This is a genomic window from Streptomyces uncialis (genome assembly GCF_036250755.1).
Classification (GTDB): domain Bacteria; phylum Actinomycetota; class Actinomycetes; order Streptomycetales; family Streptomycetaceae; genus Streptomyces; species Streptomyces uncialis.
Map to the genome: position 1 here is coordinate 4,886,989 of NZ_CP109583.1, position 115,343 is coordinate 5,002,331.

Here is a 115,343-nt window from a genome sequence, read left to right on the forward strand (position 1 = left end):
TGTAGTCATCGAGGCGCTCCCGGGTCCGTGCCAGGGAGGCGCGCATCTTTTCGAGGCGCTCCTCCAGCCGGCTGCGGCGCCCTTCCAGTACGCGCATGCGTACATCTCTCGACGTCTGCCCGAAGAAGGCGAAGCGAGCAGCGAAGTGCTCGTCCTCGTATGCGTCGGGGCCTGTCTGCGAGAGCAGGTCCTCGAAGTGCTCCTTACCTTCCGCGGTCAGCCGGTAGACGATCTTCGCGCGGCGCCCCGCCAGCGGTGCGGCCAGGGCGTCCTCGGGGGTGCCTGAGGACTCCTCGATCAACCATCCGCTGGCGACGAGGGTCTTCAGGCAGGGGTAGAGCGACCCATAGCTGAAGGCGCGGAACACCCCCAGCGAGGTGTTGAGCCGTTTGCGCAGCTCATAGCCGTGCATGGGGGACTCACGCAGCAGGCCGAGAACGGCGAACTCAAGGATGCCGGAGCGCCGGCTCATCGTCGCCTCCTCCTTGTCGGTCCACTGTCGTCGGCCGGGGGCCGAAGTCCCCTGTCACAGTCTTTATACCGGGCCGATGTATCGACTCGATACATCACGACGATAGAACGGTCATCCGGATGGGACAAGAGGGGGCATGGTGAACGGCGTCACATCACTGATTCGTGGGAGCAAGTTGCCTGATTTGGGGTGAACTTCGGAGCTAGGTGGGTTTTGGTGGTGCGTAGTCTGTGCGGCATGCAATCCGGGGGGAACCGCGCGAGGCTTGAACGCGTCGTCGTCCCGGATGCGTTGCGGATGGGAGCTGACCGGGCCGCATCCGTATGTCGGGGGGAACCGGGAACCAGCCGCCGTTTCCAGGCGCGGGAGCGCCTGCCCTAGGAGTAGTCGTTCGATGAGCGAGCACCGTCGGAAACCGCCGCAGCCGCAGAGCGGTGGACGCGCCGCGGCACGACGCGGCACGTCCGGATCGTCAGCGGGGCGTCGTGCCGCCCCGCGCAACACCACAGAATCCCCCGCGGATTCCTACGGCCCCCAGGAGTCCGGGCCCGAGGACCGCCCCTATGGAAGCCGTGCCGAAGCGCGCCGTGCCGCCCAGCGGACGGGCGCCGGTCGCCGCAGGTCGGCCGACGGCGCCGGACGGGGCGGATCGGGCGGCGGAGGCCGCAGATCCGGTGGAGCGGGTGACACGAGCGGTCCGGGCCGGGGCCGCGGCCGGGGCCCGGCCGCAAAGAAGCGTTTCGTCGACTACCCGCGATCCGGCAAGTACGGCTGGCGCCGCTGGGTGCCCTCCTGGCGACTGGTGACGGGCACCTTCGTGAGCTTCCTCGGCCTGCTGATGGGCGCCGCGGGTATCGCGTACGCCATGGTGGGAGTACCCGACGAGAAGGCCGCGGCGATGGCCGAGAGCAATGTCTTCTACTGGGCCGACGGCTCGCAGATGGCGTCCACGGGGGGTGAGAAGAACCGCCAGAACGTGAAGTTCGCGGACATCCCCAGGTCGATGCAGGACGCGGTCATCGCGGCGGAGAACGCCACCTTCTACCAGGACAAGGGCGTCGACCCGATGGGCATCGGGCGGGCCGTCTACAACATGGCCCTCGGTGGGGACACCCAGGGTGGTTCGACGATCACCCAGCAGTATGTGAAGAACACGTATCTGGACCAGAGCCAGACCGTGAGCCGCAAGGTCAAGGAACTCTTCATCTCCATCAAGGTCGGCGCCGAGGTCGACAAGGAGAAGATCCTCACGGGCTACCTCAACACCGCCTTCTACGGTCGCAACGCCTACGGCATCCAGGCCGCGTCACAGGCGTACTTCGGCGTGGACTCGAAGCACCTCACGCCGGAGCAGTCCGTGTTCCTGGCCTCCGTGCTCAAGGGCCCCAACCTGTACAACCCCGACGGTGGGGTGGGGGCGATGGCGACCCCGGAGGCGAACCGGGAGCGGGCCGAGAAACGCTGGAAGTGGATCTTCGACCGGCAGGTCGAGGTCGGGCGGATGTCGGCCGAGGACCGGGAGAAGTACACCAAGTTCCCGGACTTCGTGAAGCAGAAGTCGTCGCTGGCCGGACAGAGCGGCTACCTGGTCGACACCGCCAAGGAGTTCGTCGCCAAGAAGGCGGGACTCACGCCCGAGGAACTGGAAAAGGGCGGCTACCACATCACCACCACGTTCCAGAAGGACAAGGTCCGGGAACTGGAGAAGGCCGTCAACGCCACGAAGAAGGACTTCCTCGACAAGAAGAAGCGCCCCAAGACCGACGATCTCGTCCAGTTCGGTGCGGCGTCGGTGGACCCGGAGAGCGGCAAGATCGTGGCCCTGTACGGCGGCGAGGGCCAAGAGGCAGGCCACTACAGCAACAACGCCAACACCACTGGTGTGCCGGTCGGCTCCACCTGGAAGCCGTACGTCCTCGCGGCGGCGATGAAGTACGGCACCTTCCGCAGCAAGGGCGTTCCGCTGTCGCCGTTGACCAAGTACAACGGCAACGACCTCATCGTGATCAACGACCAGAACGGTGATCCCATCAAGGACGCCAAGGGTCGCCCCTTCCGCCAGAAGAACGAGAGCGAGAAGGTGTGGGGTGATGTGACCCTGTTCGATGCCATGCAGGACTCGATCAACACCCCGTTCGTGCAGCTCGGTATCGACGTCGGCCTCTCCAAGACCCGGTCCGTCACCAAGGATCTGGGCATCCTGGAGAGCAGCTTCGACGAGGGAAACCTGAACAACGCCTCCTTCTCGCTCGGTACGTCGACCCCGAGCGCGATCCGGATGGCCAGCTCGTACGGGACCTTCGCCAACTCCGGCAAGCACTTCGAGCCCTACTCCGTGACCGAGGTCAAGCACAAGGACAAGCCGCTTCCCGGCTTCGAGGCACCCAAGCAGAAGAGGGCGCTGAGCGCCCCGATCGCGGACAACGTGACCAAGGTCCTGGAGAACGTGGTCCAGAACGGCACCGCCAAGGGGATCAAGGACATCGGGTTCCCGGTCGCGGGCAAGACGGGTACCACCGACAAGAACAAGTCCGCGTGGTTCGTCGGCTACACCAGGGAGCTGTCCACGGCTGTCACCCTGTTCCGCACCGACCCGAAGGAGGGCAAGCTGCTCTCCATGAACGGCACGGGCGGTGTCTCGTCGATCCACGGTGGTGACATCCCGGCGGAACTCTGGCAGGACTACATGGCCCAGGCGATGAAGGGCGTCGATCCTCAGCCCTTCCCCGAGCCCGGTGAGATCGGTGAGATCTTCGAGGAGTCCCCGTCCCCGCTTCCCACCCCTTCGGCCACCAAGACCGAGGAGAAGGAGCCCGAGCCCACTCCGGAACCCACGCCGAGCCCGACGAAGTCGGAGGTGAAGCCGTCCCCGACGCCCAGCCAGACCTGCGAGCCGGGTGACTGGGGCTGCGGCAGCGGCAGCGGTAACGGCAGCGGCGAGAACACCGGCGGCAACGAGAACGAGGGCGCGGAGAACGGCACCACCGAGAACGGCGGTGCTGACGGCGGCGGCTCCGACAGCGGTGGGTCCGACAACGGCGGTGGCGATATCGGCGGTGCCTCACCCGGCACCTCCGCCCCTGGTCAACCCGGTGGCAATGCGAACGCCGGCAACAACAACGGCGGCAGCGCCAATACCGGCAACAACAACGGCGGTGCCGACAACGGAGGACTCTTCGGAGGAACGGAGACACCATGAGGCCCGGAAGGCGTTGCTTTCCGGGGCTCGTCCCCTGAGACCGGGCAGTCGGGGATCAGGGACAACCGAACCGAAGGTCACGGAAAGTGATCGTCGTTTCACGTGAAACGAGGGCCGTCGCACTCCCCGTGCGGCGGCCCTCGCCGTGTTCCCGGCTCGGTACGGCAGGATGTCGGCCATGCCCAGTGCAGACACGACACCCTCCGATGTGCGCCAGCCGGAGCCGATTCCACCGACCCGGACCGATCCGGTCGCGCCCACCCGGGAGGACAGGGTCGCCGCGACCGGCAGTGAACTGATCGGCGGCCCCCTCGGCCGCCGCGCGTTGCTCGGCGCCCATTGGTGGACACCGGTGCGGATCATCGCGCTGGTGATGATCGGTATGTTCGCGCTCGGCATGGTGCAGAAGTTCCCCTGCTACGACGGCGGCTGGTTCTTCGGCGCCAGTGCGCAGTACACCCATGCCTGTTACTCCGACATTCCGCACCTCTACCAGGGCCGTGGATTCGCCGCTGGGCTGGTGCCGTACTTCGACCGGCTGCCCGACAAGATGGAGTATCTGGAGTACCCGGTACTGACCGGGATCTTCATGCAGGTGGCGGCATGGCTCACCCCGGGCAGCGGCAGTCTCCAGGACCAGCAGCAGCTCTACTGGTTCGCCAACGCGGGCATGCTCATGGTCTGCGCGGTCGTCATCGCCGTCTGCGTGGCCCGCACCCACCGCCGTCGCCCCTGGGACGGACTGCTGGTGGCCCTCGCACCGGCGTTCATACTGACCTCCACGATCAACTGGGACCTGTTCGCCGTCGCGCTGCTGGCCGCCGCGACGCTGATGTGGGCGCGAGGGCGTCCGTTCGCCTTCGGTGTGCTGCTGGGGCTGGCGACCGCGGCGAAGTTCTATCCGTTCCTGCTGCTCGGCCCGCTGTTCCTGCTCTGCTGGCGGGCGGGGAAATGGCGGGCCTTCGGCACGGCCCTGTGGGGAGCGGCCGGCGCCTGGCTGATCGTGAATCTGCCGGTGATGGTGCTGGCCCCGGAGGGCTGGGCGAAGTTCTACTCGTTCAGCCGGGAACGGGGTGTCGACTTCGGGTCGATCTGGCTGCTGATCTCGCAGCGGGGAGACTTCCAGATCGACCCGCAGGAGGCCAACAACTACGGGATCGCCCTGATGGTGATCATCTGTCTGGCCATGATCCCGCTCGTCCTGGCGGCGCCCCGGCGTCCCCGGTTCGCACAGCTCGCCTTCCTGATCGTGGCCGCCTTCATCCTGACGAACAAGGTCTACTCCCCGCAGTACGTCCTGTGGCTCGTTCCGCTCGCGGTGCTGGCCCGGCCCCGCTGGCGGGACTTCCTGGTGTGGCAGGCCTGCGAGGTGGCGTACTTCCTCGGGATCTGGATGTACCTCGCGTACACAACCAGCGGTGACGCCCACAAGGGGCTTCCCCCGGACGGCTACCACCTCGCCATCGCCGCCCATCTGCTGGGAACGCTGTATCTGTGTGCGATGGTCGTCCGCGACATCCTGCTGCCGGAACGGGACGTGGTGCGGCGCGGCGGCGACGACGATCCGTCGGGCGGGGTGCTGGACGGTGCCCCGGATGTCTTCGTGGTGGGCCTCGGCAGGAGGTCGGAGGGCCGTACCGCCCACGCCATCGCGGGATGGGGCCCCTCCGCGGCGCCGGGGTCCGTACGGAGTGGCCCGGAGAAGCGTTCGCTCTGAGCGAACACGCTCGCAAGAGGGCAGGCCGGGTGGCCAGGACATGCGTGAGGGGTGGTGCACGGCGTGAGCCGTGCACCACCCCTCACGCATGTCCTGCCGGGCCGTAAGGCCCCGCCCCGGCGGGGCGGAACACCGGCCGCAGCCTGTACCTGCGGTTCTGAGCGACTGGAAGCCTTCAGCTGCCCCTGGGAGCCTCTGGTCGCCGGTGGGGCGCCAGAGGCTCGCTCAGCGCTCCACCAGGCGGTCGAACTGGGTGGTGGTGTGCCGCAAGTGCGCCACCAGCTCGTCGCCGACCTTCGGCTCGGGCGCGTCCGAGGGCACGAACAAGATCGACACCTGCATGTGCGGCGGCTCCGCGAACCAGCGTTGCTTACCGCCCCACACGAACGGCGACAGGTTCCGGTTCACCGTCGCCAGACCCGCACGGGCGACGCCCTTGGCGCGGGGCATGACGCCGTGCAATGCCTTCGGCGCCTCCAGCCCCACCCCGTGGGACGTTCCGCCGGCGACCACCACGAGATAGCCGTCGGAGGCCACCTTCTGCTGCCGGTAGCCGAAGCGCTCGCCCTTCGAGACACGGGTGACGTCGAGAACGGCGCCCCGGTACTCCGTGGCGTCGTGGTCACCGAGCCACAGCCGTGTCCCTATCCGGGCGCGGAAGCGCGTCTGCGGGAACTGGTGCTGGAGACGCACCAGCTCCTCCGCCCGCAGATGGCTCACGAACATGGTGTGCAACGGCAGCCGGGCGGCCCGCAACCGGTCCATCCACCCGATGACCTCCTCGACGGCGTCCGAGCCGTCGGTACGGTCCAGGGGGAGATGTATTGCGAAGCCCTCCAGCCGGACGTCCTCGATGGCCGCGTGGAGCTGCGGCAGATCCTGCTCGCTCACCCCGTGCCGCTTCATCGTGGACATGACCTCGATGACGACGCGAGCGCCCACCAGGCCGTGCACGCCGTCCACCGAGGAGACGGAGCGGATCACCCGGTCGGGCAGTGGTACGGGCTCCTCGCCCCGTCGGAACGGGGTGAGAACAAGCAGGTCACCACTGAACCAGTCCTTGATCCGGGCGGCCTCGTACGTGGTGCCGACGGCGAGGACGTCGGAGCCGAAACGGGTGGCCTCCTCGGCGAGCCGTTCATGACCGAAGCCGTAGCCGTTGCCCTTGCAGACCGGGACGATCCCCGGAAACTGTTCGAGGACGTGCTTGTGGTGTGCCCGCCAGCGCGCGGTGTCGACATAAAGCGTGAGCGCCATGGCCGGTCCCGGAACCTTTCTCGTGGCTGCGGTGTATCAGAGATATGGACGGAAATTCTGCCAAGTGCCCCGGAGCGCCCGCGTACCGGACCCTCCGAGCGGCTTTCTCAGCGGCGCGACATATAGATGTCGAGCGCCTTGTGCAGCAGCTTGTTCAGCGGGAAGTCCCACTCACCGAGGTACTCGGCAGCCTGCCCACCCGTGCCGACCTTGAACTGGATCAGGCCGAAGAGGTGGTCGGACTCGTCGAGCGAGTCGGAGATGCCGCGCAGGTCGTAGACGGTCGCTCCGAGCGCGTAGGCGTCGCAGAGCATCCGCCACTGCATGGCGTTCGAGGGGCGGAACTCCCGCCCCTTGTTGTCCGAGGCCCCGTAGGAGTACCAGACATGCCCGCCGACGACGAGCATCGTCGCCGCCGCCAGGTTCTCGTGGCCGTAGCGGGCGAAGTAGAGCCGCATACGGTTGGGGTCCTCGGTGTTGAGGGCCGACCACATGCGCTGGAAGTACGACAGCGGGCGCGGCCGGAAGCGGTCGCGCACTGCGGTGATCTCGTAGAGCCGCTGCCATTCCTCAAGGTCGTGGTAACTGCCCTGGACGACCTCGACACCGGCCTTCTCGGCCTTCTTGATGTTCCGCCGCCAGAGCTGGTTGAAGCCCTTGTGGACATCCTCCAACGAGCGGTTGGCCAGGGGCACCTGGAAGATGTAGCGGGGCTGGACGTCACCGAAACCGGCACCGCCGTCCTCGCCCTGCTGCCACCCCATCCGCCGCAGCCGGTCGGCCACCTCGAAGGCGCGCGGCTCGATGAAGTCGGCCTCGACGTCCCGCAGCCGCTTCACATCCGGGTCCTGGATGCCCTTCTTGATCGACGTGGACTCCCAGCGGCGGATGATCACCGGCGGGCCCATCTTCACGGAGAAGGCGCCCTGCTGCTTGAGATGCGCCAGCATCGGCCGCAGCCACTCGTCGAGATTGGGGGCGAACCAGTTGATGACCGGGCCCTCGGGCAGATACGCCAGATAGCGCTTGATCTTCGGGAGCTGGCGGTACAGCACCAGACCGGCGCCCACCATCTCGCCGGTCCTGTCGTCGAACCACCCAAGGCTCTCGGAGCGCCACTCCGCCTTCACATCGGCCCATGCGGGGACCTGCATGTGGCTTGCCGCGGGCAGGCTCTGGATGTACGCCAGATGCTGCTCTCGGCTGATGGTCCTCAGGGTCAGGCTCATGCGGGGCGCTCCTCGGGCTCGTTGTCCCCATGGTGGCAGGGGCTCCGGCTCTCGCGCCGAAGCCTACTGCGCCCGGGAAGCGCCCCGACTGACCAGTACGGCACCTTCGGTCCCGCGGGGTGTTCTCAGCCGACGATGCCGCCGAAGAGACCGCCGTGGGCCATACCGAGGAAGAAGCCGAGTGCCGAGGCGCCCAGGCCCAGGATCAGACCGAAACGTTCGCGGGTGGTCACCGAGATGTACTGGCCGTACCCACCGGTCAGGATGCCGATGAGACCCGCCCAGGAACTGAGCAGATGGAGGCCGGTCCAGAGGGAGGAGATGATCGCCGTCAGTCCGAGGACCAGGGTGATCACCATGAGGGTGTCCTGAAGGGGATGGGGCTTTCCGTCGGTGGCGAAGATCGACACCCCGGAGTTCGGTCGCATTGCCTGTGCCATGGGCACCTCCTGCGAAAGGGCGGCGCATCGTAGCGCCGTACACACCCGATGGATACAGAGTGCGACGCAGTACCGCCGGATTTCAACCGGAAGCGGGTAGGCGGGTAGTCTGTACCGTCTGCACCGGTGTCTGCCCTGTACCTGGCCGGACCCCTCCAGGGGTCCTCAGTGTCAGTGGCGGCCGATACCGTTGCGTACGCATCACAACCCTCCTGCCACGGAACGACCGTGGCCGTTGAGTCCAGAGGAGGTGGGTTTTACATGCGTCACTACGAGGTGATGGTCATCCTCGACCCCGATCTGGAGGAGCGCGCTGTCTCCCCCCTGATCGAGAACTTCCTTTCCGTGGTCCGTGAGGGCAACGGAAAGGTCGAGAAGGTCGACACGTGGGGCCGTCGTCGGCTCTCGTACGAGATCAAGAAGAAGCCCGAGGGCATCTACTCGGTCATCGATCTGCAGGCCGAGCCTGCGATCGTCAAGGAGCTCGACCGCCAGATGAACCTGAACGAGTCGGTCCTCCGGACCAAGGTCCTCCGCCCCGAGACCCACTGAGCCAACGGCTCAGCGGTTCCGGGACACGAGTAGCAGCACAAGCAGCCAGCAGCAATCGCCGAGAGGTTCCCCATGGCAGGCGAGACCGTCATCACGGTCGTCGGCAATCTTGTCGAAGACCCCGAGCTGCGCTTCACCCCCTCCGGTGCGGCCGTCGCGAACTTCCGTGTCGCGTCCACCCCCCGCACCTTCGACCGTCAGACCAATGAGTGGAAGGACGGCGACAGCCTGTTCCTTACCTGCACGGTCTGGCGTCAGGCGGCGGAGAACGTCGCGGAGTCGCTCCAGCGAGGCATGCGCGTCATCGTGCAGGGCCGGCTGAAGCAGCGGTCCTACGAGGACCGTGAGGGTGTCAAGCGCACGGTCTACGAGCTGGACGTCGAGGAAGTCGGCCCCAGCCTGAAGAGCGCCACGGCCAAGGTCACCAAGACCACCGGTCGCGGTGGCCAGGGCGGGTACAGCGGCGGTGGTCAGCAGCAGGGCGGTGGCGGCAACTGGGGCGGAAGCCCCGGTGGCGGCGGTCAGCAGCAGGGTGGCGGAGCCCCCGGCAACGACCCCTGGGCGACCGGAGCACCGGCCGGCGGCGGCCAGCAGCAGAGCGGTGGCGGCGGTGGCTGGGGCGGTGGCTCCGGCAACGGCGGCAACAGCGGCGGCAACAGCGGCGGCGGCTACTCGGACGAGCCTCCCTTCTGAGGGCGGGCCCGTACCCACACTTCTTGATCACACAGGAGAATCACCATGGCGAAGCCGCCTGTGCGCAAGCCTAAGAAGAAGGTCTGCGCATTCTGCAAGGACAAGGTCACGTACGTGGACTACAAGGACACGAACATGCTGCGGAAGTTCATTTCCGACCGCGGCAAGATCCGTGCCCGCCGCGTGACCGGCAACTGCACGCAGCACCAGCGTGACGTCGCCACGGCCGTGAAGAACAGCCGTGAGATGGCGCTGCTGCCCTACACCTCCACCGCGCGATAAGGGAAGGGTGACCGAAACATGAAGATCATCCTCACCCACGAGGTCTCCGGCCTCGGTGCCGCGGGCGACGTCGTGGACGTCAAGGACGGTTACGCTCGCAACTACCTGATCCCGCGGAACTTTGCGATCCGCTGGACCAAGGGTGGCGAGAAGGACGTCGCGCAGATCCGTCGTGCTCGCAAGATCCACGAGATCGCGACGATCGAGCAGGCCAACGAGATCAAGGCGCGCCTTGAGGGCGTCAAGGTCCGTCTGGCCGTCCGCTCCGGCGACGCCGGTCGTCTCTTCGGGTCCGTCACCCCGGCCGACGTCGCTTCGGCGATCAAGGCCGCCGGTGGTCCCGAGGTCGACAAGCGCCGCATCGAGCTGGGCACGCCGATCAAGACGCTGGGCGCCCACGCGACGTCCGTGCGACTGCACCCCGAGGTGGCCGCCAAGGTCAACATCGAGGTCATCGCCGCGTAAGCGTTGCCTTGCGCCTGACGTCGTTCAGGCTCACTGAGTGGGGCCGCACCCTGACAGGTGCGGCCCCACTTTGTTGTTCCTGGCTGGTGGCTCCTGGTGGCTCCTGGTGGCTCCTGGTGGATCCTGGTGGCTCCTGGTGGCTCCTGGTGGCCTCCGGGGGGCGCCGGGGCGCGGGCACAGGTGCTGTTCGTCCCTGAAGCGGCGGACCTTCACCTGCCGTGTTCCACGTGAAACACCGGGCCCGGTGCTGTGTTCCACGTGAAACACGGCACCGGGCCGGTGAAGGGCGGGGAACGGATGCCTGACCCGGCGGCCTTGCCGGCCCCCCGAACAGTCGGCCTGTGCCCATCGGCGGCACCTGCGGGCGCCGGTCAGCGCATGCCCATCAGCGCGTGCTCATCCGCACGTGGGCAGCCGTGCCCGACTGCGGGTGCCTGACGGCGCGGGTGGCGGCCTCAGCGGGTGGCGCCGGTGACGATCCAGCGGCCGGAGCGGGAACGGAGCCAGAGGGTGACCATCCGTACCGCCATCATCACGTTCATGGTGATCCAGACGGCGGTGAGACCACCGTCGAAGACAGGGATCAGCAGAGCCATTGGAGTGAAGACGGCCAGGGTGACGATCATCGCCCAGGCGAGGTAGGCACCGTCCCCGGCACCCATCAGCACTCCGTCCAGGACGAAGACGATGCCGCAGATCGGCTGGGCGATCGCCACGACGATCAGTGCGGGAAGGGCGGCGTTCTGTACGGCAGGGTCACTGCTGAAGAGCGGGACGAAGAGCGGCCGGGTGGCGATCACCAGTACGCCGAGGACGATCCCGGAGACGACTCCCCACTCGACCATGCGGCGGCAGGCCGCCTTGGCTCCCTCGGGATCGTTCGCTCCGAGGTAGCGCCCGATGATGGCCTGCCCGGCGATGGCGATCGCGTCGAGCGCGAAGGCCAGCAGGGTCCAGAGGCTCAGGATGATCTGGTGGGCGGCCACATCCGCGTCACCGAGCCGGGCGGCGACGGCCGTGGCGATCATGGTGATCGCGCGCAGGGAGAGCGTACGGATGAGGAGCGGAGCTCCGGCCTGGGCGGTGGCCCGTATCCCCGCTGCGTCCGGTCGCAGGGAGGCACCATGGCGTCGGGCTCCCCGGACGACCACGAAGCCGTAGACGGCGGCCATCCCGTACTGAGCGATGACGGTGCCCCAGGCCGAACCGGCGATACCGAGGTCGGCGCCGTAGACGAGGACGACGTTGAGGACAGCGTTGGCCGCGAAACCGCCGATGGCGACGTAGAGCGGGGTCCTGGTGTTCTGAAGGCCCCGCAGTACACCGGTGGCGGCGAGGACGATCAGCATGGCGGGGATGCCCAGCGCCGAGATCCGCAGATAGGTGAGAGCGTAGGGAGTCGCGGTGTCGGAGGCGCCGAAGAGCTCGACCAGGGCGGGCGCGGCGGGCAAGGTGAGGGCGGTGACGGCCACGCCGAGCAGGATGGCGAGCCAGATACCGTCGATGCCCTGGCGTATCGCACCGGGGAGATCCCCCGCGCCGACCCGGCGGGCGACCGCGGCGGTGGTGGCGTAGGCGAGGAAGACGAAGACGCTCACCGCGGTCAGCAGCAGCGCGGACGCGATGGCGAGACCGGCGAGCTGGGCGGTGCCGAGATGGCCGACAATCGCGCTGTCGGTCATCAGGAACAAGGGTTCGGCGACGAGCGCGCCGAACGCGGGAACGGCGAGCGCGACGATCTCGCGGTCATGCCGTCGGCGGGCAGCCTTGGTCGTCGCGGAAGCCTGTGTCATGGCCATCAATGTAATCGTCCACAGGTAAGAGATGCAAGACAGCTAAGACCCTTACTCGTGTTACGCCGGGGCGCGCTGTGGCGTGCGACTCGAACGGATCTTGCTCCGACTGGGAAAGTTTTTCTTCTGCACAGCCGGTGGATGGGAAAGTGCCAGGTCAGGATGGGTCCGTGGCGGCGGACGAGTGCTTGTTCACAGCGCTGTCCACCGGGTCGTGCACAGTTTTCAGCGACTTCTCCACAGCGTAGGGGCTGTTATCCACAGAGCCTGTGGATAACCAGATTGGCTGACGGTGCCCGCGGGCCTACCGTGGTCCGGCGCCCGTCCTGTCCTCCGCTGTCGGAAAGCTCGCAAAACCGACGCGTCGTCACCGGAGTTGGGGCTCTTATTTGTCAGTGTCGTGCCGTAGGAATGAGGGGCACGGCGAGGTCCGCTCCGCGGACGGGAGGAGGTGGCCCGGTGAGCATTTCCGAGCCCTTGGACGAGCCGTGGGCCGACAGCGGTCCCAGTGACCGGCTGCCCGTCTCCCGCCAGCGCGGGGAACGCGGTGAGCGAGGTGAACGCGGCCGAGGCCGTGAGGACCGGCACGACCGGGGCGGCGAAGGGTCTTGGGAGGGGGGTGGCGGAACCGCCTTCGAGCGGGTGCCCCCGCAGGACCTCGACGCGGAGCAGTCGGTGCTCGGCGGCATGCTCCTGTCCAAGGACGCCATCGCCGACGTCGTCGAGGTCATCAAGGGCCATGACTTCTACCGGCCCGCACACGAGACGATCTACCAGGCGATCCTCGATCTGTACGCGAAGGGGGAGCCCGCCGACCCGATCACGGTCGCCGCGGAGCTGGTCAAGCGCGGTGAGATCACCAAGGTGGGCGGTGCCTCGTATCTGCACGGGCTGGTGCAGACGGTGCCCACGGCGGCGAACGCCGAGTACTACGCGGAGATCGTCCATGAGCGGGCCGTGCTGCGCCGTCTGGTCGAGGCGGGCACCCGGATCACCCAGATGGGGTATGCGGCGGACGGCGACGTCGACGAGATCGTCAACAGCGCCCAGGCGGAGATCTACGCGGTCACCGAACAGCGCACCAGCGAGGACTACCTTCCGCTCGGCGACATCATGGAAGGCGCGCTCGACGAGATCGAGGCGATCGGGTCACGCAGCGGGGAGATGACGGGTGTCCCGACCGGGTTCACCGATTTCGACTCCCTCACCAACGGGCTGCACCCGGGACAGATGATCGTCATCGCGGCCCGGCCCGCGATGGGTAAGTCCACACTGGCGCTGGACTTCGCCCGCGCCGCCTCGATCAAGAACAATCTGCCGAGCGTGATCTTCTCCCTCGAAATGGGACGCAACGAGATCGCGATGCGTCTGCTGTCCGCCGAGGCGCGGGTGGCGCTGCACCATATGCGCTCGGGCACCATGACCGACGAGGACTGGACCCGGCTGGCCCGCCGGATGCCCGATGTCTCGGCCGCGCCCCTGTACATCGACGACTCCCCCAATCTGTCGATGATGGAGATCCGGGCGAAGTGCCGTCGGCTGAAGCAGCGCAACGATCTGCGGCTCGTCGTGATCGACTATCTCCAGCTCATGCAGTCCGGTGGTTCGAAGCGGGCCGAGAGCCGTCAGCAGGAGGTCTCGGACATGTCCCGGAATCTGAAGCTGCTGGCCAAGGAGCTGGAGGTACCGGTCATCGCGCTGTCCCAGCTGAACCGTGGCCCCGAGCAGCGCACCGACAAGAAGCCCATGGTCTCGGACCTGCGGGAGTCCGGTTCCATCGAGCAGGACGCCGACATGGTGATCCTGCTGCATCGCGAGGACGCCTACGAGAAGGAGTCGCCGCGCGCCGGTGAGGCCGACCTGATCGTCGCCAAGCACCGAAACGGCCCGACCGCGACCATCACGGTGGCCTTCCAGGGCCACTACTCACGCTTCGTCGACATGGCCCAGACGTAGGCCGCTGCCGTTGTAGGTTCCCAGATCTCGCGTCCTTTCCCACTGACGATGTCCACTGCGTGTTCAATTGGACAGGCGAATGGGACTCATGCCGTGTGGGCGGTAGTTGGGCGTTAGCCAGTTGACCGGGTGGCACCGGTTGGGCAGGCTCCAGCACGACCCGCCTGCCCCCACCGGGAGACCTACGGATGACTTCTCACCTGCACGCGCTCTCCTTCGATGCGCACGACCCGCTCCGTCTCGCGCGCTTCTGGGCGGACTTTCTCTGCTGGGAGACAGCTGAGGACTCCCCCGACGGCATCACACTGCTTCCCAGCGATGACACCGGGTTCCGGCTCCGCTTCCTCCCGACCCAGGAGCGGAAGACAGGCCAGAACCACATGCACTTCGATCTGACGAGCACGTCCCTCGACGACCAGAAGCAGGTGGTGGAGAGGGCGCTCCAACTCGGCGCCCGGCACATCGACATCGGGCAACGCCCGGAAGAGGGGCATGTAGTGCTCGCCGACCCCGAGGGCAATGAGTTCTGTGTCATCGAGCCGGGCAACAGCTTCCTCGCCGAGTGCGGATTCATCGGAGCGCTGGCGGGCGACGGTTCGCAGGAGACCGGGTACTTCTGGAGTCGAGCGCTGGGCTGGCCCTTGGTCTGGGACCAGGACCAGGAGACCGCGATCCGTTCACCGCACGGAGGTCCGAAGGTCACATGGGGTGGTCCACCCCTGATGCCGAAGACGGGGAAGGAACGGCTGCACTTCGACCTCGCTCCACCGGCCGGCAGTGACCAGCAGACGGAGGTCGATCGGCTCGTCTCCCTCGGGGCAACGCGCATCGACATAGGCCAAGGGGACGTCGACTGGGTGGTGATGGCCGACCCCGACGGTCACGAGTTCTGTGTGCTGACCCCCCGATAGGGCCTCAGATTTTCCACGACCCCGAGACGCTGACCTCTGAGCAGTTCGAGGAGATCTGGGACACCGCCCGCCGGCGAATCACAGCCCAGCCGTCCTGACTTCTGACGCCACCCGCTCAGCGCCTCGTCTCGTACCTGTTCAGGACCACGCCGCCGGGAAACGTCCGTGTCTCCACCAGGTCGAGGTTCACCTGGTTGTCCATCGCGGCGAAGAACGGCGTGCCGCCGCCCGCCAGGACCGGGGCCGTGGCCAGCACGTACTCGTCGATCAGTCCCGCCCGCATGGCCGCCCCGGCGAGCGTCGCGCCGCCGATGTCCATCGGGCCGCCGTCCTCGGCCTTGAGCCGGGTGATCTCGGCGACCGCGTCGCCGCTGACCAGGCGGGTGTTCCAGTCGACCTTGTCGATCGTCGAGGAGAACACCACCTTCGACATGTTCCGCCAGCGGCGCGCGTACTCGATCTCCGCCGGGGTGGCGTTGGGCTGCTGGTCGCCGGTCGGCCAGTAGGAGCTCATCGTCTGCCACAGCTTGCGCCCGTACAGCGTCAGGTCGGTCGCCCGCAACTGGTCGGACCAGAACTGGAACAGCTCGTCGCTCGGCACACTCCAGCCGATGTCGTCTCTGGGCGCGGCGATATAGCCGTCCAGGGTCAGGTTCATGCCGTAGATCAGTTTCCGCATTGCCCAGCCTTCCGTCCGTGGGTGTCCGGTGTGCAGACCGGCGCGGTGCGGGAAGCTCATCGGTGCGCGATCCGGGTTCGCCGGCAGTCCTCGTGCTCGGGGCTCAGCGTGGTGTACTCGGCCGGCCCGGGCAAGCCGCCTGATCCGGCCTCGGCCTCGCCCTCGCGGGGAAATGCCGCGGATTCAGGATTGATCATGGGTGCCTGGACCGTGAGGCAGCCAAGACCGCCCCAGGTCACGCAAGATCGACAGGTCACCGACGGCGAGACCCGGCACGGCCGTCTGTCGCGCCGATCGTACGACTGCCCCGCCCTGGTCGTACGCGGCTGCCCTCAGTGCCCTCAGCCGGGTCGGAAGAACGCGAGCATGTGCTGGGCGGCGTCCGGTGACATCAGCAATTCCTGGAGGTCGGCGGACATCCGGGCGGCAGCGCCGGTGCGGGCGAACATCTCGCGTTCGTAGTCCTTGACGGCGGTGGGGAAGTCGTCCGGGTGGGTGGCCAGCGCGCGACCGAGCAGGGCGCCGTCCAGCAGCGCCATGTTGGCGCCCTCTCCCACCGGCGGCATCAGATGCGCGGCATCGCCGACCAGCGTGACGTCCGGCGCCGACGGCCAGGTCAGGCCGACCGGGAGGGTGGTGATCGACCGCGGTACGACCGTGTCGTCGCAGGCCGCGATCAGCGCGGTGAAGCGTGGGTCCCAGCCGGGGAGCAGCTCGATCAGCCGCGCCCGGGCGTCGGCCGGGTCGTCGAACGGGATCCCGCTGGTGGCGAACCAGTCCTCTGCGGTGTTGTAGAAGCTGAGCCCGATGCGGACGCGGCCGTCGCCGTTGCGCTGTGCCGCTAGGGACAGCCCGTCGCCGAGCACCCAGTAGCTGCCGCGGCCGACCATCGCCGCGAGGTCGGGGTGGGTGCGATCGATGTCGGGTATGCCGATCTCGACGACATTCTGGCCGATATGCGTCGGGCGGGCATCGGTGAGCAGCGCGCGGACCCGGGACCGTGCGCCGTCCGCGCCGACCAGCAGGTCATACGGCGCGCTGCCGCCGTCGGCGAAGCGCAGCAGACCGTTGTCGGCGGATGCGCACGCGTGCCCCCAGCGCACCACCCCCTCGGGGAGGGAGTCCAGCAGCAGGTCGCGCAGATCGGCGCGGTCGACCTCGGGTCGCTCCAGCGGGGCGTCGTCGGGTGTGTCCTCCTGGAACAGCAGGGTGCCGTCCGGCTGGAGAAGGCGCATGTCCTGGCCTTCACCGCGGGCGATCGCGTGGAACCGGTCGATCAGACCGGCCTCGCGCAGCGCCCGCTGGCCGGAGTGGATGTCGAGCATGCCGCCCTGGCCGCGCGCTCCGCGTGATGTCTCACGTTCGTACACGACGGAATCCATACCGTTCAGGTGCAGCACACGGGCGAGAGTCAGGCCGCCGAGGCCGGCTCCGACGATGGCGATGGTCATGGGTGCCCCTTCGATACGCCGTACGGGTCGATGCACCGTCCGAAGCGATACACCGTACTTGTCGATACACTGTATCGATCGATGCGATGTACTGTGAGCGGCATGTTGGTGTGGGAGAGGCCGGAGCCGTCGAATCGTCCCGTGCCGGCGCCGTTGAGCCGGGAGCGGATCGTGCGAGCGGCGATCCAGCTGGCCGACGCGGACGGCCTGGACGCGGTGTCGCTGCGCAAGGTCGCCACCGTGCTGGATGTCCGTCCGATGCGGCTGTACGGCTACATCGACGGCAAGGAGGAGTTGCTCGACCTCATGGTCGACGCCGTCCACGCCGAGATCCGGCCGACCGGGGGCGGCTGGCGGGAGGTGCTCCGGTCTCTTGCCGAAGCCACCCGGCACGCCGCTCACGAGCACGAGTGGCTCGCCGATCTCCTGGGCGGCCGACCCCAGCTGGGGCCGCACGCGCTGGCCAGTGGCGAGGCCGTGGTGGCCGCGCTGGGTGACGTGGACGTGGACGTCGTCATGCCGGTGGTCGCCGCGGTCAACGCGTACGCGATCGGCGCGGTGCGCCGGGAGATCGCCGAACGGCGTGCCGAGCGGGCCACCGGGATGGACGAGAAGCGTTGGCAGGCCGCGCTCGGGCCCTATCTGGAGCGGACCTTCGCCACCGGCCGGTTCCCCGCGCTGGCCACGGTGGTGCGCGATGCCGCTCATCTGGACGCCGACCAGACCTTCCAGACCGGCCTCGACTTCCTGCTCGACGGTATTGAAGCCCGTATCTCCAGGTGACGCGCCTCGTGGCCGGAGGCCGTTCCGGTCCTGATCGGTCAGAGGTCGGGGGCGGCTGATCGGCCTGTTCGTCCACGCGTCCAGGAATCTCCACCGCTGTTGCCGGGTCCGCACTGCCATGAGCCGCAGGGGGACCGGCAGCGCGCGGCGCGCGCGGTGGTCGGCGATCCGCGCGTCGCCGTCGGCAGGTATCCGGGCGGTCCGCCGCACGCGGCACTGAGCGGCGGCTGATGAGGTGTTGCCACGCGCGGGCGGTGTTGAAGCATTGACACCACTTCAAGCTAAGTACTATGTTCGCATCACTTCAAGTGAAGTGCTTAGCGACCACGGGAGTCTTGTGCGTCAGTTGACCTACTGCATCGCCAGCAGCATCGACGGGTTCATCACCGCTCCGGACGGCGGCGACCCGACCGGGCCGGAGGGCTTCTGGCCCATTCCGGCGGACTACATCGAGCACCTGGTCGCGCACTACCCGGAGATCCTTCCCGTGGTCGCGCGGGAAGCGCTCGGGATCACGGCCGAAGGCACGCGCTTCGACACGGCGCTGGAGGGGCGGAAGACCTTCCAGATCGGGCTCGACGCCGGTGTCCCGGACGCGTACCCGCATCTGCGGCACCTGGTGTTCTCGCGCACGCTGAAGCAGACTCCCGGTTCCGCCGTGGAGATCGTCGCCGGCGACCCGGTGTCCCGGGTGCGGGAGTTGAAGCGGGAGGACGGCAAGGGCATCTGGCTCGTCGGCGGTTCGGAACTGGCCGGGGCGCTCTACCCCGAGATCGACGAGCTGCTCATCAAGCTCGCCCCGCTCACACTCGGCTCCGGAATGCCGCTGTTCTCACCGCGTACCCCCTTCGCCCCGGCCCATTTCACGCTGACGGACAGTGTGGTGCTGGGCAGCGGGTCGCTGTTCCTCACCTACCGTCGGCGCCGGGACGGGGAACAGGAGTCGTAGGCGAGGTCGGCCTCACAAGAAATGAACTCGACTCCACGGGCCGGAGCGGCTGGACTGGGAGGATGACAACACCTCCTGAACAGCTGCTTCCCGCCACCCGTCGCGCCTTGCTGCACCGCCTCGCGACCACCCAGAGCGAAGGCCGGGCGCCGTCGGTGGCCGCCGCCGTGGTGCGGGACGGCGAGATCGTCTGGGACGGCTCGCGTTCGGCGTCGGACGGCCAGGCGCCGGGTACGGACACCCAGTACCGGATCGGGTCGATCACCAAGACGTTCACCGCCGTGCTGATCCTGCGACTGCGGGACGAAGGTCTGCTGGACCTGGGGGACCCCCTGGAGAAGCACGTTCCAGGCACCGGAGCGGGTGAGGTGACCATCGCCCAGCTTCTCGCCCACGCCGGCGGCCTCGCCGCCGAGAGCCCCGGGCCCTGGTGGGAGCGCACCCCCGGGTCGTTGCGACCGCACCTCGCGGACATCCTGGGCGAGGAGCCGTTCCGTCATCCGTCCGGACGGGTCCACCACTACTCGAACCTCGGATACGCCTTGCTGGGCACCGTGGTGGAACGACTGCGCGGCGCGTCCTGGGAGGACGTGCTGCGCCGTGAGGTCCTGGAGCCGCTCGCCCTGCACCGGACCGCCGCACAGCCCTCGGCGCCGTACGCGGAGGCTTGGGCGGTGCATCCCTGGGCCGATGTGCTGCTGCCCGAACCCGTCGAGGACTACGGGCTGATGGCGCCGGCCGGTCAGCTGTGGTCGACCACGGCCGACCTCGCCCGCTTCGCCGTGTTCCTGTCCCGGGGCGACGACCGGGTGCTGAGCGCGGAGTCGGTACGGGAGATGCGGACCCCGGCGGCGCCCTCCGCGACGCGGGACCTCGCGTCAGGAGCGTCGTACGGCCTGGGGACGCAGGTGCTGCATATCGAGGGGCGGACGTTCGTCGGGCACGGGGGATCGGTGCCCGGGTTCCTCGCGGCACTGCTCACCAGCGTCGACGACGATCTCACCGCGGTGGTCCTGGCCAACTGCACCTCCGGTCCCGCCGTGTTCGTGGCAGCCGTGGATCTCGTACGGATCGTGGCCGAGGCCGAACCCCGTCCTCCGCAGCCGTGGCGTCCGCTGCGCGAGGTGGATCAGGGACAACTGGAGCTGACCGGCCCCTGGTACTGGGGCCCGTCCCCCTACGCGCTGCGCCTCGCGGCGGAGGGCGGTCTCGTACTGGACTCGCTGACCGCGGCCGGACGCGGGTCCCCCTTCCTGGCTCAGGAGGACGGCACCTGGCTTGGCCTGGAGGGCTATTTCGCGGGTGAGGTCCTGCGGGCCGTACGGCGCCCCGACGGCTCGCCGAGTCATCTCGACATCGGGTCGTTCGTCTTCACCCGGGAGCCGTACGACGCGGGGGCGCCCGTGCCGGGCGGGGTGGACCCCGAAGGGTGGCGCGGGCTCAAGCAGTAGCCGGCCTGTGCCCTCCCTCGGCCCGTCGCGCGGTGCGCTGTTCCACGTGAAACAGCGCACCGCCCGCGGTTGCTCAGAGGGCGAGCTTGAACCCGACGTGTGATGCCTGGAAGCCGAGCCGCTCATAGAAGCGATGGGCGTCTGCCCGGGTCGCATCGGAGGTGAGCTGGACCAGCCGGCAGCCCTGGCGGCGGGATTCCTCCACCGCCCATTCGATCAGCCGCGTTCCGAGCCCGCTGCCGCGCTCGTCGGCGTGGACCCGGACGGCCTCGATCACCGAGCGAACGGCGCCCTTGCGGGACAGTCCGGGGATGACGGTGAGCTGAAGGGTGCCCACGACCCGGTCCGCGCGGACGGCCACCATCAGATGCTGGTTGGGGTCGTCGGCGAGCCGCTGATGGGCGGCGAGGTACGGCGTGAGGTCGTCCGGGGACTCCCGCTGGGCGCCGAGCGGGTCATCGGCCAGCATGTCCACGATGGCCTGGATGTCGGCGGCACCGGCCGGACGTATGTCGAGGTCGTTCATGCGGCGAGCCTAGAACCTGTCGTACGGGGACCGGTTGGTGCCGTTGGCCGCGTGGGTGCAGGTGTCCCGGAGGCGCGGTCGGGCGCCCGGTGCGGGTGGGTGAGGCAGCTGGATGGTGGCGGCAGCTGGGTGGTGCGGGCCTGCGAGTGGGGAGGCGGGCGCGCGGGAGACCGGTGGGCGGGCGGCCGGGCCCGGGCTATACCGCTTCCGGGGTGCGGACGGCCTCCACCGCCCGGACCAGGGGCGCCAGCTCCGGGTTCTCGGCGGCGGTACCGAGTGCCTCCCGCAGGGCGTGGTCATGGGTGGGGCGGGCCTCGGCCAGCAGCGCGCTCCCCGCCTCGCTGACTTCGGTGTAGATGCCGCGCCGGTCCGTGGGGCACAGATAGCGGTTGAGCAGGCCCCGGTTCTCCAGCCGGGTCACCAGTCGGGTGGTGGCGCTCTGGCTGAGCACGACGGCCTCCGCTACCTGCTTCATCTGGAGATGCCCACCGGGGCCGTCGTACTGCCGGCTCAGCGTGTTCAGCAGCGAGTACTCGCGCACGCTGAGGTCGTGTCCGGCCTGGAGCGCGTGCTCGATATGGGTCTCGATCCTGCCGTGCAGCAGGGAAAGCGCGCACCAGCCCTGGGCGAGGGCGGTCGGCGCGGGGTCCGTGACGTTCATGGCGGTGGTTTCTCCGTCCCGAGCGGCTGACCCCAGGATAGGGCAGCCATGCAATAGCCCGCGCTTGCAAATATAACGCGTCTGCAATTAATGTGGACGCCTGTTAAGTGTGCCTGCAAGTAGTAGGGAAGGTCGACGTTCTCATGCCACTCGCGATTCTGGCCCTGGCCATCGGGGCCTTCGGCATCGGCACCACCGAGTTCGTGATCCTCGGGCTGCTCCCCGAGGTCGCGGCCGACTACGGCGTCTCGATTCCCACCGCAGGCCATCTGGTGTCGGGATACGCCGTCGGGGTGCTGCTCGGCGCCCCGCTGATGACCGCGCTGGGCACCAAGATCCCCCGGAAGCGGATGTTGATGGCCCTGATGGGGCTGTTCATCGTGGGCAATCTGGTCTCGGCGCTGGCGCCCGTCTTCGGTCTGATGCTGACCGGACGCGTGATCGCCTCACTCACCCATGGGGCGTTCTTCGGCATCGGCGCGGTCGTCGCCGCGGAACTGGTCGCGCCGCACAAGAAGGCCGGGGCCATCGCGATGATGTTCACCGGGCTCACCCTCGCCAATGTGATCGGGGTGCCGCTCGGGACGTACATCGGGCAGACGGCCGGGTGGCGGGTGACGTTCGTGCTGGTCGCCGCGCTCGGCGTGGTGGGCCTTCTCGGCGTGGCGAAGCTCGTACCGGACCTGCCCCGGCCCGAAGGCGTACGACTGCGCCATGAGCTGACCGCACTGCGCGATCCTCAGGTACTGCTGGCCATGGCGATGACCGTGCTGGGCTTCGGCGGGGTCTTCGCGGCCATCACCTACATCGCTCCGATGATGACGGAGACCGCGGGATTCGCCGACTCCTCGGTGACCTGGCTGCTCGTGCTGTTCGGTGTCGGGATGGTCGGCGGCAATCTGGTCGGCGGCCGGTTCGCGGACCGGGCGCTGATGCCCATGCTCCTGGTGTCGCTGGGCGCCCTCGCCCTGGTGCTCGCCCTGTTCACCGTGACCGCGCACCACAAGGCCGCCGCCGCGGTGACCGTCACCCTGGTCGGCGCCCTCGGCTTCGCCACGGTGCCGCCGTTGCAGAAGCGGGTTCTCGACCATGCCCAGGGAGCGCCGACCCTCGCCTCCGCCGTCAACATCGGTGCCTTCAACCTCGGCAACGCCCTCGCGGCGTGGCTCGGCGGGCTGACGATCTCGGCGGGCCTCGGCTACACCTCACCGAACTGGGTGGGCGCCCTGCTCGCCCTGGCCGCGTTGGTCCTCGCGCTGGTGTCCGCCTTGCTGGAGCGGCGGACCGGCGCACCGAGCCGTACAGCGACGGGTTCGGTCAGGGGGACGCCCGCAAGCGATGAGCCGGCCGATCCGGCGGCAAGGGCGGCCGTGCGGGGGTGAACGCGTGATCTCGCGATCGGTCGGCCGACATGGGCGGTCCGTGTGGTGAGGTGCCTCAGCCGCCCGGTCGGCGGATGTGCCGACCGGGCGGCTCAAGCAGATGCCGGGGGCTGTCAGGCGGCCGCTACGGTCACCGGGGCGAACCGCCGGGTCCAGTCGCCGGGCAACGCCGCGAGACCATAGGTCATCACGGCATTGCTGAACGCCAGGGTGAGCCCCTGCGCACGGAGCCAGGCCAGCAGTTCCTCGTGCCGTACGTCCACATCGATACGCAGCGGTCGTGCCGCGCCCGCCGCGAGTGAGGTGATGAGGGCCTGGGCGGTTTCCGTGTCACGGGCGATCAGGGGGCCGATGACGTCGGTGTCGGTGTTGGGCCAGATGCCCGCGTACCCGATGATCCGGCCGTTGTCCTCGGCCACCCGGAGCCGGTCCGTGAACGCGGGAAGGCGCGCGACCACATGCGTACGGTCCGACCCGAACACCTCACCGTCGAGCCGCAGGATCGTCGACAGATCCTCGCCCGTGGCCGGCCGGGTGCGCACACGGGGGGTCGGCCCGGCGGCGACGAAGGTGCCTCGCACGGTGTTGACCTGGCCCACCGAGGTGAAGCCCAACTCCTCGTAGAGCGGCTGCCCGTTCGCGGTGGCGTGCAAGGTGAGTGGTGTCGACCCCGCCTCCTCCAGGACGTAGCGCATCAGACGGCGTCCCAGCCCCCGGCGGCTGTAGCGCTCCGCGACGAGGACCATGCCGATCGCCTGGAGGTCGGGGCGGCCGGGAGGGCCGTACGACGTCACCACGCAGGCGCCGGCGAGGCCTTCGCCGTCTGGGGCGTCGATGCCGTACCCCCTGCCTGCTGTCAGGAGGTGTCCCCACTTGTGGTCTTCCCGCGGCCAGTCGCGGTCTTGTGAGAGGTCGGAGCAGAGCGTGGTGTCCCTGGGGGTCAGTCGGCGGACGGGGAGCGCGGAGAGGGAAAGGGAAGGTGTCGACACGCTGGTCAGGCTGTCTGACGTACCCCCCTGGCGTCCACCGCTTTGGCGGCACTCGCCCGGAACTTTCGGCCACTGCGGTGAGTCCCGGGCTCTGAAGGCGTGCGGCGCGGCAGGGGCAAGGCGCCTGCGCAGGGCGTGGTTTCACGTGAAACGTGCCGCACGAACGGACGGGGGCAGGTGTCCGATGCGGGGGTGCCGGGGGTGAGGGCGCTCACGGTCCGTATCCGTTTCAGGTGCTGAATCCCGGTCAGGAGTGCTCTGGAGCCGTGGTGCTGAGGGGTTCCGAGGGAACTCAAGCCGCTTTTCCGGGCGGCTCGGAGCGAATGCGGGAGATACGGACTGTCGATATCTGATGGGTAGGAACAGGTGCGGGTTGCCTGTTCGGGGAAGGAATTCATTTACCGTGCGAGAGGGAATTCCGTTGACGTGCAGGGTACTTGTGCGTTCGGCCGCTACCGGTATCGTCGACTCCGGATCGTGTTCGACGGACCGCGCTCCGTTGCGTCACCGGGGGGAGCGGGGCGGGGCAGCTTAGCCGCAGCAGGGGACCGGCGTCCCGTACTTCACGCTTTGCGCCCATACGGAAATCCTTGGGTGGGAAGCTGCTATGTGATGACTGCGGTCAATGTCACACTTTGGCCCAACTCGTCCGGCCTGGTAGGGAACCGCGGTTCAATGAGCACGGCGTGGACCGATGGGCACAGTACGGGGACAGCGGCGACTTCCGATCAGAGAAGTACGCGGATCGACCGAAAGATGCTTGAGGCGAGGCAGAGAAATGGATGCTCCGACCACCATGTCGGCCAATGGCACTTCCGGTGAGGACGACGACGAGCCGGGAGGCGGTTGGTTCTCGTCACGAACGCCCCCTGAGCCGGTGTCCGAGGAGGTCCCGGCCTCGGACCGGCCCCGTATCGCCGCGCTCCGACCGGTCGGCAGAAGCGCCCGTCCCGTACCGCCATCCGGCCGTCCCGCACCGGAACCCGCACCGGAACCGGCGGACGAGCCTGGGTCCGGCCAGGCGTCCGACCCGGTGGTGGACCCGGGGCCGGTCCCCGCGACGGAGCCGGACCGTGCGCGAATAGCCATCGGTTCCGCCGCCGCTCCGGCCGCTCCGGATCTGTTCGCCACCCTCAAGCCCGTCCCCGCACCGATGCCACCGTCCCGCGTCGGACGGGACCGGCTCGTGCCCGCCGGTGGGTCCGGAGACCTCGGGGTCCCCGGGGGAACCGGCCCGGCCGGACCCACGGGTCCGGCGGACGCCGTCCCGCCCTCCCCCGACGCCGTGCACGTCCGTCGGACCATGGAGGAGATCGAGCCGATCGCCGACAAGGTCACCTCGTACTTCTACGCACTGCTCTTCCTCCGGCACCCGGATCTGCGGTCCTTGTTCCCCGCGGCGATGGACACCCAGCGGGACCGGATCCTCAAGGCGCTGCTGACCGCCGCCGAGCACATCGACAACACCGATGTCCTGGTGGAGTACCTCCAGAACCTCGGGCGCGGGCATCGCAAGTACGGCACTCGCCCCGAGCACTACCCGGCGGTCGGTGAGGCGCTGATCGGCGCGCTGTCGAGCCATGCGACCGACTCATGGGGCGAGGAGTGCCAGGCGGCCTGGGTCCGTACCTATACGACGATCTCGCAGATCATGATCGACGCGGCCGCCGCCGACGAACTGCGCGCGCCCGCCTGGTGGTACGCCGAGGTGGTGTCGCACGAGCTGCGGACCCCGGACATCGCTGTCATCACCGTCCGCCCCGATCAGCCCTATCCCTTCCTGGCGGGCCAGTACGCCGGTGTGGAGACGCCCTGGTGGCCCCGGGTCTGGCGGCACTACTCCTTCGCGTCGGCCCCACGCGCCGACGGGCTGCTGTCCTTCCATGTGAAGGCCGTCCCGGCGGGCTGGGTCTCCAACGCCCTGGTGCACCGGGCGCGTCCGGGCGATGTGCTGAGACTGGGCCCGCCCACCGGGTCGATGACCGTCGACCACACCACCCGCAGCGGGCTGCTGTGCGTGGGCGGGGGAACCGGGATCGCTCCGATCAAGGCCCTGGTCGAGGATGTCGCCGAGCACGGGGCCCGCCGGTCCGTCGAGGTCTTCTACGGAGCCCGCACCGATATCGATCTCTATGACATCGACACCATGCTGAGGCTCCAGCAGGCGCACCCCTGGCTCTCGGTCCGCCCCTTCATCGACGCCGAGGCACACCGCCAGCTTCCCGACGCGGTCCGGGAGTTCGGTCCCTGGTACGAGTACGACGCCTATCTGTCCGGACCGCCGGGGATGATCCGCAGCGGTGTCCACGCGCTGCGGGACACCGGGGTCCCGGTCAGCCGCATACGGCACGACTCCGTGGAGGAACTGGTCGCGGCGGGCTCCTGAACCGACCGCGCCAAGCCGTCCCGTCCCTCGACCCCGTACCCGGCCCCGGACCCGACGCCAAGCCCCGACGCGACCTCGCCGCTGGCCCCGTGCCGACGCGAGTCCGGCCCCGGTGCCGCAGCTCAGGCCAGGTCAGGTGCGTGCATGGCGCGTACGCCTTCGATGTTGCCGTCCAGGTAGTGCCGTAGCGACAGCGGTACGAGATGCACCGAGGCGATCCCGACCCGGGTGAACGGCACCCGTACGATCTCGTACTCCCCGCAGGGCTCGTCGATCTCGGGGCCGTGCCGGAGGGAGACGTCCATCGACGCCAGTCGGCAGACGAAGAAGTGCTGCACCTTCACTCCGGTCGCGCCGCCGTCCTCGCCGATGTGCTCGACGGTGTCCACGAAGCAGGGGACGACATCGGTGATCTTGGCGCCGAGCTCCTCATGGACCTCGCGGTGCAGGGCGTCGACGACGGTGGCATCGCTGGTTTCCACCCCGCCACCGGGGGTGAGCCAGTACGGGTCGACCCCGGGCTTGGTCCGCTTGATCAGGACCAGGTCGTCGCCGTCGAGCAGGATGGCGCGGGCGGTGCGTTTGACCACGGGGCGGACCTTCATGGGGGAAATGTGGCCCGGCTGGTTCCACGTGAAACATCGCATGCCGATCACGGTGTCCCGACCCGCTCAGTCCCAGCCTGTTCCGGCTCGCAGCAGCCACTCATGGGCCCGGGCGATATGCGGCATGGACAGGGTCCCCGTGCGCACCACCAGGAAGTAGGTGCGCAGGGGCGGTACCGCAGGTTCCAGCAGGGCGACCACCTCTCCACGGGCCAGCGCCGGGGCGGTGAGATAACGGGGTACGACCGCGAGGCCGGCCCCCGCCCGGGCGCAGGACAGAACGGCCCGCAGATCGGGGACCACCACCGTGCCCGAGGCGGCTGGGACCGCGTCGAAGACGGTGGCCCAGTAGCGGGTCACGAAGGGCAGGGACTCATGGACCTCGACCACGGGCAGGTGCGCCAAGGCCTGGACGCCCTTGCGGCGCAGCCGGCCGGGGCCGAGCCGGGCGGCCCAGCGGGGAGCCGCGATCAGTACATGCTCCTCGTCGCACAGCGCCGTCGCGGTGAGCAGGCTGCCGCGCGGCCGGGCTGTCGAGATGGCCAGATCGTGGTGCCCGGCGGCGAGACCCTCCAGGGAGTCCTCGGCGGTGCCGAAGGAGGCGCGTAGCGCGAAGCTCCGGCCGTCCTGTCCGGTCATGGTGGCCAGCGAGGGGAGTGCGCGCTCGGCGATGAACTCGGGCGGGCCCACGAGATGGAGGGTCCGGGGTGTGTACTCCCCGTCCAGCCCTGTCTCGGCGATCTCGGCCAGGGCGTCGAGATGGGGGGCGGCCTTGTGGGCCAGTTCGTCACCGATGGACGTGGGGGTGACACCGCGCGCCTGGCGCAGGAACAGGGGTCGGCCGAGCTGGCGTTCCAGCGTCCGGATCTGTGAGGTGACGGCGGGCTGCGAGAGTCCGAGCAGGGCGGCGGCCCGGGTGAAGGAACCCGCCCGGTGCACGGTCACGAAGGTGCGCAGCAGAGCCAGGTCCATCGTGCGCCTCCTCCGGTCCCCGTGGTGATCGGACGGCCCACTATAAATATGTCGATAGGTCGCTGTCGCTACGGTGATTGGACACCGACACAGGGTCAACTAGCCTTGGTCGCGCGGTTCTTCGCGCGTTGAACCGCGACCGGCGGTCCGAGCCACGAGGGGGGAGGCTCGGGCCGTCCGCTCCGTCCAGGGCCCTACGGACGTACGTGTATGGGGCGCGGCGCGGGCCCGGCGCCGTCGCGCCGGGCCAGGGAACGCAGCTGTCAGTCGGCCAGGTGGTCCAGGGCGCGCAGGATGTCCCGTACCAGGTCATCGGGGTCCTCGATGCCGACGGAGAGCCGGATGAAACCCTCCGGAACGGGGTCCCCGCCCCAGCGGCGACGGCGTTCCGCGGTGGAGCGGACCCCGCCGAAACTGGTGGCGTCGTCGACCAGGGTCAGCGCGCCGAGAAAGCGCTCGGCGTGCTCACGGGACGGCAGGGTGAAGGACACCACACAGCCGAAGCGCCGCATCTGACGGGCGGCGACGGGGTGCGCGGGATCGTCGGGCAGGCCCGGATAGCGCAGCCCGGACACCTCGGGCCGGGTCCGCAGCGCTTCGGCGACCGTGAGCGCGGTCGTGCACTGCCGGTCCGCGCGGAGCTGGAGCGTGGCCAGCGAACGGTGCGCCAGCCAGGCCTCCATGGGGCCGGGGATCGCACCGATGATCTTGCGCCAGCGGCGTACGGCGGTGGCGGTCGCGCTGTCACGGCACGAGACATAGCCGAGCAGGACATCGCCGTGCCCGGTCAGCTGCTTGGTGGCGCTGGCCACGGAGAAGTCCGCGCCGAGCTCCAGCGGGCGCTGGCCCAGTGGGGTCGCCAGGGTGTTGTCGACGGCGACCAGGGTGCCCTGGGCGTGCGCGGTGTCGATCATCCGGCGCAGATCGCAGACGTCGAGCCCGGGGTTCGACGGCGTCTCGATCCAGAGCAGCCGTGCCCCGTCGAGGACATCGAGCTGGGCGTCCCCGGCGGTCGGCGCGGTCCGCACCTCGATGCCGTACGCGGTGAGCTGTTCCCGGACGAGCGGCAGGACCTGGTAGCCGTCGGCGGGCAGGACCACGGTGTCCCCCGCGCGCAGCTGGGAGAAGAGGGTCGCCGAGATCGCGGCCATGCCCGAGGCGAACACCAGCGTCTCGGCGGGCCCGCCGTCCGCGCTCTCCCCCGCGGTCGCGGCGTCCGGGCCGGGTTGGCCGGCCACCCCGAAGGGGGCCTCCAGCTCGCTGATGGCCCGCTCCAGCAGGGTCCAGGTGGGGTTCTCGTCCCGTCCGTAGCGGTACGGGCCCGTCGCGTCGCCCGGCAGATGGAAGTGCGCGGCGAACACGGGCCCGGGGAGCGCGGGCTCATGCTTCACGGGGTCCGGCAGCCCGGCCCGTACCGCGCGTGTGCCGTCCCCGGCCGGGACCTGTCCCGTACCGCCCGCCGCGTCCCGGGCCGGAGTCCGTCCCGTACCGTCCGCTGCCATCCCGAACCGCCTTCCTCGCTGTACTGCGGCGTTCCACCGCCCGGGTAGCCGCCGTGAGCGGGTTCCCGCCCGCGGTCCCGGGCGCCGCCGGACACGGCACGCGTCCGCCGACGCCTCCGCCACCAGGGTCGGTCATGTCGGGGCGGGACGGGACGGCGGGGGTGGTGGCACCCCGCCGGACGCACGGCCGGGCCGGACGGGCCGGGGTCAGCTCTTGTCGTCGGGCAGGACGACGTTCAGCGCCCAGGACACGATGGAGATGATCAGCGCACCGAGCACGGCGGTCCAGAAGCCCTCGACATGGAAGCCGACGTCCAGCAGGTCGGCGACCCAGGAGGTGAGCAGCAGCATCAGGGCGTTCACGATCAGTGTGATCAGCCCGAGGGTGAGAATGAACAGGGGGAAGGTCAGGATCTGCACCACAGGCTTGACGAGGATGTTCACCAGGCCGAAGATCAGCGCGACGACGATCAGCGTGAGCGCCCTGGCGCCCGTGCTGTCGCCGGTGAGGGTGATCTTGTCCAGCAGCCAGATCGCGACGGCCAGGGCCCCCGCGTTGGCGATCGTCTTGACCAGAAAATTCATCATGTGTCTGATCGTGACAGACGCGCCCGGCGGTTGACCCGGCGCGGAGGAGAACGCGGGCATCGCGGGGGCGGCTCCCGGAGCGGACAAGGACGGACAGAGGACCATGAAGGCATTCCGGCTGGAAGAGCTGGAGATCGAGCGGGCCACGAACGACGGGGCGTATCTCCAGTTCCTGCGCGAGCGGAACATGTCGGTCGGCCTCTACGCGCTGGACGCGGGTGCGGCCGATCCGCAGCAGCCGCACGGCCAGGACGAGGTGTACTTCGTGGTGAGCGGACGGGCGTCGATCACCGTGGGGATGGAGACGACCCTGGTGGCCCGGGGCAGCGTGGTCTACGTACCGGCGGGGGTCCCGCACAAGTTCCACCACATCACCGAGGACCTGCGGGTGATGGTGGTCTTCTCCCCACCGGAAGGCTGAGCTCCGTTCTCGGGGTTCCGTCAGGGTGCGGTCAGGGGAGGACAAGGGCTCCGCGGCGTCCGCCCGGCGCTCACGCGTCCTAGCATCGAAGGCACGTACCAGGGGACCCGTCCCTCCCGGGACGCCCGTCCGCACCGGTCGTGCGGCGGCCGGGCGGGCCGGACACCGGGTCCCGACCGGGTACGGGCCGGGTACGGGCCGGTGCGGCGCTGCCGAAGGACGGCGCGCGAAGTGGAAGGACAGGACTGTGCGGGAGATCTTCGCGGGCATGCCGTGGTGGGTGAAATGGGTCGTGGTGCCGGTCGTCGCGCTGTTCGTGTTCGGCGGACTGATCGTCGGGGTGCTCTCGGTCCTCGTCGGCCTGCTCTTCAAGGCGCTGGCGCTGGTCGCGGCCGTGGCCGGGCTGATCTACGTCGTGCGGAAGTTCACGGCGTCGACATCCGCACGGAGCGGTTGGTAGGCCGCGGCGGTCGGTAGTCCTGGCGGTTCGGTAGTCCTGGCGGTTCGGTGGTCAGGGCGGCTCGGTAGCACGGGCGGCTCGGTGAACAGGGCCGCTGGTGGCCCGCGGTGGCCATAGTCCGGGGCGGCAGGTCAGGCCCGGGCCACAGGTGGGCCGGGGCGGCAGGCATGCCTGGGCCACAGGTGGGCCGGGGTGCTCGGGGGTCCGGGACCGCTCGTCGGCCGGACCGGAATCGGGCGGGACGGCCGGACACGCCGGTACGCGCCGGTGGCCGTGGTCCCCCGGCAGAGGGAAGTTTGCCCTCCGGGGAGGATAGTCCGGATCGGACGACTAGAGTCCGGTTGGACCTCCAATCGCCACGGGAGTGTGCCTTGGCCCCGGTTGATCCAGCTCCGACCCTGATCGGCTCCGTCCAGCGTGCCCTGCGATTGCTGGAGGCGGCGGCCGGGCATCCGGGCGGCGCGCCCGCCAAGCAACTGGCGCGCGAGGCCGAGGTCGCGCTCCCCACCGCGTACCACCTGCTGCGCACGCTCGCCCATGAGGGCTATGTCCGCCGGGACCGCGGGGTCTATCTGCTGGCGGAGGCGGCCGAGAGGCTGGGCGGTGCGGCGGTTCAGCAGAATCGTCGCGGCATGATCAACGACGCGCTCGCGTACTGCCGTGACACCCTCGGCGCGCCCGTGTACCTCGCGGTGTACCGCGAAGGGGAGATCGAGATCGTCGCGGTGGCCGACACCCCCGCGCATCCCGCGGTCGAGGAGTGGGCCGACTTCCGGGAGACGGGGCACGCCCACGCGATCGGCCAATGCCTGCTGTCACAGCTCGGGGAGAAGGCGCGCCGCGATCATCTGGACCGGCATCCGATCCAGTACGTGACGCCGTACTCGGTGCGCAGCGAGGACGCCTTTCTGCGACGGCTGGCCGCGGTCGACCGGATGCAACCGGTTCTGGAGCATCAGGAGTACGCGCTAGGCACGGTGTGCGCGGCGATTCCGCTCATGGCCGGGAACACCGCGATGGCCATCGGATTCTCGCTGCCGACGCATCAAGAGGAACGATTGCTTCCGACGCTGGCACGATTGGAGCGGGAGGTCGGAAAGCTACTAGGGACACTCGGTTTCTCTATCAGCATCTGAAAACTCACTCCTTGTGATCTGTCGTGTACGTTAAGCAAGATGCCATCAGTGTCAGGGGGATGATTCCTGGCCAAGTCGACGCCACACGACGGGGTAGCCAATGCGCGAGTCGGTACAGGCAGAGGTCATGATGAGCTTTCTCGTGTCCGAGGAGCTCGCGTTCCGCATTCCCGTGGAGCTCGGCTACGAGGCCGCTGATCCGTATGCCGTGCAGCTCACTTTCCATCTTCCCGGTGACGCTCCCGTGAGTTGGACGTTCGGACGGGAACTGCTGGTCGACGGGGTGGCGGGACCCTGCGGGGACGGGGATGTGCATATCGCGCCGGATGATCCGGAGTTGCTGAGCGATGTCCTCATCACCCTTCAGGTCGGCACGGAGCAGGCCGTGTTCCGGGCCGGGGTCGCTCCCCTGATCGCCTTCCTGGACCGTACGGACAAGCTCGTTCCGCTGGGTCAGGAGCGGTCGATGGCCGGATTCGACTCCCTGTTGGACCAGGCGCTGGACCGGATTCTGGCGGAGGAACAGAGCGCGGGCTGACGTCCCGGGCGGGTCGTCAACCGTGAAGTGGTCCGCTCCGGAGGTTTACGCCCGCCGTTCCTGTTGCCGAACGCGGTCCCGGTGCGCGGCCGGCCGGGGCGGCGCGGTGGTGCGGCGGGGTGGTGCGGCGGGTCACTTCTTGCGGCGGCGGCCGCGCCCCGTGGGGGACGGAACGGTCCGTGCGGGAAGGGGCGTCGGAGGCTCCCGGTCCGCGGAGACGACCAGCGCCGCCAGGGCCGTCGTCACCGGGACCGACGCGACCAGCCCGATGGAGCCGACCAGCGTCCGTACGATCTCCTCGGCCACCAACTCGCTGTTGGCGACGGTACCGACCCCGCTCTGCGCGATCGAGAACAGCAGCAGCAGCGGCAGCGCGGCGCCCGCGTACGCCAGGACGAGCGTGTTGACGACCGACGCGATGTGATCCCGGCCGATCCGGATGCCCGCGAGGTACAGCGCCCGGCGGCTCATCGTCGGATCGGCCTGACGCAGCTCCCACACCGCCGAGGTCTGGGTGACCGTGACATCGTCGAGGACACCGAGCGACCCGATGATCACCCCCGCCAGCAGCAGCCCGCTCATGTCGATCGACGGATACAGGCCGTGGATGAGCCCCGTGTTGTCGTCGGTGTCGCCCGAGAGCGCGGCCCATCCGATGAACAGCGACCCCAGCAGCCCGATCAGCAGCAGCGACACCAGGGTGCCGAGAACGGCCACCGAGGTCCGGGCGGTCAGGCCATGGCACATATAGAGCGCGATGAGCATGATCGCGCTGGCCCCGACCACCGCCACCACCAGCGGGTTCGAGCCCTGGAGGATCGCGGGCAGGATGAAGAACGTCAGCACGAGGAAGCTCACGGCGAGCGCGATCAGCGCCATCAGTCCGCGCAGCCGGCCGACCGCGACCACCGCGAGCGCGAACAGCCCGGCGAGCAGGGCCATCGGCAGCCGCCGGTTCACATCGGTCACCGAGTACTGGAGGTCCTGGGGCGCGTCGGGGGCGTACGCGACGATCACCTGCTGCCCCGAGGTCAGCTTCCGGGTCGCGTCCGGCTGCACGATCTCCGTGAACGTCCGGCCCTTGTCGGGGCCCGTGGTCACCTCGACCGTCGCCTTGCCGCAGTCGCCGGTCGCCCGCTGCTGCGCCGAACTGCCCTCGGCCGTCGAGGTGTCACCGGTCGGCGGGACCGCGCCCACGTTCACCGACTTGCAGTCGACCCGGTCGACCTTGGTGACGGTCGCCTGTTGGGTCTGCCGGTCGAAACCCACACCCGTGCGCTCATGTCCGGGCGTCCCCCCGGGCCACAGCACCGCGAGACCCACCACCACGGCCGCCGCGAAGGGGATGAGCACCGCCGCGATGATCCGGCGCAGCCGCGCGGACACGGGAGCCGCCGGACCGTGCGAGTGGGAGTGACCGTGCCCGCCGTGCCCATGACCACCGTGACCGTGCCCCCCGTGCCCGGCCCCCGTCCCGCCGTGCCCGGGTCCGCCGTGCTCCGGTGCGCTGTGCTGCGGGGAGCCGTGCCCGGGACCGGACCGGCCGCCGCCCGGGCCTCCGTACCCGGCGGGCCCCTGGTCGCCCGGTCCGTGTCCGCCGGGTCCGGCGCCCGGCGGATGCCCGTGTTCCGGGGCGTACGGGGGTGACCCATGTGCCGCTCCGGGGAACGGCGTCCGGGGCGGACCGGGGGGCGGGACGGGGGGCTGCGGCGTCGTGGTCACCGCCCGATCATCGCAAGAACGACCGGGGCCCACTGTTCAGCACGCCAGATATGACGCTAGCGTGGAGGCACCTTTGTACACGCGGGAGCTCGGAGCACCGGGCTGAGAGGGCGCTGACCTCCGCTGACGGACGTACTCGACGCATTCGGCGTACGAGCGGTCCGGCGGAGAACGGCTGCGTCGACCGCTGAACCTGTTACCGGGTAATGCCGGCGTAGGGAGTAGGTCTCATGACCATCAAGGACGTACGCACGCCTGCCGTGAACGCGGAACGCGAGACGGACGGCGCGCGGGTCCCCACCGACGAACCCGGGCCGACGGCACAGACCGACGCCCCCTCGACGGCCGGGCGGTCCACGGAAGCCGAGCAGTTCGCCGGACCCGAGCGGTCCGCCGGGAACGGCCCCACCACGGGTACCGGTACCGGTCCGGACACGGAGACCACCGGTCCTGCCGACGCCGACGGCCGGGGTGACGGCACCGAGCCGGACAGCGCCGGTCCGGACAGCGCCGGTCCGGACAGCGCCGGGCCGGACGGCACCGGGCCGACCATCGGCTGGCACAAGGGGTACGTCGAGGGTTCCCGCCCCGATCTGCGCGTACCGGTCCGGCGGGTCCACCTCACCAACGGCAAGGCCGTCACGCTGTACGACACCTCCGGCCCGTACACCGATCCGCACGCCGACACCGATGTCCGCCGGGGGCTGGCGCCGCTGCGCGAGAACTGGATCATCGCCCGCGGTGACACCGAGGAGTACGCGGGACGGCCGGTGCGGCCCGAGGACGACGGGATCAAGCACACCTCGCCGCGCGGCGGACTCCGCAATCTGGACGCGGTGTTCCCGGGGCGGCCCCGCCAGCCGCGCAGGGGCCGGGACGGGCAGCCCGTCACCCAGCTCGCGTACGCGCGCCGCGGTGAGATCACCCCGGAGATGGAGTTCGTGGCGGTCCGGGAGAACGTCGAACCCGAGGTCGTCCGCGCGGAGATCGCCGCCGGGCGGGCCGTGCTGCCCGCCAACGTCAACCACCCCGAGATCGAGCCGATGATCATCGGCAAGCGGTTCCTCGTGAAGGTCAACGCCAACATCGGGAACTCCGCGGTGACCTCCTCCATCGAGGAGGAGGTGGACAAGATGACCTGGGCGACCCACTGGGGCGCCGACACCGTCATGGACCTCTCCACCGGCCGCAACATCCACACCACCCGTGAATGGGTGCTCCGCAACTCCCCCGTGCCGATCGGAACGGTGCCGCTCTACCAGGCGTTGGAGAAGGTGGACGGCAAGGCCGAGGAACTGAACTGGGAGATCTACAAGGACACGGTCATCGAGCAGGCCGAGCAGGGTGTGGACTACATGACCGTCCACGCGGGGGTCCGGCTCCCTTACGTCCCGCTCACGGCCCGCCGCAAGACCGGGATCGTCTCGCGCGGTGGCTCCATCATGGCGGCGTGGTGCCTGGCCCACCATCAGGAGTCCTTCCTGTACGAGAACTTCGAGGAGCTGTGCGAGATCCTCGCCGCGTACGACGTCACGTACTCGCTGGGGGACGGGCTGCGCCCCGGCTCCATCGCGGACGCCAACGACGACGCGCAGTTCGCGGAGTTGCGCACCCTCGGGGAACTCAACCGGATCGCGAAGCGTTTTCACGTACAGACCATGATCGAGGGCCCCGGTCATGTCCCGATGCACAAGATCAAGGAGAACATCGACCTCCAGCAGGAGATCTGCGAGGAGGCGCCGTTCTACACCCTCGGCCCCCTGACCACCGATATCGCCCCCGCCTACGACCACATCACCTCGGGCATCGGCGCCGCCATGATCGCCTGGTGGGGCACGGCGATGCTCTGCTACGTCACGCCCAAGGAGCATCTGGGCCTGCCCAACCGGGACGACGTCAAGACCGGTGTCATCACCTACAAGATCGCCGCGCATGCCGCCGACCTCGCCAAGGGCCACCCGGGTGCGCAGGAGTGGGACGACGCGCTGTCGGACGCCCGCTTCGAGTTCCGCTGGGAGGACCAGTTCAATCTGGCGCTCGACCCCGACACCGCACGTGCCTTCCATGACGAGACGCTGCCCGCGGAGCCCGCGAAGACCGCGCACTTCTGTTCCATGTGCGGCCCGAAGTTCTGCTCCATGAAGATCAGCCACAGCATCACGGAACGGTTCGGCGGCGCGGGTGAGGACGGGGCCTCGTTGGACGAGGTCACCGAGGGCATGCTCCAGAAGTCCAAGGAGTTCGCCGCCGGCGGGAACCGGGTGTATCTGCCGATGGCCGACTGACCCCGGCCCCGCCTGCGGGCGGACACGCGGTGAGGACCCCGTGGACCTTCCTGGTCCGCGAAGCCGTCCACGGGCCTCACCGCGCACCGGCTGACGTGCCGCTTCACCTCCCCGGCCGAGGTTGCCCCGCGCACCGGCTGACGTGCGGCTTCACGTACCGGATGCCGTGCCGCCCGCCCCGCGTACCTGTGAGGTGGAGCGGCACGTACCGGCTACTCCGGCTTGTGCTCCGGGCCGCCGAAGTCCGGGCTGGAGAAGTCCGGACTTGAGTAACTGGGCCGGGGCCCCGCCGCGGGGCCCCCGTCCGGGCTGCTGAACCCCGGCCGGTGATAGCCGAGAGGGGGCATCCGGCCGGTCGTCGCCTCGGACCTCCGGCCGCCGCCTGTACCCGCCGGGTCACCGTCCACACCGGTGATGGGGCCGGTCGCCGGGACGTTGGCCAGGGCCTCCTGGAGGAACGGCGTGATGCCGCGTGCCAGCAGTGCCTCGCGCCAGGCCGCGCGGGCGAGCTCGACCTGCTGGTCCAGCTCGCCGCGGGGCCCCGCGCGCAGCGCGGTGGCGTTGTTGCGCAGGGCGGCGATCAGCAGACCGGCCGCGGCGGCGAGGATCGCCGCTGCGGTGATCGCGCCGAAGACCCAGCCCGTGGTGAGCAAGGTCCGGCCGATCGCCAGGTCCGGGGAGAGGGCCCGCAGCACATAGCCGACGAGCAGGAAGATCACGGCCGCCGCACCGGCGAGTACCGGCGCGAGCGCCGCGACGACGGCGAGGACCCCGGCGCCCGCGGGCTCCGGCACCTCGCCCATCGTGTCCGCGAGCCCCGCCGTGCGCGGCCCGGACGCGGACCCGGTACCGGACGATCCGGACCCGGTCGGCCCGGACGCGGCCTCGTGGGCCTCTTCGCGGATCTTGACATAGGCGTCGTACTCGTCGGCGGCGGCGTCGGTGATCAGGGCGCCCGCGTTCAGCGCCAGGGTGCGCAGCTGCTCGGTGTTCAACCGGCCTTCGGCCGCGGCGAGTTCCGGACGGGCGGAGCGCAGCGCCGCGTCCAGGACGCGCTCGTACTCGGTGCGGTCCTCACTCGACAGATGTTGCGGAACGCTGTTCATGTGCATCCCCCGATGCTCCGTAGGACGTGTGGCTCACATGGTTGAGAGCCGTCGGGCAGAAACGGAGGGGAGCCTGCTACGGATAGTGCGATGGTAGAGCCGCCACGGCTCAAGGTGACAGAGAAATAGCGAAAATCGGCCCCGGGGCCCCGGGCCGTGTCCGGCGATTCCCGCCGGGCCCGCGACGCCCGGCACCGCGCCGGACCCCGCCGCGCTGCCGGGCATGCCCGGGTACGTCCGGTACGAGGGCGGCCCTCCGCCGTGCGACGCACGGCGCCGGACGCCGCGGGCCGGCCCGACGCGAAGAGCCGGGCACGGCCTGGGGCCCGCCGCCGCCGCGGCTGTCCGCGGAACGGTTCAGTCGTGCAGGGGGAGTTGCTGGACCAGCAGCTTTCCGGCCATGGTCACTCCGCCGTCCATCGCGATCGCGAGTCCGTCGGCGTAGACGTGCGGGCCGTCCACGACCGGCCCCTGGCTGTCGTCCCCGTCCTCGGAGCCGACCTCGCCCAGCAGATACGGGATGGGGCTGTGACCGTGGACGATACGGGAACCGCCGTAGACGGAGAGGAGTTCCCGGGCGGCCCGGGGGCCCGATTCGTCGCGGAAGGCGAAGCGTTTGGTGAACTTCCGGAAGAGGTCCCAGCATTCGTCGGCGTCGTTGCGCGTCAGGGTCTCGCGGACCGTGTCGTTGACGGCTTCGATGGAGTCGCCGTAGTCGAGGTACGCGGTGGTGTCGGAGTGGACGAGGAGGTGGTCGTCCTCGTGCTCCATCGCGTCGAGCCGGGACATCCACTGGAGGTGGTGGTCCTGGAGCCGGTCCATGTCGGCCTTCTGGCCGCCGTTGAGCAGCCAGGCCGCCTGGAAGGTGGCGGTGCCCGCGCCGGAGTTGACCGGGGTGTCCCCGAAGCGGCGGGCGCCGATCAGCAGCAGCTCGTGGTTGCCCATCAGGGCCTTGCAGTAGCCCCCGGCGGCGGCGGCCTCGGCGGACAGCCGCATCACCAGGTCGATCACGCCGATCCCGTCGGGGCCCCGGTCGGTGAAGTCACCGAGGAACCAGAGGCGGGCGTTGCCGGCCGACCAGTTGCCGTCGGCGTCGATCAGGCCCTTGGCGTGCAGCGCGGCGATCAGCTCGTCCAGATAGCCGTGCACGTCCCCCACGACGAAGAGCGGACCGAGCCCTTCCGGCTCCCGGGCGGCGGCGGCCGGGGCGGGGGCCACCGGCGCCTGGAGGGTGTCCCCGCGCTTGATCACCGGGAGGTCGCGCTGGGTCGGGGTGTAGCCCTCCGGCTCCTGGCCCTCGTCGTAGGGCGGCACGCTGTCCCGCGGCGGCGACATGGAACCGACGGGCGCCGAGCTGACGCGCGTCGAGCCGATCGGCGTCTCGCTGACGGGTTCCGGGCCGATGGGCGGCGTCGAGCCGACCGCGTGGCCGACCGGCCCGTCGGGCGTCCCCGGCCCGGGGCGCGGCTCGGCGGGAAGGCCCATCACGTCCATGACCGGTGCCGTGCCCATGACGGTGACCGGGGGCGGGCCGGGTGGCGGACCCGGTTCGCCGGGTGCGGGGTACGGGGCGCCGCCCACCCGCGCGGGTGGGCCGTCGGTCCCGCCCGGCGGGTAGGGCGGCGGACCGGAGCGCGGTGCGCCCGCCGGTGCCTGGCCCTGATGGGCGTCCTGCTGTGGATCGTCGTGCCGGGACGGCTGTTCCGTACGCGGATCGATCCGGGGATCGGGCCGCGTGGCGGGCTGTCCGGGATCTACGGGACCCGCTTCGTGCACATAGGCCGGCACGCGGAAATCGCGCACTGTCGGCGTTCGCACGACGGGTCCCTGACCTGCCCCCTGAGTCATCGACCCCTCCACCACCTTGCGCCGCAACTGCACCGGAACGGACTGCCTGGTCGCAGCGGCCCGCGGTGTCGTCCGCCCATCATAGGAATGCGGATCGCGCTGTGTGATGACCCAGGGGTGGTGAATCGGAACAGGGGCCCGGTTCACCGCGCATTTCTCCCGAATTGGGCGGCGGCCGGGGACCCGTTCATCGCCGGCTAGCCGCTCCGGGGCGACCGGGGCGGGCTGACGGTCGTCCGCGGATGGCGCCGTTCGGAGGAGGTGCGCACGATCAGTTCGGTCGGTATCACCTGCTCGACCGGCTGGTCCGACTGCACCCCCTCGATGGCGTCGATCAGCAGTTGCACGACGGCGGTGCCGATCCGGCGCGGTTTGAGGGACAGGGTGGTGATGGGCGGCTCGGTGGTGGCGTAGACGGTCGACTCGGAGCAGCAGACGAGGAGCAGATCGTCCGGGACCCGCAGTCCGTAGCGGCGGGCGGCGGCCAGCAGGTCGGTGCCGTTCGGGTCGAAGAGACCGTAGACGGCGTCGGGCCGGTCGGGCCTCGCGAGCAGCCGGTCGGCGGCGACGGCTCCCGCGCAGGGGTCGTGCGCGGGGTACGCCTCGTACACCGGGTCCTGGCCCACCCGTTCGCACCAGCGCAGATACGCCGTTGTCGACAGATGGGTGTACGTATCGGTCGTGGTGCCGGTGAGCAGTCCGATCCGGCGGGCGCCGGCCGCCGCGAGATGGTCGAGGATGCCGAGGACGGCGGCCTCGTGGTCGTTGTCCACCCACGCGGTGACCGGCAGCGAACCGGCCGGGCGGCCGTCCGAGACGACGGGCAGGCCCTGGCGGACCAGTTCGGTGACGACGGGGTCCTTGTCCGAGGGGTCGATCACCACGGTGCCGTCGAGGGCGACGTTCGACCAGACGTCCACGGGGCTGCGGCGGGAGGTCGCGGGCAGGATGACCAGGGCGTATCCACGGGCGAGCGCGGCGGAGGTGGCGGCTCTGGCCATCTCCGCGAAGTACGCGAACTCCGTGAAGGTGAAGGGTTCGTCCCCGTAGGTCGTCACGGTGAGTCCGATGAGGCCGGACTTCCCGGTACGCAGGGTGCGGGCGGCGGCGGAGGGCCGGTAGCCCAGCCGGTCCGCCACCTCGCGGACATGTCGTCGGGTGGCGTCCGGTAACCGGCCCTTGCCGTTGAGGGCGTCGGAGACCGTCGTGATGGAGACACCGGCGGCGGCGGCAACATCTCTGATACCCGCTCGGCCTGGCCGACCGCCTCGGCGGGGGGTGTCCGCCCGGCTCACCTGGTGCTTCCCTGCTGCTGTCATGGCGTGCCGATAGTAGGGCGCCGCGGGTGGGGTGGGTCGGACGCATATTCATACGTTGACAGGAACGTTTCTGCATGGCCGTGCGGGGTGAAGTCGCTTAAAACCGAGGGCTGTTGTGGCTTCCGCCAGTGAATGGGTGCGTCCGGGTGGGGGTGGGCCTGGTGAAGGAGTCATGTCTCGAAGAGGTCTCAACTCACCTTCACGGGGGATGCGCGCCACGGAGTGAGCCAGGGGTGCGAGGACACGACCCGCGCGCCCCCCGCCCGGGCGGGCGGAGCGCTCCGGGCGTGAGGGTGACCCGTGGGCGCCGGTGGAACCGGGGCGGACGGGCGGGGCGCGCGGCGGGGCGGCCGGCCGTGGGACAGGGGTGTCGCGGTGGTGCGGCGGGGGTGGAGCCTTGTAGCGGGACGGGTGGGTGGGGAATCCTCTGAGGGTATGGAGTATTGAACGAGTCGCTAGGAGGACCGTGGTGAGCGAGCAGAATCCCAGGCTTCGTGCCGAACTGGCCGCCGTACCCGCGTACACGCCCGGGAAGCCCGCGTCCGCCGACGGCCCGGTGGCCTACAAGCTTTCCTCGAACGAGAACCCGTACCCGCCGCTCCCCGGGGTGCTGGAGCGGGTCGTGGCCGCGTCGGGCGCCTTCAACCGCTACCCGGACATGGCGTGCACGGTGCTGCTGAACGAGCTGGCCGACCGGTTCGCCGTGCCGGTGAGCCATCTGGCGACCGGTACCGGCTCGGTCGGTGTCGCCCAGCAGCTGCTCCAGGCGACGTCGGGTCCGGGCGACGAGGTGATCTACGCCTGGCGGTCCTTCGAGGCGTACCCGATCATCACGCAGATCAGCGGGGCGACCTCGGTACGGGTGCCGCTGACCTCGGGTGATGTGCACGATCTGGACGCGATGGCCGACGCGATCACCGAGCGGACCCGGCTGATCTTCGTGTGCAACCCGAACAACCCGACCGGGACGGTGGTCCGCCGGGCCGAGCTGGAGCGCTTCCTGGACCGGGTGCCGGGGGATGTGCTGGTGGTGCTGGACGAGGCGTACCGGGAGTTCGTCCGGGACCCGGAGGTGCCGGACGGGGCGCAGGTCTACCGGGACCGGCCGAACGTCTGTGTGCTGCGGACCTTCTCCAAGGCGTACGGCCTGGCGGGGCTGCGGGTCGGGTTCGCGATCGCCCATGAGCCGGTGGCCGCCGCGCTGCGCAAGACGGCGGTGCCGTTCGGGGTGAGCCAGCTCGCGCAGGACGCGGCGGTGGCGTCGCTGCGCGCGGAGGACGAACTGCTGGGCCGGGTCGGCTCGCTGGTCGCGGAGCGCTCGCGGGTGGTCGCGGCGCTGACGGACCAGGGCTGGACGGTGCCGGAGACCCACGCCAACTTCGTGTGGCTGCGGCTCGGGGACCGTACGAGTGACTTCGCGGCGGCATGCGAGCGGGCCGGTGCGGTGGTCCGGCCGTTCGCGGGGGAGGGCGTGCGGATCTCGATCGGCGAGACCGAGGGGAACGACATCTTCGTGCGGGCCGCCGAGGCGTTCCGCAAGGAGCTGTGACGCCCGTCATGTAGGAGATGAGCGCCCTCTCATACAAGGCCCCCGACGACCGGCACCTTCGGTTCGGGGGCCTTCGTCGTGCCCGGCCATGGTTCCCACGGTCACCCGCGTGCGCTGCCTCCGTTAAGGGGGACCCCCGTGCGATGGGTCGCAACCGGTAGGACATAATGCTTGTGAATGTGAACGCGTTCACAAGCGCGCCCGGAAGATCCTGTTATGCGGGAGATCAAAGGGGCAAACTGCCGCTGTGAACACGGCACGTAAGGAGAAGGAGACGTGGACCTCGCTCTGGCGCCGGAGACCCTGGCGCGATGGCAGTTCGGCATCACTACCGTCTACCACTTTCTGTTCGTCCCACTGACGATCTCCCTGGCGGCCCTCACCGCCGGACTACAGACGGCTTGGGTGCGCACGGGGAAGGAGAAGTACCTCCGGGCCACCAAGTTCTGGGGCAAGCTCTTCCTGATCAACATCGCCATGGGTGTCGTCACCGGCATCGTCCAGGAGTTCCAGTTCGGGATGAACTGGTCCGACTACTCGCGGTTCGTCGGTGATGTCTTCGGAGCGCCGCTCGCCTTCGAGGCGCTGATCGCCTTCTTCTTCGAGTCGACCTTCATCGGGCTGTGGATCTTCGGCTGGGACAAGCTGCCGAAGAAGATCCATCTCGCCTGTATCTGGATGGTCGCCATCGGCACCATCCTCTCCGCGTACTTCATCCTCGCCGCGAACTCCTGGATGCAGCACCCGGTGGGCTACCGCATCAACGAGGCGGTCGGCCGCGCGGAACTGACCGACTTCTGGGCCGTCCTCAGCCAGAACACCACGCTCACCCAGGTCGCCCACACCCTGACCGCCGCCTTCCTCACCGGTGGCGCGTTCATGGTCGGCGTCTCCGCCTTCCACCTGGTCAAGAAGAAGCACATCCCGGTGATGAAGACCTCGCTGCGGCTCGGTCTGATCACCGTCGCCGTCGCCGGACTGCTCACCGCCGTCAGCGGTGACCGGCTCGCCAAGGTGATGTTCGAGCAGCAGCCCATGAAGATGGCCGCCGCCGAGGCCCTCTGGGACGGACAGACGAACGCGCCCTTCTCCCTCTTCGCCTACGGGGATGTGGACAAGGGCCACAACACCGTCGCCATCGAGATCCCCGGGATACTGTCCTTCCTCGCCCATGACGACTTCGACTCCTTCGTCCCCGGCATCAACGACGTCAACGCCGCCGAGCAGGCCGAGCACGGGCCCGGCGACTACCGGCCCAACATCCCCGTGGCGTTCTGGTCCTTCCGCTGGATGATCGGCTTCGGGATGGCGTCCTTCGGTATCGGGCTGCTGGGACTGTGGCTGACCCGCAAGAAGTTCCTGCTCCCCGCGCATATGAGGGTCGGCGAGGACGAGATGCCGAACCTCGTGCTCTTCCGGAACAAGGCCATCAGCCCCCGGTTCACCCGCTGGTACTGGCTGCTCGCCGCCTGGACGATGGCCTTCCCGCTGATCGCCAACTCCTGGGGCTGGATCTTCACCGAGACGGGCCGTCAGCCCTGGGTCGTCTACGGCGTCCTGGAGACCCGGCAGGGGGTCTCCCCCGGGACCAGCCAGGGCGAGGTCATCACCTCGATGATCGTGTTCACCACCCTCTACGCGATCCTCGCCGTGATCGAGGTCAAGCTGCTCGCCAAGTACATCAAGGGCGGGCCGCCCGAACTGACCGAGGCGGACCTCAACCCGCCGACCAGGATCGGCGGCAACGACCGCGATCCCGACCGGCCGATGGCCTTCTCGTACTGACGGCCTTCTCGTACCGAGGGAAAGGAACTGAGGCATGCAACTCCACGATGTCTGGTTCGTGCTCATCGCGGTCCTGTGGATCGGCTACTTCTTCCTGGAGGGCTTCGACTTCGGGGTCGGTGTCCTGACCAAGCTGCTCGCCCGCAACCGGCCCGAGAAGCGGGTACTGATCAATACGATCGGCCCGGTCTGGGACGGCAACGAGGTCTGGCTGCTCAGTGCCGGCGGCGCCACCTTCGCCGCCTTCCCCGAGTGGTACGCCACCCTCTTCTCCGGGTTCTACCTTCCGCTGCTGCTGATCCTGGTCAGTCTGATCGTGCGCGGGGTCGCCTTCGAGTACCGCGCCAAGCGGCCCGAGGAGAAGTGGCAGCGCAACTGGGAGAACGCCATCTTCTGGTGCTCCCTGCTGCCCGCCTTCCTCTGGGGTGTCGCCTTCGGCAACATCGTGCGGGGCGTGAAGATCGACCAGGACTTCGAGTACGTGGGCAACGTCTGGGATCTGCTCAACGTCTACGCGCTCCTGGGCGGGCTGGTCACCCTGACGCTGTTCACCTTCCACGGAGCGGTGTTCGTCGCCCTCAAGACGGTGGGTGACATCCGGGTCCGGGCCCGCAGGCTCGCCACCCGGGTCGGACTGCTGACGGCCGTACTGGCCCTGGGATTCCTGCTCTGGACCCAGTTCGACAAGGGCGACACCGCGAGCCTTGTCGCGATGGTCGTGGCGGTGGCCGCGCTGGTCGCCGCCCTCGGTACCAATCTGGCCGGACGGGAGGGCTGGTCGTTCGCCTTCTCCGGCGTCACGATCATCGCCGCCGTGTCGATGCTCTTCCTGACGCTCTTCCCGAACGTCATGCCCTCCTCGCTCGACCCGGCCTGGAACCTCACGGTCACCAACGCCTCGTCGACGCCCTACACCCTGAAGATCATGACCTGGTGCGCGGGCATCGCGACCCCACTCGTCCTGCTCTACCAGAGCTGGACGTACTGGGTGTTCCGCAAGCGGATCGGCACCCAGCACATCTCCGACCCCGTGCACTGACCCCCTCGGACGGGGCCGGTGTCACCGGCTCCGTCCGCACCCCGCACCGCCTGGGTGTGTTTCATGTGAAACACCCCTGAACCAACCCCGAGGGTGTGTTTCACGTGAAACCGATCGACCCGCGACTGCTCCGGTACACCCGCGCCACCCGCGGTTTCCTGCTGGCCGTGGTGCTGCTGGGGCTGGTCGGTGCGGGGCTGGTCATCGCCCAGGCCACCCTGATCGCCGAGATCGTGGTGGGTGCCTTCCAGGAAGGTCTGTCGGCCGGTGAACTGAGGACCCCGCTGATCGCGCTGGCCGCCGTGGCCGTCGGCCGCGCCGGTGTCTCCTGGCTCACCGAACTCGCGGCCCACCGGGCCAGTGCGGCGGTCAAGTCGGAGCTGCGGGGACGGCTGCTGGAGCGGGCGGGCGCGCTGGGCCCGGGGTGGCTCAGCGGCCAGCGCACGGGATCACTGGTCGCCCTCGCCACCCGGGGCATCGACGCCCTGGACGACTACTTCTCCCGCTATCTCCCCCAGTTGGGGCTCGCGGTGGTCGTACCCGTCGCGGTGCTCGTACGGATCGTCACCGAGGACTGGGTCTCCGCCGCCATCATCGCGGGCACCCTTCCGCTGATCCCGGTCTTCATGATCCTCATCGGCTGGGCGACCCAGGCCCGGATGGACCGTCAGTGGCGGATGCTGTCCCGGCTCTCCGGACACTTCCTCGATGTGGTCGCCGGACTCCCCACGCTCAAGGTCTTCGGCCGGGCCAAGGCCCAGGCCGAGTCGATCCGCCGGATCACCGGCGACTACCGGCGCGCCACCATGCGCACCCTGCGGATCGCCTTCATCTCGTCGTTCGCCCTGGAACTGCTCGCGACCCTGTCGGTCGCGCTCGTCGCCGTCACCATCGGGATGCGGCTGGTCCACGGCGGGATGGACCTCTCCATCGGGCTGATGATCCTGATCCTGGCGCCCGAGGCGTATCTGCCGGTCCGGCAGGTGGGCGCGCAGTACCACGCGGCGGCCGAGGGACTCGCGGCGGCGGAGGAGGTCTTCGAGGTCCTGGAGACCGAGGTCCCCACGAACGGCACGGGTGTCCTTCCCGCCGGTAAGGCGCTCGGACTGAGCTTCGACCAGGTCGGCGTCAGGTACCCGGGACGCGACGACGACGCCGTGTCCGGGGTGTCCTTCGAGGTAGGACCGGGGGAGACCGTCGCACTCGTCGGACCGAGCGGCGCGGGCAAGTCGACCCTGGTCGCCGCCGCCCTGGGCTTCGTACGCCCGCAGCGGGGCCGGGTACGGATCGGCGGGGCGGAGCTCACCGGCATCGCCCGGGAGTCCTGGCACCAGCAGGTGGCATGGGTGCCCCAACGCCCCCATCTGTACGCGGGTTCCGTCGCGGAGAACGTCCGCCTCGCCCGGCCCGACGCCGACGACACCGCCGTCCGCCGGGCCCTCCGCGACGCCGGAGCACTGGAGTTCGTGGACGCGCTGCCCGACGGGGCCGACACCCTGCTCGGGGAGGACGGGACCGGACTGTCCGCCGGACAGCGGCAACGACTCGCCCTCGCGCGGGCCTTCCTCGCGGACCGGCCCGTGCTGCTGCTGGACGAACCCACGGCCGCGCTCGACGGGGACACCGAGGCCGATGTGGTCGAGGCGGTACGGCGACTGGCCGTCGGCCGGACCGTGCTGCTCGTGGTGCACCGCCCGGCGCTGCTGTCCGTGGCCGACCGGGTGGTGACCCTCGCGATGCCCGAGCGGACGGTCCCGGCCCAGGGAGGTACGGCACGCACCGCCGGTACCGCCGGGGTCGCCATCGCCGCGGACCACGGCTCGCGCAGGCGGCCCACCGGCGGCGACCTGATCGCCGAACTGACCGACGACGGCGCGGCCTTCGGTGACGAGCTGTTCCAGTCGGAGCGCGACCAGGACCGGGACCGCGAGCGGTCCGGCGACCCGTCGCACGCCATGGACCTCGTGGGCGCGCAGGCCCCGGAACGGGACGGGGACACGCCGGTCCGGGACGGACACCCCGGGCCGGACGGCCGTACCGGGACCGGGTCCCGGCAGCGGTCCGCGCTGCGCCGGGTCCGGGACATGGCCGGACCCCGGCGGGGACGGCTCGCCCTGGCCCTGCTGCTCGGCAGCCTCGCCCTCGGCAGCGCGGTCGGCCTGATGGCGACCTCCGGATATCTGATCTCGCGGGCCTCCCAGCAGCCGCCCGTGCTCTATCTGATGATGGCCGTCACGGCCACCCGCACCTTCGGCATCGGACGGGCCTGCTTCCGCTACGCGGAACGGCTGGTCTCGCACGACGCGGTGCTGCGGATGCTCGGCGACACCCGGGTCGCCGTCTACCGGCGCCTCGAACGGCTCGCCCCCGCCGGACTGCGCACCACCCGGCGCGGGGATCTGCTGACCCGGCTGGTGACCGATGTCGACGCCCTCCAGGACTACTGGCTGCGCTGGCTGCTCCCGGCCGGTGCCGCCCTCGCCGTCTCCGCCGGAGCCGTCGGCTTCACCGCCTGGCTGCTGCCCGAGGCCGGTGCCGTGCTCGCCGTGGGACTGCTCGCCGCCGGTGCCGGGGTACCGCTGCTGTCCGGCGCGGTCGCCCGGCGCGCCGAGCGCAGGCTCGCCCCGGCCCGCGGGGTGCTCGCCACCCGGGTCACGGACCTGCTCACCGGAACCGCCGAACTGACCGTCGCGGGCGCCCTGCCCGCCCGTACCGCCGAGGCCAGGAAGGCCGACTCGGTCCTCACCCGGATCGCCTCCCGCGCCGCGTCCGCCACCGCGCTCGGGGACGGGCTGACCGCGCTGGTCTCCGGACTGACCGTCGCGGTGACCGCCCTGGTCGCCGCGCGGGGAGTCGCGGACGGACGGCTGGACGGCGTCGCCATGGCGGTGGTGGTGCTCACCCCGATGGCCGCGTTCGAGGCGGTCATGGGGATGCCGCTCGCCGTCCAGTACCGCCAGCGGGTCCGCAAGAGCGCCGAACGGGTGCAGGAGGTGCTGGACGCGCCCGCACCCGTACGCGAGCCCGCCACCCCCGCCGCCGCGCCCGCCTCGCCGTTCCCGCTGCGGCTGGAAGGACTGCGGGCCCGCTACGAGGGGCAGCGGCGCGACGCGCTCGCCGGCGTCGATCTGACCCTGGACGAAGGGCGACGGATCGCGGTCGTCGGGACCTCCGGCTCCGGGAAGACGACCCTCGCCCAGGTCCTGCTGCGCTTCCTCGACCCGCGTCCCGACGGGACCGGCGGCGCGTACACCCTCGGCGGGGTCGACGCGCACTCGCTCGACGGCGACACCGTGCGGGGGTTCGTGGGGCTGTGCGCCCAGGACGCGCACCTCTTCGACAGCTCCGTCCGCGAGAACCTGCTGCTGGCGCGGCGGGACGCGGACGACACCGAGCTGCGGGACGTACTGGCCCGGGTGCGGATGCTGGAGTGGGCCGACTCGCTGCCCGACGGACTGGACTCGCTCGTCGGGGAGCACGGGGCACGGCTGTCCGGCGGACAGCGGCAGCGGCTCGCGCTGGCACGGGCCCTGCTCGCGGACTTCCCCGTACTGGTGCTGGACGAGCCCGCCGAACACCTCGACCTGCCGACCGCCGACGCCCTGACCGCCGACCTGCTGGCGGCCACCGAGGGCCGGACGACGGTACTGATCACCCACCGGCTGGCCGGACTGGAGGAGGTCGACGAGGTGATCGTGCTGGAGGCGGGGCGGATCGTCCAGCGGGGCGCGTTCGACACGCTCACCGCGGTCGAGGGGCCGCTGGCACGGATGCGGGACCGCGAGGGCGCGGCGGATCTGCTGGCGGCGGCGGTGTAGCGCGGGGGCGCCGGACGATCGCCGGACGATCGTCGGGGGCAGCTCGGGGAAGGGTCGGGGAAGGGTCGGGTTTCGGTCGGAAACCGGTGTTATTAGGCTTTGGGTATGGATGGGGAGCAAGAGGGTGCTCGGGCGTCGGACCTGCCGACCGAGCTGACCGCGCGGGTCCCGCAACTTCTGGAGGCCATGAGGTCGGTCGGCACCGGCCTCCAGCTGCACTCCACGCTCGACCGGATCTGCGAGACCGCCGCCGCGCTGACGGACGCCCGGTACGCCGCGATCGGGGTCGTCGCGGAAGACGGCGACGGCCTCTCCGACTTCGTCCACCACGGGGTCGACGCGGCGACCGCGCGGCTCATCGGCCGTCTGCCCGACGGACAGCGCGGCCTGCTGGGCGCCCTCATCAAGCACTCCGAACCGGTGCTGCTCGCGGACCTCAGCGCCGATCCGCGGTCCTGCGGCTTTCCCCCGCACCATCCGCCCATGCGGTCGTTCCTCGGCGTCCCGATCCGGGTCCAGGGGGAGATCTTCGGCAATCTCTATCTGTCGGAGAAACGCGGCGGCGCCCGGTTCGACGACGACGACCTCAGCATGGTCCGGGTACTGGCCACGGAGGCGGGCATCGCCATCGGCAACGCCCGGCTCTACGAGGCCGCCCAGCAGCGGGAACGCTGGATCGACGGGGCCGTGGCCGTCACCACGGCGCTGCTGTCGGGCGGTGACGCCGAGGACGCGCTCCAGGTGGTCGCCGAACAGGTCCGCCATCTCTCGGACTCCACCGCCGGGCTCGTGCTGCTGCCCGCCGACGAGGGCGGCCTGGAGATCGTCGCCGTCTCCTCGGAGCGGCCCACCGGTGCGCTGGGCGTGGTCGTCGCCCCGGAGAGCGAGATCACCACCCGCCTGCTCGCGGGCGAGGCCGTGTTCCTGGAGGACGCCGCGAACGACCCCCGGGTCCTCAGCGAACTGGCCCGCCACTACGGTCCGGCGATGCTGCTGCCGCTGCGGAGCGAGGGCCGGGTCCTCGGCACCCTCGTCACCCTGCGGGGGCGGGGCGCCCGTACCTTCACGGAGGGCGAACGGACCCTCGCCGCGCAGTTCGCGGCGCAGGCCGCGCTCGCGCTGAAGATGGCGGAGGCGCAGCGGGACCGGGAACGGCTCGCTGTCTACGAGGACCGCGACCGGATCGCCCGTGATCTGCACGATCTGGTGATCCAGCGGCTGTTCGCCACCGGGATGATGCTGGAGAGCGCCCAGCGCAAGTCGGTCGTCCCCGCGGTGCGGCAGGGGGTGGGCAGGGCCGTCGACGAGCTCGACGTGACCATCCAGGAGATCCGGACCGCGATCTTCGCCCTTCAGCAGGAGCCCGCCGAGGCACCGTCCGGCCTGCGCACCCGGGTGCTCCGGGAGATCAACACCGCCGCCGTACCGCTGGGGTTCAAGCCCTCGCACCACTTCGTCGGCGCCGTGGACGCGCTGGTCGGGGAACTCACCGGCAAGAATCTCATCGCCGCGCTGCGGGAGGCGCTGTCGAACGCGTTCCGGCACGCGGACGCCGACCGTATCGATGTCGTCGTCGACGCGACGGTCACCCTGCCCGACGGCGCCCCCGGGGTACGGCTCACGGTCGCCGACGACGGGGTCGGCATCCCCGAGGGCGGCCGGCGCAGCGGGCTGAAGAACCTCAAACGGCGTGCCGAGTCGCTGGGCGGCGACAGCTGGTACGGGCCGGGCATCGGTGAGGACGGCGGCGGCACCGGTGTGGTCTGGCAGGCACCCCACTGATCCCCCGCACCTGACGCGCTCCGGGCCGAGGACACCCTGTTCGGCGGTACCCCGGTCATCCGTACGGGGTGGCACGTCCCCCGGGCGTACGAGCCCGGCGCGCCGGGTCCCCCCGGACGCGTAACGATCCGTCATATGTCGTTCTCTTCAGGCCGTCGCCGTCCGATGTTCGTCCCCGCGGTGCTGTGCGTGCTGCTGGGACTCGCCGTCCCGCATGTCAGCGCGTACGGCGAGGCCCCGGGAACCGACGGCGGCAGCCTCGGGGCGCAGGGCGCGGGCGCGGAGGTGGCCAAGCTGTACGAGGAGGCCGCCGACGCGACCCGCCGCTACGAGGAGGGGCGGCGGCAGGCCGGGATCCAGCGCGCCGAGGCGTCCGAACTGGAGCGCAGGCTCGCGGAGGAACGGCGCGGTATCGCGATCCTGCACGCCGACCTCGGGCGGATCGCCCGTGCCCAGTACCGCACCGGGGGCGATGTCCCGTACACCGCCCGGATGCTGCTGGCCGACCGCCCCGAGGACGTGATGAACAGCCAGCGGGCCGGTTCGCAGGCGGAGCTGGCGGTCCGGCGGAAGATCGACGAGAGCCGGGCGGCGGAGCGGCGGCTCGCGGAGGACGAGAAGGAGGCGTCGCAGGCGTGGCGCGCGCTGGAGAGCCGCAACGACCGGCTCGCGGAGCTGAGGCAGGAGATCGAGGAGAAGCTGGAGCGGGCGCAGTGGCGGCTGCGCGGCGAGGCCGACCGGTCGGTCGCCGCCGGCCGGTGCCGGTGCCGGGGCGCGGTGCGGCTGCCGCGGAGTTCTGCGGCGGGTGCGTCGGACTGGGTCGCGCCGGTGGCGGGATATCAGCTGTCGGCCGGTTTCGGCGGTTCCGGTCAGCGCTGGGCCAGCCGCCACACGGGACAGGACTTCGCCGTGGGCGTCGGTACACCGGTGCGCGCGGTGGGCGAGGGCCGGGTGGTGAGCGTGTCCTGCGGGGGCGCCTTCGGGATCGCGGTCGTGCTCCAGCACCCCGGCGGCTACTACACGCAGTACGCGCATCTGTCGTCGGCCGCCGTCGACCAGGGCGAACGGGTGGCGGTGGGGCAGTGGATCGGGCTGTCCGGGACGACCGGCAACTCGACCGGCCCCCATCTGCACTTCGAGGTACGGCTGACCCCGCAGCTCGGCTCGGGTGTCGACCCGATGCCGTGGCTCGCGGAGCGCGGGGTGGTGCTGTGAGGGGCCGGGCCCGGGGGCCGGTGATCCGGGGGCGGGTCCCGCGGGTCAGCGCTCCGCGAGTATGCGCTCGATCACGGTCGCGACACCGTCGTCGTTGTTGCCGGTGGTGAGGTGCGAAGCGGCGGCCAGGACATCCGGGTGGGCGTTGCCCATGGCGTACGAGGTGCCCGCCCAGTCCAGCATCTCTATGTCGTTGGGCATGTCGCCGAAGGCGACGACCTCGGCGGGGGAGATCCCCTGCTCCGCGCAGCACAGCTCAAGGGTGCTCGCCTTGGAGACGCCCGGTCCGCTGATCTCCAGCAGGGCGGTCGGGCTGGACCGGGTGATGTTCGCCCGGTCCTCCCCCACGGCGGCGCGCGCCAGCGCGAGGAAGACGTCCGGGGCCAGCCCGGGATGGTGGGCGAGCAGCTTGAGCACCGGCTGGTCGGCGGCGTCCGTGCCCGGGGCCAGCAGCTTCTCGGCGGGCGCCACGCTCTCCGCCAGATCGAGCTGGAGCGGGGGGTAGGCCGCTTCGTGGTGCAGCCCGCCGGTGCGTTCCACGGCGAACGACGTGCCCGGGGCGACCTCCCGCAGGGTCTCGACCACACCGAGGGCGAGGGGTGCGGTGAGCTCCCGGACCGTGAGGAAACGGGGTGCGGTCGGGCCGCCGTGCAGATCGACGACCGCGGCGCCGTTCCCGCAGATCGCGGTGCCGTGGCCGTGCAGCACGGCGCTGACCACGTCCATCCAGCGGGCCGGGCGGCCGGTGACGAAGAAGACCGCGATACCCGCCGCCTCCGCGGCGGCGAGCGCGGCGACCGTCCGGGGCGACACGGACTTGTCGTCGCGGAGCAGGGTTCCGTCGAGATCCGTCGCGATCAGCCGGGTCGGGAGCGTGGGGGAGGCCGATGTCCACGGCCGTGGGGAAGCTGAGGTCACCCCGTCATTCTCGCGCATATGCCCGCACGACCGTGCGGGAGTCCGCACATCTGAGTGATTTCCGCCCTCGGTCCGCCCTCGGGCGGCCGCGTGGTGGCCGGGCGCGACGGGCGCCCCCGCACCTTCGGGAACCGGAGTGAGGAAGGTGCCCTCGCGCCGCCGTCCACGCCGGCCGCGGATCGATCGGCGGGATCCCTCGAAGCTGCGGTATGCGCGCTCGGGCCGGTCCTCGCGGCATAGGGTTGCCGCCATGCGCCTGAGCACTGTGATCCTTCCCGTCGACCGCTGGCACGAAGGGGGGCGCGGGAAGTGGTGCCGTGCCGAGGAGCTGGGCTTCCACACCGCGTACACCTATGACCATCTGTCCTGGCGGACCTTCCGCGACGGGCCGTGGTTCGGTGCGCTGCCCACCCTCACCGCCGCCGCGACGGCCACGGAACGTATGCGGCTGGGCACCCTCGTCACCTCGCCGAACTTCCGGCACCCGGTCACGCTGGCCAAGGAACTGATCTCCCTGGACGACATCTCCGGTGGCCGGATCACGCTGGGTATCGGTGCCGGAGGCAGCGGATTCGACGCCACCGCGCTGGGGCAGGAGGCATGGACGCCCAGGGAGCGTGCCGACCGGTTCGCCGAGTTCGTCCCGCTGCTCGACCGGCTGCTCACCGAGGACTCCGTGAGCGCCGAGGGCACCCACTACTCCGCGCTGGAGGCGCGTGACATCCCCGGCTGCGTACAGCGGCCCCGGCTGCCGTTCGCGGTGGCCGCGACCGGTCCGCGCGGGATGCGGCTGGCGGCCCGGCACGGCCAGGCGTGGGTGACCACCGGTGATCCGAAGCTCTTCGAGACGGGGACGCCCGAGCAGTCCCGGCAGGCCGTCGCCGCCCAGATCGCCCGGCTGGGCAAGGCGTGCGCCGAGCTCGGCCGGGACGTGGACGAGGTGGAGAAGGTGCTGCTCACCGGCTTCACCCCGGACCGGAACACGCCGCTGGGGTCCGTCGACGCCTTCGTGGACTTCGCGGGCCGTCACCAGGCACTGGGGATCACCGAGATCGTGCTCCATATGCCGATCCCGGACTCCGACTTCGCCACCGATCCGGCCGTGTTCGAGCGGATCGCCGTCGAGGCCCCGGCACAGCTGCGCACCGCCTGAGCCTGACCCTGACCCTGAGCCTGCCCCTGACCCGCGTTCCGTCCGAGCCGGGGGCCGCTCGATCCGCGATCCGCCTTCCGTGCTGCTGCCTGCTGCCTGCTGCCTGCTGCCTGGTCCCCGGCCCGTCGCCGTGGGTCGCGGGTCGGCCGACGGCCGTGTGGCCGCCCGACGCCGGGCCGGCGCGCCGTCATGGGCGGATTTCGGCCGTCTTCAGGGGTGGCCCCCAGGCGCGTCCCAGGAGGTCGGCGGGTCCGCCGGGCGGCGGGGGCCGAGTGGCGGGCGCGGCCGGTGGGATGTGAGGGAAACGTGACGCCCCGCCGCAAGTGAACATCGCGCCATCCACCGGACGTGTCCCCCACCGGCCCGCCCGCGGAGTGCCGCAGCATGGCGCCTACGGGGTGGGCCCGACCGACCGTCATGGGCCGATCCCGTACCCATGTACGGCTGTTCGACACAGGAACGGGGATCACGATGGTTCGACGTAAGGCCCTGAGTGCTGTCGCGCTGGGAGCGGCGGCGCTGACCCTCGGCACACTGCCCGCGCAGTCGGCGTACGCGGCGGCACCGGGCTCGGCCCCCGCCGCCCCCGCCCCGGCAACGGCCCCCGCCTCGGTATCCGCCCACGTACGCACCCCCGCTCCCGCACCCGCGCCGGACACGGCCGCGTTGCGCGCGGTGCTCCAGCGGGCGCTGTCCCAGGGCGCGCCCGGGGCGATGGCGCGGGTGGACGACCACGGGGAGACGTACCGGGTGTCCGAGGGTGTCGCGGACCGGGAGAGCGGACGGCAGATCAGCACCGCCGACCGCTTCCGTATCGGCAGCGTCACGAAGACGTTCTCGGCGGTGGTCGTCCTGCAACTGGTCGCCGAGGGCGACCTGGGACTCGACACCTCCGTCAACCACTATCTGCCCGGCCTGCTCCCCGACGACCGCATCACCGTACGGCACGTCCTCAACCACCGCAGCGGACTGTGGGACTACACGAACGACATGTTCCAGCAGACCGTGCCGGGTTTCGAGGCGGTACGGAACAAGGTGTTCACGAACCAGGAACTCATCGACCGGTCGCTGACAAGGGCCCCCTCCCCGGCCCCCGGCACGGCGTACGGGTACTCGAACACCAATTTCGTGGTCGCCGGGATGCTGATCGAGAAGGTCACCGGAGAGTCGGCGCGCAGCGCGTACCAGTCCCGGATCATCGAGCCGCTCGGGCTGGACAACACCAAGTACGTGCACCCGGCCACCGCGATCCCGGGCCGGTACGCGCGGGGGTACCTCACCCCGGACGAGGCGGGCGCGCCGCTCGTGGACTCGACGCGGCAGACGGCCTCCTGGGCGCAGACCGCCGGTGCGATGATCTCGGACCCGGCGGACCTGAACCGTTTCTTCTCCGCGCTGCTGGGCGGTCGTCTGCTCCGCGCCGATCTGCTCGCGGAGATGCAGCGCTGGGCCCCCACGAACGCGGCGGGCACCCAGCACTACGGGCTCGGGCTGCGGCGCCGCGATCTGTCCTGCGGGGTGTCCGTGTACGGCCACACCGGCACCGTCCAGGGCTACTACACGTACGCGTTCACGTCGAAGGACGGGAAGCGGAGCGTCAGTTCCCTCGCGAACACCTCCAACAACGGCAACGTGCTCGTGACGATGGCGGGCACCCTGGAGGCGACCTTCTGCGGCAGCGGCAGCACTGGCAGTGGTGCCGGTGGCGGCAGCGGCGCGGCGTCCGTGAGCGGGACCCCGGCGGCACAGGCGCCGGCCGCCGAGGCTCCGGGGACGGACGCCCCTGACCGGGGGGCGCGACTGGCCGGTGTGTACGAGGACATCGCGCCCGGGATCGCCCGGAACTGACCTCGTACCCGCCCGTCAGCGAGTCCGGGCGGCGGTGGCCGCCGCGTCGACCGTGTGCCGCAGCAGCAGAGCGGTCGTGACCGGTCCGACCCCGCCCGGAACGGGGCTGAGCGATCCGGCGACCTGTGCCGCGTCCGGGTGCACGTCGCCGACCAGCCCGCCGTCGTCCGTCGGATTGGTGCCGACGTCCACGACGACCGCGCCCGGCCGGACATGCCCGGCGGTGACCAGCCCCGGCCTGCCCACCGCGGCGATCAGCACCTCCGCGTCACGGGTCACCGCGGCGAGGTCGGCGGTGCGGGAGTGGCAGACGGTCACCGTGGCGTCCCGGTCCAGCAGCAGATGGGCGAGGGGCTTCCCGACGACGGTGGAGCGGCCGACGACCACGGCACGCCGCCCGGACAGGGCGATCCCGTGATGGTCGAGCAGCGCGACGACCGCCTCGGCGGTGGCCGGGGCGAAGGCGGGCAGCCCGGCGGCGAGCCTGCCGAGCGAGAGCGGGTTCGCCCCGTCCACGTCCTTGGCGGGATCGATGGCCGACGCGAGGTCGTCCAGCCGCGCCCCGTCCGGGAGCGGGGTCTGGAGGATGATCCCGTGCACGGCCGGATCGGCGCTCAGTTCGGCCAGCCGGATCCGGAGGGCCGGGGCCGCCGCGTCCGGCCCGAGGTCGACCACCGTGCAGTCGAGGCCCGCCTTCCCGGCGGCGCGGGCGATGGACCGGACGTACCACGCGCTCGACTCGTCGGCGGTCGCGGTGACGACCGCGAGATGCGGCCGGTCCGCCGTGGCGGCGAGATCGGCGGCCCGAGCGGCGAGCTCCGTGCGGAGCTCCGCGGCGAGGGCCTTGCCGGAGAGGGACGCGGCCGGGCCGTCACCGTCGGGGTCGGTGTCCGGGCGGGTGCGGGGACCGTTGTCCGGTCCGGTGGCGTCGGGACCTGCGTCGGAACCTGTGACCGGGCGGGTACCAGGGCCGGTGGCAGGGGCTGTGCCGATACCGGTGGCGGGGCTCGGTGCGGGGCTGGTGGCGCTCACTGAGTGATCTCCTGGCGTACGGCGGCGGTGACCCGGTCGGCACGGGCGGTCAGGGCGTCCACCTGCGCGATCGCGGTGGACAGCCGCTCGCGCTCGGCGCTGTCCCGTACCCCGCCGAGGTTGATCTCGACATTGATCCGCGCCGTGGTGGCCGCCGCGCGGACGGCCTCCGCCGCCGCGGCCACATCGGTGAGGACGTTGCGGTTGCCCACGGGGAGCAGTTCGTCGGCCAGGTCCAGCGCGCGGGCGGCCACCGTGATCACCTCCGCGGGTGGTCCGGCGGCACCGGTCAGGGCGTCCGCGATGGCGGCGGACCGGGCCGCCTTCTCCTGCGGGGTCGCGCGCGGGAGCCGGTAGGCGTCCGTGACGGCGGTGAACGCGGCGGCGTCCGCGTCGGCCAGGCGCAGTGCGCGGGCGGCGAGTTCGTCGGCCTCGCCGGTGACCCGGGCGATCAGAACGCCGTGCTCGGCGTACTTCGCCCCGGTGCTGTAGCGGGCGACCATGGCGAGGAGCGCGGCGCCCTGGGCGGCGTGCACCGCGGCGGCGGCACCCCCGCCGGGCGCGGGCGCGCGGGAGGCGAGCCGGGTGATGTAGTCGGTGAGCGAGGTGTGCTGGAGCGCTACGGGTCCGGTGTCGGGGTCCGGGTGGATGACGGGCACGGAGGCAGCGGGGCCGGGGGCCTGGGCCGGGGGCTCGGTGGTGTCCGGTGCGGGCATGCGGTTCATCCTGCCAGAGGGACGAAGGGTGTTCCTGGGGCCGGTACGGGCCGCCCTGGAGCGGGAGTTGACGTCAACGAGGGCGGTGGGAGGGCCGGGAGGACGGCGCGCGGGTCGGGAGGCAGTCCAGGGACGGGCGGGCGCGCAGTGACGGGCCGGTCGTGTATGCCGGACGGGGGTACGGGGTGGGTCGGGCGTACGGGGTCGGAGGCCGGACAGGCGTGGCCGGGTCAGTGCGCGGACGGCGTGCTCAGATACTCCGGGGGCACCGCGGAGGTCAGCCACACGCCGTTCGCGCTGACGCGGAACTCATGGCCGTCCCGGTGCATCTCCCCGGCCCGTACGGACAGCACCACCGGGCGTCCGCGCCGGGCGCCCACCCGTGTCGCGGTTTCCCGGTCGGGGGACAGATGCACATCGTGCCGTGCCATCGGGCGGAGCCCTTCGGCGCGGATCGCGGCCAGGTGACCGGCGACGGTGCCGTGGAAGAGGAACGCGGGCGGGACCGCCGCCGGCAGCCCGAGATCGACGTCCACGGTGTGCCCCTGGCTGGCACGGATGCGGTCACCCTCGACGGCGAAGCGGCGTTTGTCGTTGACGGCGACGACATGGTCCAGTTCGGCGCGGCTGACGCGGAAGCCGTGCGCGGCCGTCGCGGCGAGCAGGGCGTCGATCCCCGTCCAGCCGCCCTCGTCGAGGACCAGTCCGATCCGTTCCGGTTGGTGCCGCAGATGTTTCGAGAGGTACTTCGACACCTTCACGGTGCGTCGCTCGTCCATCACACCAGCGTGCCGGTCGGCAGAAATTTCCGCATCCGAATTCGGGTCCTGATGTTTGATCCACAGTCAAGTCGAGTTATCCACAGGCTATTTGACATTCCTGTGGACAACTCCCCTAACTTTTGAGGGGGTTTGGTCAACTCTTCTATGTTTCAGTCCATTTATGGCAAATGCACCTAATGGCCGTGTCTGTCTTGTCTGTTCTCCCTCCGCACTCATCGACTCCGAGAACCACTCCATCAGCAACAAGTGACAGCAGGAGGCCGGTTGTGAGCAGCGCGAGCCGTCCGCTTGCCGCCCCAACGACACATCAGGAGCCGCTGGCAGAACGGTGAACATCCCGCTCGCACAGTCTGGTTCCGCATCGGCCGCAAGTCGCGCGAGTGGTCTCGGACGACATCCGGACCGCTGTCGCGACCTTCCCGGTTTCGACGCGCGAAGCCCGTCCGTGCTGCTGCTGAACAAAGACTCCGCGTCGTTAACTGATCTCACCCCGCCGCTTGGTGTGCGCTCACTCCCCCAACGCCCCTACTCCTGAGGCGACCTCGTACGGGAGGAGATCGGCCCCGGTCAACTGACGCGCACAGAAGGCGACTGGAGGCCGGATCCTCGAACTCCCCACCACTGACCGCCATTCGCTTCGTCCGGGCTCCCTGGGCGCCGCTACAACCGTGGCCCACGGCGGGCCAATGCGCGGAGCACTCCTGGTGCGAGGCGGGACAGCAGCCGGGCCGTCCGGGCCTCGGGTGTCACCGGGACGACCGCCCGATCGTGCAGCACCGCGCGCAGCACCGCGTCGGCGACCTTCTCCGGCGGGTAGTTCCGCAAGCGGTACAGCCGCGACGACGCGCGCTGGAGCCGTTGCTCCTCCTCGGCGGAGACCCCGGTGAACCGGGTCGTCGCGGTGATACCGGTGTTGACGATGCCGGGACAGATCGCGGAGACGCCGATCTCCCGCTCCGCCAGCTCCACGCGCAGGCATTCGCTGAGCGTCAGCACCGCCGCCTTCGACGTGCTGTACGCGGGCAGCGCGCGCGAGGGCAGGTACGCGGCGGCCGAGGCGACGTTCACGATGTGACCGCCCTGTCCGCGCTCCGCCATCTGTCCGCCGAACAGCCGGCAGCCGTGGATGACGCCCCACAGATTGACGTCGAGGAGCTCGCGCCACTGGCCAGGGGTGGTGTCGAGGAACGACCCCGACAGGCCGATGCCCGCGTTGTTGACGAGGATGTCCACCACCCCGTGGTCGGAGGCGACCCGCGCGGCCAGTTTCTCCATCGCCCGCTCGTCACCGACGTCGACGGTCTCGCCCCAGGCGCCGGGCGCGCCCGCCTCGCGGGCCGCGAGCGCGGTGCGGGCGGCCGTCCCGGGATCGCGGTCGACGGCGACGATCCGGGCGCCCGCTCTCGCGAAGGCCAGTGCCGTGGCCCGCCCGATCCCGCCGCCCGCACCGGTGACCAGCACCAACTGGCCCCCGAACCGCTCCGCGTACGGATCTCGGACCTGCCGGGCCGCCCGGGCAGCGCGGGACCCCTGCACCGCTCGGGGCGCGCGGGCCGACTGCGGCGTGCCGGGTGCCACCGTTTTCGGGGGGAGCGCGTCGTCGGCCAGGGCAGACGGGTCCGGTCCGACACCGGCGCCGCCACCCTCGCCGTCGACCTTGCCGTCGTCCTCGTGGCGGGTGACGAACTCCGCGATCCACGCGGTGAGCTGGTCGGGCCGGGACCGGGGGAGCCAGTGCCGGGCGTCGACCGTCCGCCGGGTCAGCCGGGGGACCCACCGCTCCAGATCGTCGTACAGACGCGGCGACAGGAACTTGTCCCCCAGCGGGACGACGAGCTGCACGGGCGCGTGCGCGTGGGCGTCCGCGCGGGGCCGGGTCAGCCGGGCGCGGATGTTGTCGCGGTACAGCCACGCGCCGTGTGCCGCGTCGGACGGGAGCGACGCGGTCGGGTAGTCACCGGGGGGAACCTTCTCGGTGTGCTCCAGCACCTTCGGCCAGTGCCTGCCGAGCGGGCCGCGCCAGGCCAGCTCCGGCAGGACGGGGGTGTGCAGCGCGTACACGTACCAGGACCTGACGCCCTGGCCGAGGAGCTGCGTCAGATGCCGGGGGGTGGGCCGGGACCTCCGGCGGGCGAGCCAGTGACCGAAGTGGTCGAGCGAAGGGCCGGACACCGAAGTGAACGAGGCGATCCGGCCCGCGGTCCGTGCGACGGTCACGAACTCCCAGGACTGCACCGAACCCCAGTCGTGCCCCACCAGATGCACCGGGCGGTCCGGACTCACGGCGTCCACCACGGCCACGAAGTCGTCCGTCAGCTTCCGCAGGGTGAACCCGCCGCGCAGCGGACGCGGGGCCGTCGAACCGCCGTGCCCGCGGATGTCGTACAGCACCACATGGAAGTCCTGTGCGACGAGCCGTGCCGCGACCTCCGACCACACCTCCTTGGAGTCCGGGTAGCCGTGCACGAGCACCACGGTGGGCCGGGCGGGGTCGCCCAGCTCGGCGACGCACAGCTCCACCCCACCCGTGCGCACCCGGCGCTCACGCGCTCCACGCAGACCCATACCGTCCCCTTCCGACCCGTCCACCGACCCGTCCACCGACCCGTCCCACCGACCCGTCCCCGCCGGGCACGAACGCCGTGCACGAACGCCGCCCGACCACCCCGCCCGGCCTGTGCGCTGCGTGTCCGCCGCGTCACACCAACGAATGTGACCTTGCCCGGCGGCGGCGTCAAGGTGCCCCCGGCCGGACCTGTGGACAACCGCGCCGAAGCCTTCCCTGCCTTCACCTTCCCGGGTGGTGGGCATGAGACCTGTGGGGGACACCTACGGGCACGTAATACTGGAGTCTGAGGTGAGGTCGGCACCCTGGTCTGACGACCTGTGTGGTCCGCGCCACTAGCGTCGAACCGTGAATGTGATCGCGACCGAAAGCCTGAGCAAGCGGTTCCCGCGGGTCACCGCGCTGGACCGACTCTCCATGGACATCGGACCCGGGGTGACCGGACTCGTCGGCGCCAACGGAGCCGGTAAGTCCACTCTGATCAAGATCCTCCTGGGTCTGTCCCCCGCCACCGAAGGCCGTGCCGCCGTGCTCGGACTCGACGTCGCCACCGACGGACCCGCCATCCGCGAGCAGGTCGGCTACATGCCGGAGCACGACTGCCTGCCGCCGGACGTCTCGGCGACCGAGTTCGTCGTGCACATGGCCCGGATGTCGGGTCTGCCGCCCACCGCGGCCCGGGAACGCACGGCGGACACCCTGCGGCACGTCGGCCTCTACGAAGAGCGCTACCGCCCCATCGGGGGCTACTCCACGGGCATGAAGCAGCGGGTCAAGCTCGCCCAGGCCCTGGTGCACGACCCGAAGCTCGTCTTCCTCGACGAGCCGACCAACGGCCTCGACCCGGTCGGCCGGGACGACATGCTCGGCCTCATCCGCCGGGTGTACACCGACTTCGGCATCTCGGTCCTCGTCACCTCCCACCTCCTCGGCGAGCTGGAACGCACCTGCGACCACGTCGTCGTGGTGGACGGCGGCAAGCTGCTGCGCTCCAGCTCCACCACCGACTTCACACAGTCGACGGCGATCCTCGCCGTCGAGGTCACCGACACCGACGAGCACCCCGACGGCACCAAAGCGCTGCGTGACGCCTTGGACGCCCGGGGGATCACCACCGACACCGGTGGCGTACTGCCCGGCGCCGGACACATCGTGCTGCTCACGGCCGAGGGCGAGGACACCTACGACCTCGTCCGGGACGTCGTCGCCGATCTGGGCCTCGGCCTGGTCCGGATGGAACAGCGCAGGCACCACATCGCCGAGGTGTTCCACGACGCGGACACCGCCGGACAGACCACCGGACAGACCGACGGACGGACCGCCGGGCAGACCGACGGACGGACCACCGGGCAGACCGACCGGGCCGACGCCGCAGCCACCCCGGTCACCCACGACGAGCAGAAGCGGAAGGAGGCGGTCCGTCATGGCGACTGAACAGCCCACGGCCGGTGCCCAGACCCAGATCCACAACATCGGCTATCGCAACTACGACGGCCCCCGTCTCGGCCGGGCCTACGCACGCCGTTCGCTCTTCTCCCAGACCCTGCGCGGGTCCTACGGGCTCGGCCGGTCCGCCAAGTCCAAGGTCCTGCCGATGCTGCTGTTCGCCGTGATGTGCGTCCCCGCACTGATCATGGTGGCGGTCGCCGTGGCGACCAACGCCAGGGAACTGCCGATCCAGTACACCCGGTACGCGGTGGTGCTCCAGGCGGTCATCGCGCTCTACCTCGCCTCCCAGGCACCCCAGGCGGTCTCCCGGGACCTGCGCTTCAAGACGGTGCCGCTGTACTTCTCACGGCCCATCGCGCACGTCGACTACGTCGTCGCCAAGTACGGCGCGATGGCGTCCGCCCTGTTCGTCCTCACCGGCGTCCCGCTGGTGATCCTCTACGTCGGCGCGCTGCTCGCCAAACTCGACTTCGCCGACCAGACCGAGGGGTTCCTGCAAGGCATGGTGTCCGTGGCCGTCCTCTCGCTGCTGTTCGCCGGGATCGGCCTGGTGATCTCCGCCGTCACACCCCGCCGGGGCTTCGGCATCGCCGCCGTCATCGCGGCGCTCACCATCTCCTACGGCGCCGTCTCCACCGTCCAGGCCATCGCCTTCGAGCAGGACAGCACCGGAGCCGTCGCCTGGCTCGGCCTGTTCTCGCCCGCCACCCTCATGGACGGCCTCAGCACCGCCTTCCTGGGCGCCGACTCCGCCTTCCCCGGCGGCCACGGACCGTCCGCCGGGCAGGGCCTCGTCTACCTGGTCGTCATCCTCGGCATCATCGCGGGCTCGTACGGCCTGATGGCGCGCCGCTACCGGAAGGTCGGACTGTGACCACGATCGAGATCGACCACGCGTCCCGCTGGTTCGGCAACGTGGTCGCCGTCAACGACATCACCATGACCATCGGCCCCGGCGTCACCGGCCTGCTCGGCCCCAACGGCGCCGGCAAGTCCACCCTCATCAACATGATGGGCGGCTTCCTCGCCCCCTCCAACGGCACGGTCACCCTCGACGGCAGGACCATCTGGCGCAACGAGAAGATCTACGAGCACATCGGCATCGTCCCCGAACGCGAGGCGATGTACGACTTCCTCACCGGCCGCGAGTTCGTCGTGGCCAACGCCGAACTGCACGGCCTCGGTGACCAGGAGGCCCAGGAGGCCCTCGCCACCGTCGCCATGGAGTACGCCCAGGACCGCAAGATCTCCACGTACAGCAAGGGCATGCGCCAGCGGGTCAAGATGGCGTCCGCCCTGGTCCACCAGCCGACCGTGCTGCTCCTCGACGAGCCGTTCAACGGCATGGACCCCCGTCAGCGCATGCACCTCATGGAACTGCTGCGCCGTATGGGCGACGAGGGCCGTACCGTCCTGTTCTCCTCGCACATCCTCGAAGAGGTCGAGCAACTCGCTTCGCACATCGAGGTGATCGTCGCCGGGCGGCACGCGGCGAGCGGCGACTTCCGGCGCATCCGCCGGCTGATGACCGACCGCCCGCACCTCTACACCATCCGCTCCAGCGACGACCGCGCGCTCGCCGCCGCGCTCATCGCGGACCCGTCCACCGCGGGCATCGAGGTGGACATCAGCGAGGGTGTCCTGCGGATCCAGGCGATCGACTTCGGGCGGTTCACCGCGCTGCTGCCCCGGGTCGCCCGTGCCCAGGGCATCCGGCTCCTCTCGGTCTCGCCGTCCGACGAGTCCCTTGAGTCCGTGTTCTCGTATCTGGTCGCGGCGTAGGAGGCCGAAGAATGTACGACCCCACTGTCGCCCGGCTCACCTATCGAGCCCTGCTCGGCCGCCGCCGTGCCCTGATCCTCTTCGCCCTGCCCGCCCTGCTCATCGCCATCGCCGTCGCGGTCCGGATCCTCTCGGGCGCCGACGACCAGATCGCCTCGGACGTCCTCGGCGGCTTCGCCCTGGCCACGATGGTCCCGATCATCGGTGTCATCGCCGGTACAGGGGCGATCGCCCCCGAGATCGACGACGGCTCCGTGGTCTATCTGCTCGCCAAGCCGATCAAGCGGCCCACGATCATCTTCACCAAGCTGATCGTCGCCGTCTCGGTCACCATGGCGTTCTCCGCGCTGCCGACCTTCGCGGCGGGCTACATCCTCAACGGCAACGGCCAGCAGGTCGCCGTCGCCTACACGATCGCCGCGCTCGTCGGCTCCATCGCCTACGCCGCGCTGTTCCTGCTGCTCGGCACGATCACCCGGCACGCCGTGGTGTTCGGCCTCGTCTACGCCCTGGTCTGGGAAGCCGTGTTCGGCACCCTGGTCGCGGGGGCGCGCACGCTGAGCGTGCAGCAGTGGTCGCTGGCCGTGGCGCACGAGGTCGCCGGGAACGATCTCGTCACCTCGGACGTGAGCCTCACCTCCGCGACGGTCCTGCTCGTCGCGGTCACCGTGCTGGCCACCTGGTACGCGGGACAGAAGCTGCGCACCCTGAAGCTGGCCGGGGAGGAGTGAGCGGGCCCGTGGCCCGACCCTCTTGACGGTGCTTTCACCCTCCCCCGGGAACACTGGGGGAGGGCCGCGCTGTCTCAAGGCGCCCCACCCCAGGAAGGAGCGACGATGGCAGGGGAACCGAAGCCACCGGAGGACGCCGCGGGGAGCGGCGACGAGCGGCCGGTCGACGGCATCGAGTTCGACGAGGACTTCGTGCGGGGCGCGGAGGTCAAGGAACCGTCCGCGCGGGCCCGGATGCTGGCCGAGAAGTGGCGGTCGCAGGCGCCCGAGCCGCAGCCGTGGCGGTCGGACGAGCCGCCCGCGGGATGGTTCTGGAGCAAGGCGCGACGGCGCAAGCGGCGGAAGCGGTGACCGGAAATAACCGGTGGCCTCCCGGCTCGCACCCGAGGACAGTGGTGTCCACGCCGGGTGACCGGCGGGGTACCGGGACGGAGTGCGGCGTGGCCTCCTGAGGTCCGTCACGCTCCTCGCGGGGCAGTCGGCGGAGTGCGGCGCCGGAGTTCACCCGCTCCGTCGAGTCCACTCCGTACGGGGAGCTGCCCGGGGGCGACCGCTTCGGTCGCCCCCTCCCCGGCGTTCACCCCACACCCGTCCCCCGCCCCTCGGCTGGGGCGCCCACCTGGGGCTGTCGTCCGTCTGCGGGCTGCCATCAACCGGGGCCGGGGTTCAAACCCCTCTCCTCGCGCAGTCGCAGGACTCACGCAAGGGCGTGGGCGGGAATCTCTGCCCGCAGACTCCGACGCCACCAGTACCGCCACTGAACGTCCGTACCGAGCGCGTTGGAGCGAGGACGGAGAATCCCGACCGGCACCGACCCGAAGAACAAACAGGGTGCGCCCCAAAGGGGCGCGGGGAACTGCGCAAAACCACCGAGCGACGGCACAGGAACAAGTACGCCCACCCGGACAGACCTCGGGCCACGCGACACAACGCACGCGGCACGCGGCACAGGACCACGCGGCACGGGGCCACGCGGCACAAGGGGACCGCGGCACAGGGACCGCGGCACAGGGACCGCGGCACAGGGCGAGGGGCGCGACCCATGACCCCCCTGGGATCAGGCCAGGTGTCGTTCCAGGACCCGCGCGATCCCCTCGTCCTCGTTGGACGCCGTCACCTCGTCCGCCACCGCCCGCAACGCGTCATGCGCGTTGCCCATCGCCACCCCGTACCCGGCCCACGCGAACATGGGAATGTCATTGGGCATGTCCCCGAAGGCGATCGTCTCGGCCGCCTTCACCCCCAGCCGCCGCGCCGCCAGCGAAAGCCCCGTCGCCTTCGTGAGCCCGGCGGGCAGGATCTCCACTATCCCGGGCCCGGCCATGACCACCCCGACCAGGCCGCCCACGGCCTGGTGCGCGGCGGCGGCCAGCTCGTCGTCGCCGAGCGTGGGGTGCTGGAGGTACAGCTTGTTCAGCGGACGCTCCCACATGTCGGAGCGGTCGGTGAACGGGATGTAGGGCAGCGGACCGCCCTCGTCGGTCAGATAGCCGGGGCCGACGAGCACGTCCCCGTCCAGCCCGTCCCGGCTCGCGGCCAGCGCCAGCGGACCCACCTCGGCCTCGATCTTGCCGAGCGCGAGCGCCGCGACCTGCCGGTCGAGGGTCACCGAGGTGAGCAGCCGGTGGGCCCCCGCGTCGTACACCTGGGCGCCCTGCGCGCAGACCGCGAGCCCCTCGTACCCGAGGGCGTCGAGGATGTGCCGGGTCCAGGGCACGGCCCGCCCCGTCACGACGATGTGCGCGGCCCCCGCGGCGGTGGCCGCCGCGAGCGCGGCACGGGTGCGCTCGGAAACGGTGTGATCCCCGCGCAGAAGCGTTCCGTCAAGATCGGTGGCGACCAGTCGGTAGGGGAACACCGCGTCGGGCCCGGAGCCGCCGGGCCGCGCGGACGGCACGGTGGACGACGGGGCGGCGGACGGTACGACGGCGGAGCGGGTGGGCTCGGCGGGGATCGACGCGGGACTCACTGGCTGATCGGCTCCAAGCTGCGTTCGCTGCGGGCGGCCCGCGCCCACGGGCCGGGCCTGCCCCCTGCTTCGGTCTACTTCGGTTCGAGTACCTCGCGGCCGCCGAGGTACGGCCGCAGCATCTCGGGGACCACCACGGACCCGTCGGCCCGCTGGTGGTTCTCCAGGATGGCCACGATCGTGCGCGGGACGGCGCACAGCGTGCCGTTCAGCGTGGCGAGCGGCCGGAGGACCTTCTTGCCGTCGCCGGTCTCCCGCATCCGCACGGACAGCCGGCGGGCCTGGAAGCTGTCGCAGTTGGACGCGGACGTCAGCTCGCGGTACTTGCCCTGGGTGGGGATCCACGCCTCGCAGTCGAACTTGCGCGAGGCGGAGGAACCGAGATCGCCACTGGCCACGTCGATGACCTGGAACGGCAGCTCAAGGGCGGTCAGCCACTGCTTCTCCCAGTCCAGCAGCCGCTGGTGCTCGGCCTCGGCGTCCTCCGGGGCGATGTACGTGAACATCTCCACCTTGTCGAACTGGTGGACGCGGAAGATGCCCCGGGTGTCCTTGCCGTAGGTGCCCGCCTCGCGGCGGAAACAGGGCGAGAAACCGGCGTACCGCAGGGGCAGCTTGTCGGCCTCGATGATCTCGTCCATGTGGTACGCGGCGAGCGGGACCTCGGAGGTGCCGACCAGGTAGTAGTCGTCCTTCTCCAGGTGGTAGACGTTCTCGGCGGCCTGGCCGAGGAAGCCGGTGCCCTCCATGGCGCGCGGGCGGACCAGCGCGGGGGTGAGCATCGGGATGAACCCGGCCTCGGTGGCCTGCGCGATCGCCGCGTTGACCAGGGCCAGCTCCAGCAGGGCGCCCACACCGGTGAGGTAGTAGAAGCGCGAACCGGAGACCTTGGCGCCGCGTTCGACGTCGATCGCGCCGAGTGCCTCGCCGAGCTCCAGATGGTCCTTGGGGGTGAAGCCCTCGGCGGCGAAGTCACGGATGGTGCCGTGGGTCTCCAGGACGACGAAGTCCTCCTCGCCGCCCACGGGGACGTCGGGGTGCACGAGGTTGCCCAGACGCAGGGCGAGCCGCTTCGTCTCCTCCTCGGCCTCGTCCTGGGCGGCGTTCGCCGTCTTCACGGCGGCGGCCAGCTCACCGGCCTTCTTCAGCAGCTCCTGCTTCTCGTCCCCGGCGGCCTTGGGGATGAGCTTGCCGAGCGCCTTCTGCTCGGAGCGCAGCTCGTCGAAACGGACACCGGACGACCTGCGCCGCTCATCGGCGGAGAGCACGGCGTCGACGAGGTCGACGTCCTCTCCACGGGCGCGCTGCGAAGCGCGAACACGGTCGGGGTCCTCACGAAGCAGACGAAGGTCAATCACCCCTCAAGGCTACCGGTGCGGGGTTCCACCCCACGACGAGGTTTTGCATTCTGTGAGCAATGTCCTAATTGCCGGAATGAGGGAATGCCGAGGGAATGGGGAATGCGCGCGATGCGCCCGAAATCGTGCCCGGTGGGCCTGGTGCGCGTTGACCGATGGTGAACGGCGGTGCGCGAAGAGGTGGCGGCCCCGGGGCCGCCGGGCCGGACCGCCGGGCCGGATGATCACCCGTCGCCGTCCATAAAACGTGCCTATTCCTTCGAACCGGGGAGTGCGGAAGGCGTCGCCTTGACTCGATTCTCCTTGCGGGAGCGGGGACTTGGCGTGCCGGTCAAGGCCGGTTGTCCACAGGTTGGCGCTTCGGGGGAAAGTTATCCACAGGCTGTGTGAAAACTCTGTGGACGCCGGAGTCGGTCGCTCCGAAAGCAACTCGGGGGGCGAGGGATTCCCGGATCAAACCATCACCACACGCACTTTCGAGTGGAATTGGTTCGCTCCAAAGAGTTGATCAAGAGAAAAAGGTGGACGAGGGGTGACGTGGCCGACTGTGGACGGACTTGGGGCCACTGAACCGATTTGTCGACCATGTCGGAAGAAGTTGTCGACTTGTCCCCAGGTCGAGACGGGTGCCTGTGGATAACTCTGTGGACAGGGACGGCCGGGCGGGAACCCGCAGGTGATCGGTAGGTAGGAGCAGCCGATCATCTGTTGATCGCTGGCTAGAAACGACCGTCGAGACAGCGGGTCAGCCAGTCCGAGGCATCCGTGAAGGCCCGGTCCGAGGTCCCGGCCCGCACCGGCCCCACCTCGTCCGGCGACACCCCGGCCCGCGGATACGAACCCAGGAACCGCACCTGCGGACTGATCCGCTTCAGCCCCATCAGGGCCTCACCCACCCGGCGGTCGGTGATATGACCCTCGGCGTCCGCCGAGAAGCAGTAGTTGCCGATGCCCTGCCCGGTGGGCCGGGACTCGATCCGCATCAGGTTGACGCCCCGTACCGCGAACTCCTGGAGCAGTTCGAGGAGCGCGCCCGGATGGTCGTCGTCGAGCCAGATCACGACGGAGGTCTTGTCGGCGCCCGTCCGCGCGGCGGGCCGCCCCGGCCGGCCGACCAGCACGAACCGGGTCTCGGCGTTCGCCGCGTCATGGATGTCCGTGACCAGCGGGTGCAGTCCGTAGGTCGCCGCGGCGAACACCCCGGCGAACGCCGCGTCGTAACGGCCCTCCTGCACCAGCCGGGCCCCGTCCGCGTTGGACGCCGACGACTCCCACACCGCGTCCGGCAGCTGCGCGGCCAGCCAGTTGCGCACCTGCGGCTGGGCCACCGGATGCCCGGTCACCGTCTTCACCCCGGACAGCTCCGTACCCGGCCTGACCAGCAGCGCGAAGGCGATCGGGAGCAGCACCTCGCGGTAGATCATCAACGGCTCGCCCTTGGCCAGCTCGTCCAGGGTCGCGGTGACCCCGCCCTCGACCGAGTTCTCGATCGGGACCAGTGCGCCCGCCGCCTCCCCGGCGCGGACCGCGTCCAGCGCGGCGGGTACCGACACCATCGGCACCAGCTCGCGCGTGGCGGCTTCCGGAAGCGTACGGAGGGCGGCCTCGGTGAAGGTTCCCTCGGGGCCGAGATACGTGTAGCGCGTGGCCGACATACGGTCACCCTAGTGGGCCCGGGCACCCCTCCCCGAACCTGTCGGGCGCCCGCTCAGCCCTCCGCCCGTCCAGCAGGGCCGGCCCGGGTACCCGCCCCCTCAGCCCTCCGCCCGTCCAGCAGGGCCTGCCCAGGTACCGCCCCGCTCAGCCCTCCAGCAGGGCCTGCCCCACGTACCCGCCCCGCTCCGCGCCCCCGGGCACCGCGAACAGCCCGCTGGCCTCGTGCCGGACGAACGGGGACAGCGCGTCCCCCCGGTCCAGCTTGCGCTGCACCGGGACGAAGCCGCGTACCGGATCGGCCTGCCAGCAGATGAACAGCAGCCCCGCGTCCGGCGCCCCCTTCCCGTCGGAACCGTCGTGGTACGAGAACGGGCGCCGCAGCATCGCCGCGCCCCCGTTCTGGTCCGGGCGGCTGATCCGGGCGTGTGCGTCGATCGGGATCACCAGCGTGCCGTCCGGGCCCAGCTTCTCCAGGTCCGGCTCGGTCGTCTCACCGCCCCCGGTCAGCGGGGAGCCGTCGGACCGGTGACGTCCCATCACCGCTTCCTGCTCCGTGACCGACAGCTTCTCCCAGGAGTCCAGCAGCATCCTGATCCGGCGGACCACCGCGTACGAGCCGCCCGCCATCCAGCGCGGCGAACCGCCGCCGGGTACCTCTGCCGTACCGGTGCCGCTCGGCTCGTCCGGGACGAAGATCCGCTGCTGGAAGTCCGGGTCAGACGGCTTCGGGTTGCGGGTGCCGTCCACCTGGCCCATCAGATTGCGCGCGGTCATCGGCCGCGCGGTCGCTCCCGGGGAGCGGTTGAAGCCGGTCATCTCCCAGCGCGGCCGTGCCGCGCTCCCCGCTTCCTTCTGGAGCGCGCGCAGCGCGTGGAAGGCGACGAGCCCGTCGTTCGCGCCGATCTGCACCCACAGATCACCGTCGCTGCGGGCCTTGTCGAGCCGGTCGGACGAGAAGTCCGGCAGCGGATCGAGGGCCACCGGGCGCTGCTTCTCCAGTCCGGTCCGGGCGAAGAAGCTGTGCCCGAGCCCGAACGTCACCGTCAGCGCCGACGGACCGGCGTCCAGGGCGACCCCGGTGTCCGAAGCCGACGACTCACCGGCCATCAGCCGCTCGGCCGTCGCCGACCAGCGCCGCAGCAGCGCGGCCGCCTCCTTGCGTCCGGCGCCGGGTGCCAGATCGAAGGCCATCAGATGGCCCCGGGACTGCATCGGGTCGAGGATGCCGGGCTGATGTTTCCCGTGAAACACGGCCGTCTCCGCGCCGACCGAGGTCAGCGGGGCGGTGTCCGGGTCGCCGGAGCCCGCCGCCGCGTATCCGGCCGCCGTGCCGACCGCGCCCAGCGCGAGCCCGGTGGCACCGGCCGTACCGAGCAGCCGCCGCCGGGTGACCCCGGGCTGTGACGCCGGACCGGCCGGGTCACCCGTCCCGCCGGAGCGGGACGCGCCGGGTCGGGGCACGCCGGGGGAGGCGCCGGGGGCCGTCGGGGGACGCGGGTCCTTCGGCTGCTGGGATGTGGTCCGGGCACGTTCCGCCATGGTGGTTCAGCCGATCCTCGTGGTCTTCTTCACGGTGACCTGGTCGATGTCGGAGGTACGGACGGTCACCGCGATCTCCCAGTCCCCCGCCATCGGGAGCTGTACCCCGGCGGCGGTCCAGTGCGCGGTGGCGACGCGGTCCGGGGTGACGGGCAGCGGGCCGATGTCCTTCGCCTTCAGGGTGAAGGCGACCTGCACCTCGGGGACGTCGAAGCCGCTGCCGTTGGGCCGCTCGACGTACAGATGCAGGGCGTTGTTGCCCGTACGGCCGGGCTCCAGATCGACGGTCGCGACCCCCTTGCCGTCCTGGCCGCCGGTGTCGAACGGCAGCCGCACACTGAGCGGCCCGGCCGGAGCGCCCGCGGTACGGACGGCCCGCTCGGCGGACTCCTGGGTACGGGCGGGCTCCGTCGCGGTCAGCAGCGTGGTCACCCCGAGCAGTACCACCGCGACGGCCACCTCGGCGAACACCGAGCGGCGCAGTCCTGAGCGCAGGGGGTCGGCGTCCCGGGTCCGCTTGACGCGGGCGGTCGCGACGGCGGTCCGCTGCCGGGCGAGCTGCGCGGCCCGCGCGGTGTCCGGTTCCGGCGCGGTGCCGACGGCGCTGTCGGTCCCGTCAGGGCTGTCGGTGCCGTCGGTGCTGCCGGTGCCGTCGGCGGTGGAACCGGCCCGTGTGCCGCTTCCGCGGCCGTCCGGCGTCCGGCTCCCGTCCTGGTCCGCCCCGGGATCGGCCGAAGGGTCCGTCGACAGATCCGTGGAGAGGTCCGTGGAGAGGTCCGTCGGGCGCTGCGTCAGCCGGGCGACCCAGCGGCGGGAGAACCACGCGATGCCGATCACGACGGCGATCAGCACGATCTTGGTCATCAGCAGCCGCCCGTAGTCGGTGCCGGTCAGGCCCGACCAGGAGCCGACCTGCCGCCACGACTGGTACAGCCCCGTCACCGCGAGGACGACCACACAGCCGAAGGCGATCCGGGAGAACCGCTCGACGGCCGACGTCTCCAGGGACGGCGCCCGGTACAGGGCGATCAGCAGGGTGGTGAGCCCGCCGATCCAGGTGGCGACGGTCAGCAGATGCACCACGTCCAGGGGCATCGCCAGGCCGGTCTGGATACCGGTCGAGGCGTGCTCGGACAGGGCCCAGGTCGCGGCGATCCCGGCGGCGACGACGAATCCGCCGACCCTCAGCCCGAAGGCCAGGTCCCGCTGGGACACACCCGGGTCCGCGCCCTCCGTAGCGACCGCACCCGTAGCGACCGCACCCGCACCGGTCGCCTCCGTACCGGTCGCTCCCGTACCGACCGGCTTCGTACCGACCGGCTTCGCCCCGGTCCCCTTCGTACCGGCCGATTTCGCGACCGGCTTCGTACCGCCGGAAGCAGGCTTGGAAGCAGGCTTGGAAGCAGGCTTGGACAGCTCGGGTCCGGACGTGGCGGGGTCGGACCCGGACGGCTCGGTGCCGGAGGCGTCCCGTTCCGCGACCGCGCGTGCGTACGCACCGAACAGCACCGCGATGAACAACGCGGCGGCGGCGAGCAGCAGCAGGCGGGAGATCAGCGCCGCCCCGGTCCTGGTCTGGAGGACCCCGCCGAGCAGTCCGAGGTCGAAGATGTCGGCGAGCTTCCCGGAGCCGGTGTAGGGGCCCCGTATCAGCAGCAGCGACAGGGTCGCCGCGGTCAGCGCGAGCCACCCGGAGACCACGACCCGCTGGACGGCCCGGACCCCGGCGCCCCGCGGCCAGCAGACCAGGACGAACGCGGCGCCGCCCACGACCAGCACGAAGCCCGCGTAGGACACATAGCGACCGAGGTCGTACAGGGCCCCGACGGCTCCGCCGCTGTCCTGGTCCTGGACGGACACGGTGGTCTCGGAGGGGGCGCCCACGGAGAAGGTGAACGCGCCGGACACGGGGTGGCTGTCGGCCGACACCACCTGGTAGGTGACGGTGAAGGTGCCGTCGGGCAGCTCGGGCTTCAGCGCGACGGAGTAGCCGGCCTCGCCCTGTTCGCTGGTCGGTCCGGTGTCGACCCGCTCGCCCTTCGGGTCCAGCACCCGCAGGGAGTTGTCGGCCAGGGCCACCTTCTCGGAGAAGGTGATCGAGACCTGTTCGGGCGCCGTGTCGACCACCGATCCCCGTTCCGGGACGCTACCGGTCAGCGCGGCGTGCGCGGACGCGGGCGGGGCACCGGTGAGCACGGCACCGGTGGCGAGCAGGAACAGCAGGAGCAGGCTCCGGAAACGGGGAACGACGGTCAGCATCGGCGGGCCTTCCCTCAGTGATGGTCCGCCGGAGCGGACGGCTGGGACGGGGATGCGTGCGATGACGGCGCGTGCGACGAAGTCGACGACTTGTCGTTCGCCGGGTTGTACGTGGCCTCGCGGACCGGCACCTCGACGGTGTGGACCCCGGACTTCTCGAAGCGCAGCTCCAGCGTCACCGTGTCGCCCTGTACGGGCTTGCGGGTGAGGTCCTCGAACATGAGGTGGTTGCCGCCGCGCGCGAAGTCGAGGGTGCCGTCGGCGGGCACCGGGAAGGACTTCTCCTCCCGCATCCGGCCGCCCTCGGTGGAGTGCAGGGTGACCGTCCCCGCCAGCTCGCTGGTGGCGGACACGAGGGTGTCGGCGCCGCCGGAGTTGGTGACGACGAAGTACCCGGCCGCCAGGTCGGCGGTGGGCGGCGCGGGGATGTACGCGCCGCCGACGGTCAGTTCGGGTTCGCCCCCGGACGCGGACGCCCCGCCGCCGCAGCCGGTGAGCAGCAGTCCGGCGGTGGCCGCCGCGGCCAGCGAGGTCAGGGCGCCGCGCCTCACGGCTTCTCCCCGGTGAGCAGCTTGGGCAGGTCCTTGGCGTAGTCGTCGATGGTCGCGGTGTCGCCGTTGTAGAGGACGTAGCCGTCGTCGGTCTTCGGGGAGAACGCGACGACCTGCTTGCCGTGCATCGACTCCATCTTGCCCTTGGCGTTCTTCTTGGGCGGGTCGATGGCGATGCCGAGCTGCCGGGCCCCGGCCTGGATGGTCGCGAAGTCGCCGGTCAGCCCGATGAACTCGGGGTCCTGCGCGCCCAGCCACTTGCCGAGCGAGGCGGGGGTGTCCCGCTTCGGGTCGGTGGTCACGAGGACGACCTGGAGCTTGTCCTGGTCCTCCTTCGGGAGCTGCTTCTTGGCCTGGGCGAGGTTGCCCATGGTGAGCGGACAGACGTCGGGGCAGTTGGTGTAGCCGAAGTAGAGGAGTGTCGGCTTGCCCTTGGTCTCGGCCCGCAGGTCGAACTTCTTGCCCTTGGTGTCGGTCAGGACGAGGTCGGGCTTGGTGAAGGGGGAGTCGAGGGGCGTGGCGGCCTTGGCGTCCGGCTCGGCGGTGACCTCAAGGATGTTGTCCGCGGCACTGTCGCCACCGTTGCCGCACGCGGTGAGGGTGAGGGCGGCGGCGGTGAGCAGGGCGGAGGCGAGGAGGGTCTTCTTGCGCATACTGCATTCTCCAGAGGGACCGTGGACGGCCTCCGGCCGGACCCGGGTGTCCGGCCGGAGGTGCGTCGTGAGCGTCCCGGCTGTCGGGGCGGGCCGAGACGGTGGAATCGGCCCGGGTGGTACGGCCGGCGGTCAGCCGGTGCTGTTCTTGCGGCGGCTCGCGAACACCCCGAAGGCCGCGCCGAGCAGACCGACGACGATGCCGGTCACGCCGAGGACGCGGGCGGTGGTGTCGCTGTCGTCGGACCCGGCGGCCGAGGAGGACTCGTGCCCGTCGTGTCCGTCGGCCTTGTCGTCCTTGGCCTCCGCGTCCTTGCTGCCGGCGGTGGCGGTGGCCTTGTCCTCGGCCTTGTCGTCGTCACCCGAGCCGTGGTGGTCGTCCTCGGCCTCGCTCAGCGCGAGCACGGGCGCGGGGAACTGCGGCTCCTCGCCACCCGCCCCGGGCACCTCGATCCAGCGCACGACCTCCTTGTTGGAGTACGTCTGGACGGCCTTGAACACCAGCTCGTCGCCCTTCTCGGGGAGCTGGCCCACCGAGACCGGGAACCGCTGGAAGAAGCCGGGCTCGATGCCCTTGCCGTCGGCGGTCCAGGTGACCTTGGTGACGGCCTCGGTGATCTCGTTGCCGTGGATCTTCAGGGGCTTGTCGAGCTTGCCCTTGGTGACCTCGGCCTTCCAGCCCGGCACCGGCTGCGGCAGGACGGAGGCGAGCGGCTGGCCGCCGGGGAACGTCACCTCCAGCTTGGTGGTGGAGGCGTCGTCGCGCTCGTTCGGGACCTTGAAGCCGATCGTGGCGTAACCGCCCTTGGCCGCCTCGCCCTCGGGCTGCACGGAGACATGCGCGAACGCGGGCGACGACAGGACGACGACCGCGGACGCGGTGGCGGCGACGGTGGCGGCGTACAGCGGCACACGGGACTTCTTCATGGGAAACACTCCAGTTCCATGGCCGGGCCATGGCGGTTCGGTGGTCATGACGGACGACGGGCGCGCCCTCGGGCCCGGACCGCCCCGCACTCCTCCGCGACGACGGCGGCGGTTGCCGCCGGCCGCGCGGCCGGGGACGGGCATCCGGGAGGACGCCGGCAGGCGCGCACAGGTGCCACCCGGCACCGGAGGACACGACGGACACCGCACGGGCCGGTCAGGGCGCCGGGCGGGCCGGGGGACGATCGCGGGCGGCACACGACACGACGGCGTACGGACGCATGGCGCTCCCCGGCGGCACGGCGACGGGGCCGTGCCGGTACGGATCCCGGTACAGGGTCCGGCACACGTCCCGGCGCGAGTCCGGTACGGATGCCGTCCCGCATGCCGCTACGGGCTCCGGCAGGGAATCCGTGGCGGATGCCGTCACGGATGCCGGTACGGGCTCCGGGGGCAGGGGAGGAACGTCGGCACACCGGGGTCGCGGCGCCTGGGTCGGCGTCGGTCCGGGGCGAGGTGGGTCAGCGCGTCACGCGCAGAGCGCGTGGGCGGCCACCGGGGACGGCGGCCCCCGTCGGATCACCGAGTGCTGGAGTGCCTCGGTCCGGGGCACGGGTGGCTCGGACCGGTCGGCGGGCACGGGCCGGGGGCCGGTCGACGGCGCCCCGCCGGACTCCGCGAACAGGCACCGGACGAAAGCGAGCGCCGACCGCAGCGCGCGGACCAGCGCCGCCTCGGCGACGCCCTGCGCGGAGAGCCGGACCAGCCGGACCAGCGCGAGATCGCCCCGCCGCAGCAGCCAGCCCACCAGCGCGGCGGACAGCACATGCGCGAGGAGCATCGGCAGGGTGGGCAGCAGATCGGCCACCGAGCCGGAGCCGGACGCCACGGGGGACGCCGGGTCGAAGTGGTGCGGTACCGCGCCGCCGCCCGTACCGCCGCCGGGCAGTACCCGGGCGTCGGTGAGGATGCGCTGGGCCTGCGCCGGGCCGATGGCCACGGCACCCGCCCCGCACATCAACTGCGCGGCCTGCGCGATCAGCGAGGCGTCGGACGGCGCGCCCGGCACGGCCGGACCGTGCTGGCCGATGCCGAAGAGCGTATGGAGCGTCAGCTGACCGGCGGCCAGCAGCGCGGCGATGCCCGGCAGCGACCGGGCCCGTCCGGCCAGCGGCACGGCCACCGCGAACACCACGAGGAACCCCGCCGTCACCGACCACAGGGGCACGGACTCGTACGAGGCGAGCACATGACCGGCCGCGGACAGCACGACACAGACCGCGGCGAACACCGCGGCCCGCAGCAGCCGGAGGTCTCTTCCGGCGCGTCCCTCGCGCTGGTGGGGGGCAGTCATGGCCGGGACATCATCCCACTGGGCCGACGGCCGTGGTGCGGCAGGTCCAGGACGGTCCGGTAGGTCCCAAAGGTCCCGGCCACGGGCGGTGCCCGACCGGCGGCCGGGCGGTCACGACCGGCGTACGGGATGCCCGCGAGCCGTCCGGACGCCCCGGTGGGGAGGCGGTGCGCCTCCGCCGTATGGGCGGCATCACGTCGGCCGCGCGATTGCGGTCACGCACCGATGGCAATACGTAACGGTACGTCGAACCGCAGCCAGGAGGCTGGAGCATGAGCATCTCGTGGTCTCTCCATTTGCGGCGCGACGCTGCGAGCGTCCCCCTGGCCCGGCGGCTGCTGCTGCGGACGATGGAGACGGCGGGGGTCGACCCGGACATCTGTTTCGATGTGTCGGTCGCCCTCAGCGAGGCGTGTGCCAACGCCGTGGAGCACGGCGGCGCGGCGCGCCCCGGCGGGGCGTCGGGCGCGTACCGGGTCAGTGCGTACCTGGACGGCGAGAAGTGCTGTATCGAGGTGGCCGACTCGGGTCCTGGTTTCCCGTCGGCCCCGCACCCCAGACCGGCCGCCGCCCGGGCCCCGGTGTCCGACGACGCCGAGCACGGCCGGGGACTGCGGATCATCCGGGAGCTGGCCGATCACGTGCACTTCACCAACCGCCCGGGCCGCGGCGGCGCCGTCGTCAGCTTCGACAAGATCCTCAAATGGACCGAGGACGCACCCCTGATGACGGTCTGATCCCCCCTGATCCCCCCTGATTCCGCTGATCCCCCGACCTCCTGATCCCTCTGGCCCTCTGGCCCTCTGGCCCTCTGGCCCGGTGGTCCGGTCGGCCGGTCAGGCGTCGGACGGTGCGCGGACACCGGCAAGGCGCCCGGACCCCCCGCGGTCCGCGCTCACAGCACCGCTTCCAGCCGCAGCGGGTCGGGCAGTTCGCGCCGGTAACGCCGCAGCGGTCCGCCGGGCTTCACGCCCGCCGTGACCGTACAGCTCAGTTCGGTCACCGTCCCGGCGCCGCAGCGCACCACGAGCCCGAGCGGATAGCTGCCGGTCAGCTCGGTCGCCTCGGTGCGGCGGAACTCCCACGCGGGCCTGGCGCTGCCGAGGTCCATCGCCTGGACGAGCGGCTGATGGGTGGTGAAGTCGCGGGTCCGGCCGAGCTCGCCCAGGGACGCCTCGGCGCCGAGCAGCGCGAGTTGCGGTCCGAGCCGCCAGGACCGCTGGGACCGCACCTCGTCGGTCAGCCGCAGCGGGTCCATCGAGTGGACGACCGGCTGCGGCGCCCAGCCGGTGGACGACAGGGTGATCCCGACATGGGCGAACTCCAGCCGGGGGGAACGCGGTCCGGTGGCGAAGGTGATCGCGAGCCGGACCAGATAGTGGTCGTAGAGGGCGGCCTGCTCCTTGGCGTACCGCGCGAGTTCCGGGTCGGCGGCGAGCTCCTCGGGCGTCAGCCGCACCGCGTGCGGCCCACCGACCCGGACCCGCCCGGCCAGCGGCTCCGTCCCGTCCCCTCCGGCGGGCACGGGCCCGCCGGTGTCCCGCAGGACGCCCATGGGCGTCAGGACCAGGTCCCGCTCGACCAGCTGGGGATCGTTCAGTTCGATCATCGGCCACCTCCCGGGCTCGGGCCACGGCCGCGGAGGTGGTGGGCTGTCATGACGAGCCCCCGGTGCCGCGTCCCCCGCGGGTACCCATGCCCGGAAGCCTAACGACCGCGGACCGGTCACGCCCAACTCCGGGGCGAACCAGGGCGGATGGGCCGGACCGGGGACGCGTGCCCGTCCGGAGATGTGGAGGTACGCCGACGGGCCCGGGACACCTGAAGGTCCCGGGCCCGTCGGCCGTGCGCGGCCCGCCGGAGGGCGTCCCGCTGGACCGCGCCCCCGCCGGAGGCCGTCCCGCCGGGCCCCGTCAGGGCATCGCGCTCAGCCCTGCTGGAGCTTCGCCATCCACAGCTCGATCTCGTCGGAGCGCCGGGGCAGCGCGGCCGACATGTTCAGATGGCCGTCCTCGGTGACGACGATGTCGTCCTCGATCCGGACGCCGATGCCCCGGTACTCCTCCGGCACCGTGAGGTCGTCGGCCTGGAAGTACAGACCGGGCTCGACCGTGAGGCACATGCCCGGCTCCAGGGTGCCCTCGACATACGTCTCGGTACGGGCGGCGGCGCAGTCGTGCACGTCCATGCCGAGCATGTGCCCGGTGCCGTGCAGGGTCCAGCGGCGCTGGAGGCCCAGTTCGAGCACCCGCTCGACCGGGCCCTCGACCAGACCCCACTCGACCAGCTTCCCGGCGAGGACCCGCTGCGCGGCGTCATGGAACTCGCGGTACTTCGCACCGGGACGCACGGCCGCGATCCCGGCCTCCTGGGCCTCGTACACCGCGTCGTAGATCTTCTTCTGGAGCGCGGTGAAGGTGCCGTTCACCGGCAGGGTGCGGGTGATGTCGGCGGTGTAGAGGGTGTGGGTCTCGACCCCGGCGTCCAGCAGCAGCAGGTCGCCCGAGCGGACGGGGCCGTCGTTGCGGACCCAGTGCAGGGTGGTCGCGTGGGCGCCGGAGGCGCAGATCGAGCCGTAGCCGATGTCGTTGCCCTCGACGCGGGCCCGCAGGAAGAACGTGCCCTCGATGTAGCGCTCGCTGGTGGCCTGCGCCTTGTCGAGGACCTTCACCACGTCCTCGAAGCCGCGGACCGTGGAGTCGACGGCCTTCTGGAGCTCACCGATCTCGAACGCGTCCTTGACCAGCCGCGCCTCCGAGAGGAAGACGCGCAGCTCCTCGTCGCGCTCGCCGGTCACCTTGTCCGTCAGGGCGGCCTCGATCGCGGCGTCGAAGCCGCGGACGACCCGGACCGGGCCGGTGGCCGCGCGCAGCGCGTCCGGCAGGGTGCGGACGTCGGCGGCGGGGATGCCGTACAGCTTCCCGGCCTCGGTGAGGGAGGTGCGGCGGCCGACCCACAGCTCCCCCTGGCCGTCGAGCCAGAACTCGCCGTTGTCCCGGTTGGACCGGGGCAGCAGATAGATCGTCGCGTCATGCCCGGTCGCGGTCGGCTCCAGGACGAGCACGCCGTCCTCGGTCTGGTTGCCGGTGAGGTACGCGTACTCGACGGACGAGCGGAACGGGTACTCCGTGTCGTTCGAGCGGGTCTTCAGGTTGCCCGCGGGAACGACCAGCCGCTCGCCGGGGAAGCGGGCGGACAGTGCCGCACGGCGTGCCGCGGTCTCGGCGGCCTGTGCGACGGGGGCGAGATCGTGCCTTTCCGTGTCCGCCCAGCCGGACCGCATGCTTTCGGCCAGCTCATCGGACACGCCGGGGTACAGCCCGTTCTTGCGCTGCTTGACCGGCTCTTCCTCCTCGGCGCCCTCCGAAGCGTCCGCGATGGCCTGGTTCTCCGGGTTCTCCGGATCTGCCAGCCTTGCTGCGGTCTCCGGGGCGAGCTCCTCCGACACGGTCTTCCTCCTTGGATACGGCTTTGGACCCCCTCCATCGTACGGTCGTACGGAAGGGTGCTCTGGCCGGAAGTGGTGGGTTCCTGTGGGTGCCATGTACACGCTGGGCGTACCGGGCCTCGCCCTGGGTGATCGAACCCGCGCCGCACCGGACCGTACGGCCCGCCACCCCGGTGCCCCTTCTCCCCTTTATTACGCCCAACGCGTGACGCCCCGTACCGCGCCCAACGCGTGACGCCCCGTACCGCGCCCAACGCGTGACGCCCCGTACCGCGCCCAACGCGTGACGCCCCGTACCGCGCCCAACGCGTGAAGCCCCCGGCCCCGCACCACGAAACGACCCGCACAGGAACCCGTACGCCCACCGGCAAGAACCCGCGGGCGCGAGCGAGGACGCCCCGCACGGGACAGGCGAACCCGCCCGCCCGACCCCCGCGCGCAGCCCGAAGCCCCCGCTCACCGCCCCGAAGCCCCCCGCCCGCTGCCCGAAGCGCCCCGCCCGGTTCGAACTGCTCCGGCTACTCGGACTACTCGGGCTACTCGAAGCGCGCCGCCAGCAGGACCACGTCCTCGTCGCTGGACGGATCGTCCGCGCCGTCCGGCAGCATCGTCCGCACCACATGGTCGGCGACGGCCTCCGGCGAGTCCCGCAGCCGCGCGGGCACACTCGCCGCCGCCGCGTGCAGCCGTGTGAAGGCGCGGTCCATCGGGTCCCCGGTGCGCTGGAGCAGGCCGTCCGTGAACAGCAGCACCGTTTCTCCGGGCTCCGGGCGCAGCTCCACGCTCGGTGCCTCCCAGCACGCCAGCATCCCGAGCGGCGCCGACAGCGAGGTCTCCACGTACTCGGTGCGCCGCTCGCCGACGATCAGCGGCGGGCAGTGTCCCGCCCCGGCCAGTGTGATCTTCCGTGCGGCGGGCTCGCAGTACGCGAACAGGGCGGTGGCGCTGCGCGCCGGTTCGGTCAGCCGCAGCAGCAGTTCCAGATCGGACAGGACCGCCACCGGGTCCTCGCCCTCCATCACCGCGTACGCGCGCAGCGAGGCCCGCAGACGTCCCATCGCGGCGACCGCGCTGGGACCCGCGCCGCCGACCGAGCCGACCGACAGTCCGAGCGCCCCTTCCGGCAGCGGCAGCGCGTCGAACCAGTCGCCGCCGCCGCGCGGCCCGCTGTGGTGCCGTACGGCGAGCCGCATCCCGGGCACCCGGGCCAGCCGGCCGGGCAGCAGCTCCCCGGTGAGCGTCGTGGCCGCCGCCCGGACGCGCTCCAGATCGAGCAGCCGGCCGAGCTGTTCGCCCGCCTGGCGGATGTAGAGGCCGACCAGATGCCGCTGGCGTTCGACCGGTTCGGCGGGTTCGTCGTAGAGCCAGACCGCCGCGCCGAGCCTGCCCGCCGATCCGGCGGCCAGTGGCAGTGCGTAACTGGCCGCGTACCCGAGCCGGTCGGCGACCTCGCGGTGGCGAGGGTCGAGGGCGCCGTCCGCGCGGAGGTCGGGCTGCGCGATCTCGCGCTCGCCGTCCGGGGCGTCGAGGAGCCTGCCGTACGAGGTGGAGTCGCGCGGCACTGTCTCGATATGGCCTAGATCGGCGCGTGCGAGGCCCAGTCCGACCATGGTGTCGGGCCCGAGCCCGTCGGCCGGTTCCAGGACGACGAGTCCGCGTCGCGCCCCCACCAGGGCGCCTCCGGCGCGCAGGATCTCCTGGAGCGCGTCGTCGATGCTCCCGGTGCGGGTCAGCCGTTCGGTGAGTTCGTGCAGCGTGGTGAGGTCCGAGACCCATCCCGCGAGCCGGTCCTGGAGGACCGCCGAGGCGGGCGGGACCCCGGCTCGGGGATGCCCGTCGCCCGGCGCCCCGGCGCCCGGTTCGGCGGCGGACGGCCCGGTTCCCGGGGGTACTGGCGCGGCGACCGGCGCGACAGTTTGTGCGGGCGCGGGGACCTCGGAATCGATTCCGGCCACTTTCGGCGGATGCGGGGTTGTCATGGTGTCCGACTCCCGGGCCGGTGCGTATTGCTCAATAGCATCGCAAACCCCCTGTCATTCTGCGCCGCCAGCAATGTCTCCACATCTACACGCACTGGTAAGGGGATGTCCAGCATTGTCCTGCCGGGATGCCTGGTGTCCCACCGGTATTGAGTGTCAGGCAAGTTGGCCAAAAACCGACCTTGGTAACGGCATATTGCGGTCGACTGGCATTGTTCGACGGAGCGTCATAGCGGTCTTGATGGGTACGTAATCGGTGAAGGCCAGGAGCGGCCGGGAGCGTCCCGGAACCTGGCGGCGGAACCGGGCGTCATAACCTTCAGTGACCGTGCCCCATCCTCCGTGGCTCAGGCGGCGAGTACGACGCGGGACGGCGAAACGCCGAGCGCCGCCACCCCACGCCACGGCCATGCTTTTGATAGACGCAATACGGACGCAGCCAACGCCCGGCCCAGGGATCATCATGCCCACCGCGGGGACGTCCGGCGCGCCAGTACGAGTGCACGGTGAACAGCCGCTTCGTACGCACGGTGAACTGATCGATACATGCTGTGATGTGGTCTTCGGCGTTCAAGGAAAGGAACGAGCGCTCATGCGCGAGATCCTCGGAAGGCGACGCGGGCTCCTGTCCAGGCGGAACGACGGACGGCCCGAGATCCTCGGTGCGGCCCTGACCTTCGCGACCCAGTGGCAGTGGCCCGTACTCCCGGGGGTGGGGACTCGGCCGCGCGATGCCGGCTGTTCCTGCTCCGACCCCGACTGCGTGGTACCCGGCGCGCACCCCTTCGATCCGGGCCTGCTGGCCGCCACCACCGACGAGCGCATGGTGCGCTGGTGGTGGACCAACCGGCCCGGCGCACCCGTCATCCTGGCCACGGGCGGCGACGCGCCGTGCGCGGTCAGCCTGCCCGCCCCCGCGGGAGCCCGTGCCCTCGCGGCACTCGACCTCGCGGGGATGCGCCTCGGTCCGGTCATCGCGACCCCGGACCGCTGGGCGCTGCTCGTCGCCCCGTACTCCCTGGAACAACTGGGCGAGCTGCTCTACGCGAAGGACCACGTACCCGGCTCGCTCCGGTTCCACGGCGAGGGCGGCTACATCGCCCTGCCGCCGTCGGTGACCGGCGCTGGCCAGATCCGCTGGGAACGCGCGCCGCTGCCCGGCTCCGCGACCCCGTGGGTGCCCGGTGTGGAGGCCGTGGTGGACGGTGTGGTCGACGCGCTCACTCGTACGGGTGTGAGCGCGCCGGAGATGTAGGCGCGTAGGCGCGCGTGAGCGCCGGCGGCGGCCGCCCGGGGTCTATCTTCGGGCCATGAACTCCCGCCTGGTCATGCTCATGGGCGTCGTGGCGCTCGCCGCCGTGCTGCCGTTCGCGGTGGCGTCGGCGGGACCCGTCCGCGGACTGCTGGACGGTACGAACGGCGAGGCGGGCTCCGTGGGAGCGGGGGCCGCCGCAGCGCCGGGGGGTTCCTCCGCCACGGAACGCGGGAGCCTTGCCGCCTCCCGGGTGACGGGCGTGGCCGCGGATGCCCGTGCGCGCCCGGGGGCGCACGCCCGGCCCTGGAGCTCGGACGACTCCTTCGCGCGGACCGGGGCCACGGCCGCGCCCGGCGTGTCCGGCGGCCCGGGTGCGCCGGCCGGTCCGGACGGCCCGGCGTTGGCCGGGAACCCCCGCCCGGCGCCCGGCCACCCGGATATGGCCGATTCCCCAGGGCACCGCACCGCGCCGCCGGACGCCCGTCCGAGGGCCCGGTGCGGCCCCGAACTCTCCTCCCCCGACGGTCTGGAGGCCCAGACCTGTGTCCTCGCCCATGACGGCGACACCTGGGCGCGCACCTACTACCGCAACGCGTCCGGGGCGAAACTGACGGCCGTCCTCACCCTGATGGCACCCCGCGCGCAGACCCTGCGGACCCGGTGCCCGGTGGGCGCGGCCGATGAGCCCGGGGTGTGCGAGACCCCGAGGGAACCCACGTCCGGCGGCCCCGGCGGGTACGCGGCGGTCGCGGAGTTCGCGGCGGCACCCGGTACCGCGCACGGTCCCCACGGCGGCCCGCTGCTGCTGCGCTCGGGCAGCGGGACGAGGGCGTAGCGGGACGGGGTCCACCGGGGCCGGGGGGCGGTACGGAGGTGCGGCGGTACGAGGGTGTGGCGGGGGCGCAGGCGTGGCGGGGGTGCGGCGGCACGGCGGTGTAGCGGGACCCGGGTGCGGCTGGACGATCGTCGGCCGGCGCGGGTCGGTCCCGGGAGGTGCGGCCCGCCCGGCCCATGTGCGGGGCGAGGGCGGAGCGCGGTGGGGACGCGCGAGAACTGCGCTGTCCGGCAAGGGAGTTGAAAGTCCTGGTCGGCGGTGGGAGTCGCCCGGCGCGCGGGGCGCGGGACCGCGGACATGGAAGCGCCCGGTTGCTGGCGACGGGGGATGCACCAGCAACCGGGCTACCAGAACGGTAACAAGAGATCGGCGGTTAGCAAATTCGATCTCGCCTATTCGGACAGCGATTCAGGCTTCCACGCGGGCAGTTGTGACCGGAGTCACCCGCCCTCCTTGCTGACCGGCCGGTCAGTTCGTGGCGACCGCCCGGACCGGCGACAGCGCTGCTGCGGGCCGTACCCGATCGGCCTTGCGCGGTGTGCCGTCCACCGGAGCTGGGGGTATGCCGACGGGCCCGGAAGGGGCGGCATCGGACGGTTCCTCCGCGGCCGTCCGACCGCGGTCCGGCCCGCCCGAGGTTGGCCGGAGCCTTGCGCCCGCGCGGGCGTCCGGAGGTGATCCGGGCGCGGCGGGCGGCGCGGTGCGGACCGGGGCGGGGGGCCGACGGGACCGTGGCGCGGGCCCGGAAGGTCGGACCTCTGCGGAGCCCCGGCCCACCGGACCCGGCCCACCGCACCCGGTGCCCTCCGGCCCCGGGCGCACGGGCGCGGTCGGCCCCGGTCGCACGGGCCCGGTCCACGGGACCCGGTCCCCTGCGGCCCGGTTCAGCGGTCCAGCAGTTTCAGCGGTTCAGGGGATCAGGGGATCAGCTCAGGGTGATCTGACGGTTGGTGAGCCCTCCGCGCGCGCGGCGCTCCTCCGGGGTGAGCGGCGTGTCCACCGCGAGCGCGGCGGTCAGACGCTCGGCGAACGCCGCGGCGGGCTTCTCGACATCCTCGGCGGTGGCGCCCGTGGGCAGGTCCCAGACCGGCACGGTCAGCCCGTGCGCCCGGAACGAACCGACCAGGCGGGTGTCCGCGCCGAGCGACGAGGTCCCGGCGGCGTGCAGCCGCGCGAGCGCGTCGAGCAGCTCGTCCTCGCCGTACGGCATGACCCAGCGCAGATGGTTCTTGTCCGGGGTCTCGCACCAGTACGCGGCGTCCACACCGGTGAGCTTCACCGTGGGGATCGCGGCCTCGTTGGCCCGCTCCAGGGACGCGGTGACCTCCGCGGTGGCGTTCCCCGCGTCCTGCACCCAGAACTCGAAGCCCGGGTGCACGACCGGCTCGAAGGCGCTGTCCGCCGCGATCAGGTCCTGGAGGCGCGGCCCGTCGACGGGGACCCGGCGGCCCTGCACGGGAGTGCCCGGCGCGACGTCGAGCGCACGCTGGAGCGTGTCCGCGAGATCCCGGCTGAGGTCACCCGAGGAGGTGTCGTTCTGCACACCGAGGAGGACCGAGCCGTCGTCACGGCGCAGCGCGGGCCACGCCATCGGCAGGACCGTGGCGAGGGTGACCGAGGGGACGCCCTCGGGGAGCCCGCCCTTGAGCGTCAACTCCACCGTGGCGGCCGGGACCAGCTCGCGCAGCGCCACCCAGTCCGCCTCGCCGGGCAGCCCCTCGAAGGGCCGCTGCACCAGCTCGGTCGCCGCGTGGGACGCTTCGCGGCCGTGGCACGCCTTGTAGCGCCGGCCCGATCCGCACGGGCAGGGCTCGCGGGCACCTACGACCGGGATCTCCCTGTCGCCGGCACCGGCGGATCGCGGCTTGGCCTTGGTCTGGGGGCGCTTCTTGGCCATCGTGCGTGTCTCCCGCTCAGGGCTGGTCTGGTGTGCGTCGACCCTATCCGCTCCCACTGACAGTGACGGCCCGCCCCTGACCCGGGCCCGCGCCAGGACGGTCCGCCGGGACATGGAGTGCGTCCCTCCGCAGGGGCGGACGCCACCCCCGACCGGGCGTTCCACCGTGCGGACCGTTACGGCGCGGGGTGGACGGTACGGCCGCGACTGGCGTAGCGGGGGTACGCGCGCGGGGGACCGGTGGACCGCGCAGCGCGCGTAGACCGATCGCGTCGGACGTTCGCGGAGCGCGCGATACACGCCCGATCGGGCGTGACGCTTGCGGCTGCCGTACGGGGCCCGCGGGCGCACCGGGGCGGCATAACGGGCATCACCGGACGGCACGCGGGAGTCGCGGCATACGGAGCGGCATATGGAGCGGCATACGTAGCGACGTACGGAGGGTGCCGCCGGGACGGCGTGCGAACGCGAAGCGGCGCGTTCGCGGCCATCCCGTGCGTGTCATGCCCTACGTGTCATGTCCTGCATGTCCTACGGCGCGCACCGTTCCGCCGACCCACCGAGGCTGTGCGGACCCGGTGGATCTGGCGGACCTGGCGGATCTTGCGCGCCCGGTGGACCCGGCGGACCCGGCGATTCCGGAGGCGACGGGCCTCCGGCGGGCCACCGCGCGGGGATGCGGGGGACGGTCCTCAGGGCTCGGCCGGGGGTCCGGACGGCCGGGCCGTCTGATCCCGCCCGCTCATGCGTGCTCGTCGACGGCGCCACCGAAGTCCAACTCGGGGATCGCCGTGACCTGCGGTGATGTGACGCGCGTAGCGAAATCACCGCGACGGTCCGGGACATCGGGACGATCGTCCTGATGGTCGCGGACCACGACCCAGACGGTCATCTCACCGCGTGCGTCGTCCCGTACGCCCCAGTCGTCCGCCAGGGCGGTGATGATGTTGAGCCCACGGCCGCCGTGCGCGGTGACCGAGGGCGTCGCCGGAACCGGACGGGTCGGACCACCGCCGTCCGTCACCTCGACCGTCAGCCGCCCGGACGGGTCCATCCGCCACGCGGCCCGGACATCGCCGTCGCCCGCGAGGGCGTCGCCCAGCGGCCGACCGTGCCTGCACGCGTTGCTGAGCAGTTCCGACAGGATCAGGACTGCATCGTCCACCACCTGCTCGGGTACTCCGCCGCCCCGCAACTGCCCCCGCATCCGGCGCCTCGCCATTCCCACGCCCGCAGGGCCATGGGGTACGGCCATGCTCGAAGACGTGGGCACTTCTTGTGCCACCACAAATGCCACCCCCGAGACCTCCTTCGCCCCACGCCACCGTTTGGATGCCCCAATGGACTGGACCGGAAACCGGTCCGCGGGACTCCTGTGACGCACTCGTGGAGGTCGGACACGCAGTGAACGCGCCGGGGCACACCCCGTGACGGGAATCAGCTCCGGCCGAGCTGTGCGAGCACCTGCTTGGGCCGGTTCGTGATGATCGCGTCGACCCCGAGACCGACGCAGAGTTCCACGTCCTCGGGCTCGTTCACCGTCCAGACGTGCACCTGGTGGCCCGCGCCCCGGAGCTTCGCCACGGCACCCGGGTGGTTGCGCAGGATGCGGATCGAGGGTCCCGCGATCCGCACCTCCCTGGGAAGACGTCCGTCCCGTATGCGCGGGGTCAGGAACTGCGCGAGGTACACCGTCGGCAGCGCGGGAGCGGCGGCCCGGACCCGGTGCAGCGAGCGGGCCGAGAAGCTCATGATCCGGACCGGGGAGTCGTCCCCCGCGCGCGGGGCGTCGAGTCCGAACCGTCCCAGCTGCGCCAGCAGCCGCTCCTCGACCTGACCGGCCCAGCGGGTGGGGTGCTTGGTCTCGATGGCCAGCTCCACCCGGCGTCCGGCGTCCGTGACCAGTTCCAGCAGCCGCTCCAGGGTGAGGACGGAAGCGGTCCCCGGCCCGGTGGCGCCGGGGCGGTCCGGGTTCGCCTCCCAGTCCGGGCTCTCCTCCCAGCCGGGGCCCTCCTGGCCCGCCGAGCTGCGCTTCCAGGAGCCGAAGTCGAGGGCGGCGAGATCGGCGAGTTCGAGGGCGGAGACCGCTCCGCGGCCGTTCGACGTACGGTTGACCCGGCGGTCGTGGACGCACACGAGGTGGCCGTCCGCCGTGAGGCGGACATCGCACTCCAGCGCGTCGGCGCCGTCCTCGATGGCTTTCCGGTACGCGGCCAGGGTGTGCTCCGGCTCGTCCTCGGAGGCGCCCCGGTGGGCCACTACCTGGATGGGGCGTCGGGTCTCGTGCTGCCGTGCGTGGGTCACCGAGTCATGGTGCCACCGGAGCGGGGAAGGTGTCCGTGGAGGACGTCGTCTCGTCCGCCTGGGGGACGTCCGACGGTCAGTCCGTAATGTCCGGCATAAAGAATGTCATCGTACGCACAGGATCGGCTTATGGTGCCCTGACGGCCCATGGGAAAAGCTGTCAGGACACCGCGTCGACCGCGGACCGTACGCGACCGTCACCGGTCGTGGGTCACCAGGCGCGGGACCAGACCGCCGACCGAGGCGTGGACCGAGGAGAGAGCAGCTGTGAGCACCGAGAACGAGGGCAACCCGGTACCCCCGGCCCCGTCCGCACCTCCCGTGCCGCCATCGGGCTCCCCCGCTCCAGCGCCCCACAGCCAGGCGGCCGGACCGGCACAGGGCGAGACCCTTCCGCCCCGGCCCGACACGCCCCCCGCACGCGGGGCGGAGGAGACGCCTCCGCCGGGCGCGTACCCGGCGGACCCGTACGCCGACGCGCCCCACCCGGGAGCCGTCCCTCAGGACAGCGCCCCCGGCGGATACCAGGAAGCGCCGGAGCGACGGGCCGCGGTGCTGGCGACCAGCGGCGCACCCGGTACACCCGGCGCCCACGAGCACACCCAGGGCGCCCCCGCGCCCGCCCCGGGCCTCGCCCCGCCCGGCGGCGACCCGTACGCGGCGCCGCACGCCGCCGTACCGCCGCCCGTCGGCGCCTGGCCCCCGCCGCCCCCTCCGGCGGTCCCCACCTACGCGGACGCCGGCGGAGCGGGCGGCTGGGGAGCGGCGTACGAGTCGGCGGAGCACAAGCCGCGCGGCGGTCGCCGCGGCGGCCTGCTGGCGGCCGTGACCGCCGCGGCGCTCTTCGCCGGCGCCCTCGGCGGCGGGGTCGGCTACTGGGCGGCCGAGCGCAACGACGAGTCCGTGGACTCGACGACGGTCTCCGCGTCCGACACCCCCGCGGACCTGAAGCGTGATCCGGGCACCGTGTCGAACATCGCCGCCACCGCGCTGCCCAGCGTCGTCACGATCGACGCCAAGGGCGGCGGAGGCGAGGGCGGCACGGGCACCGGCTTCATCTACGACAAGCAGGGCCACATCCTCACCAACAACCATGTGGTGGCGTCCGCGGCCGAGGGCGGTCAGCTCTCGGTGACCTTCTCCAACGGCAAGAAGTACGACGCCGAGGTGATCGGCCGCGCCCAGGGGTACGACGTGGCCGTCCTCAAGATGAAGAACGCGCCCTCGGACCTGAAGCCGCTGCCGCTCGGCAACTCCGACAAGGTCGCCGTGGGCGACTCCACCATCGCCATCGGCGCGCCCTTCGGCCTGTCCAACACGGTCACCACGGGCATCGTCAGCGCCAAGGACCGCCCGGTGGCCTCCAGCGACGGCGGCAACAGCAAGGCGTCGTACATGAGCGCCCTCCAGACCGACGCGTCGATCAACCCGGGCAACTCCGGCGGTCCGCTGCTGGACGCGCGCGGTGCGGTCATCGGCGTCAACTCCGCGATCCAGTCCGCGGGCAGCGGCCTCGGTGGCGCGGGCCAGGCGGGCTCCATCGGCCTCGGCTTCGCCATCCCCGTCAACCAGGCCACCGAGGTCGCCCAGACGCTCATCAGGACCGGCCAGCCGGTGTACGCGGTCATCGGCGCCTCGGTCTCCCTCCAGGAGAGCGGCGGCGGCGCCACCATCACCCAGGAGGGCGCGGGCGGTTCGGACCCGGTCTCCCCGAACGGTCCGGCGGCCAAGGCGGGCCTTCAGCCCGGCGACGTCATCACCAAGCTGGACGACACGGTGATCGACAGCGGCCCCACCCTGATCGGTGAGATCTGGACCCACCAGCCCGGCGACTCGGTCAAAATCACCTACGAGCGCGACGGCAAGGAGCGCACGGCGAACCTCGTCCTGGGTGAGCGCAAGGGCGACAGCGGCTGACCCGTTACTCTTGTCCCCGCGCCGCCCCCGCCGGGCGGCACGGGGAGACGTGCCCGAGCGGCCGAAGGGAACGGTCTTGAAAACCGTCGTGGCAGCGATGTCACCGTGGGTTCAAATCCCACCGTCTCCGCAGAGGTCAGAGAAGTAGCCGCGTACAAGGGGTGTCCCGGACCAGGGGCACCCCTTGCGCGTAGCCGGTGCCGGGAGTGACCATGAGCCGCGCCCATCGTCCGACCGCGCGTCCGGCCCGTCCCGACGTGCCGGTCCCCCGGGTCTGGTACGCGTCGTACGGGTCGAACATGAACATGGAGCGGTTCCGGTACTACCTCACCGGCGGACGGCCGCCGGGAACCGCGCGCGGTTGTCCGGGGTGCCGTGACCCCCGCCCGCCGGAGCGGTCCGTCCCGGTGCTGATGCCGGGCGCGCTGTACTTCGCGACCCTCTCGCCCACCTGGACCGGCGGCCGGGCCTTCCACGACCCGGAAGCCGAGGGCGTGCTGTGGGGGCGCGCCCATCTCGTCACGGCCGGGCAGTTCTCCGATGTGGCGGCCCAGGAGATGTACCGACCGCCCGGTACGGACCTCGATCTCACCGAGGTGCTGACCACGGGACGGGCCGCGCTCGGGCCCGGCCGCTACGAGACCCTGGTCTGCCCCGGGTACCTCGACGATGTCCCGGTGCTGACGTTCACGGCGCCGTGGCGCGCCCGCGAGGTCGAGGTGACGAAGCCGTCCGCCCCGTATCTGCGGCATCTCGCCGCCGGACTCCTGGAGACCGGCGCGTGGAATGCGGACACCGTGGCCCGCTATCTGGCCGCGGCGCCGGGGGCGGCCGGGCACTGGACGGCCGGGGAGATCGCCGCCCTGATCCCGAGCTGATCCCGAGTGGTCTCAGGCTGATCCCGCGCTGATCCCCAGCCGATCCACGCTGATCCCGTGTGTTCCGTACGGACGTTCGGGGCCGAGGTGGCGGTGGGGTGAGGTGTAACGATTCTCCAAGAATGTGCGGAAACGCTTCGTCTGTTGTGTCCCAAGGGTTTTCAGGGCAGAGGTCGGCGTTCCGAGGGGTTTGAGCCCCTCAGGGTGTTTATCGACTTGTCCTCACGCTTGCGAGGGAATCAGGTCTTCCCGCCTGGTTCGCCGGGCATCCGCTGGGCAACTCTGGTCTCGCGACGTTGTGATCCACCTGCGGCAGCCGGCCAACTGCCCGGGTACAGACGTACTTTCCGGTGCCCGCACCGGCCCGTACTTTTCTTATGGAGGACATGGAAATGGCACGTATCCGTACTGCCCGCGTTGTCGCCGCTGCCGCCGCTCTGCCCTTGGCCGCCGCCCTCTTCTCGGGTACGGCCGTCGCCGACAACGGGTCCTTCGCGAACGACGGATCGAACGCCGCCGTGGCGGCCATCTCCGGCGGTGGTGTCGGTGGCCACAACCTCGGCAACTCCTCCACCACGCAGCAGCAGGCCGTCGGTGACGGCGCCTCGAACCTGAACAGCACCGCGCAGGTGAACGGTTCCGCCTTCACCGCGATCGACCAGTCCCACAAGTCCGTGGCGGTCAACTTCGTCGACCTCTTCTGAGCGGTCCGCCCCGATGAATCCGTTCCGGGGTGAGGTGAGCTTCTAGGTCGGGTCCGTCTCGCGACGGCGGCTCCATGGGTGGCGTGATCATCTGTGCGGCGGTGCTTCGGCACCGCCGCACAGACGTTTCTGCGTCCGGGGCGGTGCATCGGGCACGGGTGCGCGTACGTAGGGCGGCTGTGCGAACGACGCCCGTTCCCTGGTCGTGACAGCGGCGAACCGCCGAGCCCGTGAACAACTGACGGCTGACAGCGGACATGGGCCTACCCGGCGGGGCGACGGGATCCGGTCCGGCACGGGACCGGTCCGCGCGCCGAACTGGGCCGGGCGGGGGCGGGACCTGCGGCATCGGCTGTCGGGCCGCGCCGGGCGGGGGACCGGCGGCGGTCGGCTGTCAGGCCGCGATCAGCTCGGGGTCCTCGCGCAGCTTGCCCAGCGCACGGGACACCGCGCTCTTGACCGTGCCGATCGACACACCGAGCACCGCCGCGGTCTGGGCCTCGCTCAGATCCTCGTAGTACCGCAGTACGACCATGGCCCGCTGGCGGGCCGGAAGCTTCATGATCGCGCGCCACATCGCGTCCCGCAGCGCCTGCTGTTCCGCCGGGTCGCTCAGCGGGACGGTCTCCGGCTCGGGCAGCTCCTCGCAGGCGAACTCGTCGACCTTGCGCTTGCGCCACTGCGACGTCCGCGTGTTCACCAGGGCGCGGCGTACATAGCCGTCGAGGGCGCGGTGGTCCACGATCCGGTCCCACGCGACATACGTCTTCGTGAGGGCGGTCTGGAGCAGGTCCTCGGCGTCGCTCGGGTTCGCCGTCAGCGACCTGGCGGTACGCAGCAGAACCGGCCCGCGGGCGCGGACGTACGAGGCGAAAGAGGGGTACGTCAGATGGGTCGCCGGAGCGGGGGCCGAGCCGCCCTGGGCCGGGACCGAGGTCGTGGTGCCGGACGGTGTCACGCCCGGAACCCGGGTCGGGGCCGCGTGAACCGTGGTCATCGGTGCCACGTGTGTCGATGCGCTGGTGCAGATAGGCGCGATGGTTGCGGTCATGGCTACACGCTAGGTTCGACCCCCGCCTCAGCGGATCGGCCGCAGGTCCCGAAGCCGTGTCCGCCTCAGGTTGTAGGAGCGGTGGTGCCCCCACCTACTGGAGGTGGAGACCGGTGCACGCCCCCTCGGGGTACAGCCCTGAGAACCCCGACCCGGGGTCGGCAGCCGGTACCGCGCCGTCCGAAGAGCGCTCCTGGGCCGTCGGCCTGCCCCTGAACCCCGTGTCGCCGTCCCATCCGTACCCCCCGGCCCGCTCCCGCACCCATGCCCCGAACAGCTCCCCCCGGATCCGCGGTCATACCTGGGTCGTACCTCGGGCGTACGTGGGAGGCCGATGCCGTACCGGGCGGACAAGTGTCCCGGCGGGTAGTGACATACCGCCCGGTACGGCCGCAGAATCGCGACACGCACCGCGCACATCCCCACCATGCCCCGCAGGCCGGAAGCCGCACCGCGCACATTCCGCACCACGCCCGCAGGCTGGAACCCGCACCGCACCGCCGTACCCACTCCGGAGGCCCCCGTGCTGAGCACCATGCAGGATGTACCGCTCCTGATCTCCCGGATTCTTCGCCATGGGGCGACGATCTACGGTTCCTCCCAGGTGATCACCTGGACCGGGGAAGCCGAACCGCACCGGCGGTCGTTCGCCGAGGTCGGGGAGCGGACCGCTCAGCTGGCCCACGCGCTGCGCGACGAACTCGGCGTCCAGGACGACGACCGGGTGGCGACACTCATGTGGAACAACGCCGAACACGTCGAGGCGTACTTCGCCGTCCCGTCCATGGGCGCGGTCCTGCACACCCTGAACCTCCGGCTCCCCCCGGAACAGCTCGTCTGGGTCGCGAACCACGCCGCCGACCGCGTCATCATCGTCAACGGTTCGCTGCTCCCCCTGCTCGTACCGCTGCTGCCGCATCTGAAGACCGTCGAGCATGTCGTCGTCTCCGGCCCCGGCGACCGCTCCGCCCTCGCGGGTGTCGCTCAGCGGGTCCATGAGTACGAGGAGCTGATAGCCGGCAGACCGGCCGACTACGACTGGCCGGAGCTGGACGAACGGCAGGCCGCCGCGATGTGTTACACCTCGGGGACCACGGGTGATCCCAAGGGGGTCGCCTACTCCCATCGTTCGGTCTATCTGCACTCGATGCAGATGAACATGGCCCAGTCGATGGGGCTGACCGACGCGGACACCAGCCTGGTGGTCGTCCCCCAGTTCCATGTGAACGCCTGGGGTCTTCCCCACGCGACGTTCATGACCGGGGTCAACCTGCTCATGCCGGACCGCTTCCTCCAGCCCGGCCCGCTCGCCGAGATGATCGAGTCCGAGCGCCCCACCCATGCCGCGGCCGTCCCCACCATCTGGCAGGGCCTGCTCGCCGAGCTGACCGCCCGCCCCCGTGACGTCTCCTCCCTCGCCCAGGTCACCATCGGCGGCGCGGCCTGCCCGCCCGCGCTGATGGAGGCGTTCGACACGCTCGGTATGCGCGTCTGCCACGCCTGGGGCATGACCGAGACCTCCCCCCTCGGGACCACCGCACGGCCCCCGGCCGCGGCGGTCGGCACCGACGAGGAGTTCGCCTACCGCGTCACCCAGGGCCGGTTCCCGAGCGGTGTCGAGGCGAGGCTTCGCGGGCCAGACGGCAGGACCCAGCCCTGGGACGGCGCGTCCGCCGGGGAACTGGAGGTACGCGGCCCCTGGATAGCCGCCGCGTACTACGGCGGGCCCGGCGGGGAGCCGCAGCGACCGGCCGACAAGTTCAGCGAGGACGGCTGGCTGAAGACCGGCGATGTCGGCACCATCAGCCACGACGGCTTCCTCACCCTCACCGACCGCGCCAAGGACGTCATCAAGTCCGGCGGCGAGTGGATCTCCTCCGTGGAGCTGGAGAACGCGCTGATGGCCCACCCGGAGGTGGTCGAAGCCGCGGTCGTGGCCGTTCCCGACGACAGGTGGGGCGAGCGTCCCCTCGCCACGGTCGTCCTCGCCGAAGGCGCCACCGCCGACTTCGAGACGCTCCGCGTCTTCCTCGCGGGGAAGGTCGCCAAGTGGCAGTTGCCGGAGCGATGGAGCCTGGTCGCGGCGGTGCCCAAGACGAGCGTCGGCAAGTTCGACAAGAAGGTCATCCGCAAGCAGTACGCGGATGGCGGTCTGGACGTCACCCAGCTCTGACCCGGCCCGACGGTCGCGTGTTTCACGTGAATCATCCGTCCGGTACGCCCGGGTGGGTGTGATTCACGTGAAACACACCCACCCGGGCGTTTCACGTGAAACTCAATTGGTGCCGATCCGGGCGAGCAGATCCACGATGCGGTCCTGGACCTCGGGGCTGGTCGACCGTTCCGCGAGGAACAGCACGGTCTCACCCGCGGCGAGCCGCGGCAGTTCGGTCCGGTCGACCGCGGCGGTGTAGACGACGAGCGGAGTACGGTTCAACTGGCCGTTCGCCCGGAGCCAGTCCACGATCCCGGCGCGTCGGCGCCGGACCTGCATCAGATCCATCACCACGAGGTTCGGCCGCATCTGCGAGGCCAGGGCCACCGCGTCCGCGTCGTTGGCGGCCTGGGCGACCTGCATACCGCGCCGCTCCAGCGTCGATGTCAGCGCGAGCGCGATCTCGGGGTGCTCCTCGATCAGGAGGACGCGCGGCGGATGCTGCTCGCTGTCCCGGGGGGCCAAGGCCTTGAGCAGCACAGCCGGATCGGCGCCGTACGCGGCCTCCCGTGTCGCCTGACCGAGCCCGGCCGTGACCAGGACCGGCACCTCGGCGGCGACCGCGGCCGTCCGCAGCGACTGGAGCGCGGTCCGGGTGATCGGTCCCGTCAGCGGATCGACGAACAGCGCGGCCGGGAAGGCGGCGATCTGCGCGTCGACCTCCTCACGCGAGTGCACGATCACCGGACGGTAGCCACGGTCGCTCAACGCCTGCTGGGTGCTCACGTCCGGGGCGGGCCACACCAGCAGCCGACGCGGATTGTCCAGCGGCTCCGGCGGCAATTCGTCGTCCATCGGCCGGGGATGCGGCTGGTCGGAGACCTCCACCGCCCCGCCCGGACCGTCCAGCGGCTCGGGCCCCTCGTCGGCGTCCTGGTCCGGCGCCCCTATGGCGTACGACCGGCCGGCCCCGGCCGTCGCGGCCGCGAGCCGCGCCTGGGACGAGGACCCCGGCCCGGGCTGCCGCCCCGGTGCCTGCTGCGGCGGTACGGGAAGCGGGCGTGCCGTCGGTTCGGGCTGCTCGGGACCGGTGTCCGGCCGGGTGCCGAGCTTCCGCCGCCGCCCCGAACCTCCGGCGCCCCCACCGAGCGAGCCCTGGCCGCCGGAGCCGCCCTGCGCATCACCGGCGGGCCGTGTCACGGGTACGCCCTGCCCGAGGGTGCGCACGCTGAAGGCCCGCCCCTGGGTGGAGTCCGGGTCGTACGGGGTGCCGTCCGGGTGGACACCCTGGGGCTGTCCGTCCTGCGCGGCCATCCGCTGCGGAGGCAGCGGTCCACCGGGCACGGGACCGCCCCCCCAGGCCGTGGTGGGCCGGGCGGGCGGAGCTTGGTTCGTCGGCTGCCCGTGCGGGTCGGCCGGGGCAGGCTGACCGGGCTGACCGGGACGGCCCGCGCGCGCCGGAGGAACGGGACCGCCGTGCGGAACCCCTGGCTGCTGCCCGGACCCGTCCCGCTGCTGCCCGGTCTGCCCGGTCTGCCCGGTCCGCCTCTGCGGAAGCTGCTGGGGTGCCTGCGGGGAATGCGGAGGCCGCGGCGGCTGGGGCGGTCCGGCCTGCGCCGGGATGCCCTGACCGTCGGTGCCCGCCGGGTGGGTCTCGCCGGGGTACGGGGCCTGACCCTGACGCGGGACGGCCCGCGCGGGCGGGACCTGCGGCGGCGGGGGGAACTGCCCCTGCGGCGCATGGCCCGGGGCACCGACGGGCGCGCCCTGGGCGGGGAACCCGTCGGGCGGGGTGCCCGCACCGGGAACGCCCTGCGGAGAGGCTTCCGCGTGCGGGAAGCCGGGGGCGGCATGGTGCGCGGGCGCGTTCGCCCCGGCCCCCTGACCGGGGTGCCCCTGCGGCGCGCCACCCGGCACGGGCACCGGCTGCGGCGGTACGCCCTGCGGGGAGACGGGGGCACCGGCGGCAGCACCGGGACCGCCGCGTCCACCGGGTACGGCCGGTACGCCGGGTCCACCGGGTACTTCGGTCCCCTCAGGCGTACCGGGCGCACCCGGTCCGCCACCAGGCATCGCGGGACCGTCAGGCATCCCGGCTCCGGTCATGCCATGACCGGCACCGCCAGGGCCGCCCGGACCCGTCGACGGACCTGTCCGCGAATCCGCCGCGCCCGCTCCCGCTCCCGCGCCCATGGCCCTGCGGCGACCGGTGGGCTGTTCCGTGGGGTGGGGCTGGGGCGGGGTGTGTTCGTCGGCGACCGGGTCGTGCGGCGCGGTCGGCCGCTGCGCCCCGCCTCCGGCGAACCCGCCGGCGCGCGGTACCTGACCGTGTCCGTCGGGGCCGACCCGTCCGACCCGCCCATGTGCGTCCGGCTCGTGGCCGCCACCCTGGAGCGACCTCGGGAACGGTCCGGGAGGACCGCCGCCCGGGCCCGACTGCCCGTGCCCGCCGGGGAAGCCGGGCCGACCGGCCGCCGCCTCGCCTGCCTGGCCCTGACCGCCGTGGGCGTACCGCGCGGCAGCGCCGGGCACGGCCCGGTCCGCCTCCGCCGGAGGCAGCGCGAAGGCGGACCGGGGACCGCCGCCCGCGTCCGCCGCGGCGCCCCGCTCGTTCGCGGGTGCCAACGCCCGCCGCGCCCGCCGTCCGTCCTGCTGGACCTGTCCGGACCCGCCCCGGGGCATGCCCGCCGGATCGACGGGCCGTGCCCCGGAGGGCAGCGCCGGAGCGCCCGCACCCTGGCCGTACGCGTTCCGCGGACCCGCGCCGGGACCGGCGGGCAACGCCATCTGCCCGCCGTCGGGACGGACCTGCCGTCCGCCCGGTCCGCCGCTCGGCCGCGCCCTGATCGACCGGTACGCCGCCGGGCGGCACCTGCCCGAGCCCCGCGGGTCCCGGGGGACCGGCCTCGCCGGACGCCACCACGGCGCCCTCGGCCGGGCTCGGCCGTCCGCGCCTGCGGCCCGTACCGTTCCCGCCGCCCGCCGCGGTGGCTCCGATGGCCCTGGCGGGCGGCACCGGCCCGGTGGGCTCGGGCGCCGCGTCCGCCGTCTGCTCATCGGCCCGCCGGCCGCGCCGCCGTCCGGTGGGCGCCCCGGCGGCACCGTCGGCGCCGCCCTCCGTGCCGTCGTCGCCGAAGTCGGCCTGACCCGTGGAACCCACGGGACGGAAGCCCTCCAGGAACGCGTCCGTCGAGCCCCGCCGGGCGCGCCGCCCGCCACGGGTCCCCTCACCGTCCGTACCGGACCCGTCGGTGCCGTCAGGACCGCCCGCGTACCCGCCCTGGCCGTCCGGATACCCGCCCCGGCCGTCGGGATAGGCGTCCTGGTCACCCGAGTAGGAGTCCTGGTCATCCCCGTACGAGTCCTGGTCGCCCGCGTACGCGTCGGGACCGTCCGCGTACGCGTCCTGGCCGTCGGCATCGGCAGACCGGTCCGTACCGGGCCGCGCGCCGGTCATCGCACCGGCCCCGCCGCCGATCGGCACCTCAAGGACGTACGCGCTGCCGCTCATCCCGGGGACCTCGTGCGTCTGGAGCACCCCGCCATGGGCACGGACGATGCCGCGCACGATCGGCTCGTGGACGGGGTCACCACCCGCGTAGGGTCCGCGCACCTCGATGCGGACGCCCTCCCCGCGCTGCGCGGCGGCCACGACGATCGTGGAGTCCATGTAGCCGTTCGCGGCGACCGGGGCGTTGCCCGTGGAGTCGACGCCCGCGACATCCGCGACCAGATGCGCCAGCGCCGTCGCCAGCCGCTCCGGGTCGACCTCGGCCTCGATGGGCGGGGCGTGCACCGCGAACTGGGCGCGTCCCGGGCCGATCAGCTCCACCGCGCCCTCGACACCGGCCGCCACGACCGCGTCGAGCATCGCGGGCCGGCGCGCCAGGCTCTCGCTGCCCCGGTCGAGCCGCTGGTACCGCAGCACGTTGTCGACCAGGGTGGTGATCCGGGAGTACCCGGCCGCGAGGTGGTGCAGGATCTGGTTCGCCTCGGGCCACAACTGCCCGGCGTCGTCGGCCGCGAGTCCGGCCAGCTCGTGGCGCAGCTCGTCCAGCGGTCCCCGCAGCGATCCGTCGAGCACGGCGAGCAGCTGCTCGTACCGCGCGTCCTGGGCCTCGTACCGGTCCTTCTCGCGTTCGGCGAGCGCCGCGTACCGGTCCTTCTCGGTGGCGATCTCCTCCGCGTGCCGCTCGGCGAGTTCGCCGAGCGCGGCGGTGTGCTCGTCGGCCAGCCGCCCGACCTCCGCGCCGTGCTCCGCGTCGAGCCGTTCGAGGGCGGAGGCGTGGTCGCGGACCAGCCCGTCCTTCTCCTCGATGAGCGCGTCGTAGGGGCGGCGGTCGGTGAAGGTCATGACCGCGCCGACGAGCTGGTCCCCGTCCCGTACGGGCGCGGTCGTCAGGTCGACGGAGACCTGTGTGCCCTTCTTGGACCAGAGGACCTGCCCGCGCACCCGGTGCTTGCGACCGGACTTGAGGGTGTCCGCGAGCGGTGAGCCCTCGTACGGGAACGGCTCGCCGTCGGCACGCGAGTGCAGGACGAGGGTGTGCAGCTCCTTGCCGCCCAGCTCGTTGGCCCGGTAGCCGAGGATCTGCGCGGCGGCCGGGTTGACGAGCACGATCCGCCCGTCGAGGTCGGTGCCGACGACTCCCTCGGAGGCGGCCCGCAGGATCATCTCGGTCTGGCGTTGCGAACGCGCGAGCTCCGCTTCGGTGTCCACGGTGCCGGAAAGGTCGCGGACGACCAGCATAAGCAGCTCGTCACCGGTGTAGCCGTGGCCGTCGTACGCCTGTTGGCCGTTCTCCAGATTCGCGGATGTGACCTCGACCGGGAACTCGCTGCCGTCGGTGCGCCGCGCGGTCATCCGCTTCGGCTTGGTACGCCCCCGGGGGTCGGGGCTCTCCGGCCGCCGCATCGAGCCGGGGATCAGCCGTGAGTCGAACTCCGGCAGCAGATCGAGCAGCCCCCGGCCGACCAGCGCGGTGCCCGGCGCTTCGAACGCCTCCAGCGCGATGGTGTTGGCGTTGACCACCGTTCCATTGGCGTTGACCAGTACCAACGCGTCCGGGAGCGCGTCGAGTATGGCTGCGAGGCGAGCAGCGCCTCGGGATGGCCTGCTGCTCACGAGACGCTTCCTCCCTGTTACCGCATCTTGCCGGCCGCGAAGGCCATCTTGCCGCGCGGGACGCGACGTGTCACGGGAGGGAGTCTACGGCCCTGGGTTGCGCTCGCGACGGCGGATGCGGGGGAGTCGGCGTGCGGAGGGTGTGCGGGTTCCGGGCGCTCGCGAAGTGCCCCCGGGCTGACCAGGGAAGGCCGCCGCGAGAGCACTTCGGGGCCCGGCCGGATCGCGTCGGGCGCGTGCCGGACGCGATCCGGCCGGGTGCCGGGTCCGGGCGGGGTCACGCGACGGGCAGGACCGGCACCAGCTCGTCCCAGCGGTGGATCTGGCAGCCGTCGGTGCGGGAGAACTTCGCGTCGACGGGCCGGCCGTGCCAGTGGCCGGTGACCCGGGCGGTGGCGGACCCGCCGTGCTGGAGCGTGCAGAAGGTGTCCGCGGGCAGCGGGGCGAACGGGTCACGGTTCCCCTCCGACAGCTTCGTCAGCCGCTCGCACGCCTCCTCGGCCTCCGGGTGGGTGCCCCCGGCGGGCCCGCACCGGAGGCGGTACGTCCCGTCGAGCCCCCGGTCGGTGCCGCTCACCGCGATCGTGAGCCGGTCGGGTTCGCCGAGGAGGCGGTGCAGGGGGACGGTGTCGAGGGCGGACGCCGTACCGGGCACGGCGACGAGCCCCGACAGGGCGACGAAGGCGGCGGAGACGGAGCGGAGCAGACGGTACGACGGCATACGAGGTCCCTGGGTGGCTGCGCGGACGGGGTCCGGGGCGGTTCGGGTCACCCGGTCTAACGCGCGGGACGGGACGGGGTTGCGGACCGCGGTGGCGCCGACCGCCGCGCCGCCGGTCGCAGCGGCCCGGTGTCGCTCCGGGGCGCGGAGGTGGGTGCGGGTGCGGGTGCGGGTGCGACTGGCGGATGGGCCGGGTGTGGTCGCGGGTGCGGACCGGACCGGCGGACGGGGCGGGTGCGGGGCGCGGTCGGGGCGCGGGCAGGGTCTCCCGGCGGCTCCGCCGGTCCGCTCTCCGGTCCGCCTTCCGGTCCGCCCGCCGGTGGTCCGCCGTGGCGCGTCCGAAGTGCTTTGCCCTGTGGCCGGGCCGCCTAGTACCGTAGGGGGCGATTGGTGACAGCCCGCTGGGCTGTGTCATCATCTGCACGCACCGTTCGCGCTCGCGCGGGTGGTTGTGCGGGAGGCGTCGCCTAGTCCGGTCTATGGCGCCGCACTGCTAATGCGGTTTGGGTCTTAAAGCCCATCGAGGGTTCAAATCCCTCCGCCTCCGCACATGATCCTGAAGCCCCGGCCCCACGGCCGGGGCTTCAGGCATTCCACGGTCCGGCGCTCCTGGCGCACATCCGCCACCCGCCCGGGACCGACCGCCGACCACCGGAGACGGGACCCGTCGGCCTGTCGGCCCGTCGCGCGGAGCCTTCCGCACCGACCCGCCCCGCCCGCTCCCACACCCCCGCGCGACGGCTCGCCGCCCACCCCGTCGAGTACGGTCAGAATCAACAAAACCGCAGGTCAGGTCAGCGATGCGGAATGGATTTCGCCTCACGGCGCCGGTCATGTAATGTTGTTCCCGCAACGCCGACCGGCTGAAAAGCGGGACGGGGAAGCACACAGCACAACAGAACACAAGCACTCGTAGCTTAACGGATAGAGCATCTGACTACGGATCAGAAGGTTGCAGGTTCGAATCCTGCCGAGTGCGCAGCAGTGAGAGGGCCCCGGAGTATCCGGGGCCCTTTTGCGTTGTCCTGGTGCAGGTGCCTGCCGTCACCGGCTGTCGGTCGTGGGCCGGTGACGGTGATCCGCGCCCCCGTCGTCGTTCTCCGTGGTCAGCGGGGCTGCCAGGTGCTGGGGTGGCGGGCGACGGTGTGGAGGTGGGTTATCTGGGCGGGGGTGAGGGTGCCGGTCAGGGGGGCCAGGGAGGACAGCTGGCGGGGCTGGTAGACGCGGACCGTGCGCTGGGTGGGGGCGACCCGCGGGGGTTCGGTGTCCACGTAGACCAGGACCGGGTGGACCTCGAACGGGAACGGGCAGTGCCGTCGCAGGGTGCGGTGGGCCCGTTCCGCCTCGGCACGGCTGTTGCGGGGGTGGGGGCGGGGCGGTCCGTGGTTGATCCGCGCCATGTCGTCGCCCACCCATACCGTCTTGCCGGGGTGCCGTTTCGTGTTGATCGTGAAGACGCCGCCCGGGCCGATCAGCAGATGGTCCATGTCGTTGTGCGGGGACAGCTCGATCGAGTGGATGACCCGCCAGCCGTGCCGCGCGAGCCTGCCCAGCTCGGCCCCCACCACCTGCTCGCCCTTCAGCCCGGTCCGCCAGCTCGCCATCCGGTCCGGGCGCAGCCGTAACAGGATCAGCAGGCGTTCGAGGCGGCTCGGGCCCGTCAGCTCCAGCCGCGCCCGCAGCGTGGCGCCCGGCAGGTTGTCCGCCAGGTCCGCTGCCGGGACGCCTACCGGGGGCGGAGCGAAGTCCGGCGGGGGCGGGACAGCTCGGCCGGGGGCCGGCGACAGCGGTCCCGGGGGTGAGGCGGACGGGGTGCCGGGCCCGGTCGGGGTCCTGCGTGGCGGGGCCTTCGGGCGGGCCCTCGGCGGCGGGGCCGTGGGACGGGGGACGGCCCGCGCGGTGCGCAGGGCGGCCAGCGCCGCCTGGTGGTAGCGGGGATCGGTGACCGTCAGGGAACCCGTCCTGCGGTCCAGCCAGGCCACCGACGTACCGTCCGGCAGGTTCACGTACAGCCGGTCGTGGCCGAACCGTTTCCACGCGCTGACCCTCAACTCCGCCACCGGACCCCCCTCGGCCGTGCCGTGCGCTGTCCCCGCTATCGCAACAGGGTCGGCGCGGTGTCACAAGACCGCCTCGTCCGGGGCCGATGTCAGTGGTGGGGGTTACTTTCGAAGGGTGACGTGGCGGTGCACCGGGGTGCGGTGGGACGGGGACACGGGAACGCCCCTGCTGGGATGGCAGGACGGCGGGCGGACCCGGCAGCGCGTGCTGCGTTACGGCGAGACGCTGGGGTTCCGGGTCGTCGGGGAGCGCAGATGCCCGGGGGTGTGGCGCGGCGGGAACCAGGTGCCGTGCGCGGTGGGTGCCGTGGTCGGGGCGCGCGCCGTCAGCGACCGGTGCGAGGAATGCGCGCGCCTGGACCGCGCCCGGTCCGTCGCCGCCGATACCTACGCCGACGACCCCCGTCCCTACCGCGTCTACCTCGCGTGGTTCGGGCGCGGGCTGGTCAAGGTGGGGATCACCCGGGCCGATCGGGGGCCCGCGCGGCTGCTGGAGCAAGGCGCCGTCGCCTTCGTCTGGCTCGGTACGGGTCCGCTGATGGCCGCGCGCCGCGCCGAGGAACTGCTGCGCGCCGCGCTCGGCGTGCCGGACCGGGTCCCGTACGACCGGAAGCGGGCCGTACGGGCCGATCTTCCCGGGCCGGAGGTCCGGGCGGCGGAGCTGCGCGCGCTGCACGGGGTGGCCGTGGCGCTGCCGGGGTGGCCCGAGTCGCTGGAGCGGACGCCCGGCGGCTGCGCGGTCGTGGATCACGGCGAGGTGTTCTCGACGGCGGGGCTGCCCCCGGCCACGTCCGTGGTCACCGAACTGCGCGACGGCGGAGTCGTACGCGGGGTGCTGGTGGCGGCCGCCGGTCCCGACCTGCACCTTCGGGTGGATGGCTGGGCTGATCCCTCCGGGTCGGCCGGTGCCCCTGGTCGGCCTGATGCCCGCGGTCGGCCCGATGCTTCTGGTCAGGCCGACGCCCCTGGTAGGCCCGATGCCCCCGGTAGGCCCGATGCCCCCGGGCGGAGTGGCCCTGCGAGTTCCGGCGGTGGGTCCGGTCGGGGTGGGCCCGGTCCCGGTGGTCGGCGGGTCGTCGTGCTGGACGGTCGGCTGATGAGCGGCTGGGAACTCGTACGGGACTCGGGGGAGATGGAGTACATGGGGGATGCCGCCGCCGATGGGGCCGGCCACGGGGGTCGTAGCGGGCGCGGGGACGGCGGGGCCGGGGCGGTGACGGTTCCCGTGCGGGATGTGTCCGCCGTGCAGGGCGGGTTGTTCTGAGGGGAGGGCGTCGCGCAGGGTGCGGTTGCCGGTCCGGCGCGGGTACCGGTCGGGCTCGGGCACCCGGTACCGGTCCGGCGCGGGTACCGGTCGGGCTTGGGTACCGGTCAGGGGTGCCGGGCGGGCCTGCGGGCAACGGCCTGACCAGGGGCGGTGATTCTCAGGTGTTTCACAGGCTGCCGATAGTTTTCTCTCAGAGCGTTCGCCCAGGGTTCTCGTCATGACCGTGACCCAAGGACGTACGGAACTGCTGAAGCCGGACGGAACTCCGGTCCGGGTACTCGTCGTGGACGACGAACCGACGATCACCGAACTGCTGTCGATGGCCATGCGTTACGAGGGCTGGAGCATCCGCAGCGCGGGCGACGGGCCGGAAGCGGTGCGGGCCGCCCGGGAGTTCCGGCCCGACGCGGTCGTCCTCGACCTCGCGATGCCCGGTATGGACGGGCTCGACGTGCTGACCCGGCTGCGGCGCGATCTGCCCGGGGTCCCGGTGCTGTTCCTCACCGCCAAGGACGGGGTCGAGGAGCGGATCGCCGGACTCACGGCCGGGGGCGACGAGCACGTCACCAAACCGTTCGGACTCGAAGACGTCGTCGCCCGGCTGCGCGGGCTGATCCGGCGCGCCGGGACGCTCGACCGGCGCGGCGCGTCCTTGCTGGTCGTGGGCGACCTGACGCTGGACGAGGACAGCCATGAGGTGGCCCGGGGCGGTACCGCCGTCCATCTCACCGCCACGGAGTTCGAGCTGCTGCGCTTCCTGATGCGCAACCCGCGCCGGGTGCTCAGCAAGGCGCAGATCCTGGACCGGGTCTGGAGCTACGACTTCGGCGGCCGGGCGAACGTCGTCGAGCTGTACATCTCGTATCTGCGGCGGAAGATCGACGCCGGACGGGAGCCGATGATCCACACGCGGCGGGGCGCCGGATATCTGATCAAACCGGCCGCGACGGTCTGAACGCCCGCACGACGAAGAACCCCTCCCCGCGACCCGCCCGCGCGGCGCCCGGATAACTGATTGTACGTCGTATAGGGACTCCTCTACGGTGTACGTCGATCGTTGACGTACACCGTAGAAGGAGTGGGTATGGCAGCCATGGCCGTGGATTCGGGGGGCCGGGAAGCACAGGGACATCCACGGCGCTGGCTGATTCTCGGGGTGATCCTCGTGGCCCAGCTCACGGTGTTGCTGGACAACACCGTGCTGAACGTCGCGATCCCCTCGCTCACCCGGGAGCTGGACGCGTCCAGCTCGGACATCCAGTGGATGATCAACGCCTACTCGCTGGTGCAGTCCGGGCTGCTGCTCACCGCGGGCAGCGCCGCCGACCGGTACGGGCGCAAGAAACTGCTCGCGGCGGGACTCGTGCTGTTCGGTATCGGCTCCCTCGCGGCCGGGCTCGCGCAGAGCTCGGGGCAGCTCATCGCCGCGCGCGCCGGGATGGGTGTCGGCGGGGCGCTGCTGATGACGACCACGCTCGCCGTCGTCGTGCAGGTCTTCGACAGGGACGAGCGGGTGAAGGCGATCGCCCTCTGGTCGACCGTGAACTCCCTCGGGTTCGCCTCCGGACCGCTGATCGGCGGCATCATGCTCGACCACTTCTGGTGGGGCGCGATCTTCCTGATCAACATCCCGGTCGCCCTGGTCGCGCTGGTCGCCGTGGTGCGGATGGTGCCGGAGTCGAAGGACCCGAGGGGCGACCGGCCCGATCTGGTCGGGGCGGTCCTGTCGACGATCGGTATGACCGCCGTCGTCTACGCGATCATCTCCGGCCCCGATCACGGCTGGACCTCCGGTCAGGTGCTCGTCCCGGCCGCCGTCGGTGTGCTGGTGCTGGGGCTGTTCGTGCTGTGGGAGCTGCGCATCCCGCACCCGATGCTGGACATGCACTTCTTCCGTGACCGGCGTTTCGTCGGCGCGGTCGCCGGTGCGGTCTTCGTCGCGTTCGGGATGGGCGGCTCGCTGTACCTGCTGACCCAGCACCTCCAGTTCGTCCTCGGGTACGGACCGCTGGAGGCCGGGGTGCGGACCGCGCCGCTCGCGCTGACCGTGGTCGTGCTCAACCTCGCCGGGCTCGGCGCGCGCATGGTCGTCAAGCTCGGTACGCCGGGTGCCATCACCACCGGTATGAGCCTGCTGTCCGGCGGGCTCGCCGCGATCGCGCTGCTGTCCGGCGGCACGGACGGCACGTACGGGGGCATGTTCCTCGGGCTGGTGATGATGGGCGCGGGTATCGCCGTCGCGGCGCCCGCGATGGCCAACGCCATCATGAGCGCGATCCCGCAGGAGAAGGCGGGCGTCGGAGCGGGGATCAACGGCACCCTGGCGGAGTTCGGCACCGGACTCGGTGTCGCCGTCCTCGGCGCCGTCCTCAGCTCCCGCTTTTTCGCGCTCGTCGCCGTGTCGGCGGCCTCGCTCCCGGCCGCGCTCGCCGCCGCCGGTTCGCAGGCGGAGCGGGAGCGGATCGCGGACGCGTTCGCGTCCGGGCTGGCCACCAGCCAGCTCGTGGGCGCGGCCTGGGTGCTGTTCGGAGGACTCCTCGCGGCGGCGTTGCTGAGGCGCGCGGAGCGGGCAGACTCCTTGGTGTCCGCCCCGGCGGCCATGGACGCGTCGCCCGGACCGGCCGGCGGTACGGGGACCGGCCGGACCACCTCCACCGGTACGGCCACCCCGGCGGGCACCTCGACGGGTACGGGTACGGGGACCCCGGCGGATACCGGCACCGGCGTCGGCACCGCGCAGGGGACCGGTGGGGCCGCACGTGAGGGAGGGGCGGCCCAGGCCCCCTGAGCTCCGGCTTAGCATGCGGACAAGCGGTACGAGATGCCGCAGGACGTGATGAGCGGGACGGGTGGGCGGTGGACGAGCGATGACGGTGCTGGTCCGTACGGCCCGGAGGACGGGAAGAGGTACACGATGGTGAGGCCGGCCGACAGGTCCCGACGCCCTGGACGGTCCAGCGTCTGGCTGGCGGACGGGTCGCCCCGCGGCGCCTCGGCCCGCCGCAGCGCCCACCCGTCCGGGCTCGACCGTGACGTCATCATCCGGACCACGGTCGAACTGCTCGACGCGGAGGGGCTGGCCAAGTTCTCGATGCGCAGGCTCGCCGCCGAGCTGAACGTCACCGCGATGTCCGTGTACTGGTACGTCGACACCAAGGACGACCTGCTGGAACTGGCCCTCGACAGGGCCTTCGGGGAACTGCGGCTGCCGGAGCTGTCGCTCCCGGGCGGCGAGGCCCGGGGCCGCGGCCCCGGTTCGCCGCTCGCGGGGACCTTCGACGCGGGGACCTTCGGCGGCGCGGTGGGCCCCGTGGGCGCGGTCGCCGCCCCCGGGGAACCGGGGCCCGGGGACGAGGACGGGTACGGGTACGGGAACGAGCCCGGAGCCGGAGCCGGAGCCGGGGTCGGCAACAGCGACGGCATCGGGAACGACGCCACCGCCCCCCAACCCGCCACCGCCACCCAAACCGCCACCGGCACTGAAAACGCCACCGGCACCGCCACCGCCCCCCACCCCGACGCCGACTGGCGGGACATGCTGCGCAGCCTCGCGCGGGAGCTGCGGAACCTGCTCGTCCGGCACCCGTGGATCTCCCCGCTCGCCGGGACCTTCCTCAACGTCGGCCCGCACTCGCTGAACTTCTCCCTCACCGCCCAGCGGATCATCCGCCGCACGGGGCTCGCCGCGCACGAGCAGATGGGGGCGCTCTCCGCCGTCTTCCAGTTCGTCTACGGCTTCGGGACGATCGAGGGCCAGTTCCTCCAGCGGTGCCGGGAGGCGGGCATGAGCCAGGACGCGTACTTCCAGGAGGCGATGAGCGCGGTCGCCATGTCCCCCGCGGTGGCCCAGACGGTCGGTGAGGCGTCCGACCTCATGGCGGCACGCGGCGGCGACACCGTCGAGGAGATGCGGGAGCGGGAGTACGCCTTCGCGCTGGAACTGCTGATCGCCGGCATCGAGACGATGGTCGCCCGGGGCGCGGAAGCCGGTACGAGTACGAGTACGACTACGGGGACCGGTACCGCGCCGTCGCGTCCCGCCGGGTGACACGGGCGCGGGTACCAGTACGGGCGCGGGTACGGGGATGGGGCCGGGTGCGGGCACGGGCGGCGAATCCCCGCGTCCCGCCGGGCGAATCCCACGTTCCGCCAGGTGAACGTAAGGGCGGCCGCCGAACTCAGCGCGCGGCGGGACCGCTCACCTCGCGTGCCACCGGTGCGCGCCCCCGCAACGGCACCTCCTTGATGAACAGCGTGATGAGGAACGCCACCGCGGCCAGCGGGGCCGACACCAGGAACACGTCCGCTATCCCGTGCCCGTAGGCGCTCTCGACCACGCCCCGCAGCGGTCCGGGCAGGGTGTCCAGGTCCGGGATGGCCCCGCTCCCCGCCCCGCCGTCCCCGAACCGGGCGCCCGCCGGGCCGAGCGCGGTGAGCCCGTCCTCGACGTAACCGTTGATCCGGGTGGCCATGACCGCGCCGAGCGCCGAGACGCCGACGGCACCGCCCAGCGACCGGAAGAACGTCACCACGGAACTCGCGGCCCCCAGGTCCGCCGAGTCCACCTGGTTCTGGGTGCACAGCACGAGGTTCTGCATCATCATCCCGATGCCGAGGCCCATCAGCACCATGTACAGGGCGATGTGCCAGTACTCGGTGTCGTGCCGGATGCCGCCCAGCAGCCCGAGCCCGGCCGTCACCAGCACGCCGCCCGTGACGAGCCACGCCTTCCACTTCCCGGTACGGGTGATGATGAGCCCGGACGCGGTGGAGGACACGAACAGTCCGGCGATCAGCGGGATCGTCAGCACCCCCGACATCGTCGGTGACTCGCCCCGCGAGAGCTGGAAGTACTGGCTGAAGAAGACCGTCGCGGAGAACATCGTGACGCCCACGAACAGGGACGCGAGCGAGGCCAGGGTGATCGTCCGGTTGCGGAACAGCCGCAGCGGGATGATCGGCTCGGCCGCCCGCGACTCCACGTACACGAACAGCGCGCCCAGCAGCAGCGAGCCCGCGACCATCGCGTACGTCTGCCAGGACAGCCACGCGTACTTGTCACCGGCGAAGGTCACCCACACCAGCAGCAGGCATACGGCGGCCGAGACGAGGAACGCCCCGGTCCAGTCGACCTTGACCGGCCGCTTGACCACGGGCAGCTTGAGCGTCTTCTGGAGCAGCACCAGCGCGAGCAGCGCGAACGGCACCCCGACGTAGAAGCACCAGCGCCAGCCGAGCCACGAGGTGTCCGTGATGACCCCGCCGAGCAGCGGCCCGCCGACCGTCGCCACGGCGAAGTTCGCGCCCAGGTAGCCGCTGTACCGGCCGCGTTCACGCGGGGAGATCATCGCGGCCATCACGATCTGCGCGAGCGCGGACAGTCCGCCCACCCCGATGCCCTGCACCACCCGGCAGGCGATCAGCATCCCGGGACTCTGCGCGAGCCCGGCCACCACCGAACCGGCGACATAGATGACCAGGGCTATCTGGACCAGCAGCTTCTTGGAGAACTGGTCGGCGAGCTTGCCCCACAGCGGGGTCGTCGCGGTCATCGCGAGCAGCGCGGCCGTGACGACCCAGGTGTACGCGCTCTGGCCGCCGCCGAGGTCCCCGATGATCTCCGGCAGCGCGTTGGTGACGATGGTCGAGGAGAGGATCGCGACGAACATCCCGAGCATCAGGCCGGACAGGGCCTCCATGATCTGCCGGTGGGTCATCTGCGGCATGCCGTCGTCCGTACCGGGCCCGGACGCACCGGCTCCCTCGGCACCGCTGCCCCGCACCTCGGGCGGTGTGGAAGTTGCCATGGTCGTCCTCTTCCTCTGATTCCTCTGGTCGTGCTGGTTCCGCCGGGCGCTCCGGTCCGGAGCGGTCCGCGGTGACGGTGGGGCGGTGACGATGGGGCGGTGACGGCGGGCGGGATGTCCGCCCCGCCACCCCGCCGCTCCGCTCGTCACGTCCGCCGGGTTCGCGGGTGCGCGGGTGCGGGAGGTGGTGGGTGCGGGTCCGTCGACACCCGCACCGCTACGGGTACGGGTACGGGGCCAGGTACGTACGGCTTGGGTCCGGGGTCAGCCGGGCGCCGGGGCGGGGGTCCCGGCGAAGGGATCGGCGAGGGGCCCGGCGGGAGGCACGTGGCCTGGGACCGGGGCCGTGCCGCCTGGAACCGGGACGGTGCCGTCCGGGAGCGGGGCGGTTCCGGTGGGCGTCGGCGCAGACGCGGGCCGGGACCGGGGGTAGGGGTGCCGGCCGGAGGGCGCGCGGCAGTCCCCGAACTCCCCGCGCAGCCGGGTCAGCAGGACGGTGAGCTGGCCGATCTCGTCGTCCGACCAGCCGTCCAGATAGTGCGCGAGCGCCCCCGAATAGCGTTCGGCCAGTTCGTTGAGCTGGACCTTGCCGGACGGCGTCAGCCGCAGGATGCGGGACCGTTTGTCGTCCGGGTCGGGCGAACGGTCCACCCAGCCCCGGTCGGTGACATGGGCGACATGACGACTGGTCACGGACATGTCCACGGTGAGCAGTTCGGCGAGCTTGCTGATCCGCATCTCGCCGTGCCGGTCCAGTGTGTGCAGGACGGCCGCCGCCCCGGCGGGACATTCGGCGGGCAGCGCCCGCGCGAGCCCCCGGTTCACGGCTCCCACGGCACTGAGCTGCCGGGCCAGCTCCCCGAATCTGGCACGCGCGGCCATGACCCCTCCTGTTTGTTGCTTAGAGCAACCATAAGGGATCGTTGGTTGCCGAAGGCAAGCTAAATGGGGTCGGAGCCCTTAAAAACCTGGCAAACGTGCCGGGTGGGACCGGTAAAACCGCAGGTGGAAGCGGGTTTCCGGGCATCATGGGGCGACGGGACGGAATCCGGCCCGGTACGGCCGGGTGTCCCCCGCGGGTGCGGAACGGGAGCCGCGACCGTACGGAAGGGTGTTCCGGGGGTCGTCCCCGTACCCCGCTCTTGGGGGCGCCGCTCCAATTCGGCTAGTGTCCTGCCACATGGCACAGAACCCCCAAGCCCCGCAAGGCCCTCAGGGCGGTCACGACCCCGCGGGCAACACCCAGATGTTCCGCGCCTTCGTCGACGAGGGCGGCACCCCCCAGGCTTCGGCACACGGCACCCCCGCGTCCTCCGGTCCCCGGATCGGCCTGATCATCGGCGTCATCGCCGCGATCGTGATCGTCGCGGGCGTCGCCTGGCTCGCCCTCGGCTGACGGTTACGGCAACCACCGGACCCCGGCGGGACGTTACGACGGTCCGCCGGTCCGGTTCCGCCAGGTACGGGTAGCCCGGGCGGGTCCGTGAGGCCGGGTTCCGCGTACGCCCACTGTCCGCCGAGCGTTCAGGAAACGGGCTGGACGTCCCCGGCGAAGACGATGATCTGGTCGATCAGATTGCGCCGCAGGTGGACGATGTCCGTCCCCGCGAGGCGCGGCCCCTGGTCCGGTGTCGTGAAGGCCCACCGGTACCGGGCCCATTCGTCAGGCATGTCCACCCCCGAACAACGGACCATGGAACCGGCTCCCGCCGGATGCCGCCGGATGTCCAGCACGAAGCGCTCGACCGCCTCGATCCCCTCGCTGCGCCCCAACGGCCCCCAGAGGATGACGTCCGAGGTCAGAGCCTGGGACAACAGGGCAGTCACGTAGCTGTCGTCCGAGGCGTTGAACGCAGAGATGAACGTGTCGATCGCAGATTGCGCGGCTTCTTCCTGCATCCCCCAGTAATACCAGCCGCATCCCGGACAGCGCTCCGAGCACCCGCACACACCCTCCCCGAATGCCCCTACCCCGCGAGCGGATCGTCGCTCCCCGCGTACACCTCGTCGTGGACGTCGAGCAGCAGACCCCGGATCGAGGCCGCGTCCTGGTGACCGTGGTGCCGGAACCGGAGGTCGGGCCCGGTGGGCGGTGGCGGATACGTCATGGCCGGACCCCTCTCGCACATGACGAGCGTCACCGAGACGTGTACCCCGTCGCGGGGGATACGCCACCGTGTCGTCCCGGGCTTACATTGCAAGGGTCAGCAATGCGATGTGGGAGTCAGTATGCCCAAGCACACCGACGATTCCGCGCCCTCGGGTGACACCCTCAAGGAACTGCGGCTCGGCCGCGGACTGACCCAGGAACTGCTCGCCGAACGTGCGGGGACGAGCCTGGGGGTGGTGAAGAAGCTGGAGCGTGGCGGTACCGCCCGGATGGAGAGCTATCACGCGCTGGCCCGGGCCCTCGGGGTCCGTACCTCGCGGTTGTTCGAGCCCGCCGGTCCGCACTCCTCGACCCGGACCGACGACGACAACATCGACCTCATGCCGCTCCGGCAGGCCCTCGCCCCGGCCGTGACCTTCACCGGGTGCCTGCGGGTGGGCAGCCCCGACCCGGAGCCGGACCTGACCCGGCTCCGTGCCACCGCCACGGACATGGGCCTGGCCTACCGCCGCGACGACTACGGCCGCGTGGCGGAACTCCTGCCCTCCCTCGTACGGGCCGCCCATGACGCGGTCGACCACTTCGCGGGCGCTCCCCAGCACGGCGACGCCTTGCGGCTCAGGTCGAACGTGTTGCAGATGGCGGGACGGTATCTGACCCAGGTACGTGCCTACGACCTGGCGCACACCGCGCTGCGGGACGCGGTCCAGGACGCGGTGCACGTGGACGACAAGGGCGCGGTCGCCGGGGCCGTGTACCAACTCGGCTGGCTGCTGATGCGCCAGGGCCGCCTTGACGAGGCCGAGCAGGTCAGTGTCGCCACCGCCGACGCCGTGGAGCCCCGGATCTCCCAGGCCACCGGAGCGTCACTCGGGGCCTGGGGCAAACTGCTCGTCCACGCGAGTGCGGCGGCGGCCCGGAACAACCGCGACCAGGAGGCGCGCGAGATGCTGCGACTCGGACGGGCCGCAGGTGTGGCACTCGGTGGCGGTCAGGCTGTGGAGGCGTCCAGTTGGGGCCGGTTCGACTGGCGGACGGTCGCCTTCCAGGGGATCGAGAACCAGCTGGTGGCACGTCGGCCCGACCGGGTCCTGGGCTTGTCGGCACGGCTGCCCGCGCCGAAGGACCAGAAGGAGCGCCTCTTCATGCGTCGGCATCTGCTCGATGTCGCCCAGGCGCACGTGATGCTGCGGCACTTGGACGAGGCCACAGGCGTCCTGTGGTCCCTGCGGAACGAGACCCCGGAATGGCTCCGTCACCAGCGGATGGCCGCCGACACCTTCCGCGACATCATCAGAACCAGCAAGCGAGCCCGACTGTCGCCGCAGCACCGTGACTTGGCAGCCTTCTTCGGCCCAGAGTAGGGGTCCACGTATCTGTCGGTCATTCCAGTGGTTGGGCCCCGTGGGCCGTGGCGATCGCGTCGATACGTCGTGCGAGGTCGAAGTCCGCTGCGGTGAGCCGGTGCCCGGCGTCGTGAGTCGTGATCGTGAACCGCACATGGTCCCAGCGCAGGTCGATGTCCGCGTGGTGGCCGATCAGCCGTTCCGTGTCGGCGACATGCACGATCAGGGCGACGCCGCCGTGATAGCGAATCCCGTAGCCACGGGTGATGTGTTCCCCGTCGCGATGCCAGCCGGGAGCGTCATCCAGGGCTGCTGCGATCTCGCGCTCGGTCAGCGGTGCGGGAGTGTCCGTCACGCTCGGTCCCCTTCTGGTGGGCCGACGTTGGCTGCGGGTGCCCTCACTTTCCCTGAAGGTTCGGCAGCGTGCTCTGCGGGTGCACCGCAGGTGATTCGGAGCGATGAAGTGCGTGCCGTGCCGCGAGCACTGGAATGGCAGCGATCTTCTTGGGGGTCAGATCGGACCATACGATGCCGCTCGGACGTCGTGGAGTGGGGCACCGGATCACCTCGTCAGGTGTGACGATGTAGTCCACGGAGAAATCGTGCTCGGATTCGGGAATGTCCTCTTCGAGCACCTGGAGTTGATGAACCGGTGCGATGATCACGGTCCGCTCCGTTACCAGGCCGGCCTCGATCAATAGCGCCACCTCAAGGTCGGAGTATCCCGCCCCCTTGCCGATACGTGCTCCAGACCGGTTCACGGCCACGCTTCCACACACCACCAAGTCGATGGGTTCCATGTCTTCGACACCGACACGAGGCGCCAGCTGGGCCGCTCCGCTCTTTCCGGCCGCTTCCTCAGCGGGAAGCCCGAGCGCGTCGGGATCGAGCAGGTAGAACGGTTCGAGCGTAGCCATGCGTGGTACGGCCATATAGAGACGTTTGCCGTCCTCCAATGCCCTTACCCGTACGGGCAACTGCGCTCGGTCGGGGTTTGCCTTGACGACCGTTGACCGTTGCCACACGTCGAGTCCGGCCAGACGTTCCGCCGTCGCTTCCGCACCATGGAAGCCAGGAATCTTGCCGAACGAAGTCGGTGGCGCGCCGCCTCCGTCCATCAAGCGACGCCACGCCCGCTCGCGGACACGTTGCTTGAGCCGGTCGATGCTTGTCATGCCCCTCCTACTCAGCTAGCAGTCATCAAGGCGAGCAAGCGGTCGTTGATGTCATGCACCCATGGCTCCGAACGCCATTCGCGCAGTTCCCTGCCGGCCGTGAACGCCAGGTTCAAACCGCCTCCACCCCGGGTCAGTTCCACTGCGTCGATG

At 71.3% G+C, this 115,343-nt stretch carries 91 protein-coding genes, 3 tRNA genes and 2 pseudogenes (2 of these 96 only partly in view); 47 read left to right on the forward strand and 49 right to left on the reverse strand.

Going from position 1 to position 115,343, the window contains the following annotated elements:
- Positions 1-472 carry the 5' portion of a PadR family transcriptional regulator gene (locus tag OG711_RS20275; RefSeq protein ID WP_073787243.1) on the reverse strand. It extends 242 nt beyond the left edge of the window, so only the first 472 of its 714 coding nucleotides appear in the window; its start codon is at positions 470-472; its stop codon lies off the left edge, out of view.
- A gap of 394 nt (positions 473-866) precedes the next feature.
- On the opposite strand from OG711_RS20275, the gene OG711_RS20280 reads away from it, so the two are divergent.
- Together OG711_RS20280 and OG711_RS20285 are read left to right on the forward strand one after the other, a co-directional pair.
- Positions 867-3,671, forward strand: coding sequence for a transglycosylase domain-containing protein (locus OG711_RS20280; protein WP_266517788.1), 2,805 nt, complete (start codon positions 867-869; stop codon positions 3,669-3,671).
- A gap of 178 nt (positions 3,672-3,849) precedes the next feature.
- Positions 3,850-5,388, forward strand: a complete 1,539-nt coding sequence (locus OG711_RS20285; RefSeq protein WP_178391002.1) for a glycosyltransferase family 87 protein — start codon at positions 3,850-3,852, stop codon at positions 5,386-5,388.
- Between the two features lie 225 nt (positions 5,389-5,613).
- On the opposite strand, the gene OG711_RS20290 is transcribed toward OG711_RS20285, so the two are convergent.
- From OG711_RS20290 to OG711_RS20300, 3 genes are all read right to left on the reverse strand, one after another.
- The gene (locus OG711_RS20290; protein ID WP_073787247.1) at positions 5,614-6,645 is read right to left on the reverse strand and encodes an alanine racemase; all 1,032 of its coding nucleotides are present in this window, start codon (positions 6,643-6,645) and stop codon (positions 5,614-5,616) included.
- A gap of 107 nt (positions 6,646-6,752) precedes the next feature.
- Complete coding sequence (locus tag OG711_RS20295; protein WP_073787249.1) at positions 6,753-7,874, reverse strand: lipid II:glycine glycyltransferase FemX; 1,122 nt, start codon at positions 7,872-7,874, stop codon at positions 6,753-6,755.
- Positions 7,875-7,999: 125 nt separating this feature from the next.
- Positions 8,000-8,314, reverse strand: coding sequence for a hypothetical protein (locus OG711_RS20300; protein ID WP_329559980.1), 315 nt, complete (start codon positions 8,312-8,314; stop codon positions 8,000-8,002).
- A 261-nt stretch (positions 8,315-8,575) separates the two neighbouring features.
- On the opposite strand from OG711_RS20300, the gene rpsF reads away from it, so the two are divergent.
- The 4 genes from rpsF (at position 8,576) to rplI (ending at position 10,306) form a co-directional block, all read left to right on the forward strand.
- Positions 8,576-8,866 carry a 30S ribosomal protein S6 gene (gene rpsF, locus OG711_RS20305; RefSeq protein ID WP_073787253.1) on the forward strand — a complete coding sequence of 97 codons (291 nt, stop codon included), beginning with the start codon at positions 8,576-8,578 and terminating at the stop codon, positions 8,864-8,866.
- A gap of 72 nt (positions 8,867-8,938) precedes the next feature.
- Positions 8,939-9,559 carry a single-stranded DNA-binding protein gene (locus OG711_RS20310; RefSeq protein WP_073787255.1) on the forward strand — a complete coding sequence of 207 codons (621 nt, stop codon included), beginning with the start codon at positions 8,939-8,941 and terminating at the stop codon, positions 9,557-9,559.
- Positions 9,560-9,604: 45 nt separating this feature from the next.
- Entirely contained in the window at positions 9,605-9,841 is a 237-nt protein-coding gene (gene rpsR / locus OG711_RS20315) for a 30S ribosomal protein S18 (protein WP_003949403.1), read from the forward strand.
- 18 nt (positions 9,842-9,859) lie between these two features.
- A complete protein-coding gene (gene rplI / locus OG711_RS20320; protein ID WP_073787257.1) occupies positions 9,860-10,306 on the forward strand; it encodes a 50S ribosomal protein L9 in 447 nt (148 codons plus the stop codon).
- Between the two features lie 455 nt (positions 10,307-10,761).
- On the opposite strand, the gene OG711_RS20325 is transcribed toward rplI, so the two are convergent.
- The gene (locus tag OG711_RS20325; protein ID WP_329559981.1) at positions 10,762-12,099 is read right to left on the reverse strand and encodes an MATE family efflux transporter; all 1,338 of its coding nucleotides are present in this window, start codon (positions 12,097-12,099) and stop codon (positions 10,762-10,764) included.
- Between the two features lie 459 nt (positions 12,100-12,558).
- Here OG711_RS20325 and dnaB point away from each other — a divergent pair, with 459 nt between their 5' ends.
- The gene (gene dnaB / locus OG711_RS20330; RefSeq protein WP_073787261.1) at positions 12,559-14,055 is read left to right on the forward strand and encodes a replicative DNA helicase; all 1,497 of its coding nucleotides are present in this window, start codon (positions 12,559-12,561) and stop codon (positions 14,053-14,055) included.
- 188 nt (positions 14,056-14,243) lie between these two features.
- Positions 14,244-14,966, forward strand: a complete 723-nt coding sequence (locus OG711_RS20335) for a VOC family protein (RefSeq protein ID WP_073787263.1) — start codon at positions 14,244-14,246, stop codon at positions 14,964-14,966.
- A 115-nt stretch (positions 14,967-15,081) separates the two neighbouring features.
- Here OG711_RS20335 and OG711_RS20340 read toward each other — a convergent pair whose 3' ends face one another.
- Both OG711_RS20340 and OG711_RS20345 read right to left on the reverse strand, forming a co-directional pair.
- Complete coding sequence (locus tag OG711_RS20340; protein ID WP_329559982.1) at positions 15,082-15,645, reverse strand: dihydrofolate reductase family protein; 564 nt, start codon at positions 15,643-15,645, stop codon at positions 15,082-15,084.
- A gap of 341 nt (positions 15,646-15,986) precedes the next feature.
- Positions 15,987-17,096 carry an FAD-dependent oxidoreductase gene (locus OG711_RS20345; RefSeq protein WP_329559983.1) on the reverse strand — a complete coding sequence of 370 codons (1,110 nt, stop codon included), beginning with the start codon at positions 17,094-17,096 and terminating at the stop codon, positions 15,987-15,989.
- A gap of 102 nt (positions 17,097-17,198) precedes the next feature.
- On the opposite strand from OG711_RS20345, the gene OG711_RS20350 reads away from it, so the two are divergent.
- From OG711_RS20350 to OG711_RS20360, 3 genes are all read left to right on the forward strand, one after another.
- A complete protein-coding gene (locus tag OG711_RS20350; RefSeq protein ID WP_329559984.1) occupies positions 17,199-17,879 on the forward strand; it encodes a TetR/AcrR family transcriptional regulator in 681 nt (226 codons plus the stop codon).
- Between the two features lie 337 nt (positions 17,880-18,216).
- Positions 18,217-18,828, forward strand: coding sequence for a dihydrofolate reductase family protein (locus tag OG711_RS20355; RefSeq protein ID WP_329559985.1), 612 nt, complete (start codon positions 18,217-18,219; stop codon positions 18,826-18,828).
- Between the two features lie 62 nt (positions 18,829-18,890).
- The gene (locus OG711_RS20360; protein WP_073787273.1) at positions 18,891-20,279 is read left to right on the forward strand and encodes a serine hydrolase domain-containing protein; all 1,389 of its coding nucleotides are present in this window, start codon (positions 18,891-18,893) and stop codon (positions 20,277-20,279) included.
- Positions 20,280-20,352: 73 nt separating this feature from the next.
- On the opposite strand, the gene OG711_RS20365 is transcribed toward OG711_RS20360, so the two are convergent.
- On the reverse strand, positions 20,353-20,805 hold the full coding sequence (locus tag OG711_RS20365; protein WP_329559986.1) for a GNAT family N-acetyltransferase: 453 nt from the start codon (positions 20,803-20,805) through the stop codon (positions 20,353-20,355).
- A 196-nt stretch (positions 20,806-21,001) separates the two neighbouring features.
- On the reverse strand, positions 21,002-21,466 hold the full coding sequence (locus OG711_RS20370; RefSeq protein ID WP_099284359.1) for a MarR family winged helix-turn-helix transcriptional regulator: 465 nt from the start codon (positions 21,464-21,466) through the stop codon (positions 21,002-21,004).
- 143 nt (positions 21,467-21,609) lie between these two features.
- Between OG711_RS20370 and OG711_RS20375 the strand changes: the two genes are divergently transcribed.
- Positions 21,610-22,848: an MFS transporter gene (locus tag OG711_RS20375; RefSeq protein ID WP_329559987.1), complete on the forward strand. Its 1,239-nt coding sequence runs from the start codon at positions 21,610-21,612 to the stop codon at positions 22,846-22,848.
- 113 nt (positions 22,849-22,961) lie between these two features.
- Here OG711_RS20375 and OG711_RS20380 read toward each other — a convergent pair whose 3' ends face one another.
- Positions 22,962-23,837 carry a GNAT family N-acetyltransferase gene (locus OG711_RS20380; protein ID WP_329559988.1) on the reverse strand — a complete coding sequence of 292 codons (876 nt, stop codon included), beginning with the start codon at positions 23,835-23,837 and terminating at the stop codon, positions 22,962-22,964.
- A gap of 778 nt (positions 23,838-24,615) precedes the next feature.
- Between OG711_RS20380 and OG711_RS20385 the strand changes: the two genes are divergently transcribed.
- Positions 24,616-26,223, forward strand: a complete 1,608-nt coding sequence (locus OG711_RS20385; RefSeq protein WP_329559989.1) for a globin domain-containing protein — start codon at positions 24,616-24,618, stop codon at positions 26,221-26,223.
- Between the two features lie 122 nt (positions 26,224-26,345).
- On the opposite strand, the gene OG711_RS20390 is transcribed toward OG711_RS20385, so the two are convergent.
- From OG711_RS20390 to OG711_RS20405, 4 genes are all read right to left on the reverse strand, one after another.
- Positions 26,346-26,828, reverse strand: coding sequence for an NUDIX domain-containing protein (locus tag OG711_RS20390; RefSeq protein ID WP_073787285.1), 483 nt, complete (start codon positions 26,826-26,828; stop codon positions 26,346-26,348).
- A gap of 66 nt (positions 26,829-26,894) precedes the next feature.
- Positions 26,895-27,800, reverse strand: coding sequence for a LysR family transcriptional regulator (locus OG711_RS20395; protein ID WP_266517739.1), 906 nt, complete (start codon positions 27,798-27,800; stop codon positions 26,895-26,897).
- 263 nt (positions 27,801-28,063) lie between these two features.
- Complete coding sequence (locus OG711_RS20400; protein WP_266517736.1) at positions 28,064-29,302, reverse strand: cystathionine gamma-lyase; 1,239 nt, start codon at positions 29,300-29,302, stop codon at positions 28,064-28,066.
- A 207-nt stretch (positions 29,303-29,509) separates the two neighbouring features.
- Positions 29,510-29,890, reverse strand: coding sequence for a phage holin family protein (locus OG711_RS20405; protein WP_073787291.1), 381 nt, complete (start codon positions 29,888-29,890; stop codon positions 29,510-29,512).
- 103 nt (positions 29,891-29,993) lie between these two features.
- Between OG711_RS20405 and OG711_RS20410 the strand changes: the two genes are divergently transcribed.
- From OG711_RS20410 to OG711_RS20425, 4 genes are all read left to right on the forward strand, one after another.
- Positions 29,994-30,311 carry a cupin domain-containing protein gene (locus OG711_RS20410; RefSeq protein ID WP_073787293.1) on the forward strand — a complete coding sequence of 106 codons (318 nt, stop codon included), beginning with the start codon at positions 29,994-29,996 and terminating at the stop codon, positions 30,309-30,311.
- A gap of 247 nt (positions 30,312-30,558) precedes the next feature.
- On the forward strand, positions 30,559-30,771 hold the full coding sequence (locus OG711_RS20415) for a DUF5326 family protein (RefSeq protein ID WP_073787295.1): 213 nt from the start codon (positions 30,559-30,561) through the stop codon (positions 30,769-30,771).
- 371 nt (positions 30,772-31,142) lie between these two features.
- Positions 31,143-31,907 (forward strand): IclR family transcriptional regulator, encoded by a 765-nt coding sequence (locus OG711_RS20420; RefSeq protein WP_073787297.1) that lies wholly within the window; start codon positions 31,143-31,145, stop codon positions 31,905-31,907.
- 100 nt (positions 31,908-32,007) lie between these two features.
- Positions 32,008-32,445 carry an SsgA family sporulation/cell division regulator gene (locus tag OG711_RS20425; protein WP_073787299.1) on the forward strand — a complete coding sequence of 146 codons (438 nt, stop codon included), beginning with the start codon at positions 32,008-32,010 and terminating at the stop codon, positions 32,443-32,445.
- Positions 32,446-32,577: 132 nt separating this feature from the next.
- On the opposite strand, the gene OG711_RS20430 is transcribed toward OG711_RS20425, so the two are convergent.
- On the reverse strand, positions 32,578-34,167 hold the full coding sequence (locus OG711_RS20430; protein WP_266517726.1) for a YibE/F family protein: 1,590 nt from the start codon (positions 34,165-34,167) through the stop codon (positions 32,578-32,580).
- 230 nt (positions 34,168-34,397) lie between these two features.
- On the opposite strand from OG711_RS20430, the gene thiC reads away from it, so the two are divergent.
- On the forward strand, positions 34,398-36,452 hold the full coding sequence (gene thiC, locus OG711_RS20435) for a phosphomethylpyrimidine synthase ThiC (RefSeq protein ID WP_329559990.1): 2,055 nt from the start codon (positions 34,398-34,400) through the stop codon (positions 36,450-36,452).
- Between the two features lie 212 nt (positions 36,453-36,664).
- Here thiC and OG711_RS20440 read toward each other — a convergent pair whose 3' ends face one another.
- From OG711_RS20440 to OG711_RS20450, 3 genes are all read right to left on the reverse strand, one after another.
- Positions 36,665-37,564, reverse strand: coding sequence for a hypothetical protein (locus OG711_RS20440; protein WP_329559991.1), 900 nt, complete (start codon positions 37,562-37,564; stop codon positions 36,665-36,667).
- A 351-nt stretch (positions 37,565-37,915) separates the two neighbouring features.
- Positions 37,916-39,070 carry a metallophosphoesterase gene (locus OG711_RS20445; protein WP_329563930.1) on the reverse strand — a complete coding sequence of 385 codons (1,155 nt, stop codon included), beginning with the start codon at positions 39,068-39,070 and terminating at the stop codon, positions 37,916-37,918.
- Positions 39,071-39,603: 533 nt separating this feature from the next.
- Complete coding sequence (locus OG711_RS20450) at positions 39,604-40,725, reverse strand: LacI family DNA-binding transcriptional regulator (RefSeq protein WP_073787317.1); 1,122 nt, start codon at positions 40,723-40,725, stop codon at positions 39,604-39,606.
- A gap of 469 nt (positions 40,726-41,194) precedes the next feature.
- Between OG711_RS20450 and hisC the strand changes: the two genes are divergently transcribed.
- The 6 genes from hisC to OG711_RS20480 all read left to right on the forward strand — a co-directional run bounded on the left by hisC (position 41,195) and on the right by OG711_RS20480 (position 51,913).
- Complete coding sequence (gene hisC, locus OG711_RS20455; RefSeq protein WP_266517719.1) at positions 41,195-42,274, forward strand: histidinol-phosphate transaminase; 1,080 nt, start codon at positions 41,195-41,197, stop codon at positions 42,272-42,274.
- A 276-nt stretch (positions 42,275-42,550) separates the two neighbouring features.
- Positions 42,551-44,059 (forward strand): cytochrome ubiquinol oxidase subunit I, encoded by a 1,509-nt coding sequence (locus OG711_RS20460; protein WP_266517716.1) that lies wholly within the window; start codon positions 42,551-42,553, stop codon positions 44,057-44,059.
- Between the two features lie 34 nt (positions 44,060-44,093).
- Positions 44,094-45,098, forward strand: coding sequence for a cytochrome d ubiquinol oxidase subunit II (cydB, locus tag OG711_RS20465; RefSeq protein WP_329559992.1), 1,005 nt, complete (start codon positions 44,094-44,096; stop codon positions 45,096-45,098).
- Positions 45,099-45,202: 104 nt separating this feature from the next.
- A complete protein-coding gene (cydD, locus tag OG711_RS20470; RefSeq protein ID WP_329559993.1) occupies positions 45,203-48,916 on the forward strand; it encodes a thiol reductant ABC exporter subunit CydD in 3,714 nt (1,237 codons plus the stop codon).
- Positions 48,917-49,021: 105 nt separating this feature from the next.
- Positions 49,022-50,698: a sensor histidine kinase gene (locus OG711_RS20475; RefSeq protein WP_073787328.1), complete on the forward strand. Its 1,677-nt coding sequence runs from the start codon at positions 49,022-49,024 to the stop codon at positions 50,696-50,698.
- Positions 50,699-50,833: 135 nt separating this feature from the next.
- Entirely contained in the window at positions 50,834-51,913 is a 1,080-nt protein-coding gene (locus OG711_RS20480; protein WP_329559994.1) for a M23 family metallopeptidase, read from the forward strand.
- Between the two features lie 45 nt (positions 51,914-51,958).
- On the opposite strand, the gene OG711_RS20485 is transcribed toward OG711_RS20480, so the two are convergent.
- Complete coding sequence (locus OG711_RS20485) at positions 51,959-52,849, reverse strand: HAD family hydrolase (RefSeq protein WP_329559995.1); 891 nt, start codon at positions 52,847-52,849, stop codon at positions 51,959-51,961.
- Positions 52,850-53,081: 232 nt separating this feature from the next.
- Here OG711_RS20485 and OG711_RS20490 point away from each other — a divergent pair, with 232 nt between their 5' ends.
- Together OG711_RS20490 and OG711_RS20495 are read left to right on the forward strand one after the other, a co-directional pair.
- Positions 53,082-53,984, forward strand: coding sequence for an LLM class flavin-dependent oxidoreductase (locus OG711_RS20490; RefSeq protein ID WP_329559996.1), 903 nt, complete (start codon positions 53,082-53,084; stop codon positions 53,982-53,984).
- 471 nt (positions 53,985-54,455) lie between these two features.
- A complete protein-coding gene (locus tag OG711_RS20495) occupies positions 54,456-55,832 on the forward strand; it encodes a serine hydrolase domain-containing protein (protein WP_329559997.1) in 1,377 nt (458 codons plus the stop codon).
- Between the two features lie 15 nt (positions 55,833-55,847).
- Here OG711_RS20495 and OG711_RS20500 read toward each other — a convergent pair whose 3' ends face one another.
- From OG711_RS20500 to OG711_RS20515, 4 genes are all read right to left on the reverse strand, one after another.
- Complete coding sequence (locus tag OG711_RS20500) at positions 55,848-56,864, reverse strand: bifunctional 5,10-methylenetetrahydrofolate dehydrogenase/5,10-methenyltetrahydrofolate cyclohydrolase (protein ID WP_329559998.1); 1,017 nt, start codon at positions 56,862-56,864, stop codon at positions 55,848-55,850.
- Positions 56,861-57,580: a cyclodeaminase/cyclohydrolase family protein gene (locus tag OG711_RS20505; RefSeq protein WP_266517694.1), complete on the reverse strand. Its 720-nt coding sequence runs from the start codon at positions 57,578-57,580 to the stop codon at positions 56,861-56,863. The genes OG711_RS20500 and OG711_RS20505 overlap by 4 nt, the downstream gene beginning before the upstream one ends.
- Positions 57,581-57,810: 230 nt before the next feature.
- Complete coding sequence (locus OG711_RS20510; RefSeq protein ID WP_073787337.1) at positions 57,811-58,359, reverse strand: RNA 2'-phosphotransferase; 549 nt, start codon at positions 58,357-58,359, stop codon at positions 57,811-57,813.
- A gap of 663 nt (positions 58,360-59,022) precedes the next feature.
- On the reverse strand, positions 59,023-60,927 hold the full coding sequence (locus tag OG711_RS20515; RefSeq protein ID WP_329559999.1) for an SDR family oxidoreductase: 1,905 nt from the start codon (positions 60,925-60,927) through the stop codon (positions 59,023-59,025).
- A 355-nt stretch (positions 60,928-61,282) separates the two neighbouring features.
- On the opposite strand from OG711_RS20515, the gene OG711_RS20520 reads away from it, so the two are divergent.
- The 5 genes from OG711_RS20520 to OG711_RS20540 all read left to right on the forward strand — a co-directional run bounded on the left by OG711_RS20520 (position 61,283) and on the right by OG711_RS20540 (position 65,241).
- The gene (locus OG711_RS20520) at positions 61,283-62,362 is read left to right on the forward strand and encodes an ABC transporter ATP-binding protein (RefSeq protein ID WP_329563932.1); all 1,080 of its coding nucleotides are present in this window, start codon (positions 61,283-61,285) and stop codon (positions 62,360-62,362) included.
- Entirely contained in the window at positions 62,352-63,251 is a 900-nt protein-coding gene (locus OG711_RS20525) for an ABC transporter permease (protein ID WP_073787340.1), read from the forward strand. The genes OG711_RS20520 and OG711_RS20525 overlap by 11 nt, the downstream gene beginning before the upstream one ends.
- Positions 63,248-64,159, forward strand: coding sequence for an ABC transporter ATP-binding protein (locus tag OG711_RS20530; RefSeq protein ID WP_099284385.1), 912 nt, complete (start codon positions 63,248-63,250; stop codon positions 64,157-64,159). Before OG711_RS20525 ends, OG711_RS20530 begins: the two co-directional genes overlap by 4 nt.
- An 11-nt stretch (positions 64,160-64,170) precedes the next feature.
- Positions 64,171-64,890 (forward strand): ABC transporter permease, encoded by a 720-nt coding sequence (locus tag OG711_RS20535; protein ID WP_073787344.1) that lies wholly within the window; start codon positions 64,171-64,173, stop codon positions 64,888-64,890.
- Between the two features lie 105 nt (positions 64,891-64,995).
- Positions 64,996-65,241 carry an SGM_3592 family protein gene (locus tag OG711_RS20540; protein ID WP_073787346.1) on the forward strand — a complete coding sequence of 82 codons (246 nt, stop codon included), beginning with the start codon at positions 64,996-64,998 and terminating at the stop codon, positions 65,239-65,241.
- 706 nt (positions 65,242-65,947) lie between these two features.
- Here the strand turns inward: OG711_RS20540 and OG711_RS20545 are convergent.
- From OG711_RS20545 to OG711_RS20585, 9 genes are all read right to left on the reverse strand, one after another.
- Positions 65,948-66,787, reverse strand: a complete 840-nt coding sequence (locus OG711_RS20545; RefSeq protein WP_073787850.1) for an HAD family hydrolase — start codon at positions 66,785-66,787, stop codon at positions 65,948-65,950.
- A gap of 146 nt (positions 66,788-66,933) precedes the next feature.
- On the reverse strand, positions 66,934-68,217 hold the full coding sequence (gene serS, locus OG711_RS20550) for a serine--tRNA ligase (RefSeq protein ID WP_073787348.1): 1,284 nt from the start codon (positions 68,215-68,217) through the stop codon (positions 66,934-66,936).
- Positions 68,218-68,936: 719 nt separating this feature from the next.
- Positions 68,937-69,872, reverse strand: a complete 936-nt coding sequence (gene pheA / locus OG711_RS20555) for a prephenate dehydratase (protein ID WP_329560000.1) — start codon at positions 69,870-69,872, stop codon at positions 68,937-68,939.
- Between the two features lie 145 nt (positions 69,873-70,017).
- Positions 70,018-71,412 carry an iron uptake transporter deferrochelatase/peroxidase subunit gene (gene efeB / locus OG711_RS20560; RefSeq protein WP_329560001.1) on the reverse strand — a complete coding sequence of 465 codons (1,395 nt, stop codon included), beginning with the start codon at positions 71,410-71,412 and terminating at the stop codon, positions 70,018-70,020.
- A 6-nt stretch (positions 71,413-71,418) separates the two neighbouring features.
- Positions 71,419-73,671, reverse strand: coding sequence for a copper resistance CopC/CopD family protein (locus OG711_RS20565; RefSeq protein ID WP_329560002.1), 2,253 nt, complete (start codon positions 73,669-73,671; stop codon positions 71,419-71,421).
- 14 nt (positions 73,672-73,685) lie between these two features.
- The gene (locus OG711_RS20570) at positions 73,686-74,222 is read right to left on the reverse strand and encodes a copper chaperone PCu(A)C (protein ID WP_329560003.1); all 537 of its coding nucleotides are present in this window, start codon (positions 74,220-74,222) and stop codon (positions 73,686-73,688) included.
- A complete protein-coding gene (locus tag OG711_RS20575; RefSeq protein ID WP_073787358.1) occupies positions 74,219-74,875 on the reverse strand; it encodes an SCO family protein in 657 nt (218 codons plus the stop codon). The genes OG711_RS20570 and OG711_RS20575 overlap by 4 nt, the downstream gene beginning before the upstream one ends.
- A 132-nt stretch (positions 74,876-75,007) precedes the next feature.
- On the reverse strand, positions 75,008-75,802 hold the full coding sequence (locus tag OG711_RS20580) for a YcnI family copper-binding membrane protein (protein ID WP_329560004.1): 795 nt from the start codon (positions 75,800-75,802) through the stop codon (positions 75,008-75,010).
- A 529-nt stretch (positions 75,803-76,331) separates the two neighbouring features.
- On the reverse strand, positions 76,332-77,156 hold the full coding sequence (locus OG711_RS20585) for a hypothetical protein (RefSeq protein WP_329560005.1): 825 nt from the start codon (positions 77,154-77,156) through the stop codon (positions 76,332-76,334).
- A gap of 272 nt (positions 77,157-77,428) precedes the next feature.
- On the opposite strand from OG711_RS20585, the gene OG711_RS20590 reads away from it, so the two are divergent.
- Entirely contained in the window at positions 77,429-77,893 is a 465-nt protein-coding gene (locus OG711_RS20590; RefSeq protein WP_329560006.1) for an ATP-binding protein, read from the forward strand.
- Positions 77,894-78,051: 158 nt separating this feature from the next.
- Here the strand turns inward: OG711_RS20590 and OG711_RS20595 are convergent, their stop codons facing one another.
- The 3 genes from OG711_RS20595 to OG711_RS20605 all read right to left on the reverse strand — a co-directional run bounded on the left by OG711_RS20595 (position 78,052) and on the right by OG711_RS20605 (position 82,583).
- Complete coding sequence (locus tag OG711_RS20595; protein WP_329560007.1) at positions 78,052-78,765, reverse strand: hypothetical protein; 714 nt, start codon at positions 78,763-78,765, stop codon at positions 78,052-78,054.
- A 318-nt stretch (positions 78,766-79,083) separates the two neighbouring features.
- Entirely contained in the window at positions 79,084-80,568 is a 1,485-nt protein-coding gene (locus OG711_RS20600) for an aminopeptidase P family protein (protein ID WP_073787852.1), read from the reverse strand.
- Positions 80,569-81,140: 572 nt separating this feature from the next.
- Positions 81,141-82,583, reverse strand: coding sequence for a PP2C family protein-serine/threonine phosphatase (locus tag OG711_RS20605; RefSeq protein ID WP_329560008.1), 1,443 nt, complete (start codon positions 82,581-82,583; stop codon positions 81,141-81,143).
- Positions 82,584-83,175: 592 nt separating this feature from the next.
- On the opposite strand from OG711_RS20605, the gene OG711_RS20610 reads away from it, so the two are divergent.
- Both OG711_RS20610 and OG711_RS20615 read left to right on the forward strand, forming a co-directional pair.
- A complete protein-coding gene (locus OG711_RS20610) occupies positions 83,176-83,838 on the forward strand; it encodes a bifunctional DNA primase/polymerase (RefSeq protein ID WP_073787370.1) in 663 nt (220 codons plus the stop codon).
- A 55-nt stretch (positions 83,839-83,893) separates the two neighbouring features.
- Positions 83,894-84,673, forward strand: coding sequence for a hypothetical protein (locus OG711_RS20615; RefSeq protein ID WP_329560009.1), 780 nt, complete (start codon positions 83,894-83,896; stop codon positions 84,671-84,673).
- 925 nt (positions 84,674-85,598) lie between these two features.
- On the opposite strand, the gene OG711_RS20620 is transcribed toward OG711_RS20615, so the two are convergent.
- The 3 genes from OG711_RS20620 to OG711_RS20630 form a co-directional block, all read right to left on the reverse strand.
- Entirely contained in the window at positions 85,599-86,570 is a 972-nt protein-coding gene (locus OG711_RS20620; RefSeq protein ID WP_073787372.1) for a DUF5926 family protein, read from the reverse strand.
- Between the two features lie 742 nt (positions 86,571-87,312).
- The gene (locus OG711_RS20625) at positions 87,313-87,954 is read right to left on the reverse strand and encodes an ATP-binding protein (protein ID WP_329560010.1); all 642 of its coding nucleotides are present in this window, start codon (positions 87,952-87,954) and stop codon (positions 87,313-87,315) included.
- A gap of 53 nt (positions 87,955-88,007) precedes the next feature.
- The gene (locus OG711_RS20630) at positions 88,008-88,874 is read right to left on the reverse strand and encodes a glycerophosphodiester phosphodiesterase (protein WP_073787376.1); all 867 of its coding nucleotides are present in this window, start codon (positions 88,872-88,874) and stop codon (positions 88,008-88,010) included.
- A gap of 267 nt (positions 88,875-89,141) precedes the next feature.
- Between OG711_RS20630 and OG711_RS20635 the strand changes: the two genes are divergently transcribed.
- From OG711_RS20635 to OG711_RS20650, 4 genes are all read left to right on the forward strand, one after another.
- Positions 89,142-90,791 (forward strand): S1C family serine protease, encoded by a 1,650-nt coding sequence (locus OG711_RS20635; protein ID WP_266517642.1) that lies wholly within the window; start codon positions 89,142-89,144, stop codon positions 90,789-90,791.
- 43 nt (positions 90,792-90,834) lie between these two features.
- Positions 90,835-90,921: transfer RNA gene (locus OG711_RS20640), tRNA-Ser, on the forward strand.
- 82 nt (positions 90,922-91,003) lie between these two features.
- A complete protein-coding gene (locus OG711_RS20645) occupies positions 91,004-91,669 on the forward strand; it encodes a histone deacetylase (protein WP_329560011.1) in 666 nt (221 codons plus the stop codon).
- A gap of 392 nt (positions 91,670-92,061) precedes the next feature.
- A complete protein-coding gene (locus tag OG711_RS20650) occupies positions 92,062-92,373 on the forward strand; it encodes a hypothetical protein (RefSeq protein WP_073787408.1) in 312 nt (103 codons plus the stop codon).
- Positions 92,374-92,767: 394 nt separating this feature from the next.
- Here OG711_RS20650 and OG711_RS20655 read toward each other — a convergent pair whose 3' ends face one another.
- Complete coding sequence (locus OG711_RS20655) at positions 92,768-93,424, reverse strand: SigE family RNA polymerase sigma factor (RefSeq protein ID WP_329560012.1); 657 nt, start codon at positions 93,422-93,424, stop codon at positions 92,768-92,770.
- A 535-nt stretch (positions 93,425-93,959) separates the two neighbouring features.
- On the opposite strand from OG711_RS20655, the gene OG711_RS20660 reads away from it, so the two are divergent.
- A complete protein-coding gene (locus OG711_RS20660) occupies positions 93,960-95,597 on the forward strand; it encodes a long-chain fatty acid--CoA ligase (RefSeq protein WP_329563936.1) in 1,638 nt (545 codons plus the stop codon).
- 102 nt (positions 95,598-95,699) lie between these two features.
- On the opposite strand, the pseudogene OG711_RS20665 reads toward OG711_RS20660, so the two are convergent.
- Both OG711_RS20665 and OG711_RS20670 read right to left on the reverse strand, forming a co-directional pair.
- A pseudogene (locus tag OG711_RS20665) lies at positions 95,700-100,704 on the reverse strand (PAS domain-containing protein).
- A 277-nt stretch (positions 100,705-100,981) separates the two neighbouring features.
- Positions 100,982-101,425, reverse strand: a complete 444-nt coding sequence (locus OG711_RS20670; RefSeq protein WP_073787410.1) for an SSI family serine proteinase inhibitor — start codon at positions 101,423-101,425, stop codon at positions 100,982-100,984.
- A 456-nt stretch (positions 101,426-101,881) separates the two neighbouring features.
- On the opposite strand from OG711_RS20670, the gene OG711_RS20675 reads away from it, so the two are divergent.
- Together OG711_RS20675 and OG711_RS20680 are read left to right on the forward strand one after the other, a co-directional pair.
- Positions 101,882-101,972, forward strand: a tRNA-Ser gene (locus OG711_RS20675).
- A 359-nt stretch (positions 101,973-102,331) separates the two neighbouring features.
- Positions 102,332-102,404, forward strand: a tRNA-Arg gene (locus OG711_RS20680).
- Positions 102,405-102,531: 127 nt separating this feature from the next.
- Here the strand turns inward: OG711_RS20680 and OG711_RS20685 are convergent.
- The gene (locus OG711_RS20685; RefSeq protein ID WP_329560013.1) at positions 102,532-103,485 is read right to left on the reverse strand and encodes a nuclease-related domain-containing protein; all 954 of its coding nucleotides are present in this window, start codon (positions 103,483-103,485) and stop codon (positions 102,532-102,534) included.
- Between the two features lie 115 nt (positions 103,486-103,600).
- On the opposite strand from OG711_RS20685, the pseudogene OG711_RS20690 reads away from it, so the two are divergent.
- The 4 genes and pseudogenes from OG711_RS20690 to OG711_RS39165 form a co-directional block, all read left to right on the forward strand.
- Positions 103,601-104,365 (forward strand): annotated as a pseudogene (locus OG711_RS20690) (DUF2797 domain-containing protein); the annotation flags it as partial.
- A gap of 604 nt (positions 104,366-104,969) precedes the next feature.
- Positions 104,970-105,707, forward strand: a complete 738-nt coding sequence (locus tag OG711_RS20695; RefSeq protein ID WP_323181520.1) for a response regulator transcription factor — start codon at positions 104,970-104,972, stop codon at positions 105,705-105,707.
- A 129-nt stretch (positions 105,708-105,836) separates the two neighbouring features.
- Positions 105,837-107,540 carry an MFS transporter gene (locus OG711_RS20700; RefSeq protein ID WP_329560014.1) on the forward strand — a complete coding sequence of 568 codons (1,704 nt, stop codon included), beginning with the start codon at positions 105,837-105,839 and terminating at the stop codon, positions 107,538-107,540.
- Between the two features lie 126 nt (positions 107,541-107,666).
- Complete coding sequence (locus OG711_RS39165; RefSeq protein ID WP_405673872.1) at positions 107,667-108,800, forward strand: TetR/AcrR family transcriptional regulator; 1,134 nt, start codon at positions 107,667-107,669, stop codon at positions 108,798-108,800.
- Positions 108,801-108,930: 130 nt separating this feature from the next.
- On the opposite strand, the gene OG711_RS20715 is transcribed toward OG711_RS39165, so the two are convergent.
- Positions 108,931-110,559, reverse strand: a complete 1,629-nt coding sequence (locus OG711_RS20715; RefSeq protein ID WP_099284408.1) for an MDR family MFS transporter — start codon at positions 110,557-110,559, stop codon at positions 108,931-108,933.
- Between the two features lie 264 nt (positions 110,560-110,823).
- Entirely contained in the window at positions 110,824-111,441 is a 618-nt protein-coding gene (locus OG711_RS20720; protein WP_329560015.1) for a MarR family winged helix-turn-helix transcriptional regulator, read from the reverse strand.
- A gap of 298 nt (positions 111,442-111,739) precedes the next feature.
- On the opposite strand from OG711_RS20720, the gene OG711_RS20725 reads away from it, so the two are divergent.
- Positions 111,740-111,955, forward strand: a complete 216-nt coding sequence (locus OG711_RS20725; RefSeq protein WP_266517593.1) for a hypothetical protein — start codon at positions 111,740-111,742, stop codon at positions 111,953-111,955.
- 128 nt (positions 111,956-112,083) lie between these two features.
- Here OG711_RS20725 and OG711_RS20730 read toward each other — a convergent pair whose 3' ends face one another.
- Positions 112,084-112,458 carry a hypothetical protein gene (locus tag OG711_RS20730; RefSeq protein ID WP_073787421.1) on the reverse strand — a complete coding sequence of 125 codons (375 nt, stop codon included), beginning with the start codon at positions 112,456-112,458 and terminating at the stop codon, positions 112,084-112,086.
- A gap of 68 nt (positions 112,459-112,526) precedes the next feature.
- A complete protein-coding gene (locus OG711_RS20735) occupies positions 112,527-112,667 on the reverse strand; it encodes a hypothetical protein (RefSeq protein WP_329560016.1) in 141 nt (46 codons plus the stop codon).
- Between the two features lie 121 nt (positions 112,668-112,788).
- On the opposite strand from OG711_RS20735, the gene OG711_RS20740 reads away from it, so the two are divergent.
- Entirely contained in the window at positions 112,789-114,033 is a 1,245-nt protein-coding gene (locus tag OG711_RS20740) for a helix-turn-helix domain-containing protein (protein ID WP_329560017.1), read from the forward strand.
- A gap of 19 nt (positions 114,034-114,052) precedes the next feature.
- Here OG711_RS20740 and OG711_RS20745 read toward each other — a convergent pair whose 3' ends face one another.
- The 3 genes in view from OG711_RS20745 to OG711_RS20755 are tightly spaced (at most 43 nt apart) and all read right to left on the reverse strand, a layout consistent with a single transcriptional unit that may run on beyond the window.
- Positions 114,053-114,370, reverse strand: a complete 318-nt coding sequence (locus OG711_RS20745; RefSeq protein ID WP_329560018.1) for a 4a-hydroxytetrahydrobiopterin dehydratase — start codon at positions 114,368-114,370, stop codon at positions 114,053-114,055.
- A 43-nt stretch (positions 114,371-114,413) separates the two neighbouring features.
- Positions 114,414-115,190, reverse strand: a complete 777-nt coding sequence (locus tag OG711_RS20750) for a 5-formyltetrahydrofolate cyclo-ligase (RefSeq protein ID WP_329560019.1) — start codon at positions 115,188-115,190, stop codon at positions 114,414-114,416.
- An 11-nt stretch (positions 115,191-115,201) separates the two neighbouring features.
- Positions 115,202-115,343: the 3' end of a helix-turn-helix transcriptional regulator gene (locus OG711_RS20755; RefSeq protein ID WP_329560020.1), read on the reverse strand. 1,028 nt of this gene lie beyond the right edge of the window; 142 of the gene's 1,170 nt are visible here — the last part of the coding sequence; the start codon falls outside the window, past its right edge; its stop codon occupies positions 115,202-115,204.

Bases quoted from the DNA above. Each gene is read 5' to 3' on its own strand.
- OG711_RS20535 (WP_073787344.1), top strand. From the start codon at position 64,171: ATGTACGACCCCACTGTCGCCCGGCTCACCTATCGAGCCCTGCTCGGC.
- OG711_RS20445 (WP_329563930.1), bottom strand. From the start codon at position 39,070: ATGGGCACGGCACCGGTCATGGACGTGATGGGCCTTCCCGCCGAGCCG.
- rpsF (WP_073787253.1), top strand. From the start codon at position 8,576: ATGCGTCACTACGAGGTGATGGTCATCCTCGACCCCGATCTGGAGGAG.
- OG711_RS20345 (WP_329559983.1), bottom strand. From the start codon at position 17,096: ATGACCATCGCCATCGTCGGAGCCGGCCTCGGCGGCCTGACTCTCGCC.
- OG711_RS20385 (WP_329559989.1), top strand. From the start codon at position 24,616: ATGGATGCTCCGACCACCATGTCGGCCAATGGCACTTCCGGTGAGGAC.
- OG711_RS20515 (WP_329559999.1), bottom strand. From the start codon at position 60,927: ATGGGTCTGCGTGGAGCGCGTGAGCGCCGGGTGCGCACGGGTGGGGTG.
- OG711_RS20505 (WP_266517694.1), bottom strand. From the start codon at position 57,580: ATGCCCGCACCGGACACCACCGAGCCCCCGGCCCAGGCCCCCGGCCCC.
- OG711_RS20290 (WP_073787247.1), bottom strand. From the start codon at position 6,645: ATGGCGCTCACGCTTTATGTCGACACCGCGCGCTGGCGGGCACACCAC.
- OG711_RS20650 (WP_073787408.1), top strand. From the start codon at position 92,062: ATGGCACGTATCCGTACTGCCCGCGTTGTCGCCGCTGCCGCCGCTCTG.
- OG711_RS20425 (WP_073787299.1), top strand. From the start codon at position 32,008: ATGCGCGAGTCGGTACAGGCAGAGGTCATGATGAGCTTTCTCGTGTCC.
- OG711_RS20310 (WP_073787255.1), top strand. From the start codon at position 8,939: ATGGCAGGCGAGACCGTCATCACGGTCGTCGGCAATCTTGTCGAAGAC.
- OG711_RS20475 (WP_073787328.1), top strand. From the start codon at position 49,022: ATGGATGGGGAGCAAGAGGGTGCTCGGGCGTCGGACCTGCCGACCGAG.
- OG711_RS20655 (WP_329560012.1), bottom strand. From the start codon at position 93,424: ATGACCGCAACCATCGCGCCTATCTGCACCAGCGCATCGACACACGTG.
- OG711_RS20595 (WP_329560007.1), bottom strand. From the start codon at position 78,765: ATGATCGAACTGAACGATCCCCAGCTGGTCGAGCGGGACCTGGTCCTG.
- OG711_RS20700 (WP_329560014.1), top strand. From the start codon at position 105,837: ATGGCAGCCATGGCCGTGGATTCGGGGGGCCGGGAAGCACAGGGACAT.
- pheA (WP_329560000.1), bottom strand. From the start codon at position 69,872: ATGTCGGCCACGCGCTACACGTATCTCGGCCCCGAGGGAACCTTCACC.
- OG711_RS20585 (WP_329560005.1), bottom strand. From the start codon at position 77,156: ATGACTGCCCCCCACCAGCGCGAGGGACGCGCCGGAAGAGACCTCCGG.
- OG711_RS20695 (WP_323181520.1), top strand. From the start codon at position 104,970: ATGACCGTGACCCAAGGACGTACGGAACTGCTGAAGCCGGACGGAACT.
- OG711_RS20730 (WP_073787421.1), bottom strand. From the start codon at position 112,458: ATGCAGGAAGAAGCCGCGCAATCTGCGATCGACACGTTCATCTCTGCG.
- OG711_RS20450 (WP_073787317.1), bottom strand. From the start codon at position 40,725: ATGACAGCAGCAGGGAAGCACCAGGTGAGCCGGGCGGACACCCCCCGC.
- OG711_RS20285 (WP_178391002.1), top strand. From the start codon at position 3,850: ATGCCCAGTGCAGACACGACACCCTCCGATGTGCGCCAGCCGGAGCCG.
- OG711_RS20405 (WP_073787291.1), bottom strand. From the start codon at position 29,890: ATGATGAATTTTCTGGTCAAGACGATCGCCAACGCGGGGGCCCTGGCC.
- OG711_RS20390 (WP_073787285.1), bottom strand. From the start codon at position 26,828: ATGAAGGTCCGCCCCGTGGTCAAACGCACCGCCCGCGCCATCCTGCTC.
- OG711_RS20335 (WP_073787263.1), top strand. From the start codon at position 14,244: ATGACTTCTCACCTGCACGCGCTCTCCTTCGATGCGCACGACCCGCTC.
- OG711_RS20370 (WP_099284359.1), bottom strand. From the start codon at position 21,466: ATGAACGTCACGGACCCCGCGCCGACCGCCCTCGCCCAGGGCTGGTGC.
- OG711_RS20590 (WP_329560006.1), top strand. From the start codon at position 77,429: ATGAGCATCTCGTGGTCTCTCCATTTGCGGCGCGACGCTGCGAGCGTC.
- OG711_RS20720 (WP_329560015.1), bottom strand. From the start codon at position 111,441: ATGGCCGCGCGTGCCAGATTCGGGGAGCTGGCCCGGCAGCTCAGTGCC.
- OG711_RS20580 (WP_329560004.1), bottom strand. From the start codon at position 75,802: ATGAAGAAGTCCCGTGTGCCGCTGTACGCCGCCACCGTCGCCGCCACC.
- OG711_RS20525 (WP_073787340.1), top strand. From the start codon at position 62,352: ATGGCGACTGAACAGCCCACGGCCGGTGCCCAGACCCAGATCCACAAC.
- OG711_RS20480 (WP_329559994.1), top strand. From the start codon at position 50,834: ATGTCGTTCTCTTCAGGCCGTCGCCGTCCGATGTTCGTCCCCGCGGTG.
- OG711_RS20540 (WP_073787346.1), top strand. From the start codon at position 64,996: ATGGCAGGGGAACCGAAGCCACCGGAGGACGCCGCGGGGAGCGGCGAC.
- OG711_RS39165 (WP_405673872.1), top strand. From the start codon at position 107,667: ATGGTGAGGCCGGCCGACAGGTCCCGACGCCCTGGACGGTCCAGCGTC.
- OG711_RS20670 (WP_073787410.1), bottom strand. From the start codon at position 101,425: ATGCCGTCGTACCGTCTGCTCCGCTCCGTCTCCGCCGCCTTCGTCGCC.
- OG711_RS20340 (WP_329559982.1), bottom strand. From the start codon at position 15,645: ATGCGGAAACTGATCTACGGCATGAACCTGACCCTGGACGGCTATATC.
- OG711_RS20660 (WP_329563936.1), top strand. From the start codon at position 93,960: ATGCAGGATGTACCGCTCCTGATCTCCCGGATTCTTCGCCATGGGGCG.
- OG711_RS20610 (WP_073787370.1), top strand. From the start codon at position 83,176: ATGCGCGAGATCCTCGGAAGGCGACGCGGGCTCCTGTCCAGGCGGAAC.
- OG711_RS20575 (WP_073787358.1), bottom strand. From the start codon at position 74,875: ATGCGCAAGAAGACCCTCCTCGCCTCCGCCCTGCTCACCGCCGCCGCC.
- OG711_RS20605 (WP_329560008.1), bottom strand. From the start codon at position 82,583: ATGACAACCCCGCATCCGCCGAAAGTGGCCGGAATCGATTCCGAGGTC.
- OG711_RS20645 (WP_329560011.1), top strand. From the start codon at position 91,004: ATGAGCCGCGCCCATCGTCCGACCGCGCGTCCGGCCCGTCCCGACGTG.
- rpsR (WP_003949403.1), top strand. From the start codon at position 9,605: ATGGCGAAGCCGCCTGTGCGCAAGCCTAAGAAGAAGGTCTGCGCATTC.
- OG711_RS20375 (WP_329559987.1), top strand. From the start codon at position 21,610: ATGCCACTCGCGATTCTGGCCCTGGCCATCGGGGCCTTCGGCATCGGC.
- rplI (WP_073787257.1), top strand. From the start codon at position 9,860: ATGAAGATCATCCTCACCCACGAGGTCTCCGGCCTCGGTGCCGCGGGC.
- OG711_RS20750 (WP_329560019.1), bottom strand. From the start codon at position 115,190: ATGACAAGCATCGACCGGCTCAAGCAACGTGTCCGCGAGCGGGCGTGG.
- OG711_RS20410 (WP_073787293.1), top strand. From the start codon at position 29,994: ATGAAGGCATTCCGGCTGGAAGAGCTGGAGATCGAGCGGGCCACGAAC.
- OG711_RS20300 (WP_329559980.1), bottom strand. From the start codon at position 8,314: ATGGCACAGGCAATGCGACCGAACTCCGGGGTGTCGATCTTCGCCACC.
- OG711_RS20735 (WP_329560016.1), bottom strand. From the start codon at position 112,667: ATGACGTATCCGCCACCGCCCACCGGGCCCGACCTCCGGTTCCGGCAC.
- OG711_RS20490 (WP_329559996.1), top strand. From the start codon at position 53,082: ATGCGCCTGAGCACTGTGATCCTTCCCGTCGACCGCTGGCACGAAGGG.
- OG711_RS20725 (WP_266517593.1), top strand. From the start codon at position 111,740: ATGGCACAGAACCCCCAAGCCCCGCAAGGCCCTCAGGGCGGTCACGAC.
- OG711_RS20715 (WP_099284408.1), bottom strand. From the start codon at position 110,559: ATGGCAACTTCCACACCGCCCGAGGTGCGGGGCAGCGGTGCCGAGGGA.
- OG711_RS20565 (WP_329560002.1), bottom strand. From the start codon at position 73,671: ATGCTGACCGTCGTTCCCCGTTTCCGGAGCCTGCTCCTGCTGTTCCTG.
- OG711_RS20615 (WP_329560009.1), top strand. From the start codon at position 83,894: ATGAACTCCCGCCTGGTCATGCTCATGGGCGTCGTGGCGCTCGCCGCC.
- OG711_RS20365 (WP_329559986.1), bottom strand. From the start codon at position 20,805: ATGAACGACCTCGACATACGTCCGGCCGGTGCCGCCGACATCCAGGCC.
- thiC (WP_329559990.1), top strand. From the start codon at position 34,398: ATGACCATCAAGGACGTACGCACGCCTGCCGTGAACGCGGAACGCGAG.
- efeB (WP_329560001.1), bottom strand. From the start codon at position 71,412: ATGGCGGAACGTGCCCGGACCACATCCCAGCAGCCGAAGGACCCGCGT.
- OG711_RS20440 (WP_329559991.1), bottom strand. From the start codon at position 37,564: ATGCACATGAACAGCGTTCCGCAACATCTGTCGAGTGAGGACCGCACC.
- OG711_RS20295 (WP_073787249.1), bottom strand. From the start codon at position 7,874: ATGAGCCTGACCCTGAGGACCATCAGCCGAGAGCAGCATCTGGCGTAC.
- OG711_RS20740 (WP_329560017.1), top strand. From the start codon at position 112,789: ATGCCCAAGCACACCGACGATTCCGCGCCCTCGGGTGACACCCTCAAG.
- OG711_RS20495 (WP_329559997.1), top strand. From the start codon at position 54,456: ATGGTTCGACGTAAGGCCCTGAGTGCTGTCGCGCTGGGAGCGGCGGCG.
- OG711_RS20280 (WP_266517788.1), top strand. From the start codon at position 867: ATGAGCGAGCACCGTCGGAAACCGCCGCAGCCGCAGAGCGGTGGACGC.
- OG711_RS20620 (WP_073787372.1), bottom strand. From the start codon at position 86,570: ATGGCCAAGAAGCGCCCCCAGACCAAGGCCAAGCCGCGATCCGCCGGT.
- cydB (WP_329559992.1), top strand. From the start codon at position 44,094: ATGCAACTCCACGATGTCTGGTTCGTGCTCATCGCGGTCCTGTGGATC.
- OG711_RS20510 (WP_073787337.1), bottom strand. From the start codon at position 58,359: ATGGACGAGCGACGCACCGTGAAGGTGTCGAAGTACCTCTCGAAACAT.
- OG711_RS20400 (WP_266517736.1), bottom strand. From the start codon at position 29,302: ATGGCAGCGGACGGTACGGGACGGACTCCGGCCCGGGACGCGGCGGGC.
- OG711_RS20325 (WP_329559981.1), bottom strand. From the start codon at position 12,099: ATGACACAGGCTTCCGCGACGACCAAGGCTGCCCGCCGACGGCATGAC.
- OG711_RS20485 (WP_329559995.1), bottom strand. From the start codon at position 52,849: ATGCGCGAGAATGACGGGGTGACCTCAGCTTCCCCACGGCCGTGGACA.
- OG711_RS20360 (WP_073787273.1), top strand. From the start codon at position 18,891: ATGACAACACCTCCTGAACAGCTGCTTCCCGCCACCCGTCGCGCCTTG.
- OG711_RS20350 (WP_329559984.1), top strand. From the start codon at position 17,199: ATGTTGGTGTGGGAGAGGCCGGAGCCGTCGAATCGTCCCGTGCCGGCG.
- OG711_RS20395 (WP_266517739.1), bottom strand. From the start codon at position 27,800: ATGGACCTGGCTCTGCTGCGCACCTTCGTGACCGTGCACCGGGCGGGT.